Below are 113863 nucleotides of genomic sequence, written 5' to 3'. Positions count from 1 at the left end.
ACGTCTTGCCCTCGCCCGGCAGCGCCGAGCAGACAAGAATGCGCTCGCCATGTGCCGCGCCGCGACCCGCGCGCGATTCCGCTGCGGTCAGCAGCAGCTGACGCTTGACGATGCGGAACTCCTCGAGAAGGCCGGTGACCCCGCCTTCCGGCTCGATCAGGCACTGTTCGCGCAAGTGCTTGCGATCGATCGGATGGAATGTGCCGCGAAACGACTGGCGCGCAGGCGTGCCCTCGAACGCGGGCGGGGCGAGCACCGGCCGGCTCGGAGCGGCCACCGGAGCTGCAAGCTGCGGCGCCGCGGGTACGGCGGTTTCGGGCAGCTTCGGAGCGGCGGGAGCCTGGAACCCGCGCAAGTCGAATGTCCCGGCGGCCCGCTCGATCAGCGAGGGCGCGGCGGGTGTCTTGCCGGGAACGGGGATCTTGGTCTGTTCGGTCATGTCCGTCTCGCGCTCCCTCAGGCGACCATGCCGCGTTTCATGAATTCAACCGCGAGCAACACCACGAGCACCAACACGAGGCTCGCCGTTCCGCCCGCAAACCACTTGAGGTGCCGCCAGTATTCGCCGCGCGCACGCCGGGTCAGCGTCAAGGTGACCGAGCCGATTACCGGCATGCCGGTGGCGCGTTCGAGCTGGCCGGTCGTGGCATAGGCCGAGCGCAGCTGGCCAACCGCGAAGGCGCTGCCGCAGCCTGCGGCGATGCCCACGATCAGCACGAGGAACAGCAGCATCGGCCGGTCGGGAGCCGAGGGACTGCGCGGAGTCGTCGGCGGATCGATCACTTCGAACTTCACCGCATTGCGTTCGGTCTCGACCTGCCCGCGCAACCGCAACTGTTCGCGGTCGCGCAGCAGTTTGTCGTACTGCTCCTTGAGCACGTCATAGTCGCGGTTGATGCGTGCCGCCTCGGCGGCCAGACCGGGCTCGCTGTACTGGCGGCCAGTCAGCTGGGCGAGCTCCTGCTGGAGCGAAGTCTTGCGTGATTGCAGCCCAACAAGGCTCGCCTCGCGGTCGGCCTTGATCGACTGGAGCGAGGACCAGGCCGGGTTTGGCGCGCCGCCGGGACCCGCCTCGCCCGCCGCGCTGCGCGAGAGGCTGACGATCTGCGCCTTGAGCGCGATCACGTCGGGATGGCTGTCGGTCAGGCCGCGCGCCCGCATCGCGCCAAGATCGGCCTGCGCCTGAGCCAGCGAACCGCGCGCGCCGCCTTGCGCGCCGGGCACCATGATTGTCGGTGGGGTACCGGAAAGCTGCCCACGGATCGATGCCAGAGCGCTTTGCGCCGCGAGCAGATCGGATTCGACTCCGCGCAGCTCGGCCCGCGCGCTTTCGATCTTGCTCGAAAGCGAACCGTTGCCGGGCATCATTTCGGCGTTCTTGGCCTCGAAGGCTTGGCGCTTCTGCTCCGCCGCCTCGAGATCCTTCTGCCGGTCGGCCAGCTGCTGGTCCATGAAGGCCAGCGTGTCGCTCATCTCGCCGCGCCCGCCGGCGAGGTTTTCCTCGCGAAAGATGTCAATCATCTTCTGCACGATGTCCTGTGCCAGCTTGGCGTTCTGGACGTCGCTGAAGGCCTTGCTGCCAGAGTAGGCGGTGATCTCGAACAGGTTGTCCTGCTGGCTGACGACCTTGATGTACTTGGCCAGCGAGGCGACCGCCGCCTCCATCTGCTTGTCGGAGGTGACCTTGTCGCCCAAACGCGTTGCGCGCACGACCTTCTCGAGATTGACCGAGCTCGTCAGCGTCTGGCGCACGCGTTCGATGTCGCGCTTGCGGTCACCGCCGATGCCAATCTGGTCGGACAGCACGTCGTCGATCTGAACGAAGATGCGCGCTTTCGATTCGTAGGTATTGGGCACAGTCGCCACGACCAGCCAGCCGAGCAGGCAGACAACCCAGGCCGCGCCCAGCGCCAGCCAGCGGCGGTGCCAGATGCCGTAGAGCGCGATGCGCACTTCTTCATAGATGCTGGTCATGCCGCGCGCCCCGCAGCAGTTTCGTGCGTCGCCCGCGCCATCAGAAGGTGCTTTCCGGAATGATGATGACGTCGCCGGGCATCAGCATGACGTTGGCGCGGGTATCCCCCTTGCGCAGCAGATCGCCGATGCGCACGCCGTATTCCTTCTGCTTGCCGGTCTGCTTGTCGAAGCGCACCAGCCGCGCCTTGTTGCCTGCGGCATATTCCGAGAGCCCGCCCACCGCGATCATCGCGTCGAGCAGGGTCATGTTGGCGCGGTAGGGGATCGAAGCCGGCTTGCCGGTCGCGCCCACGATGCGGACCTGCTGGCTGAAGGTGCCCGAGAACTTGTTGACAATGACCGAGACGATCGGTTCCTGGATATATTGCGAAAGCTGGAGCTTGATGTCTTCGGCAAGCATCGAGGGGGTCTTGCCCACCGCCGGCATGTCGGTGATCAGCGGCGTGGTGATGCGCCCGTCGGGCCGCACCTGCACCGATGCGCCCAGTTCGGGGTTGCGCCACACGAAAATGGTAAGGTCGTCGAGCGGCCCGATCACGTATTCCTCGCCCGGGCCTTCCTGCAGCGCCACGAAGGAAGCCGGCGGCAATTGCGCCGCGCCGCCGCCGCCCGCGCAGCCGCCAAGCAACAGGCTCACCGTGGCCGTGGTGGCCAGCAACCTGGTGAGACGCGAATATCGTGGCATTGACCGTCCTTTTGCGCGTTTCGAATGGGCTGCCCCGGTGTCCCGCACTGGGACCAAAGGGAACTGTCCATGTTTTCCGGGCTATCGCCAAAAAGGGTGAAGATACCGTTAGTCCTGATGCCTCAGGACGAAGCCCGGCAAGCGGGTTTCCGGCCCAGTCCCGAAAGGGGACGGCGCGGCGGCCATAGGTTAATGGCCCAAAATCAGTAGCTTGTATTCACCAGCCGTTCAGCTGCTGGGCCATGCCCCAGGAAGTGTACGGGGCTTGCGCTCGCCCCATAGGCACCGGCGCAGAACACGGCGACAAGGTCGCCCTCAACGGCACGCGGGAAGCCGCCCTTGTCGGCCAGCCGGTCGAGCGGAGTGCACAGGCAACCGACTATGCTGGCCTCTTCCTCCACCGGTGCGCCAAACATCGTGGCGATGGCGCTGGGGTAATTGCGCCGCACCACGGTGCCGAAATTGCCACTGGCGGCAAGCTGGTGATGCAGCCCGCCATCGGTAACCAGGAAGACTTCGCCGTGGCTTTCCTTGCGGTCGACGATCCGCGTCAGATAGACCCCCGCTTCGCCCACCAGATAGCGGCCGAGCTCGACGCAGAATGCGGTTTCGGCAAGTACCGCAGGCAGCGCATTCAACTGCTCGCCCAGCTCCGCGCCCACGGCCGCGAGATCGAGCGGGACGTCGCCGGGAAAATAGGGAATGCCGAAACCACCGCCCAGATTGCAGGCCGGCAGCGCCGCGCCGCTTTCCTGCGCAAGCCGCGCCGCCAAGGCAATGGTCGCCGCCTGCATCTCGGCAATCGCGGCGGCATCCAATGTCTGGCTTCCGGCGTAAATATGAAGGCCCCGCCACTCTGCGCCCGAAGCAATGATCCGCTTCGCCAGCGCCGGCACCGCCGCAGCATCCACGCCAAACGGCTTGGCTCCGCCGCCCATCTTCATCCCCGATCCCTTGAGATCGAAATCGGGATTGACTCGGATCGCGAGGCGCGGCGCGCGTCCCAGCTTTTCGCCGATCGCCAAGGCCCGCTCAGCCTCGCGCGCGGACTCAAGGTTCAGCGTCACCCCGCGTGCGATCGCCGCCTCAAGGTCCGCATCGCGCTTGCCCGGCCCGGCAAAGCTGATCTTCTCCGGCGGCACACCTGCCGCCTCGGCCATGACCAGTTCCCCGCCCGAGGCGATATCGAACCCGTCGACCAGCCCGGCCATATGCCGCAGGACCGGCGCAAACGGATTGGCCTTCATCGCATAGTGCAGCGCCAGCCGATCCGGCAGCGCAGCGCGAAGGGCCGCCACGCGCGCCGTGATCAAGGCCCCGTCATAGACGAACAATGGCGAACCCGCCTCGGCCACCAGGTCGGACGCCTTGCGCCCGCCGATGGCAAGCTCGCCATCGATCGCGGCAAATCCAGAAGGGATGGGGCCAAGCGGCTTCATGGATCAGCCCTGTGGCACGGCGGCCGATAATTCCTGGTAAAGACCGGTCCGGTCGAGCTTGCCGTTGGGGCTCAGCGGCATTTCCGCGCGCCAGTGGATGGCCCGCGGCACCATGAAGCCGGGCAAAGCCTGCGCCAGCGCGCCATGCAATTGCGCCCCTGCCACCGCCGCATCGCCCTTTGCGCGCACCACAAGATGGATCGCCTGCCCCAGCGCCGGATCGGGCAGCCCGAGCGCAACCGCTTCGGCCACCAGCCCCGTCGCGATCGCGGCTTCCTCCACTTCCTGCGGGCTGACCCGGTTGCCGCTCGTCTTGATCATCGCATCGCGCCGCCCGGCAAAGTGCAATAGCCCCAAGGCATCGCGCCGCACCCTGTCGCCGGACCACACCGCCATGCCACCCAGCTTCGAAAACGCCGGCGCGGGCTTGAACCGTTCCGCCGTCCGCACCGCATCCTGCCAATACCCTTGCGCCACCAGCGGCCCGGCATGGACAAGTTCGCCTTCCTCGTCCGGCCCAGCCTCGCGCCCGTCGTCGGTCACGACCATGACCTCGGCAAAAGGAATCGCCGTGCCCATCGACGTCGGGTGCGCATCGACCAGCGCGGGATCGAGATAGGTGGACCGAAACGCCTCGGTCAGCCCATACATCGGAAACAATCGCGCTGCGGGAAACCGCTTCCGCAGTGCCCGAACCAGCGGCTCGGTCAGCGCGCCTCCGCTGTTGGTCAGGCGCCTCAGCTTCGCTGCCACGGCTTCCGGCCAGTCCAGTTCGGCCAGGTGCAACCACAAGGGCGGCACCGCGGCAATGGTGGTGATATCATGCCGCTCCACCGCCTTCAGCACATCGCGCGGCGTCAGGTAATCAAGCGGCACCACGGCACCCCCGGCAAACCAGGTCGAGAGCAGCTGGTTCTGCCCATAGTCAAACGCCAGCGGCAACACCGCCAGCACCCTGTCCACCTCCGTCACGGCAAGATAATGCGCCACGCTCACCGCGCCGAGCCACAAGTTGGCATGGCTCAGCATCACCCCCTTGGGACGCCCGGTGGAACCGCTGGTATAGAGGATCGCTGCCAGATCGTCAGGCGCCGCCGAAGAAGGCCCAAGCGGCGCGCAGGTCTCCGCCTCCGCCCACACCGCGCCTTCCTCGTGTGGCCTCGCCCCGGCCAGATCCTCCGTCTCCAGCGTTTGCAAGCGCGCCGGATTGGCGATCAGCAGCCGCGCCCCGCTGTCGGACAGGATATGCCCCACTTGGGCGCGCTTGAGCAACGGATTGACCGGCACATGCACCAGTCCCGCGCGCACTGCCGCCAAGGGCATCAGGCATGCAAGCTCGCTCTTGGGCAGCCACGTCGCCACGCGCGACCCGGCTTGCGGCACCATCGCCTTCAGCCACGCCGCCAATTGTCCTAAACGCTGATTTAACGCCTCATAGCTAAGGCTGCGGTCCCGCAAGACCAGCGCCGGCGCATCACGGGCTCCTTTAAGGACCAGATGATCCAGCGGATGGACTGTTGGATCAGGCGCAGCGGTCAAGCGGCTCTCTCGCAGGCAAGGGCAGGAACGAAGACTTGGGTTGCACGGTCTATCACGCTGATTTGCAGGAAGCGCAAGCCGACCCGGCGCTCGCCGTGCTGCTTGGCCGCTCACCCACCAGCGCGCCGTTCGACCGTCTGGACTGGCTCGCGCTTCTTGCCGAGCATTGCCTTCCAGCCGCCGAATGCCGCATCGCCGTCGCGCGCGAGGACGATGCGATCGCGGTCCTCCCCTTCTGCCGTAAGCCTGAAGGCGCCGCCTCCCTCGGCACCTGGTACAGCTTCTTCGTCCGCCCGCTGGTCAGCGATCCGGCCCGCGCCCCGGCACTCCTTGCCGCGATCGCACGCAGCCTCGCCCCCGCAGGCGCTGCCCGCCTGGGCCCCATGCCCGAGGCCGAAGCGCTCGCCCTTGCAGCGGCATTTCGGGCCGCAGGCTGGATCGGCGTGACCGAGCCTTGCGACACCAACCATGTCCTCAAGCTTGCAGGCCGCAACTTCGACCAGTACTGGACTGCCCGCCCCGGCGCGCTGCGCGAAACCGTCCGCCGCAAGACCGCGCGCGGCAAAGTCTCCCTGCGGATCGAAACCGCATTCAGCGCACCCGACTGGGCCGCCTATGAGGCTATCTACGCCAGGAGCTGGAAGCCCGAAGAAGGCAACCCAGAGTTCCTCCGCGCCTTCGCACGGGGTGAAGCCGCAGCCGGTGCGCTGCGCATGGGCCTCGCCGAGATCGACGGCGAGCCGGTCGCCGCGCAGTTCTGGACGGTCGAGGGCGGCACCGCGTGGATCCACAAGCTCGCGCACGATGAAACCCACCGTGCCCATTCGCCCGGTACGCTCCTCACCGCCGCGCTCTTCCGCCACGTGATCGACATCGACCGCGTCCACACCGTCGACTTCGGCACTGGCGACAATCCCTACAAGCGCGACTGGATGGAGAGCCAGCGCCCACGCTATGCGCTCCAGTTCTACCGCCCCGCCGCTGTCGGCCATTGGCCGGCACTCGCCCGCCTCGCCGCCCGCCGCCTCCTCCGCCCGCGCGCGGCCGCTGCGCTTGTTTCGCCGCAGGCCGCTGGCTAAACCGCCCGACCGATCATCCAAAGGCACCCACTGTGACCCAGACCAGCGAAACCGACACCATGCTACGCACGCTCCTTAGCGATGTGCTGGGCCTCGGTTCGGCGCGCGCCACCGCGCTGACGGCAGAAAGCGGCCTGTTCGGCGCGCTGCCCGAACTGGATTCCATGGCCGTCGCCGGGCTCCTCACTGAAATCGAGGATCGTTTCGACATCGTGATCGACGACGACGAAGTCGATGGCGACATGCTCGGCACCTTCGGCGATCTCCTCGCCTTCATCCGCGCCAAGCGCGGCGAGGGCTGAACCTGCAGATGCCGGCAACCTGGCCCTGCCCCGGTCCCGCCGGCATTGGCGACGAACTCGCCGTCGTCTTCGACCGCGCCCGCGCGGTCCGCCTGCTGATCGTTCCGCCGCTGTTCGAGGAAATGAACCGCACGCGGCGCATGCTGATCGAAACCCAGCGCGGGCTTGACGGCCTCGGCGTGGATTCGATCCTCCCCGATCTCCCCGGCTGCAATGAAAGCCCGCAGGCCTTTTCCGCGCAAAGCCTTGGCAGCTGGCGCGATGGCATGGCAGCCGCCGCGCGCCATTTCGCAGCAACGCATGTTCTTGCCGTGCGCGGCGGTGCGCTCGTCTTCCCAACCCGCCTCCCCGGTTGGGTGCTTGAACCCGCAAAAGGCGCGGCGATCCTGCGCCAGCTCCTGCGCGCCCGCACCCTGTCGGCGCGCGAGGCCGGCCTTGAGGAAAACAGCGCCGACCTCCTCGAGGCGGGCCGCAACCACGGCCTTGAACTCGCCGGTTATCGCCTCTCGGCCGCGTTGGTCGCCGGGCTTGATGCCGCTGTGCCGCAGGACGAAGGCCAGCGCGTGATCCGCCAGTCCGAACTTGGCGGCAGCCCCCTCTGGCTGCGCAGCGAACCCGGCGAAGACCCAGCCCAGTCCGCCGCTCTCGCCCGCATAATCGCAGCCGAGGCAAGCGCCTGATGCGCCGCCACCTTGCCTTTCCCTGCGGCGCGGATACGCTCGTCGGCACGCTCGACATGGAAGCCGCCACCGGTCCCGCCGCAATTCTCCTCGTCTCCGGCGGCCGCGAGGTTCGCGCGGGAAGCTGGGGCGGACAAGCGCAGATCGCCGCCCGCCTCGCCGCCGCCGGTATCCCCGTCCTGCGCTACGACCGGCGCGGTATCGGCGAGAGCGAAGGCACCGATCCCAGCTTCCTGAACACACGCGATGATCTTGCTGCCGCGCTCTCCGCTTTGCGAACCACCGTGCCCACGCTGCGCCGCGTGATCGCTTTCGGCAATTGCGACGCCGCCGCTGCGCTGATGCTCCATGGCGCCGAACTGGCCCTCGACGGCCTCGTTCTCGCCAACCCATGGACGCTGGAAACGGATGAAGCGCAAGCCGCCCCGCCCGAGGCGCTCCGCCGCCGCTACCTCGCCAAACTTGCCAATCCGCGCGAGGTGCTGCGCCTCCTCACCGGCGGCGTAAACCTCGCCAAGCTGGCGCGCGGCCTCAAACAGGCCGCATCCAACGCACCCAAATCCTCGCTGGTCGAGGCGATGGCTGCCAATCTCGCCCGCTTCCCCGGCCCGGTCACGATCCTGCTAGCAAGCGGCGACCGCACCGCGCAGATGTTCGAAGCCGTCTGGCCCGCCGCCGATCCGCGCATCCAGCGCCACGCCAGTTCAGGGCACAGCTTTGCGGGAGAGGATGCCCAGGACTGGCTGTTCGAGCGTCTGCTGGAAGCTGTGCGCTGAAGGCGTGCCCGCCCCATCGGTTCACCCCCGCTAACCTCGTCATTGCTTCGCAGCACTCACAATGACGAGGCGCTTGCTTGTCGTTGACTTGGGGTGCCTACTCCGCCGCCACCTTCTGCGCCGCCGCGAAGGCATGCTCCGCCAGAAACCGCTCGGCATCCAGCGCCGCCATGCACCCGGTGCCCGCCGCCGTCACCGCCTGGCGATACGTGTGGTCCATCACGTCGCCGCAAGCGAACACGCCCGGGATCGCCGTCTTGGGTGTGCCCGGCTGCACGACGATGTAACCGCTCTCATCCAGTTCCAGCTTGCCTTTGAACAGTTCGGTCGCGGGCGCATGGCCGATTGCGACGAAGGCGCCGTCGGTCGCCAGCGAAGAGGCCTCGCCCGTCACCGTATCGACCAGTTCTACCGCCTGCAGCACCCCGCCCGGCGCACCGGTAAAGCGGGTGACCGCCTTGTTCCACAGCACGGAAATACGCGGATTGCTCATCAGCCGATCTTGCAGGATCTTCTCGGCGCGCAAGCTGTCGCGCCGGTGGATCAAGGTCACGTCGGGCGAATGGTTGGTGAGGTAGAGCGCTTCTTCTACCGCGGTGTTACCGCCGCCGATCACGACCACCTTCTTGCCGCGATAGAAAAACCCGTCGCAGGTTGCGCAGGCCGAAACGCCCTTGCCGCCAAACTCCTGCTCACCCGAAACGCCCAGCCAGCGCGCCTGCGCGCCGGTGGCGATCACCAGCACATCGCCCTCATAGACATCGCCGCTGTCACCCACCGCGCGGAACGGCGGACCTTCGACGCTCACCTCGGTGATCGTGTCCCACAGCATCCGCGTGCCGACATGCTCGGCCTGCGCCTGCATTTCCTGCATCAGCCAAGGCCCCTGGATCACATCGCGAAAGCCGGGATAGTTTTCGACGTCCGTGGTGATCGTCAGCTGCCCGCCGGGCTGCAAGCCCTGAACCACGATCGGCTCCATCCCCGCGCGCGCGCCATAGATGGCGGCGGACAGCCCGGCCGGGCCGGAACCGATGATCAGCATGCGGGTCTTGTGGGTCGTTGCCATGAAATCCTCCAATGGGGGCGGGAAATAGGGCGCACCCATGCGGAATACGAGTCCCGCATGGGGGCTATTCCCCGATTTAGCGCTCTCCGGCCGCGAACCCCGGCCCGCAGATGCCCCGCCAGCCCCTACTTCAGGTAGCGCTTGTACCAATCCACGATGCGCTCCAGCCGGTCGCGCTGGAAGCTGGGCCGCGCGATGCCGTGGTTCTCGTCGGGATAGCCCACCAGCCGTGTCGGCACGCCGGTGAGCTTGAGCGCCTGATAGAGCTGCTGTCCTCCGATCAGCGGTACGTTGTCATCCGCGATCCCGCCCATGAACAGCGTCGGCGTCTTGATCCGGTCGGCATGGAGCAGCGGCTCGGAAAGCCGCAACCAAAGCGCGGTGTCCTGCCATGGCCCACCCAGCTCCTGCGAATACTGCTGGACATACTGGTCCACGCCGAACAGCGCGAAGATATTCCCCTCACCCGCCCCGCTGAAACCGGCCTTGAAGCGGTTGTCGCGCACGATCAGGAAATCGGTAAGGATGCCGCCATAGCTCCAGCCGCCCACGGCAAGCCGGGCCGGATCGGCAATGCCCTGCGCCACCGCCCAGTCCGTCGCGGCATGCAGGTCGATCACTTCCTTGTTGCCCCAGTCGGCCGCAATCGAGGTGCCATAGGCATCGCCGCGCCCCGAACTGCCGCGATAGTTGACCGCAAGCACGGCATAGCCTTGCGCCGCGATCCACTGGCGGATCGTATCAATTTCATGCGAATCCTGCGCAGTCGGCCCGCCATGGATCCACAGCACCGTGGGATAGCGCTGGCCCTGCACATAGCCCGCAGGAAGCGTGAGCAGCCCGTGAACCTCGCTGCCGTCGCTTGTCTTTGCAGCAAAATCGCGCACCGGCGACCAGGCAATGCCTGCATTAAGCGTCCGGTTGTGCGAGGTCAAAGCGCGCATCGCGCCGCCTTCCAGCGCATAGACTTCGGGCATCACATCATCGCCGCTGGCGATCACCGCCCGCGGCGCCTTGGGGTCCTTGGCGCCGCACTGATCGGCAACGGCCAACTTGCCATCGCCCAGCCGCTGGATCGCACCCGAAGCCGGATCGATCACCGCCGCGATCTCGTGCCGGTCCTCGGCGAGTACCGCCCCGATGCGCCCGCCGCCCAGATCAACCAGCCGCTGCACATAAGTGTCCGCCGTCGAGGTCACCGTCCTCGTTTGCCCGCTCGCCACCACGGTCTCGGCCAGATGCGGCTGGTTGTACTGGTTGAGCTTGGGCTCATTGCCCACCAGATGCGTGATCTTCGTGCCATCGGCTGACCAGATCAGCGCCTGCCCCGAGGCACTTGGCAGCTTGGCCACTACGCGCGGTGCCGAGCCCGCTTTCGCTTCCACTACGGTCAGCCACTGGGTCGCGGGTGCCACCGGATCAAGCGCGTGATTGGCCAGATAGGCGATGGTCTTGCCATCAGGTGACCATTCTGCAGCGCCCGCATCAAACGAATCCGAAGCCGTCAGCCGCGCCTCGGTCTTCGTCGCCACGTCAAACTGCGCGAGATGCGCATGGTCCGTGGCCGTGAGGAATCCCGTCCCGTCCTCCTTGAACTTCATATCATCGACCACCACCGGCAGCGGCCGCTCCGGGTCATCCTTGGGCGGCTCGATCGCGGGATCGGTAATCGTCAGCAACAACGTTTTCGAATCGGGCGACCAGCGGAAATCCGCAATCGAGCCCTTCACGTCGGTAAGCTTCTGCGCCTCGCCCCCGCGCCGGTCGAGCAGCCAGATCTGCGCCTGCTTGTCCTTGCCCCGCTTGGACAGGAACGCGATCGTTCGGCCATCGGGGCTGAAAGCGGGCGCGCTCGCACTATCCTCGCTACTTGTAAGCTGCAGCGGCGCGGCGCCGCCCTTGGCCACCGCCAGATCAACCAGCCACAGCGCCTTGCGCCGCTTGTCGGCCTTGGTATCGGCCTCGTTCAACACATAGACCGCCTGCCGGCCGTCCGGCGCGCAAGTCAGGCCAGAAAGCGATCGCATGGCCTGGATGTCGTCGATGGTGATCGGATGCCGCGCCGGCGCCGCTGCGCCTTCGGCCGCCGCCAGCGGCAATCCGGTCAGCAGCGCGCCTGCAGCCACCCCGAACCCCAGACCCTTGCGCCAAGTCCTCGTCGCCATCGCTCGCTCCCCCTTTGAATCCCGGACAATTAGGGAGCCTAACCGGCCTGCCCGGCCACGGCAATCAGCACCTAAAGCCATGACAACCGCGCACGGTGGGTTAGGATGCCGGCATGGCAGGCCATCTCGAATTCAACACCACGATGAGCGACGCGCTGGTGGTCCTGGGCGCGGCGGGCGTGATCATCCCCGCCTTCGCCCGCGCCCGGATCACGCCGGTCATAGGCTTTATCCTCGTCGGCGTCCTCGTCGGCCCCTTCGGCCTCGGCCGCCTCGTCAGCCAGGTCCCCGCGCTCTACTACGTCACGATAACCCGCCCCGAAGCGATCGGCCCTTTTGCCGAACTCGGCGTGATCCTGCTGCTCTTCGAAATCGGCCTGGAACTCTCGTTCGCCCGCCTTTGGGAGATGCGCACGCAGGTCTTCGGCCTCGGCGCCGCCAAACTGGCACTCTCCGCCGCGCTTCTTGTCCTCGTGCTTCTGGCGATGGGGCAAGAAACCCCCGCCGCCGCCGGTCTCGGCATCGCGCTCGCGCTCTCCTCCACCGCGCTTGTCCTGCCCATTGCGGGCACGCGGAGCCCCGTCGGGCGCAAGGCGCTCGCCATGCTCCTGCTCGAGGATATCGCGCTCGTCCCCATCATCTTCGTGCTCGGCGCCTTCGGCCCAGGCGGGACCAGCAGCGCGCGCCTGATCGAGACGCTGTGGAGCGGCGGGCTGGTCGTGCTTGTCATGCTCACGCTTGGCCGCTTTCTCCTGCCGCGCCTTTTCGCCAGCGCCGCGCGCACCAAGAGCCCGGAGCTGTTCCTCGCTTTCAGCCTCCTTGTCGTCATCGCCGCCGCCCTCGCGACCGCAGGCGTCGGCCTGTCCCCGATCATGGGCGCGCTGCTCGCCGGCCTGCTCATCGCCGAAACCGACTACTCGCGCGAAGTCGAGGCGCTCACCGCCCCGTTCAAGGGCCTTGCGCTCGGTGTGTTCCTCATCACCGTCGGCATGGGTATCGATGTCACCGAAATCTGGCGCCAGCTTGGCGCCATCGCGCTGGGTGTAGCCGCGGTTCTCGCCGCGAAAGCCGTGGTCACCGCGCTGCTGCTTCGCCTTGGCGGCGCGAGCCGGGGCATGGCGGCAGAGGCTGGCCTGCTTCTCGCCTCACCGTCCGAGACCACGCTGATCGTCCTCGCCGCCGCGGCTGCTGCCGGGCTCGTCGGGCATGAAACCGCGCAGTTCTGGCAAATCGTCACCGCGCTTGGCCTCACGCTCACACCGCTGCTCGCCATGGCCGGTCGCCGCCTCGCCCGCCGCATCGACCGCCCGCAGGATAGCCCCGTGCAGGAGCTTCCCGCCGATGCCGAAGGCCAGGCGCTCGTCTTCGGTTATGGACGCGTCGGCCGCCTCGTCGGCGCCATGCTGGCCCGCCACGATGTGCCCTGGCTCGCGCTTGATGCCGATCCTGCGCTTGTCGCCGAGGCGCGCGCCGCCGGGCAGCCGGTGCTTTACGGCAATGTCGCCAACGCCGCGCTGCTCGAGAAGATCCACCTCGCCCGCGCCCGCGCCGTCATCGTCACGATGGACGAGCCAGTCCTCGTCAGCCGCACCGTGCGCCGCATCCGCGCCGCGCACCCCGACCTTCCCATCATCGTGCGCGCGCGCGACACCGCCCACGCCGCCGAACTCTACCGCGCCGGCGCCAGCGACGCGGTGCCCGAAACGCTCGAAAGCTCGCTCCAGCTCTCCGAAGCCGTGCTTGTCGACATGGGGGTTGCCATGGGCCCCGTCATCGCCTCGATCCACGAAATGCGCGACGAACTGCGCGAGACAATCATGCGAGAAGGGGGGCTTGAGGAGAAGCCGCGCCTGAAGGCAGCGGGACTGCGCGATCGCTAACCCGCGAGAACCGCCTTCGCCGCCGCAATCGCCTCCGCCGCCTTGGCGCCGTCCGGACCGCCGCCCTGCGCCATGTCTGGCCGGCCGCCGCCGCCCTTGCCGCCCAGCGCCTCGACGCCTGCCCGCACCAGATCGACCGCGCTGACCTTTCCGGCAAGATCCTCGGTCACCGCCGCAGCAATGCTCGCCTTGCCTTCGTTGACCGCAACGATGACCGCCACGCCCGAACCCATCCGCGCCTTCGCCTGATCCAGAAGCCCGCGCAGCTCCTTGGGGTCGAGCCCTTCGAGCACCTGGCCGGAGAAAGTCACATCGCCGACCTTCTCGTCCGCGCCTTCGGCCTTGGCCCCGCCGCCGCCAAGCGCCAGCGCCTTCTTCGCCTCGGCCAGTTCACGCTCAAGCTTGCGCCGCTCGTCGAGCAGCGCGCCGACCCGCGCTTCCACATCATCCGGCGTCGTGCGCAAGAGGCCCGCCGCGCGCTTCAGCGCTTCCTCGCGGCCGACGAGCCACGCACGCGCGCCCTCGCCCGTCAGCGCCTCAATGCGCCGCACGCCCGAGGAAACCGCGCCTTCGCCCACGATCCGCAGCACGCCGATATCACCCAGGGCGCGCACATGGGTGCCTCCGCACAGCTCGACCGAATAAGGCGCGTCTTTCCCGGTACCCATGCTCAGCACACGTACTTCATCGCCGTACTTCTCGCCGAACAGCGCCATCGCACCCGCCGCAATCGCGTCCTCGGGTGTCATCAGCCGTGTCGTTACCGGCGCATTGGCGCGGATTTCGGCGTTCACTTCGGCCTCGATCGCCGCGATGTCCTCAGGCGAGAGCGCGGTCGGCTGCGAAAAATCGAAGCGCAGCCGGTCAGCCGAAACCATCGAGCCCTTCTGCGTCACATGCGCGCCCAGCCGGTTGCGCAACGCCTGGTGCAGCAAGTGTGTCGCCGAATGGTTCGCGCGCGTGGCATCGCGCCGCGCAACGTCGATCGCCAGCACCACGGCATCGCCGACCTTGACCGACCCGGCCTCGACCGTGCCCACATGCGCATGCAGCCGCCCCAAGGGCTTGGCCGTATCGCTCACCGCAATGCGGAGGCCCTCGATGGTCGTTATCGTCCCGGCATCGCCCATCTGGCCGCCGCTTTCGCCGTAGAACGGCGTCTGGTTGGTCAGCACGGTGACTGCCTCGCCCGCACGGGCCTCGGCCAATTCCTTGCCGTCCTTTACCAGCGCGACAACCACGCCCTCGCCCACATTGGCGGTATAGCCGGTGAACTCGGTCGCGCCTTCGCGCTCGGCAATGTCGAACCACACTTCGCTGTCGGCAGTCTGGCCAGAGCCCTTCCACGCCGCGCGCGCCGCTGCCTTCTGCTGCGCCATCGCCGCCTCGAACCCGGCGCGGTCCACCGAAATACCGCGCGCCCTGAGCGCGTCCTCGGTCAAATCATAGGGGAAACCGAAGGTGTCATAGAGCTTGAACGCGGTCTCACCAGGCAGGCTGTCGCCCTCGCCCAGATCGCCGGCTTCTTCGTCAAGCAGGCGTAGGCCGTTGGCGAGTGTGCGGCGGAACTGCACTTCCTCGCGCAGCAGGGTTTCTTCGACCAGCGGCTGCGCCCGGCCAAGCTCCGGGAACGCCTGCCCCATTTCGGTGACGAGCGAGCCCACCAGCCGGTGCATCAGGGGCTCCTTCGCGCCCAGCAGATGCGCATGGCGCATCGCACGGCGCATGATCCGCCGCAGCACATAGCCGCGCCCTTCGTTGCTCGGCAGCACACCGTCCGCCAGCAGGAAGCTCGACGAGCGCAAATGGTCCGCAATCACGCGGTGGCTCGCGCGGCTCTCGCCCTCGGCCTTGGTGCCGGTCAGGCTCTCCGACGCCGCGATCAGCGCGCGGAAGGTATCGGTGTCATAGTTGTCGTGCTCGCCCTGCAGCACGGCGGCGATGCGCTCCAGCCCCATGCCGGTGTCGATGCTCGGGCTCGGCAGGTTCGTGCGGCTGCCGTCGGCGGCCTGCTCGAACTGCATGAACACCAGGTTCCAGATTTCGATGAAGCGGTCGCCGTCCTCGTCCGGCGATCCCGGCGGGCCGCCGAAGATATGCGCGCCGTGATCGTAGAAGATTTCCGAGCACGGCCCGCACGGGCCGGTATCGCCCATCGACCAGAAGTTGTCGGAAGTCGGAATGCGGATGATCCGGTCATCGCTCAGGCCGGCGATCTTCTGCCAAAGGCCGAACGCCTCGTCGTCGGTGTGATAGACCGTGACCAGCAGCTTGTCCTTGGGCAGCCCCCACTCGCGCGTCAGCAGGGTCCAGGCATGGGTGATCGCCTGTTCCTTGAAGTAATCGCCGAACGAGAAATTGCCGAGCATCTCGAAGAACGTGTGGTGGCGCGCGGTGTAGCCCACGTTGTCGAGATCGTTGTGCTTGCCGCCCGCCCGCACGCACTTCTGCGAAGATGTCGCGCGCTTGGTGGCCCGCGTTTCGAGCCCTGTGAACACGTTCTTGAACGGGACCATGCCCGCATTGGTGAACATGAGCGTCGGGTCGTTATACGGCACCAGCGGCGCGGAAGGCACGATCTCGTGCCCGGCGGCGCCGAAGTAGTCGAGAAAGGACCGGCGGATTTCGTTCGTCGAGGTCATGAAAAGCCGATTAGGCGAGGCCTCGGCCCGGAACAAGCACGTTTCGGCCCTTGCCGCCCGCTTGTCCCCATGAAGCCGCCAGTCAGGTGTTGTCTGCGGTCGCGCTTACCAGCCAGGCCGCCGCCGGAAAGCAGACCCGCCCGCCGACGTGGCGCGACTGGACGAGTTCGAGCAGCCCCCGCTCGAAAGCGGCACGTGCCTTGTCGGGCAAGGTACGGACAGCCGCTGCCGCCGGGCCGATCCGGCTGAAGAACGACAGCGCATCGGCCACCGGATTGACTCCGGATCCCGCGACATAGGCAAAGTCGAGCGGCTGGAAGGTGACATCGCGCCAGCCCCTCAGGCAGCCGCGCACGTGGTCAGGATCGGCAAAAGCGAAGGGTCCGGGAGGAAAATCAACCGGAGGCGCAGGCTGGCTCGGCGGCAGGAGCCGGGCAATCTCCGCCGCCCAGAGATTTTCGGACGGCGCACGGAAACACGAGAACACCATACGCGCGCTCGGCGCCGCTACGGCGGAAAGATGCGCGAAGGCCGCAGGCGGATTGCTGAAGAACATCACGCCATGGCGTGAGACATAGAGGTCGGGCGCCGCGCCATCTGCCTGCCAGCTGGAGGCATCGGCGACGGAAAACGCCAAGTTGGCCAGCCCATCGGTGCGGCTGCGTGCGGCCTCGACGAGCTCCGCGGAGATATCGACGCCGGTCACTTGCGCATCGGGCCGCGCGGTGGCCAGCGCAATGGAAAGCTCGCCCGCGCCGCAGCCGATGTCCAGCAGACGTTCGCCCGATTCCGCTGCGATGGCAGTGAGGAGGTGGGGAGTAAGCGCCGCAAAGCTGCGGTCGGTCCGCTCCCATTCGGTCGCCCAGTTCTGGCCGACCCTGCCCTGCCATTCTTGTGCGCTTGTCATGCGTCGCAGGCTATGCCCCGCAGCCTTACCCGGCAAGCGCTAATGCGCCCTCAGTTGCCGAAGTAAGGTCCGCCCTTGGCCAGCGCCGTCTGCCACGCCGGCCGCGCATGGATCGCCGCGACGAAGGCGGCGAGCTTCGGGTAGGCCGCACCCATGCCCTGCATCACCACCACTTCGGCGGGGAAGCTGAGCATGACGTCTGAACCGGTCCAATCATCGCCGATGAAGTGCCCCGATGGGCGCATAATCTGCTCGAGGTAGCCGAAATGCGCGGCAAGCTGCTCGTTGATCCGATCGTGCAGCGGCGCGCCCGCCTCGCCGAGGCGCGAGACGTAGAGGTTGAGCAGGATCGGCGTCATCGCCGAGCCTTCTGCGAAATGCATCAGTTCGTTGTGGCGCAGCGCGTCGTCGGAGCCGGCCTCGGGGAGCCATTTGCCGCCACCATGCACCTCGCACAGATACTGCACGATCGCGCCGGATTCCTCGATCACCCGGCCATCGACCTCGAGCAGCGGCGATTTGCCCAGCGGGTGGATCGCCTTCAATTCAGGCGGCGCGAGGTTGGTGACCGCATCGCGCTGGTGGAGCCGCAGTTCGTAGGGGACGCCAAGTTCCTCGAGCAGCCAGAGAATGCGCTGCGAGCGGCTGTTGTTGAGGTGGTGCAGAACGATCGACATGTGGCTTCCTTCCCGCTGGTCTTGTTTGAGGCCAAGCTAGGGCCTTTCGCGCAAGCAGGAAAGCGTCTGCGAAGCCAAATCGGGATGGTTCCGGTCAGAGCACCTTTGCCTCCCGGAGCATCGGCCAGACCCTGGCACGCGGATAGGCTCAAAGCTGGTGCTGAACATCCGGCGTGGGTTCGGAGTACTCCGCCCGCCCCGGCAAACCAAAACCGGCGCGCTCCGTCCGGGGAGCGCGCCGGTCTTTGGACTGACGACGAGGTGGGGGTTACCGCGCCGCCTGAAGGATCAGATGTCGTCGTCCGCGTCCGGACCCACCATCAGCCCTTCGGCGACCTTGTCGGTCTGGCCGCGGATCGCGGCTTCCAACTTGTCGCAGAGTTCACGATTTTCGCGCAGGTAGTTCTTGGCGTTCTCGCGGCCCTGGCCGATCCGGATCGAATCGTAGCTGAACCACGCGCCCGACTTTTCGACCACGCCTGCCTTGACGCCGAGATCGAGGATCTCGCCGATCTTCGAAATGCCCTCGCCGTACATGATGTCGAATTCGACCTGCTTGAACGGCGGCGCCACCTTGTTCTTCACGACCTTGACGCGGGTGGTGTTGCCCACGATCTCGTCGCGGTCCTTGATCTGGCCGGTGCGGCGGATGTCGAGGCGGACCGAGGCGTAGAACTTGAGCGCGTTGCCGCCCGTCGTCGTCTCCGGGTTGCCGTACATCACACCGATCTTCATGCGCAGCTGGTTGATGAAGATCACCATGCAGCGCGAGCGGCTGATCGAACCGGTCAGCTTGCGCAAGCTCTGCGACATGAGGCGTGCCTGGAGGCCAACGTGGCTGTCACCCATCTCGCCCTCGATCTCGGCGCGGGGGACCAGCGCGGCGACCGAATCGACCACCAGCACGTCGATCGCGTTCGAACGCACCAGGGTATCGACAATCTCCAGCGCCTGCTCACCCGTATCGGGCTGCGAGACGATCAACTCGTCGATGTTGACGCCCAGCTTCTTGGCATAGACCGGATCGAGCGCGTGCTCTGCGTCCACAAAGGCCGCGGTGCCGCCGCCCTTCTGCGCCTCGGCGATCACGTGGAGCGCAAGCGTGGTCTTGCCCGAGCTTTCAGGCCCATAGACCTCGATCACCCGGCCGCGCGGCAGTCCGCCGACACCAAGCGCGATATCGAGCCCGAGCGAGCCGGTGGAAATTGCCTCGACCTGCATCGTCTCCTTCGAGCCCAGCCGCATTGCCGAGCCCTTGCCGAACGCCTTGTCGATCTGCGCGAGCGCTGCATCGAGCGCTTTCTGACGGTCCATGTCCTTGTCTTTGCCTTCCTGGATAAGCTTCAACTGCGCCGCCATGGCTTGTTTCCCCTTGCTAGTAATGGCTGACCCGAACCGTCAACACCAGCCTTGTACCCAGTTTGTTCTTATGGAACAAGGGGGGAACAATATTTCCGGCCAAATTGGTGAGAAGTTGCATCAAACATCAGAAATAAAGGGCTTTTTTCCAGCCTCACACCGCCCCGGTACGCCGCTTGCCTGAAAATGCCACCAGTCCCGAACCATTTTTCCGGGGACGAACGTATCTCGCCTGCCATCGCACCCGCCCCGTCCGGCACGATTGACAGCCCCGCAGCCGCTTCGTAGCCCTGCTGCACCGCACAAAAGGCGCCCCGCGCCAAGGAGTCCGTGATGAAGCCCCAGCTGCCCCCGGCGCTTGCCGCACTGGCTCTCCTCCTCGCTCCGGGCGCCGCTTACGCGCAAGACCGCACCGTGCGCGCGTTGCCGATCAACGACCACCTCACCGCATTCTATCAGGGCCGGCCCGACGAGGCTTCGGTCAAGCCCGGCCCCAAGCAGTGGCCCGACCTCGGCGCGATCTTCGTCGGTGTCGCGACTTACGCGATCCGCGACGGCGACACCGCGCTTGTCTATGACAGCTTCACCGATACGGCCTCCGCACAGTGGGTGCGCGATTGGCTCGCCAAGGCGGGCGTGCGCCGGTTTGTCCTCGTCACCAGCCACTGGCATCTCGATCACATCGGGGGGAACGCGGTCTATGCGGACAGCCTGCGCATCGCGACCGAGGCGACGCGCGCCAAGCTTTCCGCCAAGCGCGAGGCAATCGAGGCCGGGACCGAAGAAGGCCCGCCGGTGATCAAGCCGCTTGCCCTGCCCGATCTCGGCATCACCGCGGATACCGTGATGATGATCGGCAAGGTGCGCGTCGTGCTGCATCCCGTCGCGATCCATTCGGCCGATGGCCTCGTCATCGAACTGCCGGACGACAAGATCCTGCTGGCCGGAGACACGCTGGAAGACACCGCGACCTTCGTGGCCGAGCCGCAATCGATCCCGCAGCAATACGCGGCGCTGGGCGCGATGCGGCAGTGGGGCTTCACCAGGATCCTGCCCAACCACGGCAATCCCGCTGTCATCGCCAAGGGCGGCTACAGCCTTGGCCTGATCGATACGACGCGCGCCTATATCCGCCGCCTTGTCGAGCATGCCAAGGATGCCGATTTCCAGAAGCAGCCGCTTGAAAACTTCGTGGGCGATGCGATCGCGCGCGGCGATGTCAGCCTGTGGTGGGCCTACCGCGAGGCCCATGCCAACAATCTCGCAGTGGTCGCCAAGGCGTGGAAGGACCAGCCGGCGCCTGCCTTCGATACCGCCCCCTGATCCGGCTTACCGCGCCTTCAGCACATCCTCGACCGCAGTGCAGATCTGCGCGACGCTGAAGGGCTTGGCGAGGAAATACATGCCCGGAATATCGATCTCGCGCCGCAGCTGCTCCTCGGCATAGCCCGACATGAACAGCACCGGGAGTTCGGGCCGGATCCCCCGGATCTCGCGCACCATGGCGGGGCCATCCATGCTTGGCATGACAACGTCCGAGACGACGAGATCGAATTCGCCGCCCGCCCCGATCGCGCGGCCCAGCGCCTCGAGCCCTTCCTCGCCGTCAGCCGCGGTGGTCACTTCATAGCCCTGACGCACCAGCGCCCGCTCGGCCACCGCGCGCACGGTGTCCTCGTCCTCCACCAGCAGCACGCGCCCGCCGCCGGACCACTGCTTGCGCCGCGCGGGCACGCGGGCCGCCGCGATGGCCGCCGCCGCCTCTGCCGCTTCGGCCGGATCAGGCACATGCACCGGAAAATAGATCGAAAAGCGCGTGCCCTTGCCCACTTCGCTCTCGGCAAAGATGAACCCGCCCGATTGCTTGACGATGCCGTAGACCGTCGAAAGCCCGAGGCCGGTGCCCTTGCCCTTCTCCTTGGTGGTGAAGAACGGTTCGAAAATCTTGCCGATCTGCGAAGGACTGATGCCGTGGCCCGAGTCCTCGACAATCAGCGCGGTATAATCGCCGATCGGCAGAATCTCGCTCTTCATCGCGCGCACGTCGGCCGCGGTCACGCGTTTGGTCTTGAGCCGCAGCACCCCGCCCGACTTGCTCGGCGGAATGCCGCCCGGCGCACCGTTGCCGGTCATCGCATCGCGCGCGTTGACGGCAAGGTTGAGCAAGACCTGCTCCAGCTGCACCGGGTCGGCGCGGACAAGCCCGAGGCCCCGGTCATGCGTCACCTCGAGCTGGATCTTCTCGCCCAGGAGGCGCTTGAGCAAGGTCGAGACCTCGGCCACGACATCGGGCAGTTGCAGCACTTCGGGGCGCAGGGTTTGCTGGCGCGAGAAGGCCAGAAGCTGGCGCGTCAGGCTCGCGGCGCGGTTCGAATTGGCGCGAATCTGCTGGATATCGTCGTAGTCGCTGTCGCCCGGTGTGTGGCGCATCAGCATGAGATCGCAGTAGCCGATGATGGCGGTCAGCACGTTGTTGAAATCGTGCGCCACCCCGCCCGCCAGCTGGCCCACCGCCTGCATCTTGGTCGCCTGCGCGATTTCGCGTTTCAAGCGGGTTTCCTCGGACGAATCCTTGAGGCTCAGGATCACCGCGCCCTCGCCCAGCCCGCGCACACCCGCAAGGCTGAGCGAAACCGGATCCTCGGGCGCAGTGCGCAGCCGCACCGCGACATCGCCCGCCCCGCTGGCGCCTTGCGCAAAGCGGCGCACCGCATCGGCAAGCGCGCCCTTGTCCTCGCGGATCACGAGATCAGAGGGGTAGGGCGGCGGCCCGGTCTCGTCGTGCCCGGCGGCGCGAAGGAAGGCCTTGTTGGCAAACAGGAAACGCCCGTCGCGGTCAGTCATGGCAAGACCAAGCGGCAGGCGCGCGAGCAGCGCCTCGATCTGCGGCAGGCCGGTGCGCGAATCGCCCACGCCGCCCTGATTGTCGATCAGGAAAAACAGCGAGGCGGTCTGCGCCGGATCGGCCGCAGCCGAACTTGTCGCGACTTCCTCGGGATCGGCGACCGGCACATGCAGCATGCGCACCGAAGGCCCCCGCGTGCCCTCGCGCCCATAGAAGATGCGCTCTTGCTCGTCGGCGCTGAAATAGCCGACAAAGTCGCTGCCGTCGACATCAGCCTCGGCATCGCCCGTGGCGCGGGCGGCAAACAGTGCGTTGGCGGCGTGGATGCGCCCATCAGGGGCGACCGCTACCGCCTGGATGCCCTCGCGCGCCAAAGCCTTGCCCACTTTGCCACGGATGTGGTCGACGACATCGGTCAGCGGATCGCGGCGCACCACCGGGGCAAAACGCCAGATCAGGAAATCCTGGCCGCGCCCGGCGCGGTCGATCTCGAGCCGCCATTCACGCCCCCCGGCCATGACCGGCTCGAGCGCCGCATGCCCGTCGCGCCATGCAGCGCGGGCAGCGCCCTCCACCGCCTCGTTCGCAGCGCCATCAAGCCCCAGCCGGGGCGGCGCCGCGGCGGTGCCGAAGCATTCGACGAAACGAGCATTGGCGCAGGCAAGCCGTCCAGCGCGGTCGATGATCGCAGTCGCCTCCTCGCCCCGATCGATCGCGGCATGAGTTACCGACCAGTCGGGCGCGGCAAACTCGGCGGGCTCGCTCGTCCCCTGGCGGCGCAGTGCGAAGGTCAGTGCGGCGGCAAGGCAGGCCACGCCGAAAGCATAGGCCGCCGCCGCGACGGGCTGGCCCAGCGCAAGCCACAGCACCATCGCGCTCGCCGCAACACCCCCCGCCACCAGCAGCCATTCGCGCCAGCGTGTTCCGGGGTCGGTCTCGGCCTGGGTTGAGGCGGCGAAATCGCTCATGCCAGGCGCTGCGCCTCAGCCGCCCGGGAAAGGCGTGTGCGGCGCCGACGCGCCGTCCACCAGCGCCACAGCACCACCGCAGCGACATAGCCGACCACCGCCGACACCACCGAAATTGCCAGCAGCCCCAGCACCATCGCGGGCGCCGCAGACGACAGGAGCCATGTGGCCCACTCGCCAAGGCCCGCCCCCCGGTCGATCAGCGACTGAAAGGTTGCAAGGTCGGCATCGAGGCCAAGGAAGCTGCCCAGCCACAGTGCGGCGAGCAGGATAAACGGTGTCGTCGCCGGATTGGACAGCAAGGTCGCGCCCGCCGCCAGCGGCACATTGCCGCGAAAGGGCACGCATAGCAGCGCCGCGCCAACGATCTGGACGCCCGGGATCATCGCGAAGATGCCCACGAAGAGGCCTACAGCAATCCCGCGCGGCACCGAGCGGCGGTTGTATCGCCACAGTTCGGGGCGGGCGGCCAACGGGCGGACGAAGCGGCTCTTGAGCAGCGCCTCGCGCGTTGGCACCATGCGCTGTAGCAGCCCTGAAATTCGCGCCATCATGCCGCTGCCATGTCCTCCGGCTCGAAGGCTCCCACCTGCTCCATCAGCCATGTTCGCGCATGATGCGCGCCTTGTCACGCTGCCAGTCGCGGTCCTTGATTGTCGCGCGCTTGTCGGCGTTGTTCTTGCCCTTGGCGAGCGCGAGTTCGACCTTGGCGCGGCCGCGGCCGTTGAAATAGACCGAAAGTGGCACGAGCGTCATGCCCTTGCGCTCCACCGCGCCGTGGAAGCGGGCGATCTCGCGCTCTTTCAGCAGCAGCTTGCGCGGGCGCTTGGGCTCGTGGTTGTAGCGGTTGCCGTGGCTGAATTCGGGCACGTTGGAATTGACCAGCCAGACCTCGCCGTCCTTCACTTCGGCATAGCTCTCCGCGATCGAGCCTTCGCCGAAGCGCAGCGATTTCACCTCGGTGCCCGTCAGCGCGATGCCTGCCTCGTAGACGTCCTCGATGAAATACTCGAAGCGCGCGCGGCGGTTTTCGGCGACGATCTTCTTCTTGTCGAATGCGGGCGGGGTGGGACGGGCCATGGTCTTGGCCATGTAGGCCCCTCATGGCTGAAAGAAAAGGGAGGCCCCGCGAATGAAAGGGGCCCCTGCGCCGATCCGCCCTTGCCAAGCGCTCGCTGCGGTGCACAAAGAGGCGCGGGGGGACACCGCGCCGAGGGCGCAATCAGGGCGTCATCTTGGCGCCGCAAAGGATCGAGCGGCATGGCCGGCAAGCAGACCCCTCCCACCCCAGCAGCCACAGGCGAGGCCAATGTGCTTGTGCTCCAGGGCGGGGGAGCGCTCGGTGCCTATCAGGCCGGTGTGTTCGAAGCGCTGGCGGCTGCAAACCATGAGCCCGCATGGGTGGCCGGCATTTCGATTGGCGCCGTCAACGCCGCACTGATCGCCGGCAATCCGCCCGAACAGCGCCTCATGGCCCTGCGCACCTTCTGGGACCGCGCTTCCTCGCGCGTGCCCTTCCCCGCGCCGTTTGCTGATGGCTGGGGCCGCCGGATCTTCAACGAAACTGCTGCGGGGATTGTCGCACTCACCGGCATTCCCGGCTTCTTCACGCCGCGAGTCACCCCGCCGTGGCTCGCCCTGCCCGGCACGCCCGAAGCTACCAGCCTTTATGACACCGCACCCTTGCGTGAGACCCTGCTGGAGCTTGTCGACTTCGACTTGCTCAACTCCGGCCCCATGCGCTTCAGTGTTGGTGCGGTGAACGTGCTCTCGGGCAACTTCACTTATTTCGACAATCGCGAACGCCTGATCGGGCCGGAACACATCATGGCAAGCGGCGCGCTCCCGCCGGGCTTTCCGGCGGTGATGATCGATGGCGAGCCCTATTGGGACGGCGGCATCGTCTCCAACACCCCGCTGCAATATGTGCTGGATGAACGCGTGGGCGATACGCCGCTGCTGGTGTTTCAGGTCGATCTGTTCAGCGCGCGCGGGATGATGCCGCGTTCTGTGGCCGAAGCGGTCCAGCGCGAGAAGGACATCCGCTTTTCCAGCCGCACCCGGCTCGGCACCGATATGCAGAAGCGGCTCGAGGCTATGGCGAGCGCCGCGACGCGCCTTGCCGAACGGCTGCCCGATAGCCTGAAGGACGATCCCGATCTCGTCGCCCTGCTCGGCGAGGCCAGCGATTCGCCCGTGACCATCCTCCACCTCATCAACCGGGGTGAGGACTACGAATCGCAGGGCAAGGACTACGAATTTTCGCGTGCGACCATCAATGACCACTGGGCCAGCGGCCGCCGCGATGTTGAACGCTCTTTCGCCAGCCCGCGCTGGAAGCAGCGGAACCTACCCGATTGCGGGATCGTTACCCTCGATCTCGCCTGAGCTACAAACAAGGAGCCTCCCCCCCATGGACCTCGCCAACAAGATCGCCATCGTCACCGGCGCCGCCAGCGGCATCGGCCTTGCCATTGCCCACCGCTATGCCGCCACCGGCGCCAAAGTCGCCATCGCCGACCTGAAGTTCGAAGCTGCGCAGGCTGCTGCCGACGCGATCAATGCCGAACACGCGGGCGCAGCGATGGCCGTCGCGATGGACGTGACCAGCGAGGATCAGGTGAACGCGGGCGTTGCCGCCGTTGTCGCGGCGTGGGGCACGGTCGATGTGCTGGTTTCCAACGCGGGCATCCAGATCGTAAACCCCATCAAAGCTTTCGCCTTTGCCGACTGGAAGAAGATGCTCGCGATCCACCTCGACGGCGCGTTCCTCACCAGCAAGGCGGTGATCCCGCATATGTACAAGCAGGGCTCGGGCGCGATCCTGTTCATGGGCTCGGTCCATTCGAAGGAAGCGAGCCCCCTGAAAAGCGCCTACGTCACCGCCAAGCACGGCCTCCTTGGCCTGTGCCGCACGATCGCCAAGGAAGGCGGCCCCAAGGGCGTGCGCACCAACGTGATCTGCCCCGGCTTCGTGCGTACGCCGCTGGTGGACAAGCAGATCCCCGAACAGGCCAAGGAATTGGGCATCAGCGAGGACGAGGTCGTGAAAAAGGTCATGCTCGGTCAGACGGTCGATGGCGAGTTCACCACCGTGGAGGATATCGCTGAGCTGGCGCTGTTCTTTGCGGCGTTCCCGAGCAACGCGCTGACGGGGCAGTCGCTGGTGGCGAGCCATGGGTGGTCGATGAGCTAACGGGATGCGCTCAATGATTGACCGCCATTGAGGAACTTTGAGATGATAGCGGTTCGCGGAAACTTTGCCGACTGCCGCAGGACGCGAACGTCGGACCCTTAGACAAGGCGGTCAATCCATCCGGGAAACTCGAAGGTCCTTCATTTCCAGAGCCCGACTGTCGAGGCTGATGCCGGCAGGACACATGGACGTCGCAGGCGGCTGGCGGCCTCGCGTTTAATCGCTCGCCGATGCCAAGCATGCGTTTGATCGAGCTTCGGCAGCCGCTATACCACGGCACATCCACTGCCGCGCGGAGTGTGCTCTGCGTTCGACTTTTCGGAAGGACAGGCCATGCTCAGACCGCATTTCGCCCTAGCGATCGCCTTGCTCATCGGCACTTGCGCAGTTGCACTGGCCGCCGCAGAACCCGCGGGTACCGGCAACCCGGGCCTGGATCTGGCCAAGATGGACTCGTCGGTCATTCCAGGCGATGCGTTCTACGACTATGCCAATGGAGCTTGGCAAAAGAGCGCCGAAATCCCCGCCGACCGGACCAGCATTGGCGCCAGCTATGATGCCTCGCTTGAAACCGAGCGCCGGCAACAAGCGCTGATCGCCGATCTGATGGCCGCACCGCAAACACCGGGCAGCGAGGCGAGCAAGATCCGCGCCTACTATCAGGCCTATCTGGATACGGCCAAGATCGACGCCGCCGGCCTGGCGCCGTTGCAGGGCGATTTCGCACGCTATGCCGCGATCAAGTCGAAGTCGGCGCTGATTGTCGTGCTAGGCGAGCAGACCGAGAGCGACCTCGACCTGTTCAACGACAACAACGACATGGCCACCGAGAACCTGTTCGGGCTGTTCATCACCAAGGCGCTGAAGAGCAACCAGGTTGTGCCATATGTGTTCCAGGGTGGTCTCGGCCTGCCCGATCGCGAGTACTACCTTTCCGACAATGCCAAGCTTGTCGCTCAGCGCGCTGCCTACAAGGTCTACATCGGCCAGTTGCTCGCCGCCGCCGGAATTGACCAGCCCGAGGCGCGGGCCGAGCGGATCTTCGCGCTGGAAACGAAAATCGCCAAGGCGCACCTGCCCAAGGCCGATACCGCTGATTTCACCACTGGTGGCACCCTGTGGACCCGCGCCGATTTCGCGAAGAAGGCGCCCGGGATCGACTGGAACGCCTATTTTGCCGCAGCGCGGATGCCGCGCCAGAAAGTGTTCGATGCCTACAGCCCCGCCGCGATAACCGGACTCGCCGCGCTGGTGGCCTCCGAGCCGTTGCAGGCCTGGAAGGACTGGCTCGTTTTCCACCGCATCAACGCCCAGACGGATGTTCTGCCTGGCAAGTTCGATGCTCTGCACTTCGCTTTTTATGGCACCCAGCTCTCCGGCGTAACCGAGCAGCGCCCCCGCGAGAAGCGTGCGATCGGCGCGATCAACACCGATCTTGGGTTCGCCTTTGGACATATCTACGTGGCGAAGTACTTTCCGGCCTCGTCCAAGGCGCTGATCGAGGACATGGCGGTCCACATCAAGCGCGCGTTTGCCAAGCGGATCGAGGCGCTCGACTGGATGGCGCCGGCCACGAAGAGACAGGCTCTCGCCAAGCTTGAGACGACAACGGTGACAGTGGGATACCCGAACCGCTGGCCGAGCTATGCAATGGTGCGAACGGCGCCTGGCACCGCCTATGCAAACCGAATGGCGGCGGTCCGCGGGCAAACCTTGCGCCAGCTAGCAAAGCTGGGCAAGCCGCAGGATCCGGCCGAGTGGTGGATGGTGCCGCAAGTGTTCAACGCAGTGAATTTGCCTGTGCAGAACGCGATCAACTTGCCCGCCGGCATCCTGCAGCCGCCTTCGTTCGACGCCGCGGCCGATGCAGCCTACAATTACGGCGCGATCGGCGCGATCATCGGCCACGAGGTGAGCCATAGTTTCGACTCAAGCGGCGCCATGGTCGACGCCAAAGGCATCCTTCGCAACTGGTGGACGCCGAGCGATCTTGCCCACTACAACGGCCAGAGCCAAGCGCTCGTCGAGCAGTACAACGCCTATGCGCCCTATCCGGACCTCCACCTCAACGGCAAGCTAGAGCTGGGCGAGAACGGCGCCGATGTGGCCGGGCTGGCAGCCGCCTGGGATGCATATCGCGAGTCGCTGGGCGGCCGAGAGTTGCCGGTTATCGCCGGACTTACCGGCGACCAGCGCTTTTTTCTTGCCTTTGCCCAATCCTGGCGCAGTAAAACCCGCGAGGCGGCCGAGCGGCGCCAGATCATCAGCAATGCCCATGCGCCGAGCCAGTATCGCGCGCTGACCGTTCGCAACCTCGATTCGTGGTATAAAGCGTTTGGAGTGCAACCGGGGCAGATGTTGTTCTTGTCGCCGGAGCAGCGTGTAAAGCTCTGGTAGGAATGGCCGTCGCGCCAGTGCCACCCCGATAGCCCCCACCCGCCCCAAACCCACATCCCGCCACAAAGTTGCACAGAGCGATCCGTTAGGTCACCTTACATTGACCGCACGGCTGGGTTACAGCATCCGGGAATCCAAACCCGGCCGCTCCGGCCACAAGCAAGTGCAGGCAAGCCCAACCATGACCAACCCGACCGCAGCCGACCTCCTCCGCATTTTCGAGCACCAGCAGGCGAACCAGTGGAACGTGAAGGCCTCCAGCGCAGAAGTGCGCAAGGCCAAGCTGGCGGGGCTGAAGGCCGCAGTCGAGGCCCATGCCGATGCCATCGTCGCTGCCGTGCTCGAAGATACGCGCAAGCCCGAGGGTGAGATCCGCGTCACCGAAGTGCTGAACGTCACCGCGAATATCCAGCGCAATATCGACAATCTCGATGCGTGGATGGCGCCCACCGAAGTCACCCCCTCGCTCAACCCCGCCGACCGCGCGCAGATCCGTTATGAAGCGCGCGGGGTCTGCCTGATCCTCGGGCCGTGGAACTTCCCGCTCGGCCTCGCGCTCGGGCCGCTGGCCGCTGCCGTCGCGGCGGGTAACACAGCCATCGTGAAGCTCACCGACCTCTGCCCCGCCACCGCCAAGGTCGCCGCCAAGATCATCGCCGAAGCGTTCGATGAAAGCGAAGTCGCGCTCGTCGAAGGCGATGTCAGCGTCGCCACCGCGCTGCTCGAGCTGCCGTTCAGCCATATCTTCTTCACCGGCAGCACCCGCGTCGGCAAGATCGTCATGGCTGCCGCCGCTAAGCACCTCGCCAGCGTGACGCTCGAACTCGGCGGCAAGTCGCCCGTCATTCTCGATTCGGGCGCGGATATCGACAAGGTCGCGGCGCAGCTTGCCGGGGCCAAGCAGTTCAACGGCGGGCAGGCCTGCATCAGCCCGGACTACGTCTTCGTGCGCGAGGAACAACAAGCCCAGCTGGTCGAAGGCTTCAAGACCAATGTCACGAAGAACCTCTATGACGAGACCGGGGCGATCAAGAAGGAAAGCATCGCCCAGATCGTCAATCAGGCGAACTTCAACCGCGTGAAGGCGTTGTTCGATGATGCCGTGGCCCAGGGCGCGACTGTGGCCGTCGGCGGCACGATGGACGAGAGCGACCTCACCATCCACCCCACCCTGCTGACGGGCGTCACCCCGCAGATGAAGATCCTGCAGGAGGAAATCTTCGCGCCTGTGTTGCCGGTGATGAACTACGAGACGATCGATCAGGCGATCGACTACATCGCCGCGCGCGACAAGCCGCTGGCGCTCTATGTCTACTCGGACGACGAGGCGAATATCGAGAAGGTGATCAGCCGCACCTCATCGGGCGGCATGACGATCAACGGCGTGTTCTCGCACTACCTTGAAAACCACCTGCCCTTCGGCGGCGTGAACGCCAGCGGTTCGGGCAGCTATCACGGCTACTTCGGGTTCAAGGCCTTCAGCCACGAGCGGGCGATCTATCGGCATATGTGAGCGGGGGGTCTATAGACCAAGGGCGGCGAGCGGGCGTCCGACAAGCCCCGAGACCATCGCCGCCTGGAGCTTCGTCAACGCCGGGATCCGCGACAACGGTGCAACCAACCGGTCGCGAAAGAACGGGATGACGCGGCTGTCTGACTGATAAACCGGAGTGAAAAACCACGTAAGCGCCTGATAAACAAGTACGTGATGCCTGCGCAGGCTGACTGCCCTCGCCAGAGCTTCGTCAACTGTATGGGACTGCTCCAGCGCCACCGACAAGGCGAAGGCATCAAGCAAGGCCATGTTGGCGCCCTGCCCAAGCTGGGGGCTGGCACAATGCCAGGCGTCGCCAAGATGGATCATGCGCTTCGCGGCTGGCACCTTGACCGTCCGGTGCGCATAGCGGGCAAAGGTCAGCTGCGCGGGGTCGGAAATCTGTGCGAGCAGCACAGCCGTCTCCGGCCAGAGCCGCTCGACCTCCAGCTTCCAGGGACCGAGCCCCCCGCGCTGCCAAGCATCAAACCGGTCGCCGCGCAGCGACCAGAAGAATGCGAGCTGGCGGCCGGTGCCCTCCCCGGTGCCGGTCGGCAGAACCCCCACCATCTTGCTGGCGCGCTCATATCGCTGCGCCAGCACAGCGGGCGCAAAGGGCCCATCCTGCGGCCATTCGAGCGTCGCCCAGAGCGCTCCGAAACCGAGGGGCCGGTGCGGCTGGTCCACCAGCGGGGACCAGGTACCCAGCGCATCGACCACCAGATCGAAACCGTCGCTGCGCGTGCCGTTACCAAACAGGAGATGGCGCTGCTCCCCCGCAAGCGAACTGCCGGTGACCGCCTTGCCGGTGTGGAGCGCGATCGGCCGCGCCTGCACTTGCTTGTAAAGCAGGGAAAACAGGCTCGAGCGATGAATGCCAATACCGAACCGTTCGGGGCGACCAAGCGCCGCATAGGGCACATCCAGAACGGTGCGTCCGCCCGCAGTACCATGCAGCCGGTCAACCCGCGCGCCCAGCGCCAGTACCGCATCGGCAAGGCCCAGCTTGCGCAGAACTGCAAGGCCGGTGGGCTGGATCATCAATCCGGACCCGATCGGCTGGGGTTCGGCGAAACGCTCGAACAGGGTGACGCTGTGGCCCTGTCGTTCCAGCAGCAGCGCCGCCGCCAGCCCGCATGGTCCGCATCCTGCGATGGCGATGGACAGCGGCCGCACGGGTCTGGCCCCGCCTAGGCTAGATCAGCCCCGCGTGCTTGAGCGCCGCGTCCACTTCGGCCCGCGCCTTGTCGCTGCAGGGCACCAGCGGGAGGCGCAATTCTTCGGTCAGCCAGTCGTGCACGCGGCTCAGCGCATACTTGACCGGGCCCGGGGAGGCGTCCTCGAACATCGCGTAGTGCAGCGGGTAGAGCTTGTCGTTGAGCTCGCGCGCCTTTTCGAAATCGTTCGCGGCGCAAGCGGCCTGGAAATCGGCGCACAGGCGCGGGGCGACGTTGGCGGTGACGGAAATGCACCCCACTGCGCCCGCTGCATTGGCCGGCAGCGCCAGTTCGTCGTCGCCTGAAAGCTGGCAGAACGACTTGCCGATGCCCATGCGGTGGTCGGTCACACGGCTGAGATCGCCGCTCGCGTCCTTGATCCCGACGATCCTGTCCGGATAGCGGCGCGCCAGTTCGCACACCGTTTCGGGCAGAATATCGGTCACAGTGCGGCCGGGCACGTTGTAGAGGATGATCGGCAGCTCGTTATGTTCGGCGAGATAGCCGAAATGCGCGAGCAGCCCCGCCTGGCTCGGACGGTTGTAATAAGGCGCGACGCAGAGCGCGGCCTTGGCGCCGCTCTTGCGCGAGAAGGTCATGTGAAGGTGCGCGTTCATCGTGTCGTTGCTGCCGCAACCCGCAATCACCGGCACGCGCCCTGCCGCCTGCTCGACGCAGACTTCGATCACGCGGTGGTGCTCGGCGTTCGAGAGCGTCGAGGCCTCACCCGTCGTGCCGCAGGGCACCAGCGCCGAGGACCCGTTCTCGATCTGCCAGTCTACCAGCCGGCGAAACGCCTTCTCATCGAACACGCCGCCGCGAAAAGGTGTCACCAGAGCCGGAATGGAGCCGGAAAACATGGACTTTGCCCTTCGATTTGCGCCACATGGCAACCACGCGGCGCGCCGATCCCTGCCGGAACGCTGCGGTAACACGCGCCTGATAGGAAGACGAAACCCGGAATGTCCAGCATGGAGATGAGCATGGGCGCCAGAAAGCTATGTCGAAAGCTGCTGCTGAGCGCTGCCTTGCTGCCTTTGCTCGCGGCGCCGGCGGCTTGCCACGCCAACGATACCGAAGCGGGCGCCAACGCCTGGGATGCCGCGCGCGCGCGCCTTATCGCGCAAAGCCAGGGCCCGATGGCACAGGCGATCAGCCGCTGGCAGATGCTCAACAGTTCGGATCGTTACGCGTTTGGTGACTATGCCAGCTTCATCCTGAGCTATCGCGGTTTCCCCGAAGAGGAGAAGCTGCGCCGCTCCGCCGAAACCGCGCTCGATCGCGAATCGGCGGAGGCAAGCAGCGTCGCCGCTTATTTCGACCGCGTCCCCCCGCTAACCAACCCGGCGCGCGCGCAGTATGCCCTCGCGCTCAAAGCCATCGGCCGGCCGGACGCCGATGCGCAGGCCCGCGTTGCCTGGCGCGGCGGCCCCATGAGCGAGGCGGCCGAAGCAGCCATACTCGCCGCTTGGGGCAGCACGTTCACGCCAGACGACGAGGACGCGCGGATGGACGCGCTGCTCTGGGCGGGCAATCCTTCCCCCGCCGCGCGCCAGACCGCCCGCGTCAGCCCCGCGCGCCGGGGCCTGTTCGCCGCGCGCCTCTCCGCGCTCCTCGGCCTCGATCCCTATGCCGCTGCGGATGGCACCAGCGGCGAAGTGCTCAATACCGATCCCGGCTTTGTCTACGTCCGTGCGCGCCAGCTGCGCCGGCAAGGCAATGGCGCGGCGGCGCAGGCACTGATCGCCAACCGCCCGCTGCTCGCCCGCGCGCCGCTGCTGCGCGACAGGTGGGTAGATGAACTCCTTGCCAATGCACGTGCCGCCGCTGCTGCGGGCGACGCGCGGACCGCCTATCGCATAGCCGCCGGGATCGACGATGCTTTCGCAGCGGGCGAAGACGTCAGCCAGATGGCCTACGGCCTGCGCGACGATTACACTTCGCTGATGTGGCTCGGCGGCAACCAGTCGCTGCGCCAGCTGGGCAACGGCGCCGATGCCGCGCCGCTGTTCTGGCGCTATGGCTCGGCCGCGCGCACGCCCGGCACGCGTTCAAAAGGCTTCTACTGGGCCGGCCTTGCCGCCGCGCAGGGCGGACAGGCGAAAGAGGCGCAGCGCTATTTCGAAATGGCCGCCGCCTATGGCGACCAGTTCTATGGCCTCCTTGCATTGGAGCGGCTCGGCCGCCCGGTCCCGCGATTCGCCGCCGAGGCCGATGTCCAGCCAACGGCGGAAGAGCGCGCCCGGTTCAACGCCTCCCTCCTCACCCAGGCGGTGCGCGAGGCGGCGCGCGATGCCGACTGGCGCACTACCGTGCGCTTCTTCCGCGAAATCAGCGACCAGCAGCAAAGCAAGAGCCAGCACGTGCTCGTCGCCGATCTCGCGCGCGATCTCGGTCGCCGCGATCTTGGCGTCATTGTCGGGCAGGCGGCAGCGGCACGCGGCTATCTCGATTTCCAGCACATCGCCTTCCCGCTGATTTCGGTACCGCAGGGTTACGAGCACGCCTGGACCATGATCCACGCCATCGCCCGCCAGGAAAGCCAGTTCGCGCAGAATGCCGTAAGCCATGCCGGAGCGCGCGGCCTGATGCAGCTGATGCCGGCGACGGCGGGCGAACAGGCGGGCAAGCTAGGCCTTGCCTATTCCTCCAGCGCGCTGATCGAGGATGCCGGTTTCAATCTCCAGGTCGGCGGCGCCTATTTCCAGCGGCTGCTCGGTTACTATGGCGGCAGCTACCCGCTCGCCGTCGCCGCCTACAATGCGGGTGCCGGAAATGTGAACAAGTGGCTGCGCGCCAACGGCGATCCGCGCAGCGGGGCGGTCGACTGGATCGACTGGATCGAGCGCATCCCGCTCTCCGAAACGCGCAACTACGTCCAGCGCGTGCTCGAAAACGCAGTGGTTTATGAGGCGATGTATCCGGACAAGGCCAGCTACAACGGCGCCAATCCGCTCAGCCACTTCCTGGGCAAGCAAACGCCGGGCTGATTTGCCTGGCTGCGCCGGGCCCGCCCCTAACCCCTCCCGCAAGCGGGAGGGGGGCGCCTCAGGCGTCCGGCAGCATCGCCTGCAAACGGGTCATCAGCTTCTGGATGTTGACCGCAGCTTCCTTGAACGTCTCGACATCCTCACGCGCATTGTTGCCGCGTGCTTCCTTGGCCGCCTCGATATAGCCCTCAAGGTCGGCCTCAAGCGCATCCACGAGGATTTCGAGTTCTTCTTCGGTCAGCGTCAGCGCAATGGTCTTGGACATGATATCCTCGTCGGAGCAGGGTTGGCCGCAGCCCTAGGCGGTGCAGACCAGCGGAGCAACCTTCCCCGCGGGCCCATCCCCGGCTAGACCGCAAACAATGCAACCCGATGGCAATCCGATCACTCCCGCCGGCATGACCGCATTGCGCGCACGCTACGACCACCTGCTCGGCACCGAGCGCCCGGCGATCGTCGAGATTGTGAGCTGGGCCGCGGGTAACGGCGACCGTTCGGAAAACGGCGACTACCTCTACGGCCGCAAGCGCATGCGCGAGATCGACCGCGAGCTCAATTTCCTCGCAAAGCGCATGAAGGCCGCGCGCGTGATCGACCCGGCAGGCCAGCCGGACCAGACCCGCGTGCTGTTCGGCGCGACGGTCGAGATCGCCGACGAGGACGACAACCGCATGTCCCTCACGCTCGTCGGCGATGACGAGCAGGACGCCACCGCTCGCCGCATCGGCTGGAGCGCTCCCATCGCCCGCGCCCTGCGCGGCGCGCGGGTGGGAGACTTGCGCAAGGTCACGCTCCCCGGCGGCGAAAAGGAATGGGAAGTGATCGCGATCACCTACCCGGCGCGCTGATCCTCACGAACCCTCGGTGAACACATAGACGTGCTGTCCGTCGCGCACGGTCAGCGTGCGCTTGCCGTCCGCCACGCCGAGAACCATATCGCCGCCATCGCCAATCCAGCCCGGATCGATCGAAACGAGCGAAACCGTGCCGTCCTGGTTGCGCCGCGTCGTCATCAACGAATTCCACGCCTGGGTGAAGCCGCGCACCTGGCCCTTTTCCGGCACCAGCCGCAAGGTGCCCAGATCCGGCGAGACATACTTCGCGGCCAAGGCGCCGATCACCTTGGCATCGGCGGGCAGCTGAATCTTCGAACGGTACTCGGCCAGTTCCGCCGCGATGCGCTTCACAATCGCATCGGCATCGCCCTGCGCCTCGGGCTGGCCATCGTAGAGCACTTCGAGCAGCCGCCGCTGGAACACCCGGCGCAAATAGGGCCCGTTCTCCCCATTGGTCAGGATCACTGCCGCCACGCCCGCTGAAGGAATGGCAAACATCTCGCTGTGATAGCCCATGAGATCGCCGCCGTGGTGAATCACCGAAACGCCCGCGCTCGCGTCCTCCATCAGCCCCATGCCATACCAGTGGTCTTCGGCCACCGGCACGCCCCGCGCCCGCCGCGCCAGCAGCGCCTCTGCGGAAAGCAGCCGCCCACCCTTCGGTAGAGCGCCCTCGTCCAGCTCGTTTTTCATGTAGAGGATCATGTCGTGCGGCGATGACCACGCCCCGCCCGCGGGCCGGAACGGCGCAATCGTGCGGTTGAGGTCCTGCGGCTCTATCGCAGTTTTGCCGGACAGGTCGTCCCCGTGCGGCGATGCGTGATCCGCCGCCAGTGCTTCATCCATCGTCATGGTTGAATCAGCCATGCCCAGCGGCTGCCAGACATGCTCCTTCACAGCCCAGTCAAACGCCGCGCCGAGTTCCATGTCCGGATAGTAGATGTGACCGGCAATATACCCGGCCGCCGATGCCATCAGGTTGTTGTACTGAAATGCCTCGCCGAACTTGCTGGTCGGCTCGGTCAGCGCAAGCTGCCGGAAGGTGTCCGAAGCGGGTGTCTGCGCGGTGGTGGTGAAGATCCATTCCAGATCCTTGCGCGGCAAGCCGGTGCACGCGCAGACGAGGTGCCGGATCTGCACCGATTTCGTCGTCGCATCGCTGCCCAGCCGGAACGCCGGATAGACCTCGGTCACCGGCTGGTCCCAGCGCAGGCGCCCCTCGCTCACCAGTTCGGCCAGCAACAGCGTGGCCATGCTCTTGGTGTTGGAGGCGATCATGAAGCGGGTATGCGGCCCCACCGGATCGGGCTTCCCTATTTCCTTCACGCCCACGCCGCCTTCGTAGACGATCTTGCCACCCGCATAGAACGCCAGCCCCACGCCGGGGATATGCATGGCATCGGCATTGCGCTTCACGAAATCGAGCAGCCCCTGCACCCGCGCCGCATCGAGCGGGTTCGCGGTCTTGCCGGCAAAGCTCTCCCGCGCGTAGCCCGCCGGTCGCAGGCTTGGCACGATCTGGCCGACCGCACCGGCGCGCTTCTCGAACGTCGCCTCGCTGCCGTCGATGATCAGCACAGTCCACGCAGTCCCCCGCCGGCGTGCGATCGCGGTTTGTGCCAGATGCTCGCCGGGGGAGGTTTCGTAATCGATCACCCCCGTCTCGTCCCAGCCGTTGCGCGGGGGACGCGTGGTCAGCAGCTTGAAGGAATGCACGCGCGCGGGCGCATAGGCCGCCCAGGCCGCCGCAGCCGCCGCCTTGGCATCGGCCGCCGCGCCGACATCGACGATCACGAGGCGGAAATCGGGCTCGGGCGGGCTCAGCGTGAGCACCTTACCCGCCGTATCCGCGCGCCATCCCGCCGGCAGGATGAACGTGCTGCCGCCCGGACCGGTCGCGGCCATGTCGGTGGAAGCCGCCACGGCAGGCGCGGCCGGTGCGGCCTGTGCCATGGCCACCGGCGAAATCCCCGCCAGTGCCGCGATCAGAATCCATTTGCGCATAAGCTCTCCCTCGCCCGCCCAGGTCTCATGGACCAAGTCTGAAGGGTATGCCGCTCACCGCACGGCTTGAAAAGAGCCGGAAGCAACCGATCCGGCGTCCAGCCCGGCCTTAGCCAAACGGCCGGTTAAGCCTCACGATTGCCCAGTTGAGCCAGGCAGCAAAGCTAACCCACAGCAGATAGGGCACGATCAGCTTCGCGGCGAAGGGCGAGATCGGCCAGAGGCCAACGACCAGCGCCACCAGCGAGGCCCAGAGGAACGGGACCTCGATCAAGGCCCAGTCCGGCCGCCGAAGCTTGAAGAACAGCGGGCTCCACAGGAGATGAAACAGCGCATTGGTGGCGAACAGGATCACGACACTCATGCGCGCCGCATCATCAACCGCCGCGTCCCACGCCGTCGCCGCAGACCACGCCGCCAGCCCCAGGATCACCGTCCATGCCGGCCCGAACAGCCAGTTCGGCGGCTGGAGCCCCGGCTTGCGCAAATTCGCATACCAGGGCCCGATCGGCGTCATCAGCCCGCCCACCACGGCGAGCGTTATCGCGCCGCCGGCTGCGACAAGGACAGGGATTGATAGCATGGGGAGGGGCCGATCGTGCGGGAGGGGCAATTTCCGGCACCGTGCCAGATTAGCGGTCGACGGGACAGGGGTATTCGGTTTCGCCGGGAATTCGACCTCAGGGCGTCTTCAAAACCACCCACGAAGGCTTGGAAGGATCGACATCGGCGCTCGTCAGCGGGCCTTCGCCGATGATCTGCACGATTACTGTCTCGTCGCTGTTTGAACCGTCCCAGTGCACGCCGCCGGCCGGGTGATACATGAAGCTGCCCGGCCCCAGCCGCAGGGCCTTTGCCGGATCGAAATCGGGTCCGGTTCCCGCGTACCAGTGGCCTTGCAGTACGGTCACATAGCGGTCGCGGCTGTGGCTGTGCGGGCGGTCCATCACGTGCGGCGGGAACTTGACCCGGATCACATAGGTCCCCGGCTGCGAGGGATTGCCCGCAATCAGCGCGCTTTCCACCCCGGGGGTGTCCGGCAAGGCCACCCAATGCACCTCTTCGGCCGGTACGATCCGGAAATCCGGCGGTGCGGCGCCGATCAGGAGGCCTGCAAGCGCGGTAAGGGCAAAAACACGCATCATGTCTGGTTCCTCGCTGGCCTGCGGCGATGGACGATCGCGGCAATGCCTCTCTGATGACACCGAACCGCCCCGCGACAAACCCTGTTTCGCCCTCGGCGTGCTGCCATTCTACCGGGGGGTTGGAAGCGCCAGGCGATACCCCACCGCCGGTTCGTTGACGATCAGGCCCTGCACCAAGGCTTCATGGATGACGTCGCCATTCCGCGCGATCTCGCCGCGGTGCCGCGCAGGCCGACATGATGTTCGAACCGCACCCAGCGCCATGAATACGCGCCCTCACCCCTCGCCTTTGGCGCCCGGTCAGGCTATCACGCGCACCATGGCCAGCCCTCGTTTCTTCATCATGCGCCACGGCGAGACGGTCTACAACGCCGCCCGCCGTCTCCAGGCGAACCACATCCACACGCCCCTTACCGCATTGGGGGTCGAGCAGGCGCTGGCGATGGGCCGGGCGCTGCGCGCGGAGCTTGGCCCCTCGCCTGCTGTCAGCTTGCACGTTTCGGAAACGGGCCGCGCGCTGCAGACCGCGGCGATGATCGCGCATGAGCTGGAGATCGACTGGTTCTCCGCCAAGCGCACCCATGATCTCAAGGAGATCGACATGGGTTCGTGGTGCGGCCGGCTTTACGATGATGTCGAGGCCGAAGTCGGCCCCATCGTCATCGCCGATCATCTCCTGCGCCCCGCGCCCGACGGTGAAGACTACCCGATGATCGCCGCGCGACTTGCGAACTGGCTTGCCGAAGTGGGCGATGCAGGCGGCGATCACGTCGTCGTCATGCACGGCATTTCCAGCCGTGTGCTGCGCGGGATAATGGCGGGCCACCCGATGCATCCCGAACTCGGCGCGCCCATTGCCCCCTCGCTGGTGCAGGGCTCGATCACGCTGGTCGAAGATGGCCGCGAAACGGTGCTGTTTGGCGCCGAGCGGGGCAGCGAGCACGCCTGATGGGCGAAGTCGTCAACCTGCGCCTCGCCCGCAAGGCCGCCGCGCGAAAGGCCAGGGAGGCAGAGGCCGCGACCAACCGCGCCGCGCATGGCCGCACGAGGGCCGAGCGGGAGGCAACCGGTGCGGAGGCCGCCCGCGCCGCTCGCCTGCTCGACGGCGCCCGGCGGGAACGGGAAGACTGATGCGCACGGTCAGCGAAAGCGTCAGCGTTCGGCTCTATCACCTCAGCGACGGCCCCGAAGGCGGCGCGGCTGAAACGCTGCTCTACGGCACTCTCGCCGACGCGCTCCACCTCGCCGCGCAGCAGGACGAGGATATCCAGGCCGGCCTGTTCATTGCGACCGACAACGACGTGGTCGCTTATCTCGATCTGGTCGATCCATGAAGCGGACCCTGATGGCAGCCGCGCTGCTTTGCGCCGCCCCCGCCGCCATGGCGCGCGACAGCCTCGGCATCTGGAACTCCTGGGGCGCCTTCGCCGATGCCGGGGTGCCGCGCTGCTACGCCATCGCCATGGCCGACAAGGTCGAGGGGCGCGAGAACGAGTTCCAGCCCTACTTCACTGTCGGCAACTGGCCACGGCGCGGCATGCGCGGCGAAGTCCACGTGCGCCTCTCGCGCCGCCTTGGCCCGGGCAGTGCGGTCACGCTATCGGTCGGAGGGCAACGCTTCGCGCTCGTCGCCGGTGCGGCCGATGCCTGGGCGGCGGACCGGCGGATGGATGCCGCCATCGTCGCCGCGATGCGCTCGGCCAGCACCATGACCGTCACCGCCCGCAGCGCCGCCGGCCGCGTGTTCAGCGATACCTACGTTCTCGCCGGAGCCGCCTCGGCCATGGACGCTGCACTCCTTGGCTGCGCCCAGAACTAGAAGAACCTAGAACCGCAGGCCGACTCCGCCGAGGAATTGCTGTCCGCGTACCGTCCGACCGTAGTCGGAATAGCGGTATTCAACGCGCACGAAAACGCGCTGCGTCACATCAAGCTCGCCGCCTCCACCCAACGTCCAGCCGCTGCCGTGGAAGGCGCGGCCTGTGTCATAAGTCACCTCGTGATAGGCATATCCGCCGCGCACGAAGCCGCGCAGACTGCTGGTCACCGGCACCGCAATTCGCACGGCGGCCGAGGCGAACACGCCCTGGTCGGCCTGGCGCGAACCGACAAGCTGCGAGGCGCTCGAGCCGCCAAGGTCACCCTCGACGCCCACGATCACCGGACCGAGCCGCCAGTCGTAGCCGAGCTGCCCGCCAAGGTAGAGCCCATCGCTCGCCCCGCTGCCTGGTGCGGCATCGGTGCGCTCGACACCGGCAAGCGCAGTGGTGCGCAGTCCTGTGGGATCGGCAAGCGCGGGCGACGCACCGGCGAGAAAGAGGACGGCAGCGGCAAGGGCGGTGCGGAACATGAAACAGGAACCTTGGCAAAATGGAACTGCTGCCTTGTTCGCCCCGACCACGCCGCGCGTTACACCGCCACAGTTTCGCCCCTGTTTGCGCAGGCGCCCGCTTGGCCCTATATGCGCGCGATGCAGATAGTGCCGATGCCGATCCCGGGACACATCGATCCCGTGCCCGTCCCTCGTGACGTGACCCCGCGTGCCGACGGGCGGGTGGACCTCATCGGGCTCGGTCGCGCACAGATTGGCGCGCTGCTGGGCGAAGCGGGACTCGATGCCAAGGCTGCCAAGCTGCGCGCCAAGCAGGTGTTCCACTGGCTGTATCATCGCGGCGTGACCGAATTCGAAGCGATGACCGATATCGCCAAGACCATGCGCCCCTGGCTGGCGGAGCGCTTCGTGATTGGCCGGCCCGATGTGGTCGAGGCGCAGGTTTCGAATGACGGCACGCGCAAATGGCTGCTGCGAACCGCCGATGGCCACGATTTCGAGATGGTGTTCATCCCTGATGCCACGCGCGGCACGCTCTGCGTCTCGAGCCAGGTTGGCTGCACTCTGAACTGCCGTTTCTGCCACACCGGCACGATGCGCCTCGTGCGCAATCTGACGCCGGGCGAGATCGTCGGCCAGGTCATGCTCGCCCGCGACGTGCTGGGCGAATGGCCGCGCGGCTCGATGGCCGGGCTAGATTTCGATGACGGGGATGACGAGGAAGCGACCGATTACACCCCCGACGGGCGCCTCCTCACCAACATCGTCATGATGGGCATGGGTGAGCCGCTCTACAATTTCGACCACGTCCGCGATGCACTCAAGGTGGTGATGGACGGCGACGGGCTCGCGCTCTCGAAGCGCCGCATCACGCTTTCGACCAGCGGCGTGGTGCCGATGATGGCCCGCGCGGGCGAGGAGATCGGCGTCAATCTTGCCGTGTCGCTCCATGCCGTGACCAAGGACGTGCGCGACGAGATCGTGCCGATCAATCGCAAGTACGGGATCGAGGAACTGCTGCAGGCCTGCGCGGACTATCCCGGCGCTTCGAACGCAAGGCGCATCACATTCGAGTACGTGATGCTGAAGGACAAGAACGACCGGGACAGCGACGCGCACGAGCTTGTCCGCTTGCTGCGCCAGTTTGATCTGCCCGCCAAGGTGAACCTCATCCCGTTCAATCCCTGGCCCGGTGCGCCCTATGAATGCTCCACGCCGGAGCGGATCAAGCGATTTGCCAAGATCGTGTTCGATGCGGGGATTTCCGCGCCCGTCCGCACCCCGCGCGGCCGGGATATCGATGCCGCCTGCGGACAGCTCAAGACCGCGGCCGAACGCAAGAGCCGCGCCGAACTCGACCGGCTTGCCGAGGAAAAGCAGGCTGCTCTCGGCTAGAGACCTCAGGGTTTCCGCCGGAACGCCGCGTTTCATCGCACCCTCACGACGTCCTGTCGCCTTTGCGGCCGCGTTCATGCTGGGTTGGGCCTGCACCTTGCAGCGTTGTCCGGCACATGCAGCCGACCCGGCTGCAAACCCGAAAGGATCCCCGCCCATGAACAAGTTCATCATGGCAGCCGCCCTCTCCGCAGCCGCGCTTGGCGCAGCGCCTGCCCTCGCCGATCCGCCCTCATGGGCGCCCGCCCATGGCCGCCGTGCCCACAACGCACAGTACGACCAGCAAGGCCGCTATGTGCAGCCCCGCCCGATCTCACAGAACGACCGGGTCTGGCGTGGCCGCGACGGGCGCTACTACTGCAAGCGCAGCAACGGTACGACCGGCCTCGTCATCGGCGCGGTCGGCGGGGCGCTGGTCGGCCGAACGATCGACACGCGCGGCGACCGCACAGCCGGGACGCTCCTTGGCGCCGTCGGCGGCGCGCTGCTCGGCCGCGAAATCGACCGCAGCAGCTCGCGTTGCCGCTGAAGCATGGGTCTTATGCGGCGCGTGGCTTGCCCGCGCCGCAACAGCGCGCCATAGCCCTGTACAGAGATCAACCGGTCAACGAGGTCCTGTCCATGTCCATGGTTCTGCTCGATGCCGCTCTGCGCCGCCTGGTCAAGCAGGGTACCCTCATTCTCACGGAGGCCTCCGGGCGCCAACGCCGTTATGGCACGGCGACCCCGGGCTGGCCCGATCTGGGCCTGCGCCTCCACGATGCGCGCGTTCCCGGCGCAATCGCCCGCAATCCCAGCCTGGGCATGGCCGAATGCTTCATGGATGGCCGCGTCACGATCGAGAACGGCGACATCATGGATTTCGTCGGCTTCATCCGCCGCAACAATCCGTGGGACAAGGGCGGAGACCTCGACAACCTCAATCTGTTCGACAAGGCGCGAGTGGCGATCACCGGCCGGCTCGACCAGATCAACCAGCGCCGCTCCTCGAAGCGCAATGTAGCGCACCACTACGATCTCGATGACCGGCTCTACGATCTCTTCCTCGATCCCGCGCGCCAGTATTCCTGCGCCTATTGGGACGAAGGCATCACGACGCTGGAAGAGGCGCAGCTCGCCAAGATGGACCACATCGCGGCCAAGCTCGATCTGAAGCCCGGCATGCGTGTGCTTGATATCGGCTGCGGCTGGGGCGGGCTTGCGCTTCATCTCCACAAGATCTCGGGCGCGGCGATCCACGGCATTTCGCTCAGCAAGGAGCAGATCGGCTATGCCAAGGCCTGGGCGGAGCGCGAGGGCGTGGCCGACAAGGTGACCTTCAGCCTGACTGACTACCGCGACGAAGCCGGTCCCTATGACCGCATCGTCTCGGTCGGCATGTTCGAGCATGTCGGTGTGCCCAATTACGAAACCTTCTTCCGCAAGTGCCATGATCTGCTCAGCGAAGACGGGGTCATGCTGCTCCACACCATCGGCCGCGCCGGGCCGCCCAACATCACCGACGACTTCACCCGCAAGTACATTTTCCCCGGCGGCTACATCCCCTCATTGAGCGAGACGATGCGCGGGATCGAGCCGTGCAAGCTCATGCTGACCGACTGCGAGATCCTTCGCCGCCACTATTCGCTCACCCTGCGCGAATGGTACAAGCGCTGCGCCGAGCAGGAAGAGACCATCACCCGCATCTACGACGCGCGCTTCTTCCGCATGTGGCAGTTCTATCTGGCCGGCGCGGCGACGGGCTTCGAGCATGCCGATCTGGTGAACTTCCAGCTGCAGATCGTGCGCAATCGCGATGCTCTGCCGCTGACGCGCAACTACATCAACGCGGCCGAACTCGGCTACCGCTCGGCACGGCAGAGCTAGGTAGGCCTCGCCGGTCAAGCGGTGGTGCGGGTTTCGTCCCCTTGCGGGACCTTTCCCGGAATTGCCGCGCACGGAGATAGCCCGCCTGTCGCAAGGTGAGACATCTCCGCGCGCCGCGCCTCGAACAGATTGTTGCAATCGGCCGCGCTGGCACCAACGATCCCGCGCATTGCTTCGCCATGAAAGATTGACCGATGCCCCGCTCGTCGTCCGTTGCCGTTCCGCATCGTGTTCTTGCCGCCGCAGCCCTGACTGGTCCTGTTCACGTCGCGCCCGGCATCGATTACCGGCTCGGCCGAAACGCCACCGATCTTGTCGTCACCGACGGCGACGCCGCTGGGCGCCGCGCCATGCTCACCGGCAATGCGCTTGGCAACACGATCACCGGCAGCCTCACGGATGAGACGATCCGCGGGCTCGACGGCAACGATACGCTGGTCGGCAATGGAGGCCGTGATATCCTGATTGGCGGCCGAGGCAACGATACTCTGGTCGGCGGCGACGCGGCTGACCGGCTTTCAGGCGGCGACGGCAATGATGTGCTCGTCGGCGGGAATGGCAACGACGTGCTGTCCGGCGGCGATGGCAACGACGTGCTGGCAGGCGGCGCGGGCCGCAACCGTCTGGACGGCGGTGCCGGCAACGATGACTTCTCCTCGGATGGCCCTGCGCGCGTCACCGGCGGCGGCGGGATCGATCATTTCCAGAATGGCACCGCCGGAAGCTGGCGGTTCATCTATACGTCGGCAGCGGATTCGACGCCCGGTGCGCTCGATGTCTACGACAACTTCCGCGCCTATGACCCTGCCCACCCGCGCGGGCACGACCTGATCGATCTGTCCGCCGTCGATGCAGACAGCACGAAGGCCGGTACCCAGCACTTCACGCTCGTCGCGGGTCCCACCGGCGAGGCCGGCGAGCTCTGGCTTCTGCGCGGCTTCATCGGCGCCGGGGAAGACGGCTACGCGTTCAGCTGGATCAGTGGTGATGTGAACGGCGACGGCGTGGCCGATCTGGAGATCCGCGTCCCCACCATCATCGGGCTCGAAAACCTGATCCTCTGAGCTTGGGGCGCTTCAAGGCCAGCCGGGCGGTTGCGCGCGCGCGGCGGCCCTGCTAGCCGCCGCGGCAATCCTTGCACCTGACCACGGGAAGTGCCGCCATGTCCGATATCAAGCGCGTCGTCCTCGCCTACTCGGGCGGTCTCGATACCAGCGTCATCCTCAAGTGGCTGCAGGTGACCTATGGCTGCGAGGTGGTGACCTTCACCGCCGATCTCGGCCAGGGCGAAGAACTCGCCCCTGCCCGCGCCAAGGCCGAGCTGATGGGCGTGAAGCCCGAGCACATATACATCGACGACCTGCGCGAGGAATTCGTGCGCGATTTCGTGTTCCCGATGATGCGCGCCAATGCCCGCTATGAAGGCGATTACCTCCTCGGCACCTCGATCGCCCGCCCACTCATTTCCAAGCGCCTGATCGAGATTGCCCGCGAAACCGGCGCCGACGCCGTCGCGCACGGCGCCACCGGCAAGGGCAACGACCAGGTGCGCTTCGAGCTTTCGGCCTATGCGCTGGAGCCGGGCATCAAGGTGATCGCCCCGTGGCGCGAATGGGACCTCACAAGCCGCACCGCGCTCATCGCCTGGGCGGAAGAGCACCAGATCCCGGTGCCCAAGGACAAGCGCGGCGAAAGCCCGTTCTCGACGGACGCGAACCTCCTCCACACCTCGTCCGAGGGCAAGGTGCTCGAGGATCCGTGGCAGGAGACGCCGGACTACGTTTACAGCCGCACCGTCAATCCCGAGGACGCGCCGGACGAGCCCGAATACATCACCATCGACTTCGAGAAGGGCGACGGCACCGCGCTCAATGGCGAGGCGATGTCGCCCGCCACGCTGCTTGCCGCGCTCAACGAGCTGGGCCGCAAGCATGGTATCGGCCGGCTCGATCTCGTCGAAAACCGCTTCGTCGGCATGAAGAGCAGGGGCATGTACGAAACCCCGGGCGGCGAGATCTATGCCCGCGCGCACCGCGGCATCGAAAGCATCACGCTTGATCGCGGCGCGGCGCACCTCAAGGACGAGCTGATGCCCAAGTACGCCGAGCTCATCTACAACGGCTTCTGGTTCAGCCCGGAGCGCGAGATGCTGCAGGCCGCGATCGACCACAGCCAGGCGCGGGTGAACGGCACCGTGCGCCTCAAGCTCTACAAGGGCCAGGCCTCGGTCGTCGGCCGCAAGTCGGCGGACAGCCTCTATTCCGAGCGCCACGTGACCTTCGAGGACGACGCCGGCGCCTACGATCAGAAGGACGCTGCGGGCTTTATCAAGCTCAACGCGCTCCGGCTGCGGTTGCTGGCGCAGCGGGGGCGGTAAGAGGAAGAGGGTTCTCGCAGAGACGCAGAGGAAGCAGAGACCGCAGAGAGTAGCGCCGCAGGCCCCCACAAGGGCGGCCGCTGTCGGCCATTGAAGCGGAAAATCCGGCACACCCTCTTTGCGCCCTCTGCTTCCTCTGCGCCTCTGCGAGAACCCCTTCCCCCGCTCAAACCGAATCGTCACAAATCTAAAACAAAGCCAATTCCGCAGCTTGCGAAGTTGTCCACCAGCAAGTGTGCTGCCTGTGGATAACTTCGCATTTTACTGCTTGTGCGACTCACCTCCGAAGCGCAGCATCTGTCTTGTCGAGAGGGAAACGAAGCCTGAGAAAAGCGCCGCAAGGCACTGATTTAAGGGCGGAAATTTCTCGATCGGATCGGAACGGAAAGTTTGCGATGAAACCATTTCCAGCGTGCTGAGGCGCGCTCTGGAAGAGGCGAAATGCAAGCCGGAAGGACCGGTTCCGGATGCCGGAACGGCGTCCCGAAGCAAGGCTGATGCGGCAAGGCCGATGGTCGCAAGACCGGGGGCGAAGCCGGCAGAGGCGGACGCGAGGGGCAGCACGCCGAGACGCGCGGAAGGGCCCTTTTTCCCCTTGGGGGATCCGTCCGAAGGCAAGGCGCGAAAGCGAGGAGCCAGAGGGAGCGGTGCCCGAAGGAGCGCAAGAAGGCAACACGCCAGCAGCAGCGGCAAACGCGGCAACGCGGGAGCGGCGGCAACGGCACCAGCGACTGCCAGGCCCATGCGGTCAGGAACTGCGGACGCCGCAGTACCAGGCGCCCGGACAGGAACGGCAAGCCCGCCCAGCGGGACGGCCGGGAATGAAAGGCAGACCGGACGAACCCTTCCCGCAAGGTGGGGGCTCTGAAGGGCAGGGAACGGCGGATGGACGCGGTGAGCTCAGGCGCTGGAAAGCCAGAGTGCCAGCAGCGGCGACAGTGGGGGCCGGCAGCAATGCCGGCCCCCATTTGGTTTTGGGGCCCAGGCTGGCGGCGCGGAGTTGTCGCGGCGGCGGGGGGTTGACACGGTTGACACGGTCCAGAGGACAAAATGTCAGCCCCCGCGTGGCCCCTGCGGCCCTGCCGAGGCGGGGCGCGGAATGGCGGATTTGCGTTGGATTCGCGGGGCATGCGGGCCTCATGCCGCAAGGTGGTGGTTGTAGGACAGCGGTTTATAAATAACAGACGTGTCTGTTATTTATGGGGCGGGGTGTGGCGGTATGGGGGTCGACCAATTTTGGGACTTTGCGGCCGCTTCCAACCGTCATTTCGATCGGCAGATCCTGCCAGATGCCGACATTGAGCAGATGCCAAGCACTTTTGATTGACGGTCGCCTTCAAGGCAATTGCATGATCGTCCCACCGCCCGCGCTGTAATCCCGCACCCAGCCCGGCGTATCGACATCGCCTGCCGGCAAGTGGACGACCGATTGCGCTCCAGCAAAAGTCACCCGCACACGCGCGGCTGTCAACGATCCGGCCACTTTCACGCGGCCGATTCCTGCACCGGACACAATCGAGACGCCCGTACCTGCCACTGTCGGATAGACATGGCCGGTCCCATCAGGCTCGACCGCCAGCGATGCACCTTCGTCAACCCCCACACCGATCAGCGGCGGGGCATCTGCCGGGCGGCTCGCCTGGGCCTTGGCGATGAAGGCAAAGAGGCGGCCGAGCCGGTTACGCTCGGTGAAGTGGCTGTCGGTGATCACGCCTTTGAGCAGATCGAGGTGGAGGAAATCCGTCTCGATCGTGGTGCGCTTGCCATAGGGATCGGCAAGGCCCTCGGGTCCGGTCAGGCTATGTCCGTCCATGCAGCCATAAAGATATTCGCCCAGCATCGCGAGGCCGGCGCTCGTCCCTGCCAGCGGCTTGCCCGCGCGGACATGGGCGTCGAGCGCTTCGGCAATCGGCGTGCCCCGCCAGCGCCGTACATAGCGGGCCTGGTCGCCGCCCGCGATGAACACGCCGTCTGCCTTGCGCAGAGCCTCCAGCAAGCGCTTGTTGTAGGAGGCTGAGCGGCGATGCGTGACGAACGTCTCGGCCGAGAGCACGCCACCGAGTTCGCTGTAGAACTCGGTGCTGGCCTCGCCGTGGAGCGAGGCGCGCAGGATCACGATATGGCCGTGCCCCGCCTTGGCGATAAACCAGCGCATCGCGTCTATATCATGATCGCCGCCGCCCATCAGCAGCAGACCGCCCGAAACCGGCGCGGGGGCGGAGCCGGTTGGATCGCCTTCGAGATAGACCTCGAGCACCTTCGCGCGCGCCGAGTCTGCGGGGGCAAGCACAATGCCCGACAAGGCCATCGCCGCGATCCATAGTCCCTTGTCCACGATATCCCCCCTCAATCCCTCGCGCATCCCCCTCGCGGCATAGAGCGGCATGCCCGCCAAAGCCACCCGTCGGCAAGGCGCTTTTCGGGGTTGAGCCGGGCGTGGAAGACGCTACCAAGGGTTAGGGAGCGTCAAACAGGGGGGATAGCATGACTGGATTTCACGGGCGGAGGCTTGCCCTCGCGCTTTGTTTTGCCACCACGGCCATGGCCCTGCCGGACCTTGCACGGGCGCAGCAGGTCACCCCTGCGCCGGATGCCGCCACAACCGGCAATCTATCCGCCAATCCTGCCAGCGAGATCATCGTCACCGGTTCCCGCATACCGCGCATCGCCAAGGAAGGCCCCGCACCGGTCACCGTGTTCACCGCGCAGTCGATCCGCGACAGCGGCTATGCCACTGTGCCCGATATCCTGCGCGCGCTCACATCGAATGGCGGCGAAACGCAGAGCCAGCAATCCTTCAGCGGCGCCAGCTTCACCCCCGGCGCGCAGCAGGTCGATCTGCGCGGCCTCGGCCCTAATCACACACTGGTGCTCGTCAACGGCCGCCGCATCGCCGATTTCCCGCTGCCCTATCAGGGCCGCAGCAACTTCACCGATATCTCAAACCTCCCGGTCGGCCTGATCGACCAGATCGAGGTCCTCAGCGGCAGCGCCTCGGCGATCTACGGGTCGGACGCGATCGCCGGCGTGATCAACTTCAAACTGGCAAAGTCGGTAGACGGTATCACGCTCGATTACCGCTATGGCAATACCGAGCATGGCGGCGGCGCATCACACCGCTTCACCGCGAGTGGAGGCGTAACCTCGGGCGATTTCCACCTCGTCGGCGGGGTCGAATATCAGAAGCAGCTGCCGCTCTGGGCCTATCAGCGCAGCATTCAGGACAGCACGGCCGACAACCCCACCACCGCCCAGCCGCTCGCCCGGCGCGTGTTCCTGCGCTACAATCCCGATGCCGACGAATACGTCGATCCCGGCAAGGCCACGTGCGACCGGCTCTCCGGTCTGAACGGTGGCTCGACATACTACGCCTCGCGCCCGCGCTACGGCGCCTATGACGATGCACTGGGCGATTATGGCCCCGGCTATTTCTGCGGCAGCAACACCTCGATCGGCTATGGCACGATCATCTCGCGGCGCGAGGGTTTCAACACCTTCCTTTCGGCCGGGCTCGATCTGTCGGAGAAAGCCAACCTCTTCCTCGATGCGCAGTTCGGCGTCAGCCGGGTCGAACTCATGCCCGACGTCCAGAAGTGGTCCTATCAGGACGCTGCCGGCAGCAACGATTCCACGTTCTACAACGCCTTCAGCAGTGGGCTCGATGATTGGTCGCGCCAGTTCACGCCCGAGGAATCGGGCGGCTTTGCCCGCACCATGACGAAGAACCGCCAGCAGACCTTCAGCATCACCCCCGGCATTCGCGGCAAGCTCAAGGGCTGGGACTACGAACTCGCTTTCAACCACAGCGAATACAAATCCGTGGTTGAATTCCCGGAGGTCATCGCCACCAAGGCCAACGCGCTGTTCCTAGGCAAGCAGATCGGCGTGGATGCAGATAGCGGCTATCCGATCTTCAATGCCGATCCGGCCCGGCTCTACCGTCCGCTGACGCGCGCCGAGTATGACAGCATCGCGGTCTACAGCGTCTACAACCCGCGCAGCTACAACGACAATTTCTCGGTTACGCTGACCAACGGGGCGCTGTTCCACCTCCCCGCAGGCCCCGTCGGCGTGGCGCTGATCGGCGAGGCGGGCAAGCAGGGCTACGATCTCAAGCCCGATCCCAAAGCGCTCACCACCTATTACTACGGCCTCAAGGACAGCGACGGCAAGGGCACCCGCACGCACTGGGCGCTGGGGGGCGAGGTGCGCGTTCCGGTGGCGAAGTTCCTCGAGCTTTCGGGCGCCGGACGCTACGACCGGTTCGCCTTTGCCGGCAGCCGCATCGGCAAGTTCACCTGGAACGCGGGCGCAGAGCTCAGACCGATGCAGTCGCTGCTGCTGCGCGCCGCCTATGGCACCGGCTTCCGCGCCCCTGACCTGCACTATGTGTTTACCGGCCCCGGCAACACCCACCCTTCGGCCAACGACTACTACCTCTGCCGCACCGAGGAGCCCGATACCGATATCGGCGATTGCAGCTATGCCGATACCGGCATCGTCGCCAACCGCAATGGCAACCGCGCGCTGCAGCCGGAAACCAGCAAGTCGCTGAACGCCGGTGTGGTCTTCGCGCCGGTGCGCAACATCGACATTTCGGTCGATTACTTCCGCGTGCAGCTCGACAACCAGGTACAGGATCTCAGCATTGATACCCTGCTGCGCACCGAAGCGGATTGCCGCATCGGCACCACGCAATCGGGCAAGCCGGTCGATGCCACATCGCCCACCTGCCTCGATGCCATCGCGCGCATCAAACGCTTTTCGGGCGGCGCGCTCACCGGGCAGATCGATTCCGTCGCGATCAATCCCGTCAACGTCGCGCGCGAGCGCACCAGCGGCATCGATATCGCGCTACACGCCCGCCTGCCCACCGAACGCTTCGGCACTTTCGCGTTGTCAGCCTCGCACACCCACGTGTTCGATCACACTTTCATCCAGTATCCGGGCGATCCCACCATCAACAAGTTCGCCTTCGACAGCGGCTACGACATCCCGCGCGACAAGAGCACCGCGAGCATCGCATGGACCTACGAGAAGGCCAAGTGGACGATCGAGGGCCGCCGCCTCGGCAAGCTGCCCAACTATGACGAGGACGCCTACATCCGCGCGAGCTATCTGTTCAACACCACGTTCCAGTATGATTTCACCGATCACGTGCGCGCCTCGTTCACCATGACCAATCTGTTCGACCAGATGCCGGTGCGCGATCCGACGTATGCCAGCTATCCCTATTACGACATCAGCTGGTTCGACAGCACGGGGCGCAGTTTCTACCTCCAGCTCACATGGAAGCTCGGTGGTAAGGCGCTGTAGGACGATGCCATCAGCCCCCGCGGGCTCAACGCACATGTCTTGCGCCATAGGGCCACGACGCCAGTGATCGCGGTCAGCCGTAAAAGCGGTACAGGACAGTTCAGTTGGCGCCGGTTATGGGCTGCTGATCATTCGGCGGCTTCCGTCAGAAGTGGACATCCAAGGTGGCTAGTCCAAATGGCCGATTGTGGTCGCAAGCCGCCATACCCCTCCGACCCGCTTCGCGGGCCACCTCCCCATTTGTGCTTCGCAAAAATGGAGAGGGATTTTGGGGTGCGAGGGCGGTGGCCCTTGCCCGCCGGAGGCTCTTGTTCTGGTTGGTTTTCTTCCGATGGTTTGGCTTTCGCGGAACGCCACCACCCCCAACCCCCTCCTCTGAAGAGGAGGGGGCTTGAGGCCCCCCCTATTTCGCCGCCGGCTCCTTCAGCATCCCGTGGCGGCGCAGCACATCGCGCAGTTGGTCGTGCGGGAGGGCGGAGACGGTCCAGTAGTCGGCGCCGGTCATCGTCTTGGCGGCGATCATGGCGTTTACGACTGATTCTTCGACGCCCTGGATGGTGGCTTCGAACAGGGGGTTGAGCGCGGCGCTGCGCAGGCGCTCGATGGGTGCGGGTTTTTCGGTGCCTTCGGCCCAGTTGCCGTCGTCGGCGCCGGGGTTGGCGGTGGAGAAGGCGATGAAGATATCGCCCGAGCCGTCGGATTCGATGGCGCCGAGGCGGCCGAGGCCGACCGAGGCGCGGCGGGCGAGGCGTTTGAGTTGTTCGGCGGTGAGCGGGGCGTCGGTGGCGATCACGATGATGATCGAGCCGCGGTGCTCTTCGGTGGGGGCATCGGCGATGGCGACGCGCTTGGGATCGCAGAGTTTGGCGGTCATGCCGAACAGCTGTTGCGGGGGCGAGGTGAGCTTGGTGACGCAGCGCGGCTGCAGCGTCATCTCGCGCGCGACGGGGATGCCGGCGACGCGCAGGCCGTTGGCAGAGCCGTAGTTGCACTGGACGAGGACGCCGACCGTGTAGCCGCCCTCCGCTGCCGCGAGCTTGCGCGAGGCGGTGCCGGTGCCGCCCTTGAAGCCGTTGCAGACCATGCCGGTGCCGCCGCCGACATTGCCTTCGGCGATGGGGCCGGATCTGGCGCTGTCCAGCGCGTCGAGCGTATCCTGCGCGGTGACGTGCTGGCCGGCCATGTCGTTGAGCGGGACATCGGCGGTTTCGGCGGAGACGGGATACCAGAAGAAGCCTTTGCGGTGCTGCGCGAGCCAGGCGAAGGTGGCATCGCGCACCACGCCGACGCTGCCGGTGCCGGTGATCGTGATCGGCGTTTCGAGCACGCCGCTTTCCTCGATCCAGTGCGTGCCGGTCATGTCGCCATTGCCGTTGCCCGCGAAGTAGCCGGCGAAGACGGCGCGGCCATCGGCCTTGCCGCGCGGCAGGATCGCGGTGACGCCGGTGCGGACGGGGCCCTTGCCTTTGACGAGCGGGCCATCACCGGAAATCAGCGTCTTCATGCCGACTTCGACGCCGGCGACATCGGTGATGGCGTTGAGCGGCCCGGGGGTGCCGTCGAAGGGAACGCCCAGATCGCGCGCGCGGGGCGATGGGTCTTCGGCCAAGGCAGGCATGGCGCCGAGCCCGAGTGCGAGTGCGAGAGCCGCGAAACCTGCCTTCATGCTTGTTCCCTTCGAGCGGGTAGCCTCACCCCTTGGTCAACTGTCCGCGCACCGCGCCGCCGGGGAAGTCTGCGGTGTGGATGTTCACGTAGAAGCCCGCAGGGTTGGCAACGATGGGCTTCAGCTTGTCGGGTTCGACCGCGATGCACATGTCGCTGCCCTTGCCGGTGACGTCCATGGTGATGACGGGGCCGCCGTTTGTGCCGGCGGCGCCGGTGTGCACGTGCGCCATGGTGGGGGCGGCAATCTTCTCGCCGTAGAGCGTGTAGCAGAAGTCGCCGGTTTCGGTGTTGATCTCGACGCGGAAGGCACCGTTGCCATCAGGGGCGCCGCCGCCGACTTCGTTGGCGCCGGAGAGGTTGGCGGTGAGCACCACCGTCTCTGCCGCGGCGGCGACGGGGGCGAGCGCGAGGGCGGCGGCGCTTGCGGTGAGGATCAGGGATCTGGTCATGGCATCATCTCCTGTGATGGCGCGCTCTCGGCGGCGTTTGACTCGGCGCCGGGCTTTGCCTGTGGGGCGATCCTACGCCTCGCTGGCGGGGGTGCAAGATAAAGGGGTTTCTCGCAGAGACGCAGAGGAAGCAGAGGGCCCAGAGAGGTTGCTCCTTGCGGCGCAGCCGCGCGTGATTTTCAACCAGCTGGCAAGAAAGCTGGCTGGCGCGGCGCCTTTGCGCTCTCTGCTTCCTTTGCGCCTCTGCGAGAAACCAATTCAGAAGCTCTTGGGCAGGCCGAGCACGTGGGTGGCGACGTGGCTGAGGATCAGGTTCGAGGAGATCGGAGCGACCTGATAGAGGCGGGTTTCGCGGAACTTGCGTTCGATGTCGTATTCCTCGGCAAAGCCGAAGCCGCCGTGGGTCTGGACGCACATGTCTGCCGCGAACCATGAGGCTTCGGAGGCGAGGAGCTTGGCCATGTTGGCCTCGGTGCCGGCGCCCTCGCCCGCATCAAAGCGTGCGGCGGCATCGGCGACCATCTGGGCGGCGGCGGTGGTCTGGATATAGGCGCGGGCGATGGGGAACTGGACGCCCTGGTTCTGGCCGATGGGGCGGCCGAAGACGGAGCGCTCCTTGGCGTAGGCGGTGGCGCGGTCGATGAAGAAGCGGGCGTCGCCGATGCATTCGGAAGCGATGAGGATGCGTTCGGCGTTCATGCCGGAGAGGATGTAGCGGAAGCCCTCGCCTTCCTTGCCGATGAGGTTTTCCGCAGGGACCGAGAGATCATCGAAGAACAGTTCGGTCGTGGCGTGGTTGAGCATGGTGCGGATCGGGCGGATGGTGAGGCCATTGCCCAAGGCCTCGCGCATGTCGACGAGGAGGACGCTCATGCCCTCGGTCGGCCTCGCGCAGTCGTCGCGCGGCGTGGTGCGCACGAGGAGGACCATGAGATCGGAATGTTCGGCGCGGCTGATCCAGATCTTCTGGCCGTTGACGATGTAGCGATCGCCGTCGCGGCGGGCGAAAGTGGTGAGCCGGGTGGTATCGGTGCCGCTGGTGGGTTCGGTGACGCCGAAGGCCTGGAGGCGCAGATCGCCGCGCGCGATGGCGGGGAGGTAGCGGTCCTTCTGGGCCTGCGAGCCGTGGCGCAGGAGGGTGCCCATGGTGTACATCTGCGCGTGGGCGGCGCCGCCGTTGCACCCCGAACGGTGGACTTCCTCGAGCACGGCGGTCGCCGCCGAGAGGCCGAGGCCGGAGCCGCCGTAGCTTTCGGGAATCAGGACGGAGAGCCAGCCTTCCTCGGCCAGCGTGGTCACGAATTCGGTGGGGTACTTGCGGTCCCGGTCGAGCGCTTGCCAGTAGCTGCCGGGAAAGCGCGCGCAAAGCTTGCGCACCGCTTCGCGCAGGTCTGCAAAGGTTTCGTCTTCGGCCATCGCTCAGCTCTCCCGCAAACGCTTGTGGGGCATGGCTATTGCCTGCCTTTCAGGCGCCGTAAAGCGGGTCCTGAGGTGCAAATGTGCTAGTGGCAGGGACTCTCTTCGTCACCCCGGGCTTGACCCGGGGTCCCGCTTTTGGCCCCGCGCCGGCGAAACGAAGCGGCGCCCCGGATCAAGTCCGGGGTGACGAGATGGTGAGGCGTGTCCTTTAGTGCCCGCCGAGGCGGCTGCGTTCGCGGCGGAGATAGACGTAGAGCATGATGAACACGGGCACGATCACCATGGCGGCGAACAGATCGTGCTCCACGTGCACGCCGAAGAGGGACAGGCCGCCGCTGAGATAGGCAAGGAGCGAGACGGCGTAGTAGGTGATGGCGACCGTCGAGAAGCCTTCAACGAGATGCTGGAGGCGAAGCTGCGTGCGCGTGGCGCTTTCCAGGGACTTCAGAAGCTGCGCGTTCTGATCCTCGATCCGCGTCTCGATCCGGGTGCGCAGCAGCGAAGTTAGCTGGGCGGAGCGCTCGGCGAGTTCCTGCTGGCGGCGCACCACCGTCTCGCAGGTGCGGATCGCGGGGTGGAAGCGGCGCTGGGTGAAATCGGCGAGGCTGGCGAAACCGGGGATCGCGACAGGCGCGAGAGTTGCGAGGCGTTCGTCGACCAGCCGGGCATAGGCGGCGGTTGCGCTCAGACGGTAGCGCGAATCGCTGGCGATGGCGCCGAGCTCCAAGGACATCGCGCAGAGCGCATCGAGCAGTTCGTTGTCGGATGTATCCGCCGAATCGAGCCGGCGGCCGAACGCGCGCAGCTCCTCCTCGGCGGCATCGAGCTTGCCCCAGCACTGGCGCGCGACCGGCAGGCCGAGCAGCGCCATGTTGCGATAGTTGCCCAGTTCCTGAAGCGATTGCACAGCGCGGGCAAGATCGACCGGGCCCAATTGGCCCGCCGCGACGACCAGCCGGCCATAGCCTTCGTCCTTGATCCGGAAGTCGGAGCTGAGCCGTGCGCCGCCGCCGAAATCGCAGCAGACGAGTTCCGCCGGATCGACTTCGAATTGGGCCATGCGTGCCGCCGCCGCCGCCGCATCGGCCTCGATATCAATGAGCGTTGCGCGCAGCACTTCGCCCGGCGCGCTTTCCGCCCAAGCGCGGGCTTCGCCGAGCAATGGCGCATCGGGGCGGGCGAAGACCGTCAGCGTGGTCGCTTCGCTGTGCCGCTCCCACGTGAAAAGCAGGCCGTCCGCCAGAATGCCCTGCATATGGCGCTGGCCGGGTTCAGCGGCAAAAGCAGGGCCGTCGCGAAAGGGTGGCAGGCCTTCAGACGCACCGAGCCGCAGGATCTGGACAATCGTCATCGGCGGGGAAATCGGCGGCCAGCGGCGCAAATGCATTTCGCCGACGATCTCGCGCCGGAGTTTGTGCTCGTTCAACATGACTTCAAGCACTCCCTTCCGGCCGCGAGCGGTGTGGGCATAGTCTTTCACAGCACACTTGCTGTTACAAGGCGCATAGTCCAGATTGCTTGACACTATGAACCGCTTCCCCTTCTCCGCCATCGTCGCGCAAGACGAAATGAAGCAGGCCCTGCTGCTGGCCGCTGTCGATCCCGCCATCGGAGGCGTGATGGTCTTCGGCGACCGTGGGACCGGAAAATCGACGGCGGCGCGCGCGCTTGCCGCGATCCTGCCGCCAATCACCGCAGTGGAGGGCTGCCGCTTCGGCTGCGCCCCGCAGGATGCGGGCACTTGTCCAGATCCCTGTACATCGAAGCGCACGGCAAAGCGCGCGGTGCCGTTCGTCGATCTGCCGCTGGGCGCGACGGAGGACCGGGTGATCGGTGCGCTCGATCTCGAGCGCGCGCTGCGTTCGGGCGAAAAGCGCTTCGAGCCGGGGCTGCTCGCGAAGGCGCACCGGGGCTTTCTCTATATCGACGAGATCAATCTGCTCGAGGATCACCTCGTCGATCTGCTGCTCGATGTTGCCGCCTCGGGCGAGAATCTGGTGGAGCGCGAGGGGCTTTCGGTGCGGCACAAGGCGAAGTTCGTGCTGATCGGCAGCGGCAATCCGGAAGAGGGCGAGCTCAGGCCGCAGCTGCTCGACCGGTTCGGCCTTTCGGTCGAGGTGCGCACGCCGCAGACGCTTGATGCCCGCGTCGAGATCATGCGCCGATGCGCTTCGCACGAGCGCGATGCGGCGGCCTTTTGCGAAGAGTGGGCCCCGGCGGATGCCAAGATCGTGCGGCGCATCGCGCGCGGGCGCGCCCGGCTGCCCGAAGTCGAGACGCCGGACGAGGTGCTCTATGATGCCTCGCGCCTGTGCATGGCCTGCCGCGCCGATGGCTTGCGCGGGGAGCTCACGCTGATGCGCGCAGCGCGCGCCCTGGCTGCGCTTGAGGGCGCCAAGACGGTGCAGCGCAAGCACGTGATCGCGGTCGCCCCGATGGCGCTGCGCCACCGCCTGCGCCGCGATGTGCTGGATGAGACCGGATCGACCACCCGGATCGAACGCGCGGTGGTCGAGGTCTTCGGATGACAGCTCCGCCCGCGCCGCCCGCCGCAGAAGATGCGGCGCTGGCGCTGCGCGCCTTTGCACTCTGGCCGGCGGGCTTCGGCGGGCTCTGGCTGCGCGGCCCCGGCCCGGCGCGCGATGCTCTGGTCGAGCGTCTGGGAAGCGCTGTGCGGCTGAGGCGCATGCCCGCACATATCGACAGCGAGCGACTCCATGGCGGGATCGACCTTGCCTCCAGCCTCGCCGCCGGACGCAGCGTGGCGCGCACCGGCTTTCTCGACGAGGCGCGCGGCAGCGTCGTGGTCGCGCCGCTGGCGGAGCGGATCACTCCGGCGCTGGCAGGCAGTGTGGCGCAGGCGCTGGATCAGGCGGAACCTGCTGCACGCTTTGGCCTTGTGCTGCTCGACGATGCGGCGGAGCGCGACGAAGCGCCGCCACCCAGCCTGACGGAACGGCTCGCGTTCGCCTGCGATCTTGGCGAGGCCTCGCCCGCAGGCTTCACCCAGGCGGACCTCCCCGAGCCGATCACGTCGCCCGCCGAGATACCGGCGTGCAGCGCCGAAGGGCTGGAGGCACTTGCCATGGTCTCGCTCGCGCTGGGCGTCGATTCGGGGCGCGCGCTGCGCTTTGCCGCGCTGACGGCGGGTGCCAGCGCGCATCTGGCGGGACGCAAGGTGGTGAACGAGAGCGACCTTGCCGTTGCCGCCCGCCTGGTCCTTGCCCCGCGCGCGACGCGGCTGCCTCCGCCTCCGCCCGACAGTGAGGAAGCGCCGCCTCCTCCCCCTCCCCCGCCGCCGCCTGAGGGCGAGCCCGACAATCCGGGTGACGAGAACCGCGAGGACAGCGGCACGCCCGATCCCGACCAGCTGATCGAAGCCGCCGCCGCCGCGATTCCGCCCGGCCTGCTCGAGGCCATCGCAGCCGGACGCACCCGGCGCGGCTCGGGCAGTGGCGGCGGCGCGCGCCACCTTTCGCCCTTGCGCGGCCGCCCGCTCGCCGCCCGGCAGGGCCTGCCGCGCGGCGGGGCCCGGCTGGCGCTGATTGATACCTTGCGTGCGGCCGTTCCCTGGCAGGCCTTGCGGCGCGAGCCGGGTGTGACGCGCAGCGGCCTAAGGATCATGAAGGACGATGTGCGGGTGCGCCGGTATGAGGCTCGCAGCGCATCGGTCACGATCTTTGCCGTCGATGCCTCGGGCTCGGCGGCGTTCGCGCGGCTGGCGGAAGCGAAGGGCGCGGTCGAACTGCTGCTGGCGCAGGCCTATGTGAAGCGCACCGAAGTCGCTCTGGTTGCGTTCCGGGGCAGTGAAGCGCAACTGCTCCTGCCGCCGACGCGCTCGCTCACCCGCGCACGGCGCGCGCTGACCGAATTGCCCGGCGGAGGCGGAACCCCGCTTGCCTCGGGGCTCTCGCTCGTCTGCACGCTCGGCACCGGGCTGCTGCGCCGGGGGTATACGCCGCTGCTCGTGGTCCTCACCGACGGGCGCGGCAATATCGCGCTGGATGGCAGCACCAACCGCGCCGCCGCCACCGAAGATGCTGCCAAGGCCGCGCGCGCGATCGCTGCGGCCCGGCTTTCCGGCGTGGTGATCGACATTTCACCCCGCCCCCGCCCCGAAGCCGCCGCCATCGCCGCCGCGATGCAGGCACGCTACCTGCCCTTGCCGCAAGCGAGCGCCAAAACGCTCAGCAAGGTGATCGGAGCCCTGACGTGAGCACCCGGCCATGAGCCCGCCGCTCAAATGGGAAACCGACGGGCGCGATTGGCCGCATCGCGCGGCGAGTCGCTTCGTAGAGGCAGGCGGCCTGACCTGGCATGTGCAGGAAATGGGCGAAGGCCCGCCGGTCGTGCTGCTCCATGGCACGGGGGCCGCCACGCACAGCTGGCGGCACCTGATGCCGCTCCTCGCGCGGGATCACCGTGTGATTGCGATGGACCTGCCGGGCCACGGCTTTACTCGTGGGCGCCCGGCCGGCGGCCTGACCCTTCCCGGAATGGCCGCCGCTGTCACTGCACTTCTAGGCGCGCTTGGCATAAATCCCGTTCAGCTGATCGGCCATTCCGCCGGTGCGGCCATTGCGCTCAGAATGGTGCGCGGCGGGCTTGATGTGCCCGAGGTGATCGGCCTCAATCCCGCGCTGATGCCCTTTCCCGGTGTTTTCGCACCCCTGTTTCAGGGTTTGGCGCGCGCGCTCGTGCTCAATCCGCTGGTGCCGCGCCTGTTTGCCGCCAGCACGCGCGGTGCCGGCGATACCGAGCGCTTCCTGATAGGCTCGACCGGCTCGGCCATCGATGCCGAGGGCCTGCGCTTCTATGGCCGCCTGCTGGGCAATTCGCACCACTGCCGGGGCGCGCTCGAAATGATGGCCGGCTGGGACCTCGCCAGCCTTCAGCGTGAACTGCCCAAAGTGGAAGCCCGCGTCCGCCTGATCCACGGCGCCAAGGATGCCGCCGTGCCCACCAGCGCGGCCCAGCAAGCGGCCCGGCTGATACCGAAGGCCGAACTCAACGTGCTTGCGGGTCTTGGCCACCTGGCGCACGAAGAGCGCGCGGATCTTGTCGCCGAGGCCATAGCGGCCCCCGCGCCGGTGCATGCTTGAGAGGGAGGGGCAACGTGGCTCAGAACTTCGGATGGATCGAAATGGTCGTCTTCGGCGGGATCGCGCTGAGTGTCGGCGTGTGGCAGCTCGTCTCGGTCAACCGCGAGATCGCGCGCGACAAGGCCAAGAAGGACGCCGCGCCCAAGGACTGAGCGCTGGCGCCGGACGACGTTGGCGAAACCCTAGCGCGCCCTCGGCATCCGGTGGGGGATCAGCTGCTGGACGACAGGCGAGCAGAACCGGTCGAGCGAGAGGGTCTCCTGCATCGCCACCACGGGTTCGCCGTAAAGCCGGGCATGCACCGTGGAGCGCGTGTAGAAGGGCGAATCCTCCCAGGTCCGCCGCACCCGCGCAATCCCGCGATCGGACCGCGTGCGCCGCTCCATCTGCCACCAAGTGTCCGCCAGCGGTGCGGCGGGGGGCAGCTCGGCCTCCTGCGGAACGCCCGCACGGTCAAACCGCAAGGCACTGGCGAAGTGCGATCCATCGCGCCGGCTGCCCTCGTAGAACACCGCAACATCGCGCCCGAGATGCGCGCGCGACCAGTGCCACACGCGAAAGCCCTCCTCGAGCGACTCGGACCCGCGGTTGGAATCGATGTAGGCGCTGCCCTTCCAGCTGAGCTCGGGCGCCTGCATCTCGACAGAGATCCGTGCGCGCGGGGCGATGCAGTGCCACAGGTGCTTTCCGGCGGGATCAAGCGCGAAGGCCTCGGTGTTGAGCATCTCGGGCCAGACCTTGATCTGGCCCGCCACACGCCGCCTGAACGGGTTCATGATGCGCTTGTCGCGCTCCTCGATATCGATGACCAGGCAATCGCCCGCCCAGCGCACCGAACTTGGCCCGATCGCGAACTGGTCAGCCTCGGGCCGCACCGCGTGCTCGGGGCGCTCGGTCATCGTCCAGCGCGCCTTCGGCCCATAGAGCGCGATATTGAGCGCGCAGTGATCGAGTGGATTGCCCCGGCCCGACCGCTTGAAATACGGGGAAAAAACGCTCCCGATGAAGGCAATGAGCGTTAGGCCGTGGCGCCCGTCGTCGCTCAGCGCATCGACATACCACCAGCTGTAGCCGCCGGGCGGGACCGGCGCGTCGAAGCGGGGATGAGCATCGCTGTCGCGCCCGCCGTGCGCCCGCACGAGGGGTTCGTCGGGGCCCGGATGCAGCAGCGCCCAAGGATCCGGCGCGGCCAGCGCGGGAGGCGGCAGCGCGCCGCTCATCCGGGCAAGGCCGGTCCATAGCGGGCTCCACTCGCTGTCCGGAAAGTCGCTGCCTGGTCCTGTCTGTCCGCCGGACCATACGTCGCCGTCCTGGGCCCGCATCACGCCGTCAGCACGGGTTTGTCCTCGCCACATGCTTCATCTCCCGCACGTCGCCCATCGCGGCGACTGCGGCAATGATTGACGTATTGCCTGCAAATGTCCAATGTAATTGACATATGGATATGTCCACTCAACTGGAACCGCCCCAAAGCGACAGCCTCAGGCTGCGCTGGATCAGCTGGCGCAACCGCATGCTCACCAGCCCGCGCTTCCAGCAGTGGGCTGCTGCCTTCCCCCTCACCCGGCCGATCGTCAGGGCCCGCGCGCGGCGGGCATTCGATCTGGTGGCAGGCTTTGCCTATGCGCAGGTGCTGGCGGCCTGCGTCGAGGCCGGACTGCTCGACCTGCTGGCCGAAGGGGTCTGCGATACGGCGACCGCCGCCAACCGGGCGCGGCTTGGCCTGCCCGCCACCGAACGCCTGCTGCGCGCCGCCGCGTCGCTGGGGATTGCCGAGTCGCTGCCCGGCGGGCGCTGGACGTTGGGGATGGACGGGGCAGCGCTCCAGTGCAATCCGGGCGCCCTCGCGATGATCCGCCACCATGCGCTGCTCTACCGCGACCTTGCGGATCCGCTCGCGCTGCTGCGCGCCGACCGGCAGGAGCCCACCGCGCTTTCGGATTTCTGGACATACGCGCGCGCCAGCGCCACCGGCGCCGTACCGCCCGGGAAGCAGGGCGCTGCAGACAACGAGCCCGCCGCCGCGGCCTATTCCGCGCTTATGGCCGCTTCGCAGGCCATGGTCAGCGAGCAGCTGATCGCCGCCTACCGCTTCGGTCGCCACAAGGCGATGCTCGATGTCGGCGGCGGCACCGGGGCTTTCCTGCGCGCGGTCGGCATGGCTGCACCGCAGGTGCGGCTCGGCCTGTTCGATCTGCCCGATGTGGTGGCGGGGGCCGAAACCACGCTGGCCCGCGACGCGCTGATCGCCCCTCGCCTGACCCTCCACAAGGGCAGCTTCCTGCATGACCCCCTGCCTGAGGGCCACGATCTCATCACGCTCGTGCGCATTCTCCACGATCATGACGACGAGCCGGCGCTGCGCATTCTGCGTGCGGTGCGTGCGGCGCTGCCGCCCGGCGGGACCTTGCTGATCGGCGAGCCGATGGCCGGCGCGCCCGGCGGCGCGGCGATGGGGGATGCCTATTTCGGCCTTTATCTCTGGGCGATGGGATCGGGCCGCCCGCGCCGCCCGGCCGAGCTTGGCGCGATGCTGCGCGGCGCCGGATTTGCCAGCTGGAAAGAACTTCCGACCCACTTGCCACTGGTCTGCGGCGCGATCGTCGCCCGTGTCTGACCTCTCACCCCAAAACGACCCGTCGGCGCTGCCGCACGGCTCATCGCACCACCAACCCTCACAAAGGTGTAGTGTTGAGTTGACACTTTTTAATGACAATGTAAGCTGACACTCGGAAAGGCCCCTAATCCGAACGGCATGCCGTTCGGTTCCGGGCTGAGGGGAAACGTGGTCGTGGAAGCATTAGCGCTCATCATGGAGGCCCCGGAGCAATTGGCTCTCCGCCCCCTCGCGCTTGATGCGCCGACCGGCACCGACGTGGTTGTCGAAGTCCGCTGGAGCGGCATCAGCACCGGCACCGAAAAGCTTCTCTGGACGGGCAAAATGCCCATGTTTCCGGGCATGGGCTATCCGCTCGTGCCGGGTTACGAATCGGTTGGCCGCGTGATCGATGCCGGCCGGGATGCCTGGGCGCGAATCGGTGACTGGGTGTTTGTCCCCGGCGCCAGCTGCTTCCGCGATGCGCGCGGCCTGTTCGGCGGCTCGGCTCGCCGCCTTGTCCTTCCAGCGGCCCGTGCCCTTGAGATCGACGAGTCGCTGCAGGCTGACGGTGTGCTGTTCGCCCTTGCCGCAACCGCGCTGCACGCCCTGGATGGCGGTGCGCTGCCCGACCTGATCGTCGGCCACGGCGTGCTTGGCCGTCTGCTCGCCCGCATCACCATGGCGCTCGGCGCACCGGCGCCAACCGTCTGGGAAACCGATCCGCTCCGCACGGCAGGTGCTGTTGGCTACATGGTGCTTGCGCCCGATGCCGATCCGCGCCGCGACTACCGCTCGATCTGCGATGCCAGCGGCGATTCGAACATTCTCGATGCGCTGCTCTCGCGGCTCGCGCGCGGCGGGGAGATCAATCTGGCCGGCTTCTATGCCGACCGGCTGAACTTCGCCTTCCCGGTCGCCTTCCGTGCCGAGGCGCGGATCCGCGTCGCGGCCGAATGGAGCCCGGGCGACCTGGTCCGGACTCGCGACCTCGTGCGCTCCGGCAAACTCGATCTCAGCGGCCTCGTCACCGACGTGCGGCCTGCGGCGGAAGCCGCCGACGCGTACCCGGCGGCCTTTACCGACCGCAACTGCCTCAAAATGGTTCTCGATTGGAGTGAATGCGCATGACGACGGTTCTATCCGGGCATGAAACCTCCGACCGCGTGGCTGCGCTGCGCGCCGAGGCGGCAATTGAGCCCGATGCAATCGTGCCGACCGAAGTGACCAAGGAAACGCAGATCATCGCGATCTACGGCAAGGGCGGATCGGGCAAGAGCTTTGCGCTTTCCAACCTCAGCTACATGATGGCGCAGCAAGGCAAGCGCGTGCTGCTGATCGGCTGCGATCCCAAGTCCGATACCACCTCGCTGCTGTTTGGCGGCAAGAGCTGCCCGACAATCATCGAGACTTCTGCCGCCAAGAAGCTGGCGGGCGAGGAAGTGAAGATCGAAGACGTGTGCTTCCAGCGCGACGGCGTCTTCGCGATGGAACTCGGCGGCCCCGAGGTCGGCCGCGGCTGCGGCGGGCGCGGCATCATCCACGGTTTCGAACTGCTCGAGAAGCTTGGCTTCCATGAGTGGGGCTTCGACTACGTGCTGCTCGACTTCCTCGGCGACGTGGTCTGCGGCGGCTTCGGCCTGCCGATCGCGCGCGACATGTGCCAGAAGGTCATCGTCGTCGGCTCGAACGACCTCCAGTCGCTCTACGTCGCGAACAATGTCTGCAAGGCGGTCGAGTATTTCCGCTCGATGGGCGGCAACGTCGGCGTCGCGGGCATGATCGTCAACAAGGACGACGGCACCGGCGAGGCCAAGGCCTTTGCGGCGGCGGTCGATATCCCGGTGCTCTGCGCGATCCCGGCGGACGAGGACATCCGCCGCAAGTCCGCCAATTACCAGATCATCGGCCGGCCCGACACGCAGTGGGGTAGCCTGTTCGAGGAACTGGCGGAGAACGTCGCCACCGCCCCGCCGCGCCGGCCCAAGCCGCTCGATCAGGACGGCCTGCTCGGCCTGTTCTCGCCCGAGGACACCGGCGGCAGCGTGACGCTGGTGCCCGCCACTCAGGCCGACATGCGCGGCGGCACGTTCGAAGCCAAGGCTTCGCTGGAGGTCATCTACGATGACATCTGACAGCCGCCCTGCTCCTGACCGCATCGACGCAACACCGGACGCGCTCGTCCCGGCGGGCGAAGGCGGCGGCTGCCACGGCGGCAAGGACCGCATGCGCGAGGCCGCGCGCAGCGCAGGCAAGAGCGAAGTGCTCGACCGTTACGCCGCCGATTATCCGATGGGGCCGCACGACCAGCCGCAATCGATGTGCCCCGCCTTCGGCTCGCTTCGCGTGGGCCTTCGGATGCGGCGCACGGCGAGCGTGCTCTCGGGCTCGGCCTGCTGCGTCTATGGCCTCACCTTCACCTCGCACTTCTATGGCGCGCGGCGCAGTGTCGGCTACGTGCCGTTCAGTTCCGAAACGCTTGTCACCGGCAAGCTGTTCGAGGACATCAAGGAAGCGGTCGAGAACCTCGCCGATCCCGAGCATTACGACGCGATCGTGGTCACCAATCTGTGCGTGCCCACCGCCAGCGGCGTTCCGCTGCGTCTGCTCGGCAAGGAAATCAACGGCGTCCGCATCATCGGCATCGATGTGCCTGGTTTCGGCATTCCGACGCATGCCGAAGCCAAGGACGTGCTCGCCGGCGCCATGCTCGCCTATGCCCGCAGCGAGGCTGAAGCTGGCCCGGTGAGTGCCCCCGCCAACCGGGCCGACCGGCCGACCATCACCCTGCTCGGCGAGATGTTCCCGGTCGATCCCGTCGGCATCGGCCAGATGCTGGAGCCGATGGGCCTTGCCGCAGGGCCGGTCGTGCCGACGCGCGAGTGGCGTGAGCTCTATGCCGCGCTCGATTGCGCCGCCGTTGCCGCGATCCATCCCTTCTATACGGCCAGCGTACGCGAGTTCGAGGCAGCCGGCCGCACGGTCGTCGGCTCGGCTCCGGTCGGACGCGACGGCACCGCCGCCTGGCTTGCCGCAATCGGTCAGGCCTGCGGCATCAGCGCCGACGCGGTCGCCGCCGCACAGAACCGCTTCCTCCCTGCGATCACCGCCGCGCTCGCCGCGCGGCCGATCAAGGGCCGGATCACGGTCTCGGGCTACGAAGGCTCCGAATTGCTCGTGGCCCGCCTGCTCATCGAAAGCGGCGCGGATGTGCGCTATGTCGGCACCGCCTGCCCGCGCACCGTCTGGTCCGATCCCGACCGCGAATGGCTTCAGGCGCGCGGCGTGAAGGTGCAATACCGCGCCAGCCTCGAGCAGGATATCGCCGCAGTCGAGGAATTCCGCCCGGATCTCGCCATCGGCACGACCCCGGTGGTGCAGCATGCCAAGCAGCTCGCGATCCCGGCGCTCTACTTCACCAACCTCATCTCGGCACGGCCGCTGATGGGCCCGGCAGGCGCCGGCAGCCTCGCCATGGTGGTCAACACCGCCATTGCCGGCAAGGACCGGTTCGACCGGATGTCTGCCTTCTTCGAGGGCGTCGGCACCGGCCACGCGACAGGCGTGTGGGAAGATACCCCGCAGGACCGCCCGAACTTCAAGAAGAAGTACGCCGCGCTCAACGAGGCTGCCCGCAAGGCGGCCGAGGCGGTGGGCTCATGATCCTGTTCATTTCCTTTGGCGATAAGCGCCTTGCCATCACGGTCCAGCCGTCGCGCCAACCGTCCGTCCAGCCATCGAGCCCGCCCTCCGACCAGACGTCGGTGCTGCTGTTCGGCCATAGCTTGGGCAAAGCCCTGAGTCAGACCTTCGGAGCGCAAGCATGACGCTCATCATCGATCATGATCGCGCGGGCGGCTATTGGGGCGCGGTCTACGTCTTCACCGCGGTCAAGGGCCTGCAGGTGATCATCGACGGCCCGGTGGGCTGCGAGAACCTGCCGGTCACCTCTGTGCTCCACTACACCGACGGCCTGCCGCCGCACGAGCTGCCCATCGTGGTGACCGGGCTTGGCGAAGAGGAGCTCGGCAAGACAGGCACCGAAGCGGCCATGCGCCGCGCCTGGAAAACGCTCGACCCCGATCTTCCGGCAGTCGTCGTCACCGGCTCGATCGCCGAAATGATCGGCGGCGGCGTCACCCCCGGTGGCACCAACATCAAGCGCTTCCTGCCGCGCACGATCGACGAGGATCAGTGGCAATCGGCCGACCGCGCCCTCAGCTGGCTCTGGACCGAGTTCGGCCCCAAGGCGATGCCCGCACCCAAGGCGCGCAAGGAAGGCGAGAAGCCGCGCGTAAACATCATCGGCCCGGCTTACGGCATGTTCAACATGGCCTCGGACCTCGCCGAGATTCGCCGCCTGATTGAAGGCATCGGCGCCGAGGTCAATGTGGTGTTCCCGCTGGGCTGCCACCTCGCCGACATTCGCCGCCTGGCCGATGCCGACGCGAACGTGTGCCTCTACCGCGAGTTCGGCCGCAACTTGTGCGAGCTGCTCGAGCGGCCCTACTTCCAGGCGCCGGTCGGCCTCACCTCGACCACCCGCTTCCTTGAAGCGCTGGGTGCCTCGCTGGGTCTCGATCCGGAGCCCTTCATCACGCGCGAGAAGCACACCACGATCAAGCCGCTGTGGGATCTGTGGCGCTCGGTTACGCAGGACTTTTTCGGCACAGCCAGCTTCGGCATCGTGGCGAACGAGACCTACACGCGTGGGATCCGACACTTCCTCGAGGAGGACATGGGCCTCCCTTGCGCCTTCGCCTATTCGCGCAGCGCGGGCGTGAAGCCCAAGAACGAGGACGTGCGCGATTCGATCCGGGCCGGCGCGCCCATGGTCGTCTTTGGCAGCTACAACGAGCGGATGTACCTCGCCGAATGCGGCGCGCGCAGCATCTACATCCCGGCAAGCTTCCCGGGCGCGGCGATCCGTCGCCACACCGGTACGCCCTTCATGGGCTATTCGGGCGCGACCTATCTGATCCAGGAAGTGTGCAACGCGCTGTTCGACGCATTGTTCCATATCCTGCCGCTGGCGACACAGCTCGATGCCGTGCCCGCCACTCCGACCCGCCACCACCGCGAGTTGCAGTGGAGCGACGAGGCCAAGGCCCGGCTCGACGAACTGGTCGAGGCGCAGCCCGTCCTCATCCGTATCTCCTTTGCCAAGCGCCTGCGCGACGCTGCGGAAGCAGCCGCACGCCGCGAGGGCGAAAGCACCGTCAGCGCCGACAGGCTTGCCGATGCGCTGCTTGGTTCATCCGCGCCATGACCGGCGCGAACAGAATGCCCCGCACTGCGGGCACCATCATTCCCTCGGTTTCGGCCGGCGGAATATCGCCGGGGGGCGATCGCCGCCTCTCGCCTTGCACGTCAATACTGGAGATGCAGATATGAGCGATGATCGCCTTGGGCTCAGGACCTACCTGACACCCGAAGAAGCCAAGGAATTCCATAAGCTGTTCATGAGCAGCTTCCTCGGCTTCACCACTGTGGCCGTGGTTGCCCACTTCCTGGTGTGGAGCTGGCGTCCCTGGATTTCGTAAGAAATCCACCGACACTTCAATCACGTTTGGCCACAACGGCCACCCGGCCTTCTGGCCGAACTGAACGATCGCGCCCAAGTGGCGCATTCACAAGGACAATGACCATGTGGAGAGTCTGGCTTATTTTCGACCCGCGCAGGGCCCTCGTGGCTATGGCTGCGTTCCTTTTTGTGCTGGCAATTGTGATTCACTTCATTCTGCTCAGCACGCCTCGCTACAACTGGCTCGACGGCCCGCACACAGCGGCTCAGGCAGCCCCGGCTGCAGCCGCAGCAAAGCCCTGACCACCTGCAAGGCAAGAGGCGGCATCCCACCGATCTGAAATGGTGGACCATGCCGCCTCCGGCACTGCCGGGGGGAACCGGTTGTTTTTGACCATGTACTTGTGCCCGCCAGGCTTGGGCGGGGGAGGATAGAGCTATGGCGCTCCTCAGTTTCGAGCGAAAGTATCGCGTGCGCGGAGGCACGTTGATCGGCGGGGACCTTTTCGACTTCTGGGTCGGCCCGTTTTACGTCGGCTTTTTCGGAGTGATCACAGCGATTTTCGCCTCACTCGGAACAGCCTTGATCCTCTACTGTGCCTCGCAAGGGGGCACGTGGAACCCGTGGCTGATCTCGATCGCCCCACCTGATCTCAAATATGGCCTTGGCTTTGCCCCGCTTCGCGAAGGCGGCTTCTGGCAGGTGATCACGGTCTGCGCGATCGTGTCGTTCGTATCCTGGGCTCTGCGCGAGGTCGAGATTTGCCGCAAGCTGGGCATGGGTTACCATGTGCCAATCGCCTTCGGCTTCGCCATCTTCGCCTATGTTTCACTGGTGGTGATCCGTCCGGTGCTGCTCGGTGCCTGGCACTTCGGCTTCCCTTACGGGATTTTCAGCCACCTCGACTGGGTGTCGAACACCGGCTACCAGTACCTGCACTTCCACTACAATCCGGCGCACATGCTGGCGGTGTCGTTCTTCTTCACCACCTGCCTCGCGCTCGCATTGCACGGCGCGCTGGTTCTGTCCGCGGTGAACCCGGCCGAAGGCGAGACCGTCAAGACGCCGGAGTATGAAGACACCTTCTTCCGCGATCTGATCGGTTACTCGATCGGCACCCTGGGCATCCACCGCCTGGGCCTGCTGCTGGCGCTCAATGCCGGCTTCTGGAGCGCGATCTGCATCATCATCAGCGGTCCGCTCTGGACCCGCGGTTGGCCCGAATGGTGGAACTGGTGGCTCAACCTGCCGATCTGGTCGTGAAGGAGGACCAAGCCATGGCTACCTACCAGAATATCTTCACCCAGGTCCAACTCGCGCACGCCCCCGAAATGGGCATAGCGATGAAGCCCGGCAGTGATCCGCGCACCGAAATGACGGGTTTCAACCACCTGTTCGGCCGCTTCGGCCAGGCCCAGCTCGGCCCGATCTACCTTGGCTGGACGGGCATTGCCTCGCTCATGTTCGGGTTCATCGCGTTCGAGATCATCGGGCTCAACATGATGGCCTCGGTGAACTGGAACCCGATCCAGTTCGTCCGCATGCTGCCCTGGCTCAGCCTCGAGCCGCCGGGACCGGAATACGGCTTCTCGCCGATCGTGCCGCTCGCCAAGGGCGGCTGGTGGATCCTCGCCGGCATGTTCCTCACCGCTTCGGTGCTGCTCTGGACCATCCGTACCTACCGGCGGGCGAAGGCCCTCGGCATGGGCACGCATGTCGCCTGGGCCTTCCTTTCGGCGATCTGGCTGTTCCTCGTGCTCGGCTTCATCCGGCCCGCCTTCATGGGCAGCTGGTCCGAAGCGGTGCCCTTCGGCATCTTCCCGCATCTCGATTGGACCGCCGCGTTCTCGATCCGCTATGGCAACCTGTTCTACAACCCGTTCCACGCCCTCTCGATCGCCTTCCTTTATGGCTCGACCCTGCTCTTCGCGATGCACGGTGCGACCATTCTGGCTGTCGGCCGGTACGGCGGCGAGCGCGAGATCGAACAGATCACCGATCGCGGCACCGCATCGGAGCGCGCCGCCCTGTTCTGGCGCTGGACGATGGGTTTCAACGCCACGATGGAATCGATTCACCGCTGGGCCTGGTGGTTCGCCGTGCTGACCACGCTGACCGGGGGCATCGGCATCCTCCTCACCGGCACCGTTGTCGACAACTGGTACCTGTGGGCACAACAGCACCACTACGCGCCGGCTTACCCCTCCACCGGGGTCGTCGATCCGGCATTGGGGAGCACGGGACAATGAAAAGCACCATGCTGCTGCGCCTGGGCGCAGTCCTGGCCGGCGCGGCGCTGCTGGGCGCCTGCCAACTGGAAACCAAGTCGGTCGCGCAGAACGGCTATCGGGGCACGGGCATGGATCAGATCCATCTCGTCTCCGACAAGAAGAAGGTCGGCGAGGTTCCCCCGCCGCCCTACGACCCGCCGAAGCCCGGTGGCCGTCCTGCGAAGGAAGCCTATCAGAACGTGCAGGTTCTGGGTGACATCTCGGAAGACGAGTTCAGCTACACGATGGCCGCGATCACGCAGTGGATCGCACCGGAGCAAGGCTGCAACTATTGCCACAACCCGGCCAACCTGGCGTCCGACGAGCTCTACACCAAAAAGGTCGCGCGGCGGATGCTGCAGATGACCCGGAAGATCAACACGGGCTGGACACAGCACGTCAAGCAAACCGGCGTTACCTGCTACACCTGCCATCGCGGTCAGGCTGTGCCGACCGAGAACTGGGCGCTGCCGGAGAAGGGCAACCCGGATTCGATCCTCGGCAACAAGCACGGCCAGAATGTGCCGTTGGTCACCACGGCCTATTCGTCGCTGCCCAACACGGCCTTTGCCAAGTACCTGCTCGATGCCAATTCGTCGCCGATCCGGGTGCAGTCGACCTACAGCCATCCCTCGAAGTATGCTGCGACGGCCAACAAGACCACGACGATGGAGACCGAGGGCACCTACAGCCTGATGATGCACACCTCGACGGCGCTCGGCGTGAACTGCACGTTCTGCCACAACGCCGGCTCGTTCCAGGCCTGGAACATGAGCACGCCCAAGCGAGTCGGCGCCTGGTATGGCTATCGCATGGTGCGTGACATCAACGGTGAATACATCGGCTCGCTTGCCAGTGTGTTCCCCAAGCACCGCCTCGGGCCCATGGGCGATCCGCTCAAGGTCAACTGTGCGACCTGCCACCGCGGCGTGAACAAGCCCTTGGGCGGCGTCTCGATGGTCAAGGACTACCCGGCCCTGCGGCCGACCGGTCCGATGGTCACCGCAGCTGCCGCCCCGGCTCCGGCTGCGGCACCGACCAAGATGCCCTGACCCCGGTCAGGCCAACGAACACCCCCGCGCACGCAACCGGCGCGGAATACCTGGCCCCTGCGATCCCACACGGATCGCGGGGGTTTTCTTTTGTGCCGCAGGTTTGCCGCACGCCGCGCGCATCGAGGGTTACACCGGGTGACAGGGTGTCACCCTCGATCTGGCGGCATTTGCCATTTTAAAACAAAGACTTGGGCTTCGGCGGACAGGGTGACATCCTCGCCGCCGCGCATGGATCGATCAACAGTGTCAAAGAACGCTGGCGAGGAGCATGGCGGCGATCCGCGATGTAGGAAAATGAAAATGCGCACGGGTTGCATGGGCGGCCAGGATCGGGACGGTCTGTGGCCTGGAGGTGCGGGTGCTTGCGGCGTGCCCACCCCAAACCCCTCCCGCAAGCGGGAGGGGCTTTCTGCTGCTGATGTCAGGAAATGTTGTTGTCTATCGAAGCAGCTTTTCAGGTGCTGCCGTCCTCATTCTCTTCGGGAGCGGTGCTGCCTGCGCGGCTCGATTGGCCAAGTCGCGCTCGGCGTCGTTCGATATGGCGCATCGGCCAATCTAGTGCGTTGTCACGCATGACCCTGAGCAACACCAAAGTGATGACGAGCAGCAGCACGAGCGTGGTTTCGCCTGTGGTCGCCCCGGCGGACCAACCGCCGGCATAGAACAGGGGGATTGCCCAGACGGCAAGGCTCACCAGCGCGACCGACCGCCGAGGCTCGCGTGTGGCAAACCAGACAAACCAAGCGAGGGACAAAACAACAGCGGCCACGAGAATGCCCGCAAGCAGAGGGCGGTTCATAGACGGCAATCCCATTTATGAAATCAACATTTCCAATCCGCGATCACTGACTTCCCACCGGGTGTTCCCTCAGGTCTCACCTCCCCCGCCGCAGCAGATCCGCCAGATGTACCGGAAACGAGGCCGCCAGCGGGAGCGCGATCCATGGCCAGCTGGCACCGACGAGCGCGGCACGCAAGGCGAGCATCATGCAGGCGCCGGGGAGCAGCAGGAGGGCGACATCGATGGCGGGGCGGCCTCCCCTGAGCAGGATCAGCGCCTCGATTGCCAGCACCGCAAGCACGAGATCGGCGGCGTGGCCGCTGGCGAACAAGGTGGCGAGATCTGGCACTCAGCCTTCGGTTCCGGCTCGGCCCTGTGGCACCGCGGTGCCAGCACCCTTCGACAAGCTCCGGGTGAGCGGGCGTAGTGCGAGGTCCATAGTGGTTGTCAGAACGGCCCGTTGAGCTGGATCACCTGCCAGTTGAGCGCACCGGCGACCGAGACCCATGCCAGATAGGGCAGAAGCAGCAGCGCCGCGCCGCGCGAATGGCGGGCACAGGCTACGATCAGGACCGCGATCGACAGCCACAGCACCGCAAGCTCGACGATCGCCCAATCGGGGCGGCGCAACTGGAAGAACAGCACAGTCCAGCTCACGTTGAGCGCACCATTGATCGCGAAAAGGCCGATCAGCGTATCGGAGGTGCGGCTGTCCGGCGCGGCACGCCAGGCAGTCACGCCCGAGGCGGCGATCAGGGTGAACACCACCGTCCAGATCAGCCCGAAGGCCTGGGGTGGCGGGTTCCAGCTCGGCAGGCGAAGGCTCTCGTACCAGCCGGTCGTATCGGTCATCGTGCCGCCGACCCCGGCAACCACGACCGCCGCGATGGCGGCTATGGCAATCGGCAGTCCCCAGGGCCGGTTACCCAACGGGCTGTTCAAGGGTGCGCCGCCCGGAGACCAAGGAGATGCGCGGTATCCTTGAGGAAGATGCGCAAGTGCGCCATCGGATCGGCGCGGACCAGCTTCTTGTTCATGTAGGCCTGCCAGGTGAGCTTCTGCACATCGGGATCCGCGCACATCGCCACGAACCGCTCGCGGCGCTTGTCGCTCGAATACCAGAAATACTGCATGATACCCAGAATCCAGAACACGCGCCCATGCTCGCGAAGGAACGTGCGCCGGGCGGCTTTGAGCGCGCTGGGCTTGCCGGTCATGAGGAACTGGTGCGCTGCATTGGCAGCGTGGCGCCCGCAGGTCATCGCGTAGTAGATGCCCTCGCCCGAGGCCGGTGCGACCACGCCGGCCGCGTCGCCCGAGACAAGGACATCGCGCCCGTTGTCCCAACGCTTCAGGGGCTTCAGGGGAATGGGCGCGCCTTCGCTGCGCACGGTTTCGCAATCGGCAAGGCCCATTTCCTGGCGCATCGTGGCGACCGAGCCGCGCAGCGAGAAGCCCTTGTTGGCGCTGCCGACGCCGATGCTGGAGGTTTCGCCGTGCGGGAAGACCCAGCCGTAGAAATCCGGCGAGACGCGGCCCTGGTAGATCACGTCGCAGCGAGCGGGATCGAACCCGTGTTCGTTCGCGGGCGGTGACTTGATGATCTCGTGATAGGCGAAGACGCACTTGACGTTCTCGCTGCCGGGCAGGCTGTCGCGCGCGACGCCCGACCGCGCGCCGTCGGCGCCGATGATCAGGCGCGCACGAACGCGGTGCTCTGGCCCGCCGCGCGTTTCGCGGTAGACGACCACGGCGCCTTCAGCGCCGTCGCGCTCGATCCGCTCGAACGTGCCGGTGCGGCGCTCGGCCCCGACTTGCGCCGCGCGATTGCGCAGCCATTCGTCGAACACATCGCGGTCAACCATGCCGACATAGCCGATCTCGCCCACCGGCATATCGACCGCACGGTCGGACGGGGCGACCATGCGAGCCGACCGGGCGCGCGCCACAAGCAGGCTTTCGGGAATGGCGAACTCTTCCATCAGGCGCGGCGGGACCGCGCCGCCGCAGGGCTTGATCCGCCCGGCCCGGTCGAGCAGCATCACGGTATGGCCGATGCGCGCCAGATCAGCCGCAGCTGTGGCTCCGGATGGGCCGCCGCCCACGACGATGACATCGAATTCAGGTCCGCTCATGCTTCTGCCTCCCGCAAATTGATCGTCGCGCCGCCACCGGCCATGCGCGCCGCCATCACTGCCGCAGCCATGAACAGCATGGCTTCGATCGCAAAGATTGTCTGAAATGCGCGCCCGTCGCTCTCCGCATGGCGGGCCAGATCGACACCGACCGCGCCGGCTAGGCCGCCAAGGCCGAAGGCGACGCCCTGCGCCGCGCCCCATACGCCCATGCGCACACCGGTATCGGGCCGGCCGCCGGCTGCGCTGGCCGCGCCGGCAAGGCTCATCATCGCGCCGATGGCCGAGACCGCAAAGACGCCGTTGGCAAAGCCAAGCGCAGCGATATTGCCCGCCAGCGGCCAGCCGGGGCCGACCCCGGCGCCCACGGCAAGGCCCGCGAGCGCGAGCGCGGAGCCGACACAGCCTGCCGCGATCCAGCCCCGCAGCTCTCCCGCCATGCGGCCGCCAAACGCGCTGCCGCCGACACCCGCAACGATCATGCCCACAAGCACACCGCTGTGCTGGACCGCCGAGAGCGAAGTGGACTGCGCCGGGCTCATGCCGAAGACAAGGCCGGCGAACGGTTCGAGGATGAGATCCTGCATCGAATACGCAAGCATCGAGAGAAACACGAAGACCGTGAAGCGCCGTGCAGCCGGTTCGGCAAAGACGGCGCGCAGCGCGTCACCGAGGCTAAGCGCGGTTTCGGTTTCAAGCGCGGGCGCCAGCGGCGCGGCGCGATCGAGGCGGAAGGTGGCGGCGATGGTAAGCACGAGCGCGGCAAGGGCAATTCCGCCCGAAACCGTTACCAGGCGTCCCCAGGTGAAGGGTTCGAGCAGTGCCCCCGCCACGCCTGCCGACAGCACGATGCCCATCACCATCATGATCCAGGTGACAGCGGCTGCGGCTGCGCGGCGCTGCGGCGCGACACCGGCAGCGAGAAGCGCGAGGAGCGAGGTACCTGCTGCGCCCACGCCGCCGCCGATGAGCACGAACCCGGCGAGCGCCATGGCATTGGCAAGGAGCGGCTGCCCCGCGCCCAGCGGAAGGCTCAGGACCGCGAGCATCGCCCCGCCGCCCAGCACCGCGACGCCGCCGATGATCCACGGGGTGCGGGCATGGCCCCGATCCGAACCGTGGCCCCAGACGGGGCGCGCCAGCTGCACCGCATAGTGGACCGCCACGAGCCCGGCGGGGACGGCAGCGGCCATGCCGTATTCGACCACCATGACCCGGTTGAGCAGCGAGGTGGCGAGCATGACAATCGCGCCGATCGAAGCCTGCACCAGTCCGAGCCGGACGATCGCAAGCCAGCCGAAACCGGAAGGGCTGACCGGGCGCGCCATCACCAATGGCCGCCGAGGCCGCCGGCCGCAGCCAGCATCCCCAGAACATAGAGACTGACGCCCGTTGCCCCGTACCAGGGTGCGCGGGCGGCGGGATCAGCCAGCAAGCGCGGCATAAGCGCGAATTGCGCCGCAAGCACCAGCGCGACAATCACGGCAGAGAGCATCAGGCCGAGCTGCACGAGATAGATCGCGACGATCACTTGTGCCAGCGCCATGACCCCGCAGGCGAGGAGCGCCGCATTTCGCACGCCGAGCGTTACAGGGAGCGAGCGCACGCCGGTCTGCCGGTCGCCTTCCACCGCCTTGAAATCATTGAGCGTCATGATGCCGTGCGCGCCGATGCTGTAGAGCACGAGGACCACGAGCACCGGCGTGGGCGGCAGGGCATTGGCCATGACTGCGGCGCCGGTGAACCAGCTGAGGCCCTCATAGGTCAGGCCGACCAGCGCGGGGCCCCACCAGCCGCTCGCCTTGAGGCGGAAGGGCGGCGCGCTGTAGGCCCAGGCGGCGGCGAGCCCGACCACGGTTGCGACCACGACCCAAATGCCCAGCGCCGCCCCGACCGCCAGCGAGACGAGCGATCCGACGCATGCGATATAGAGACCCCAGCGGCCCGGGATGCGGCCCGAGGGAATCGGGCGGTTCGGTTCGTTGATCGCATCGACGTGGCGGTCGAACCAGTCGTTGATCGCCTGGCTGTTGCCGCAGACCAGTGGCCCTGCCAGCATGCCGCCCAGCACAATCGCGAACCAGTGCCCCGCAGCGGGTTGGCCCGACGAGACCACGCCGCACATGAAGGCCCAGATCGGCGGAAACCAAGTGATCGGCTTGAGCAGCTCCAGCACGTCGCGCAGGGCGGGACGGCGGATGGTCGAGACCATTGGCGGGGCCGAAGTGGCGGGCTGCGTCATGCCCGAAACGTATGGTTGACACTAGCAAGTGTCAATGGATTCTTACACTTGGTGCGGGAAGCTAGTCGCCCTCGCCAACCAGGTTGCCAAGGCCGTAGCGGTGGAGCTTCGAATAGAGGCTCTGGCGGCTGAGGCCGAGGATTTCGGCCGCAGAAGCGCGGTTGTCCGAGGTGTAGGCAAGGGCCGCCTCGATGCAGAGGCGCTCGATCAGGTCGGTGCTTTCGCGCACGATTTCCTTGAGCGAGGCGCGGCCGACGAGTTCGGTCAGCTGCTCGACCGAACGTGGCAGATCGAGCGGCGTGGGCGGCAGATCGCGCAGGCGGCGCCCGATCTCGCGGATGGCAAAGCCATAGCAGGGCGAGTCGCCCGAAGTGCGCACAGCCGAAAGCTCGACCGGCTCTTCCAGTTCGGACCCTTGCGCGCGCACCACGGTGCTGACGTTGCGGGCAAGGCCGTATTTGGTGAGCTGGCCCTCGATCAGATCGAGGTCGATGCCCGGGCGGCCGACGAACTCACCAAGCGGACGGCCGCGGATCTGATCGAGCGAGGCGGCGCGGGCGAGTTCGAGGAAAGCGATGTTGGCCGCGATGATGCGCATGCGCGCATCGGCGACGACGAAGGCATCGGGCATGCGCTCGACAATATCGAGCAGCGTGGCGGCGCCTTCGGGCGTGCGCGCGGTCGCGGTGCCGAGGCGGACGAGCAGGTAACGTCCACCGAGCTGGCGGAAGCCCGTCGCCGTGATCGTGAGCTGCTGGCGCGCCCGCTCGAGCTCGACCGCGAGCGGCGAGACTTCGGACGTGGTGAGCACCGCGCCGAGATAGGCGATCAGCGCATCGCGCGAGCTGCGGGCGACGAGCCCGGTGAGCTTGGCGCCAACCAGGCTGCCGGGGCGCGCTTCCAGCAGGGCATGCGCGGCGGGATTGGCTTCCTGGATGCGGTGGCTGTCCGCCTCGACAAGCAGCACCGGCTCGGTCGAAAGATCGAACAGCAGGCGGTAGCGTGTCTCGATCTGGCGCAGGCGCATGTAGTCGCGTTCGAGCGACTGCTGGGCCTGGAGCAGGCGCTGCTGCAGCACCACGGCATGGCGCATGTCGCGCCCGACCGCGATGAGGCGCTGGCCTCCGTCGAGGCTGATCACGAGATAGCGCACCGGAATGTCGCCGGCCGGGCTGGTGTGATTGATCTGGCGCCAGCGGCTACTTGCCCCGCCCACCTCGACCAGCAGCATGTCCCTGACCTTGCTGCGGCTTTCGACGGTTACCGCGGCTTCGAACGGGTGGCCGATCCAGCTGTCACAGCCGGGAAAATCCTGCCGGTTGGCCGCCACATCGAGAATACGGCCATCAGGATCGAGGGAAAGGGTGACATCGCCGGCGGCCAGCACAAGACGCAAGGCGTCTGCCGGCCCAAGCGACTCGAACGCGGCTTCTCGTCGGGTAAAAAGCGTCTTGTCCGCAAGGGCGCGTTCGGGCTCTACCACCGTGGAACCGGCCCTAGCCGGCGTTCACGATCTGGCGCCCGACCGCGCCGACCAACCGGTTGGCGAGAGCAAGCGCTCCGGGGGCATCCATTGCGGACCCATCGGCTCCGGCTTCGATCGCAAGTGCCGGATTGGCATTAACTGCTTGTCCACCGACCAGAATACTAACATCTTGGCACATGGACACGCTTCGGATCGCCTTGATGGTTCTTGCGAGGGATTCGGTAGTCACATCGCAAGATACGGTCAAGCCGACGAGATCATAAGCCTTGTTGGCAACTTTAGCGATCAGCTGCCGCATTTCCGGGGCAACCAGAACCTCGCTGTCCCAAGCGGCGCGAACGAACACTTCGTGTACCATTGTGGCACCAAAGCTGTGCTGTTCTCCGGGCATCGGGGCGAACAGGGCGCGGCGCGGTGCGCTGAGCGGGCCGGTGATGATCGGGCTGCCCCAGGCGATTTCGCGCATCACTTCCTGCAACCGCCAGAGACCGATCGTGACGTCGAGGAAGTCGCACGCGTCCTCTTCCCACAGTTCACCCAGACGGCGCGCTGCGGGCGCGAGAAGATCTACAAAGACGGCATCGATGCCGATCCCACGGTCGAGATACTGCTCGACATGGACGAGCAGTTCATCAGCTTGAAGCACAAGCGGCAGCGCCGCGAATGTGGCGAGGTCGTCCGGGGTAATCACCCCGCCGCCCGCGACAGGCAGGCGGCCCGGGCGCAAACGGTGCGCAACAAGCAACTGCGGAATGATCTCACCCTCGATCAGGGTGCTGAGCGCCGCGATGGACCTGCCGCGCTGGCGCCTTGGGGCGTTGGACCGACCACCGCCGGAACCGTCACCCTTGCGGCGATCGCTCACCTGCTTGGCGCCGACCTGTTTGGCATTGGCATGCTTGATTGCGTGTTCATCATGCGAGGCGGGCTGCTCCGCAGTTCGGGGCCCTGGCCCACTCTTACCTACCGCCAAGTCCATGTCAGACTCTCCCGCCTGCCGCGGCACAAACGACCGCTCGGGGATAGGGGTAAACGACACTCCGACTCTGTCCCGTCCCCAAGACGTAACTCCAATCGGGGGCCTTGGCAAACCCTATGATGTCAATTTTTCTTGTCGTCCAAATTTATTGACAGTCCGTTGGAACGAGTCGTAAGCTGCTGGTTGCGAAGAGGATGGGGCACACCAGAATGTCGGAAGGTCGTATGCAGGCGCTGCGCGGAACTGGGTCCGGATCGGACCACCGGCAGAATGCTCGCGAACCGCTCCAGACGGGGCCTTCCCTCTATACGCCCGAAGAGCAGCGGCGCCGCGACGAAACCGTCTGGACGCTGGTGCAAGGCCTGCTGGCACCCTTCCAGTTCGTGGTGTTTCTGGTCAGCCTGGTGCTGGTGCTGCGCTGCCTCTTTACCGGTGAAGGCGCCTTTGCCGCCGATCTCTCGGTCATCGCCAAGACGCTCACCCTCTACACGATCATGGTCACCGGCTCGATCTGGGAGAAGGTGGTCTTCGGCAAATGGCTCTTTGCCCCCGCGTTCTTCTGGGAGGACGTGGTCTCGATGCTCGTGATTGCGCTGCACACGGTCTATCTCGTGATGCTGCTGGGCAAGATCGGCACGGTCGAGGCCCGCCTTACCGTCGCGCTCGCGGCCTACCTCACCTACGTCGTCAACGCCGTGCAGTTCGTGCTGAAGCTGCGGGCCGCGCGGCTGCAGGCGAGGGCCACGGCGCTGCCCGGCCAGATCGCGGGGATCGCCGCATGAGCCCCGCCCAGGCCCTGGCCGCAGCCGAGAACCCGCGCGATGGCGGCCTTTCCGTACTGCGCGAGCGCGGCCAGCGCGAAGTGTTCTGCGGGCTGACCGGGATCGTCTGGCTGCATCGCAAGATGCAGGACGCCTTCTTCCTTGTCGTCGGCTCACGCACTTGCGCCCACCTGCTGCAATCGGCGGCGGGCGTGATGATCTTTGCAGAGCCGCGCTTTGCGACAGCAATCATCGAAGAGCGCGATCTCGCGGGCCTTGCCGATTGCCACGCCGAGCTCGACCGCGTGGTCGACCGGCTGCTGGCCCGCCGGCCTGAAATCCGCACGCTGTTCCTCGTCGGCTCGTGCCCCAGCGAAGTGATCAAGCTCGATCTGGGCAATGCCGCGCAGCGCCTCGGCGGCAAGCACATGCGCAGCGAGACCAGCGAGGGCGTGCGCATCCTCGCTTATTCCGGCAGCGGGATCGAGACGACCTTCACCGAGGGCGAGGACGCCTGCCTGACTGCGCTTGTGCCGGAAATGCCCGAAGCGGCCCCGGATGCGGCGCCCGCGCTGGTGCTCGTCGGCGCGCTGCCCGATATCGTCGAGGACCAGTTCCTGCGCCTCTTCGCCGAGCTGGGCATTGCCCGCGTCGGCGTGCTGCCCGCGCGCCGCGCCGGGCAGCTTCCGGCAGTCGGACCGAACACCCGCTACCTCCTCGCGCAGCCCTTCCTTGGTGAAACCGCCCGTGCGCTGGAAGACCGGGGCGCGGTGCGGATCGATGCGCCCTTCCCCTTCGGCGCCGACGGCACTGCAGCGTGGCTTTCAGCCGCCGCCGCCGCCTTCGGCATAGACGAGATGCACGTCAACCGCGTGATCGCTCCGGGCCGTGAACGCGCCAAGCGTTCGCTGGAGCGCTATCGCCCCCTGCTTGAGGGCAAGCGCATCACCTTTCTGCCGGATTCGCAGCTGGAAATCCCGCTTGCCCGGTTCCTCGCCACCGAACTGGGCATGATCCCGGTTGAAGTCGGCACGCCCTACCTGCACCGCGCGCACCTTGCCGCAGACCTTGCCGGCCTGCCCGAGGGGACGCGGATCAGCGAGGGCCAGGACGTCGAGCGCCAGCTCGACCGCGTCCGCGCCGACCGGCCCGACCTCACCGTCTGCGGGCTGGGCCTTGCCAATCCGCTCGAGGCCGAGGGCCTTGCCACCAAGTGGTCGATCGAACTGGTGTTCTCACCGGTTCACGGCTTCGATCAGGCGGGTGACCTCGCCGAACTGTTCGCCCGGCCGCTGCGCCGCCGCGACGTGCTGAGGATCTAGGCCCATGCAACTCGCCGTCTGGACCTATGAAGGACCGCCGCATGTCGGCGCCATGCGGGTCGCAACGGCGATGCGCGGCGTGCACTATCTGCTCCATGCGCCGCAGGGCGATACTTACGCGGACCTTCTTTTCACGATGATCGAGCGGCGCAGTGCCCGCCCGCCCGTGACCTACACCACGTTCCAGGCCCGAGATTTGGGCAAGGATACCGCAAGCCTGTTCCAGGACGCGGCGCGCGATGCGGTCGAGCGGTTCAAGCCCGAAGCACTGCTGGTCGGCGCCTCGTGCACGGCCGAACTGATCCAGGACGATCCGGCCGGCCTTGCCTTCAACATGGGCCTGTCCTGCCCGGTGATCCCGCTCGAACTGCCCAGCTACCAGCGCAAGGAAAACTGGGGCGCTGCTGAAACGTTCTACCAGATCGTGCGCAGCCTTGCCGATACCTCGGTGCGCCCCGCCCCGCGCGAAGGCCGCCGCCCGCGCGTCAATCTGCTTGGCCCCGCCGCTCTGGGCTTCCGCCACCGCGACGATGTGCGCGAAATCCGGCGCATTCTCGACCTTCTCGGCATCGACGTACACCTGGTCGCTCCGCTTGGCGCCTCACCGAGCGATATCAAGACCATCGGCGCGGCCGATTTCAACATCGTGCTCTATCCCGAGATCGGGGACGAGGCGGCGCGCTGGCTCGACAAGACCTTCGCCCAGCCGGCGATCCGCACCGTGCCGATCGGTGTCGGCGCAACGCGCGCCTTCATCGCCGAGGTCGCCGCGCTCGCCGGGGTCGATCCGGCGCCCGCACTCGATGACCCCTCCTCGCGCATGCCGTGGTGGAGCCGCTCGGTCGATTCGACCTACCTGACGGCCAAGCGCGTCTTCATCTTCGGCGATGCCACTCATGCCGTCGCCGCCGCGCGCATCGCGCATGAAGAGCTTGGTTTCACGGTCTGCGGCCTCGGTTGCTACAACCGCGAATTCGCCCGCGACATTCGCAATGCTGCCAAGGAATACGGGGTCGAACCGCTGATCACCGACGATCACCTCGTCGTCGAGGAAGCGATTGCCGCCGCCGCGCCCGAGCTCGTGCTCGGCACGCAGATGGAACGGCATATCGCAAAGCGTCTCGGCGTGCCCTGCGCGGTGATTTCCGCGCCGGTCCACGTGCAGGATTTCCCCGCGCGCTTCAGCCCGCAGATGGGTTTCGAAGGCGCCAACGTGATCTTCGACACCTGGGTGCATCCGTTGGTCATGGGGCTGGAGGAGCACCTCCTCACCATGTTCCGCGACGACTTCGAGTTCAGCGACAGTGCCGGGCCCTCGCACCTGCACGGCTCGGCTCCGGCGACCCGCGAGACCGCGGCGGCTGCGGCACCGGCGGGCGATATCCTTCTGGCAGAGCCGGTCGCAGCGGCTCAGGCCGAAGACGGCGAGCCGGGCTGGACCGACGAGGCGACGCGCGAACTGCGCAAGATTCCGTTCTTCGTGCGCGGCAAGGCCAAGCGCAACACCGAGAAGTACGCGAACGATATGGGCCTGGCGGCTATCACGCTCGACACGCTCTACGAGGCAAAAGCCCACTATGCGCGGTAAGGCTCCCCTCACCACCCCGGATACACCGGTCCGTGTGGTCGTCATCACGCTCGACAACCACCTCTCGGGCGCGTTCCAGCGCGCGCAGGGGCAGTTCGCGCGGGCCGGGACGGGCGTCTCGATCGGCTTCCACGCCGCAGCCGACTGGGAAGAGAAGCCCGGCACGCTCGATGCCGCGCGCGAGGACATTGCCCAGGCCGACATCATCCTGTGCACGATGCTCTTCCTCGAGGACCATATCCGCGCGGTGATGCCTGCGCTCGAGGCCCGGCGCGAGCATTGCGACGCCATCGTCGGCCTCATGTCTGCGGGCGAAGTGGTCAAGCTCACCCGCATGGGCGACTACCGCATGGACAAGCCCGCCACGGGCATGATGGCGCTGCTCAAGAAGCTGCGCGGCTCGGGCAAGCCGGGTGCAAGCTCGGGCAAGGGCCAGATGGCCATGCTGCGCCGCCTGCCCAAGCTCTTGAAATACGTGCCCGGCACCGCGCAGGACGTGCGCGCCTACTTCCTGACGCTGCAATACTGGCTGGCGGGCAGCGACGACAACGTGGTGGACATGATCCGCGCGCTGATCGACCGCTATGCTTGCGGCGAGCGCGCTGCCCTGCGCGGCGCGATGAAGGCCGAAGCGCCGCGCGAATATCCCGAAGTCGGGGTCTATCACCCGGCGATGACCCCGCGCATGTCGGCGACGGCGGCGGCGCTGCCCAAGGCGACTGGCACGCGCGGCACGGTGGGCCTGCTCATGCTGCGCTCCTACGTGCTGGCAAAGGATGCGCGCCATTATGACGGCGTGATCGCGGCGATGGAGGCCAAGGGTCTCAACGTGATCCCGGCCTTTGCGGGCGGGCTCGACGGGCGCCCTGCGATCGAGCAGCTGTTCATGAAGGACGGCAAGGCCACGGTCGATGCGGTGGTCAACCTCACCGGATTCAGCCTCGTCGGCGGCCCGGCCTACAACGACACGGCTGCGGCCGAGGCCATTCTGGCGAAGCTGGACCGCCCCTATATCGCCGCGCATCCGGTCGAGTTCCAGACGCTGCAGGCCTGGGGCGCGAACCCGCAGGGGCTGTTGCCGCTGGAATCGACGATGATGATCGCGATCCCCGAGCTTGACGGCGCGGTGCAGCCGATGGTCTTCGGCGGCCGTTCGGACGGCAGCGGCGAGGCCTGCACCGGCTGCACGCGTGGCTGCACCTTTGCCGGCGCCGAAACAACCGGCGTGCGGCAGATGGAAAGCTGCGCCGAACGCGCCGAGACACTCGCCGCGCGCGTGGTCAAGCAGATCGATCTCGCCCGCGCGGCGGCAGACGAACGGCGCGTGGCCGTGGTCCTGTTCAACTTCCCTCCGGGTGCGGGCGCGGCCGGCACGGCGCAGTTCCTCAGCGTGTTCGAATCGCTCCACGCGACGCTGCAGCGGCTGGCGGCGGAAGGTTACCGCGTCGAAGTGCCGGAGAGCGTCGACGCGTTGCGCGAGGCGATCCTTGGCGGCAATGCCGCGCGCTATGGCACCGAGGCCAATGTCCATGCCCGCGTCACCGCCGACTCGATCGTGTCGCGCGAGACCTGGCTTGCCGAAATCGAGGCTTCGTGGGGCCCCGCCCCGGGCAAGCTGCAATCGGATGGCAGCGCGGTGCAGATCCTTGGCGCGCAGTTCGGCAATGTCTTCGTCGGCATCCAGCCCGCCATCGGCATCGAAGGCGATCCGATGCGCCTGCTGTTCGAGGGCCGGTTCGCCCCGAGCCACGCCTTCGCCGCGTTCTACCGCTGGCTGCGCGAGGATTTCCAGGCCCATGCAGTGCTGCACTTCGGCACGCATGGCAGCCTTGAATTCATGCCCGGCAAGCAGACCGGCCTTACCGCTGAATGCTGGCCGGATCGCATGATCGGCGATCTGCCCAATATCTACCTCTACGCCGCCAACAACCCTTCCGAAGGCGTGCTGGCCAAGCGCCGCTCGGGCGCGACGCTGGTGAGCTATCTCACCCCCGCCCTCACCCGCTCGGGCGTCTACAAGGGCCTCGCCGACCTCAAGGCCTCGGTCGAGCGCTGGCGCTCGCTGCCCCCGGGCGACGAGCAGGCCGGGCTTCTGGCCGAACTGATCGCCGAACAGGCCGGAACGCTCGATCTTGATGGCAGCGACGTGCCCGCCCTTGCCGCCCGGCTCTACGAGATCGAGCGTGAACTGATCCCGCAGGGGCTCCACGTGGCGGGGCTGGCCGCGAGCCGCGAGGAGCGCATCGACATGGTCCGCGCCTCCGCCGAGGCCCGCGGACACCCTCTTTCGCCCGAAACGGCCGAAGCGCTGGTCGACGGCAAGCTGCGGCTCGACAGCCCGCTGCTGAAGGAAATGGCCGCGCTCAACACCGCGCTTTCCTCCAACCACGAACTCGACGGCATTGTCCGCGCCCTCGCCGGCCGGTTCATCCGCCCCGTCTCGGGCGGCGACGTGCTGCGCGCGCCGGAAATTCTGCCCACGGGTCGCAACATCCACGGCTTCGATCCGTTCCGCCTGCCTTCGGCCTTTGCGGTAAAGGACGGCGCGGAGCAGGCGAAGAAGCTGCTCGAGCGCAGCATGGCCGATTCCGGCCACCTGCCCGAAACCGTCGCGATGGTGCTGTGGGGCACCGACAACCTCAAGAGCGAAGGCGCGCAGATCGCGCAGGTCCTCGCGCTGCTCGGTGCGCGGCCCCGTTTTGACAGCTACAGCCGCCTTGCCGGTGCGGAGCTCGTGCCGCTGGAAGAACTCGGCCGCCCGCGGATCGACGTGATCGCGACGCTTTCGGGCGTGTTCCGCGACTTGCTGCCGCTGCAGACGCGCATGCTCGCCGAAGCTGCGCTGCTTGCCGCGAGTGCTGACGAGCCGCTGGAACTCAACTTCGTGCGGGCCCACGCCATCGCCCACCAGAACGAGCATCAGTGCGATTTCGAGACCGCTGCGCTGCGCGTGTTCTCGAATGCGCAGGGGGCCTATGGCGCCAACGTCAACCTGATGATCGACAATGGCGCCTGGACCGATCCGGACGAACTGGCCGACAGCTTCGAACGCCAGAAGGGCTATGCCTACGGGGTCAAGGGCGTGCCCGTGCGGCAGGCCGCAATCCTTGCGTCGGCGCTCAAGACGGTCGATTGCGCTTACCAGAACCTCGAAAGCGTCGAGCTCGGCATCACCTCGATCGACCAGTATGTCGATGCGCTGGGCGGCATCAGCCGCGCCGTGACCCGCGCCAAGGGCGGCGAGACCGCGCCGGTCTATATCGGCGACCAGACCCAGGGCGCGGGCAAGGTGCGCAGCCTGCAGGAACAGGTCGCGCTCGAAACCCGCACCCGCATCCTCAATCCCGTCTGGACCGAAAGCCTGCTGCGCCACGGCTATGAAGGCGTGCGGGCGATCGAGGGTCATGTCACCACCACGATGGGCTGGTCGGCCACCACCGGCGAAGTCGATCCCTGGGTCTACCAGCGTATCAGCGAAACCTATGTCCTCGATCCGGCGATGCGCGAACGCATGGCCGCGCTCAATCCGCGTGCCTCGGCCCGCGTTGCGAACCGCCTGATCGAAGCTGTCGAGCGCCAGTACTGGGCGCCCGACGAAGCCACTCTCGCAGCCCTCCACGCCGCAAGCGACGAACTCGAGGACCGCCTGGAAGGCGTCATCCCCGAGGGTGTCGTGGCCGTCGCGGCATAAAGGAAAACACACATGGCGCTTCTCGATCCCCCCGTCAGAAAGCCCGATGGCGACGGTTCCGTGCAGGTCCGGCTCGATCCTGCAGACCGCATCGGCAATGCCAAGGTCTTTGCCGTCTACGGCAAGGGCGGCATCGGCAAGTCGACCACCTCGTCGAACCTTTCCGCCGCCTTCTCGATGCTCGGACACCGCGTGCTGCAGATCGGCTGCGATCCCAAGCACGATTCGACCTTCACGCTCACCAAGAAGCTGATGCCGACGGTGATCGACGTGCTCGAAACCGTGGAATTCCACGCCGAGGAACTGCGGCCCGAGGACTACATGTTCGAAGGCTTCAACGGGGTGATGTGCGTCGAGGCAGGCGGTCCGCCGGCGGGCACCGGCTGCGGCGGCTATGTCGTGGGACAGACGGTGAAGCTCCTCAAGCAGCATCACCTCCTGGAAGACACTGACGTCGTGATCTTCGACGTGCTGGGCGACGTGGTCTGTGGCGGGTTTGCCGCCCCGCTCCAGCATGCCGAACGCGCGATCATCGTGACGGCGAACGACTTCGACAGCATCTTCGCGATGAACCGCATCGTCGCGGCCATCAACGCCAAGTCCAAGAACTATGACGTGCGGCTTGCCGGCGTCGTAGCCAACCGTTCGGCCAATACCGACGAGATCGACCGCTTCAACACCGCCACCGGACTGAAGCGCCTCGCGCACTTCCAGGATCTCGATGCGATCCGCCGCTCGCGGCTCAAGAAGTGCACGCTGTTCGAAATGCCCGACAGCCCGGACGTTATCGCCGCGCGCGAGGAATACCTCAATCTTGCCCGCGCGCTCTGGGCCGGAGCTCCTGCCCTTGATGCGCAGGCGATGAAGGACCGCGACATCTTCGACTTCCTGGGGTTCGAATAATGGCGACGCGCGCACCTTCCGGCTTCGATCACCACGGCAAGCGCTTCGAGCAGCAGCGCGACAAGCTGACGACGTATTTCGACAGCACTGCGCGCAAGGCGTGGATCGACCTGACGTCGGACGCCAAGGTCAGCGGCATCCGTGCCACAGTGCGCGCGGGCCGCGATTCGATGCGCGATGTGCTGCTGAGCTGGCTGCCGCATGACCTGCGCCGCACCCGCGTGCTCGATGCCGGCTGCGGAACCGGCGCGCTCAGCGTGCTGGCCGCGCGCCGCGGCGCCGAAGTGGTCGGCGTCGATGTGGCAGGCGGCCTCGTCGCCATTGCCAAGGAGCGCCAGCCCTCGTTTCTCGGTCACGGCCGCATCCACTGGCGCGTGGGGGACATGCTTGATCCCGCACACGGCCGCTTCGACCATGTCGTCGCGATGGACTCGCTGATCCACTACCGGCCGGAAGACATTGTCGCGACGCTGGTCTCGCTGGCAGAGCGCTGCGATCACTCGATCGTGTTCACCCATGCGCCGGCCACCCCGATGCTGCGGGCCATGCACACCATGGGCCTGCTCTTCCCGCGCAGCGACCGCGCGCCGGCGATCGTGCCCGTCAGCGAACCGCACCTCGTGCGCCTGATCGGCGCCGCGCTGCCAGGCTGGCGCGTGGCGCGCCGCCAGCGGATCGGCCGCGGCTTCTACATTTCCAACGCTCTTGAACTGGTGCGCGACTGACAATGAGCGGCAGCCCCGCCCTTGTTGAAACGCCCGGACAGGGCCGCATGGCGCGCATTGCGGGCCAGTGGACGCGCGTTGCATTGACCTGGCTGCCCTTCTCCGATGCCGCGACTGCGGAATTGCCGCTCTCGCGTCTGCTGCGGCTTGCGCTGTTTCAGGTGAGCGTGGGCATGGCGACGGTGCTGCTGAACGGCACGCTCAACCGCGTGATGATTGTCGAGCTGCACACCCCGGCCTGGCTCGTTTCAATGCTCATCGCGATGCCGCTTCTCTTCGCGCCGCTGCGCGCGCTGATCGGCCACAAGTCCGACACCCACCGCTCGGTGCTCGGCTGGCGGCGCGTGCCCTATATCTGGTTCGGCACGCTGATGCAGTGGGGCGGTCTGGCGATCATGCCGTTCGCGCTGTTGCTCATGAGCGAAGCGCGCACGTTCTATACCGGCCTCATCGGCGGCGCGCTTGCCTTTGTGTTCACGGGCGCGGGGCTTCACGTCACACAGACTGCGGGCCTTGCCCTCGCCACCGATCTTGCCCGGCCCGACAAGCGCCCTCGTGCGGTCGCCCTCCTCTACGTCATGCTGCTCATCGGCATGATGGTCTCGGCCTTCGTGATCGGCGGCCTGCTCGTTCCGTTCAGCCCCACCCGGCTCGTTCAGGTGATCCAGGGCGCGGCGGTGATCACTCTGGTGCTCAATATCGTCGCGCTGTGGAAGCAGGAGGGCCGCAACCCGGGTGCCACCGCACATGACCGCGAGAAGCCTGCCTTCAGCGATGTGTGGCGCAGCTTCGTGGCCGAGCAATACACCGTGCGTCTGCTCTGTGCGATCGGGCTTGGCGCGGCGGCATTTGCCATGCAGGACGCGCTGCTCGAGCCTTATGGCGCGGAAGTTCTGGGCCTGACCGTAGGCGCGACGACCATGCTCACCGGCTCCTGGGCGATGGGGGCAATCCTCGGCTTCTCGATCTCGACGCGGGTGCTGGAGCGCGGCTTTGATCCGCTGCGCCTCGCCGGTGGCGGGCTTGTGTGCGGCATCTGCGCCTTCATGCTCGTGCTGCTGGCCGCCCCGCTGGTCGCGCCGCAGTTGCTGGCGATCGGGGCCGGCGCGATCGGCTTTGGCATCGGCCTGTTCTCGGTCGGCACGCTGATCGCGGCCATGTCGCTTGCAGAGCGCGGCGATTCCGGTGTGGCGCTTGGCGCTTGGGGCGCGGTGCAGGCCACTGCGGCGGGCACGGCCCTCGCGGTCGGGGGCATCCTGCGCGATACCGTAGCGTTGCTCGGCGGTGGCGCTGGCGGCCGCGCGGCGGGCTATGCCACGGTCTACAGCCTTGAAATTCTGATGCTTATTGCCGCGCTGGTGGTCCTTGGGCCGCTGGCGGGCAAACGCATCGGCATCGGCGGAGAACTGCCCAGCGGGCAGATGGTGCTGCCCGAGTTTCCGACATGATTGAGTTTCGCGTGAAGAGTTTGGTGGCGGTGGGGAATGCGGCCTCCGGGGCCCTGATCCGGGAAAGGAAAGTTCGATGAAAAGCGCATATATTGTTGGCTCGATTGACGTGGCGGAGCTTACGCTCGCAGCGTTTTTCCTTTTCTTCGTGGCCTTGATCTTCTGGCTGCGCCGGGAAGACCGGCGCGAGGGATATCCGCTCGAGCACGAAATCAGCGGCATTATCGAAAGCGTCGGCGGTCCGCTGTCGACCGCGCTGCCAAAGCGCTTCCTGCTGCCCTTTGATCGCGGAACCGTAGTCGCACCCGTCGGCCGCGCCGAAGGCCGCGAGCCGGTGGACATCGCGGCCAAGCGCTTCGAGAACTTCCCCGGGGCGCCCTATGTACCCACCGGCAATCCGCTGGCCGACGGCGTGGGCCCCGCAGCCTACGCCAACCGCGCCAAGTGGCCCGATCAGGACGCACATGGCCGTCCGCGCATCGTGCCGCTTTCGAGTGAGCCCCACATCTCGGTGTGGAGCGGCAGCCACGATCCGCGCGGCATGCAGGTCATTGCGGCTGACGGCAAGGTTGCCGGTACCGTCACCGAACTGTGGGTCGATCGCGCCGAGCACCAGATCCGCTACCTTGCGGTCGAAACACCGGGTGGCAAGACCGTTCTCGCCCCGATGGCCATGGCCAGCGTGAGCGCGCGCGGCGTCAGCATCACGGCGATCAACGCGGCCGACTACGAAGGCGTGCCGCAACTCGAAACCGCAGGCGAGATCACCCGCTACGAGGAAGAGCGCGTGATCGGTTACTTCGGCGGCGGCTATCTCTATGCCAACGCCGGCCGTCAGGAGCCGATCCTGTGAGGGAGCACGAAATCGAGCCAATCCGCGGCCTGCCGGGTGATCTGCCTCCAGGTGAGGCGATCCTCTGGCAGGGCACACCGGATGCCATGGTGTTCGCTCGCAGCGCGCTCAAGACACGCTGGATCGGTGCGTACTTCACCGTGCTCGTGGCCTGGGCGCTGGTCAGCGGTACACCGCTCGGCGCGCTGATTACGGCCGGCTTCGGGCTGCTCACAGTCGGCCTCGCCTATGGCTTCGCCCTGCTCGTGGCGCGCAGCACGGTCTATACGATCACCAATCGCCGGGTTGTGCTGCGTATCGGCGTCGCGCTCAGCAAATGCATCAACCTGCCGCTGACCAAGCTGGCCTCGGCCGACTTGCGTGGGCTCGGCGGCAAGACCGGCGATATCGCGCTGGTTCCGCTGGGGCCGAGCATGCTTGGCTACGCGATGCTCTGGCCGCATGCCCGGCCGCTGCGCTTCGCCGCACCCCAGCCCATGCTGCGTGCGCTCCCCGATGCAGCCGAAGCGGCCGGCATTCTCGCGCGGGCAGCCGCCGCGATCGTGCCGGTGCAGCAGCGCAGCGAAGCGGTCCCTGCCGCAGCAGCGCCGCGGCCCGTACTCGGCGCAAGAGAGGCAGCAGCATGAGCCTGGCTCACGATCACGAACAGACAATCCCCAAGCACGCCGTGGCTTCGGCTGCAATCCTCGTGCTGACCGCGATCGCGCTCACCGCGCTGGTCAAGGTCGGGGTGCTGAACCGCGAGGCAGTACCAGCCGCCGCGAGGACCGAGGCGCATGTCGCCCCGACCGAGGTGCGGATGCTGTCCTTCACCGACCGCGGTGACGGCGCCGTCGTGGTACGCGACACTTCGACCGGCGAGATCGTGCGCGTGCTACTCGACGGCGTTCCCGGCAACGGCTTCGTGCGCGGCGTGATGCGCGGCATGGCGCGCGAGCGGCACATGCGCGGGGTCGGCATGGCCCCGCCCTTCACCCTGACGCTGTGGCGCAACGGCACGCTCAGCCTTGAAGACAAGGCAACCGGCCGCTCGATCGAGCTCGGCTCGTTCGGACCCGATAATCGCGAGGCCTTTTCCGTGATGCTCAAGGGAGCGGCACGCTGATGGGTTCGAGCCGCTTCGATACTCCCTGCCGGATCGAGATCGAGCAGACTGCCGAGCAGTTCCATGCGCATGTGCGCCTGGCCGGCGATATCGAGCTCCAGCCCGGTGACCGCGTGATGGTTCATGGCGCGCCGATCCGCGTTGACTTCGGTCAAAGCCTTGCGATCGACCGGATGGCAACCGTCACGCGGGCAGGTCCGCTTGTCAGGCTCTGGATCAAGCTTGCCGCCTATCTCGACCTTACCGAACTCTATGAAGTCAGCTTCACGCCCGGGAGACTGTCATGAACGCCCCTACCAGGATCGACCCGAACTCGTCCGAGCACGAGGAGTTCAGCCGCGCGGCAGCGGCAGCCGGCCTCGACATCGACAACGGCAGCAGCGCCAAGCTTGACACGATGGCCATGGCGCGCGCCGAAACGGTGCTGAGCCCCCGTTTCTACACCACCGACTTTACCGCGCTCGATGCGATCGACGTTTCACCGGTGCGCGCCGAGTGGGATGACCTGATCGCCGAGATGCAGGCGGACCGCAACAAGCTGCACTTCAAGCGCACGGAGAGCTTCGAGGGGATCATCGAAGGGCTCGAGCCCGCCCTGCGCGAGGAGTTCACCGACTTTCTCGTCAGCTCGATGACCTCTGAGTTTTCCGGCTGCGTGCTCTATTCCGAAATGGCGCGGCGCACGCGCAATCCGGATATGAAGATGCTGTTCAAGCTGCTCGCACGCGATGAAAGCCGCCATGCCGGGTTCATCAACGAGACGCTGAAGGATGCCGGGATCGGCGTCGACCTCGGCTTTCTGACGAAATCGAAGAAGTACACCTACTTCAAGCCGAAGTTCATCTGGTACGCGGTATATCTCTCTGAAAAGATTGGCTATGCCCGGTACATCACGATCTACCGGCACCTTGCGAAGCACCCGGAGTACCGCTTCCACCCGATCTTCTCGTGGTTCGAGGAATGGTGCAACGACGAGTTCCGCCACGGCGAGGCGTTTGCCCTGCTCATGCGCGCAGACCCCAAGCTGCTGACCGGCCTAAACCGGCTGTGGATCCGCTTCTTCCTGCTTTCGGTCTACGCCACGATGTATGTGCGCGATCATGCCCGGCCGGTGTTCCATGCCGCGTTGGGGGTCGATCCGACCGAGTATGACTACAAGGTCTTCTCGGTCTGCACTGCGATCACCCGCCAGGTGTTCCCGATCGAGCTGGAAACCGATGATCCGGCCTTCCGCCGCCGCATGGATGACCTGCTGCAGGCCAGCAATCGCATCGCCGCCGGCAAGGCGCGCGGCGGGGTGGTCGGCGCGTTCCAGCGCTACACCGGCGTCGCCGCTGCCGGGCTCGCGTTTGCACGGATGTACTTCCATCGCACCCGGGAAAACGCGCTGCCTGCTTCGGTGAGGATGCAGCCTTCGTGGTAAGCTTTTCCGGCCACGCCGTGCCCATGGTGGTTACGCTGCTCGTGTGGTTTTTCGCCACCGGGTTGATCGCGTGGCTGGACAACCGCGACCGGGCAACGTTTCCGCGCAGCCTCGCGCTGGCCGGAGCCGGCGGCGTTGCCGGGCTGATCGCGGTCGTGGTGGGCTCGGTCATGCCGACTATGGCCGGGGCCTATATCGGCTTCGTCGGCGCGCTGATGGTGTGGTCTTGGCATGAGGCGAGCTTCCTGATGGGCGCGGTTGCCGGCCCCCGGCGCGAGCCGAGCAACCCTGCCGCGCGCGGCTGGGACCGCTTCATCGATGCAGGGTCCACGCTGATCTACCACGAGATCGCACTTGCGCTCACCGCGCTCATGCTGCTCTCGCTGGGCTGGAATTCGCCCAACCCCACGGGCGCAGAGATCTTCGTGCTGCTTTTCGCGCTGCGCCTCACCAGCAAGCTCACGCTGTTTGCCGGGGTGCCGAACAAGATCGGCGACCTGCTGCCGCCGCACCTCGAATATCTGTGCAGCTATTTCGGCCCGCGCCACTTCTCGGCTGTGCTGGGCTGCGCGCTGGTCGCCACCACCGGGCTTGCCTGGGCGCTGGGCGCATCGGCGCTCGCCGCGCCGGCCGGCAGCCCGGAGGCGGTGCGCGCCAGCCTGCTTTTCGCGTTTGCCGCCCTGGGCGCCATCGAACACGTGTTTCTCGCCTTGCCGTTTCGCGACGGTGCCTTGTGGAAGTGGGCGCTGCCCCGCCGACACGATCATTTGGGTGCCTGAGCGTTCGGGCCGGAATTATAAAGGGAAGGGGTATCTTGGCCATGGATTATGAGGCCTTTTTTGCAGGGGAACTCGAGGGCATCCGGGGCGAGGGGCGCTACCGCGTCTTCGCCGAACTGGAGCGCCATCGCGGCTCCTTCCCCAAGGCGACACGCCATGTGGACGGCGGCACGCAGGAAGTGACCGTCTGGTGTTCGAACGACTACCTCGGCATGGGCCAGCATCCCAAGGTGCTTGAGGCGATGCACACCGTGATCGACGAATGCGGCGCAGGGGCCGGCGGCACGCGCAACATTTCGGGCACAAACCGCCACCACGCGCTGCTCGAAGCCGAACTCGCCGATCTGCACGGCAAGGAAAACGCGCTGCTGTTCACATCGGGCTATGTCTCGAACTGGGCGGCGCTGGGCACGCTCGCCGCGCGTCTGCCGGATTGCGTCGTGTTCTCGGACGCGGGCAACCATGCCTCGATGATCGAGGGCATCCGCCACAGCAAGGCCGAGCGCGTGATCTGGAATCACAACGACTGGCGCGACCTTGACCGCAAGCTGTCGCAGGTCGCCCCCGGCCGCGCCAAGCTGGTCGCGTTCGAGAGCGTCTATTCGATGGACGGCGACATCGCCCCGATCCGCGAGATCGTCGAAGTGTGCGAGGCGCATGGCGCGCTGTCCTACATCGACGAAGTTCACGGCGTCGGCCTCTATGGCCCGCGCGGCGGCGGCGTGGCCGAGCGCGATGGCCTCATGGACCGGATCGACGTGATCGAGGGCACGCTGGGCAAGGCCTTCGGCGTGATGGGCGGCTATATCGCGGCCTCGACGGCGCTGTGCGACTATGTCCGCAGCTTCGCCTCGGGCTTCATCTTCACCACCGCCCTGCCCCCGGCGCTCGCCGCCGGCGCCTGCGCCAGCATCAAGCACCTCAAGGTGAGCGGCTACGAACGCGCCCGCCACCGCGACCGCGTGAGCAACGTGCGCCGCAAGCTGAACGCGCTGGGCATCCCGCACCTCGACAACCCGAGCCACATCATCCCGGTGATGGTAGGCGACGCGCGCAAGTGCAAGATGATCAGCGACTGGCTGCTCGACAACCACGGCATCTACGTCCAGCCGATCAACTATCCCACCGTGCCGCGCGGCACCGAGCGCCTGCGCATCACGCCCTCACCCGTCCACACCGACGGCGATATCGACCGGTTGCTGGAAGCGCTGAGCGACATCTGGTCGCAGTGCGAGCTGGCGCGGCGCAGCCACGCGGCTTGAGGTGAGCTGAAAGAATGAGCCCGGCTCCCCGCAGGCGCGGGGGGCCGGGTTTCTTGTTTGCGGATCGTTTGAGTGTGATCGCAAGGCAGGGTGGCTGGCGTCTGGACTTACCAGTCATTCCCTCGTGGTGCGTTCTACGGCAGCTTCTTTGCCAATCGCCGTCACCCAGCTTTTGCCCGACCAGCTTCGCACCGCGAGTGCAACTCGGCCAGTGGCCGTATCAGTGCCGTGGTAGCTGAGATCAGCCAAAGCCGAGTTTTCGTGGTCAGAGGTTGCGGATCAGAAACGAGCGATTCACAAATTTAATTGACGTAATGCCATTTTTGATATTACGTCAATTTATGACTCTTTCTACCGCACGTTTGCACGGCTCCAAACGAGCCAGAACGCGAGACCAACTGCTCGTGGCGGCGCAGTCGCTCTTGATGACGCAGACGGCGGCGGCGCTCGGCATTCGCCAGATCACCGATCATGCCGGGGTCGTGCATGCGACGTTCTACAATTATTATCAGGATATCACTGCCCTGATTGCCGATCTTGGGGAACTTCTGGGCGCCAGCCATGCGGTGACAATGGCTGGGTTGACCCCGGATCTGGCTGATCCGGCGCTGCGCTTCGCGCGGATCACACGGCAGACGCTGCGGATGGTGGCAACCGAGCCGGGCCTCGGCCGCCTGATTTATGACGTTGGACTTCCTGCTGGCAGTCTCATTACGGAATTGCGGCTGCGACTGGCGCTCGATCTTGCAGAAGGCCAGGAGCTTGGCCGGTTTGCTTTTGCCGACCTCGACCTGACAACGAGCATGGTGTCGGGCGCGATCAGCGGCCTCGCGCTCGATCTGCATCGCGAAACTTTGGCAATCTCCGACATCGAACCGGCAACGACCCGCTTGCTCGAATGGCTCGGGCTTGATCCAGCCGCCGCGGCGGCGCTGGGCCATGAGGCGGTTGCGTTTGGCCCTGCCCCCGCGTTGCCGCTGCGCTGGCTGGCGCTTCCGCCAGCTCGGCTTCCCGAGGGGAAATCACTATGAAGCGAGGCGGGAATACAGGCCGGACCATCGCGAAGGGCGAGGCGGGCTTTGACGCGGCGCTGCTCGGCACCAGCTTCAACGCGCAAGATCCGGGCCGCCGCCCGACGCTCATCGTTCAGGCCAATGACGACGCTGACGTGGTGGACGCAGTGCGGCAAGCCCGGGATCAGGGCCTGACCATCGGCATCTGTTCAGGCGGGCACAGCTGGGCGCAAAACCACATTCGCGACGGCGGCATGCTGATCGATCTCTCGCGCCTCGACAGCATTGTGATCGATCCTGCGCAGCGCACGGCAACGATCGGCCCCGGCTGTCTGGCCGGCAAACTCAATGCAGCGCTGGTGAAGCACAAACTCTTCTTCCCGGTAGCCCATGCCTACACAGTCGGCATGGGCGGGTTCCTGCTGCAGGGCGGCTTTGGCTGGAACAGCCGGGCCTCGGGGCTAGCGTGCCAGAGCGTGATCGGCATCGATGTCGTTCTGGCCGACGGCAACCTGGTCCATGCCAGCGAAACCGAAAACCCCGAGTTGCTCTGGGCAGCACGCGGTTCCGGCCCTGGCTTTTTCGGCGTCGTCGTGCGCTTTTACCTGAGGCTTCAGCCGCGCCCCAAATTTGTAGGGATGAAGATCCAGGTCTTCCGCATCCGCCACCTCGAAGCCGTCATGGCATGGGCGGATCAGGTTGGCCCTTCGGTCGCCCCCTTTGCCGAGTTCCAGCTCGTCTTCGACCGCAAGGCCATGGGGATCTTCGCGCATGGCCTCCAGGTGTTGACACCGGTGCTCGCTGATAGCTGGCGCGAGGCGCGCGCGGCCGTCGCGTTCATCGACGAGAGCCCGATCCGCAAGCTTGCGAGCTTTACCCTTCCGCTGCTGCCGGTCTCGCTGGGCATGATGATGAAAGGCGGTGAACGCACTCTGTTCCTGCCGAACACCCGCTGGACGGCCGACAGCATGTGGATGAACACGCCAATCGAGCCGCTGCTTCCGGCCCTGCGGCGTATCGCCGACACCCAGCCAGCCGCTCCCAGCCATGCGCTGTGGCTCAACTGGAACGGCCCGGCAGACCGCCCCGACATGGCCTTTTCGCTCGAGGCAAGAACCTATCTTGCGCTTTATGGCGGGCTGCGCGGCAGCACAGTGGCCAATCCCGCTGATGAAAGCTGGGCGACCGACCACATGCGCGCGTTGCAGGAACACAGCATCGGCATCCAGTTGGCCGATGAAAACCTTGGGCGCCGACCGGCACCGTTCATGGCGCCCGCCAATCTCGCCCGGCTCGACGCACTGCGCTTGCGATACGACCCGGACGGCCTGTTCAATCCTTACATGGGGCGCGTGGCATGAAGAGCAGCAAACCCATTGCCGGGCGCTATCTGGGATATCACGCCGCCGATGCGACCCAGCCGTTCGCGCGCTTCTTCAATCCCCTGATGGCTCCGGTGGCACCTCATGTCAGTGCGGCGCTGGATCGGGGCGGCGTGCCGGCACCACTCCTGCCGGGGTTTGAGGACGCATCGGAAAATCTGTTTGGCGGTGCAGCAGTGCTGGAGGATGGCTTTGTCCTCACGCCGGATGGCGGAATGCGCGTCAGCGTCCGCACCGAAATGCCCGGCGTGACCCCCGCCATGGTCGACTGGTGGTTCGGGTGGCACGGCGATACCCCGGCCAAATACAAGCTCTGGCATCCGCAGGCGCACGTCCATGTCGGGTGGCGCGAAACGCCGCCGGCAGGCACCAGCGGCCGCGCGCTCTACATCGGCCAGACCTCGATCGTTGACGAATACATCGGCAGCACCCTGATCCGCGGCGCGATCCACTTTGTGCCGCCCGCGTCGCTTGGTTTTACCGACCGCAGTCTGGATGACGATTCCCGGGCTACCATCGTCTGCGCCCGCATCGGGCTGGGCGATGCGCCGATCGATATCGGCTATCTGGCCCATCATGTCCGCGCAGTAGCCGGGGGGAGCGAGATGCGCTCTCGCTTCTGGATGGGCGGTCGGCACGTCGGCGGGCGCAATCTGATTGGCAGCCTGGCGGCACCGATTGCGAAGTTGGTGCAGCGCCTCGGCGAGGGTGACGCAAGAGCGTTGCTGGTCCACTGTGCCGAAGAAATGCCGCACCTGGCTAGGCTTCTGCCCGCGCTACATGCCGAGTTTTCTGGCAGCAGCAACGCCTCTGCGACCCGATAGGCCCAGACATGCGCATACTTTCCATGGCAACCATCGCGTTGATTACGGTCGGCGCTGCAGCGGGTTTCGTCGGGTCTAGACCGCAACCAGTGCGCGTTCCGCCGCGACCCGCCCCGACAACGCCCTTGCGCGCAACAATTGCTATCGCGCCGCCTGACCGAGCGCTCACGTTCGCCCGATCGGGTGCAGGTGCCGACGCACAGACCATAGCCGTCACCCGCTACCGTGATGGCGTGGTGACCGGTATCGATCTGACACCGCTGCTTCGTCCCGGCGAAGATGCCATCGCGGCGTACAAACGCCTCGGTTATGAGGCGATCGCCGGATTTATCGCAGCAGCCAGAAGAAGCGTCAGCCACGATGCCGCAACCCTCGCCGTGCCAGTCGATCTACGCGCCGTTCACGCGGCCGTCGCCACCAACTATCCCGAGCATGCCGATGAAGCCAAAGTCAAAAGCGGCCCCTTCATGTTCGCCAAGGTCGCCCAGCCGACAGCATCACGCGCCGCGATCCCGGCCAGCAAAGGCCTGCTCGATTATGAAGTCGAGCTGTGCTTCGTTACGCTGGGGCCGTTGCAGGCCAATGCAGGTGCAAAGGGCGGGCTGATCCTGTGCAACGATGTTACCGATCGGGCCGCCTTGCTGCGCGGGGTGGATACAAGCGACACCTCATCGGGCAAGGGCTTTACCGATGGCAAGAGCGGCGCCGGTTTCCTGCCCGTTGGCGACCTGTTCGTGGTGCCGCGAGATATGAAGGCCTTTGTCGAACCGCTGGAGCTTCACCTTGCCGTGAATGGCGAGGAACGGCAGCACACCCGTGTAACCAAGTGGATATGGGACCTTGACCGCTTGCTGGTCGAAACGGCCAAACGGGCTGGTGTCGTCTGGAAATGGCGCGATGGCAGCGCAAGTCTGCCGGTCAGCCGCGCAGGTATCCTGCCCGATCGTACGCTGGTTCTGGCAGGGACGCCTGCCGGGACAATCTTCCAGGGTCCGGGGCCTGCGACGTTTGTGCGCGGCACCTTTGACTGGGTGGCAAAATTCGGCCGTAGCGGCCCGATCAAGGCGATCATCGAGCGGACTATCGCTGATGACCGCGCCTCTGGCGGCTATTTGCAGCCGGGCGATGTCGTTACCATCCGGGCCGAGCAACTGGGCACGCTCGAGAATCGCATCCAGTGACGAACCGATCACTTCCATGACCGGAGTGAGCATGCTTCAATTCAGGGGAAATACGGCGGCTTATCTAAGTGGTGCGTCCTCAATTTGACTTTCAGCAGAGTCCCCAATTCCCGCCGATAAAGCGCCAACAACCGAACGTCGGCATGCGTGTGATTTGCGGTTGCACCCCAATGTCCGAAAGGTGGCGCATTGCCGAACGACCGCTTCTAAGTGCCTTATCGGCATCTTCTGTCTGGACCGGCTGTTTGCAGTAGGAGACAGAAACGACCGGGTCTGGTCGCAAGCCGAAGCAACGCATCGGCTGTCCGATATTCCACTGCGACCGCTGTCCATCTGCCCAACCGTAATGTCTGCAAAAGCTGCCCAAAAAAATCAGCCCGCCCCCACGCAAGGCGGGGACGGGCCAAAGTGGCGTTCCGGTGGTTGAGAACGCTAGGGGTAACCGTAAAATCGCATCAGCCGATCGCGCAGGCCTTCAGCACCGCCGCGCCCAGATCGCCCAGGCCCACTTCGCGCGCTGCCGCGTCCAGTTCGATGGCGGCGGTGGGGGCTTCGGGGACCATCGCGGTCGCGCGGTCCTGCACCAGGGTGTCGAGCCCGGCGTCGCGCATCAGCCTGAGGCCGCGGGCGCCGTCGTTGCCCATGCCGGTCAGTACCGTGCCCACCGCCGGCACCGCGCCACGCGCGATCGAGCCGAACAGGAGGTTGGCGGACGGCCGCGCGCCATCGACGGGATCGCGCTGCATCAGGCGGATTTTCGCGGGCTGGCCGGGCTCGACCACCACATGCCGCTCCGGGTCCGCCGCGATGTGGATCGTGCCCGGCGACAGGCTCGCGCCGTCCTTCGCGGCGCGCACGTTGCATTTGAGGTCGGTGTCGAGCCGCTTGATGAAGGTTTCCACCACCATCGGCTCGGCTTGCAGGCACACCACAGTTGGCGGGCAATTGGAGGGAAAGCTGCCGAGGATCGTCGTCAGTGCGTCAATCCCGCCCATCGAGGCGCTGAACGCCGCGATGCGCCCGTTCCATTCGAAGGCGACGTCCGCCGCGCCCTTGGCCTCGCTGCGCGCCTTGCGGTCGTGCACATTGCTGTTGGCGGCGGCGAGCACGATCTTGCCGAGCTTGCCCACCGTCTTGCTGAACTGCTCGGGCGTCGCCTTGAGCGGCTTGGGGAAGCACTCCACCGCGCCCAGTTCGTAGGCCTTGAGCGAGGTTTCCGTCCCCGCCTGGGTGAGGCTCGAAAGCATCACCACCGGCAGCGGATTGGTCTCCATGATCTCGGCGAGGAACTCGATCCCGCTCATCCCAGGCATCTCCACGTCGAGCGTGATGACGTTGGGCTTCAATTCGGCGATCTGTTCGCGCGCGACGCCTGCATTGGCGGCAACACCCACGACGCGGACATTCTTCGCCTCGTCGAGAATGTCGGAAAAGAGCGCGCGCATCGCGGCGGAATCGTCGACCACGAGAACCCGGGCTTCGTGCATGAGGAGGCTGACCTTCCTGTTAAGGGCCTGTTGAGCGCGCCCGCTTGCCGGCGCCGTTGCAGGCACAGCTAGCCCCAGCAGCACCAGCAAATCCTCCTCACGGACCTACGTATCTCACCATAAGTCCGGGGCAAGCCGCCCTTTGCTGCTCCCGGTCTAAGCCATCGGGGAGAATGAGCCCCTTTGGCGGGGCCAGCGAGGGAACCTGCCTCTATGCCGACGATCACCCTGCCCGCCCGGTGCGACCGAGCCGCCACCGAGGCACTGCTGCCCGAGATGGTCGCGGGCCTCGGTTCGGGCGTGCTGCATATCAATGCGCGCGATTGCACCCAGATCGGGCAGGCCATGCTCCAGCTTCTCATCAGCGCGCGCCGCACCGGCGATGGCGCGGTGATCGATCCGTCCGACGCCTTGCGCGAGACGGCACGCCAGCTTGGGCTCGAAGCCGAACTCTTTGATGGCACGGCCCGGATTGGAGTTGGCGCATGAACGCCGAGGAAATCCAGGCCATCTTCTTCGCCGAATGCGAGGAATCGCTGGGCGCGGCTGAAAGCGGGCTCGCCGCGTGCAAGGCCGGCACGCAGGATACCGATACCGTCAACGCAGTGTTCCGCGCGGTCCATTCGATCAAAGGCGGTGCGGGCGCGTTCGGCTACGTCGCGCTTCAGGCCTTCACCCACACCTTTGAAACGCTGCTCTCCGATGTACGCGAAGGCACCGTGCTGCTGAGCGAGCCGCTGGTGGACCTGCTCCTGCGCGCGCTCGATACACTCAGCGACCACGTCTCCGCCGCGCGCGGGCAAGGCGATGTGCCCGATGACGCAGGCCTGCTGGCCGAGCTGACGGCTGCGCAGGCCGCCAATGCCGGAGCGCCGGTACCTCCTCCTGCCCCCGAACCTGCGCCCGCCGCCAGCGCGTCCGATCCGGACGAGAGCGGCGATCCCTTCGATCTCGACGCCATGCTCGACGATATCGCCGGCGCGATGGACGCGCCCGATCCGTCGCCAGCATGGCTCCTCAAGGTCCGCCCGCACGCAGGCGCCATGCGCAACGGCGGCGAACCACTGCTCCTGCTGCGCAAGCTTGCCGCGCTTGGCGCGCGCTGCATCGAATGCGATTGCGGCGCGGTCCCCCCACTCGATACGCTTGATCCCGGGACCGGCTATCTTGGCTGGACATTCGCGCTCGATGCCGATGTCAGCGAGGCTGCGGCCCGCGATATCTTCGAATTCGTTGGCGACGATTGCGGACTTGCCACGGGCAGCGATGCGCCGATGCCGCCCGTGCGCCACGCCCCGCCGTCTGCACCGGCTGCCGCGCCTGCAACCCCTGCCACGGCGGCGCCGACAACGCCTGTCAGCGGCGCCGCGCCAGTGCCCGCTGCAGCCCCGCCCGCGCCGCCTGCGCTCGGCCAGTCGATCCGCATCGAGTTGGGCAAGCTCGACAAGCTGATCGACGCTGTCGGCGAACTCGTCATCGCACAGGCGATGATGGCGCAGCGCCTCGCGGGCGATGGTCTCGCGGTGAAGGAAGAGCTGACGATCCTTGAAGGGCTCACCCGCGATATCCAGGAATCGGCGATGTCGATCCGGGCCCAGCCGATCGGCTCGGTGTTCAGCCGCGTGCCGCGCATCCTGCGCGAACTAACCACCTCGACCGGCAAGCACGTCCGCCTCGAAGTTTCGGGCGAAAGCACCGAGCTCGACAAAACCGTCATCGAACGCCTCGGCGAGCCGCTCACGCACCTCATCCGCAACGCAGTCGATCACGGCATCGAAAGCGCGGAAGTTCGCATCGCCGCCGGCAAGCCCGCCGAAGGCACGCTCACCCTCTCTGCCGAGCACCGCTCGGGCCGCATCCTCATCCGCATTGCCGATGATGGCGCGGGCATCAACCGCGAGCGCGTGTTTGCCAAGGCAGTCGAAAAGGGCCTCATCGCCCCCGATGCCCAGCTCTCGAAGGAAGAGATCGACCACCTGATCTTCGCCCCGGGCTTCTCCACCGCGGCCACGATCACCAATGTCTCGGGCCGCGGCGTGGGCATGGACGTGGTCCGCCAGAACGTGAAGGAACTCGGCGGGCGCATCACCATCGACAGCGAGCCCGGCAGCGGCACCACTTTCACGCTCACATTGCCGCTCACACTTGCGATTTCGGACGGCATGGTCGTCAATGTCGGCGACCAGACGCTTGTCGTGCCGCTTGCCAACGTGGTCGAGAGCCTGCGACCGACCCAAACCGAAGTGCAAGGCCTTGGCGCCCACCGCGCGATGATCAACGTGCGCGGCAAGTTCATCCCGGTGCTGCCGCTCCACGCTGCGGTCGGCGCTTAGGGCGCGATCGAGCAGGCGCATGAAGGCGTGCTGATCGTCGTCGAAACCGAGGGCGCAGGCCGCGCCGCGCTCCTCGTCGATGCGATCTGCGATCAGCGCCAGGTCGTGATCAAGAGCCTCGACACGCACTACCGCTCGGTCGAGGGCGTCTCGGGCGCCACCATCCTCGGCGATGGCATGGTTGCTCTCATCGTCGATGTCGACAGCCTGGTTGCACGCAGCCTTTCGGGCGCCGGCATGGCGGAGGCGGCATGAGCACCGCAGTCGCCGCCCCCGAAACGCTGCCCGGCATCAGCCCCGGCGTCTACAGCGCGGAAGACTTCGCCGCAGTGAGCGAGATCGCACACCGCGAGGCGGGGATCGTGCTGGCCGAGGGCAAGGCCATGCTGGTCTATTCGCGCCTCGCGCCGCTGGTGCGCGATTCAGGCTGCGCCACGTTCGGCTCCTACATCCTGCGCCTGCGCGAGGATGCAGCCGAGCGGGGCCGCGCGATCATGGCGCTCACCACGAACCACACCTTCTTCTACCGCGAGGCGCACCACTTCGCGCATTTCGCCGATCACGTGCGCCCCGGCATGATCGCCCGGCTGGGGCGCGGCGAGAAGGCGCGGCTGTGGTCCGCCGGTTGTTCGAGCGGAGAGGAAACCTGGTCGCTGCTGATGACCCTGCTCGGTCCCGACCGCATCGCCGGGGAGCGCATCTCGCGCGGCGACCTGCGGCTGCTCGCCAGCGATCTGGCCGAGCATGCGCTGCACAAGGCGGAAGCCGCACGCTACCGCGCCGAGGAACTCAAGGCCGTGCCCGAGCCGCTCACGCGCGCCTGGACCGTGCCGTCCGGCAATGACCTGGAAATCGCGCCTCCCGTGCGCGCGCTCGCAAGGTTCCGCACGCTGAACCTGCTTGGCCGCTGGCCGATGCAGGGCAAGTTCGACGTGATCTTCTGCCGCAACGTCATGATCTATTTTGACAATCCCACCAAGGAGCGCCTCGTCGCCCGCTTTGCCGAGGCGTTGGTGCCAGGCGGCTGGCTCTATGTCGGCCACAGCGAGCGCGTGACCGGCCCGGCGCTCGACCTGCTCGCCTCGGCGGGCCCCACCATCTATCGTCGGAGCGAGGCATGAGCCGTCCGTCAAAGCCCATCCGCGTCGTTATCGTCGAGGATTCGCCGACGATGCGCGCCATTCTTCTGGCACGTTTCGAGCGCGAGGCGGACATCGTCGTCGTTGGTGCCGCCGCCAATGCGCAGGAAGGCCGCCAGATGATCCGCGAACTCGATCCCGACGTCGTCACGCTCGATGTCGAGATGCCGGGCATGAACGGGCTCGACTTCCTCGAGAAGATCATGGCGCTGCGCCCCACGCCCGTGATCGTGGTCTCAGGCTCGACCAGCGAAGGTACCGAGACCACCGCCCGCGCGCTCGCGCTCGGCGCGGTCGGCTGCTACGCCAAGGGCGAAGGTGCGAACGGCTATTCGTTCGATGACGATGGCAAGCTGGCCGATCTCATCCGCGATGCCGCAAAGGTGCGCTTCGTCACGCGCGCCGCGCCGCCGCCGGTACCGCCGCGTCCCACCGCCGCCGCACTGCGGACCCCGGCGCCGACCGAACGGCCGCGTCTCATCGCCATCGGCTCATCCACCGGCGGGGTCGAGGCGCTGCAGGTTCTGCTCGGCGGCTTCCCCGCCGATTGCCCGCCGACCCTCGTTGTCCAGCACATCTCCTCGCGCTTTGCCCCCGCGGTCGCGCGTACGCTCGACCAGTCGTGCCCGCCGCGCATCGTCGTCGCCGAGCCCGACATGCCGCTGCGCGATGGTCACGTCTATATCGCGCCGGGCGATGAGCGGCACCTGACCGTGGCCGGCCGCAGCGGCGCGCTCCACCAGCGCCTGCGCCGGGGCGAACCGGTATCCGGCCACCTGCCGAGCGTCGACGTGCTGTTCCACTCGGTTGCGGAAGTCGTCGGGTCGGGCGCCGTGGGCATCCTTCTCACCGGCATGGGCAGCGACGGCGCCGAAGGTCTTCTCGCGCTCGCCCGGGCCGGCGCGCGCACCATCGCACAGGACGAGGCGACCTGCACCGTGTTCGGCATGCCCCGTGCGGCCATCGCGCTCGGCGCGGCAAGCGTTGTCGCCCCGATCGGCACCATCGCCCGCCACGCTTTCAGCAAGGCGGCCTGAGCCATGTTCGATCGCCGCATCCCCGGCGCCACGGAACGCCCGATCGAGCGCGTCACCGTGATGCAGGGCCAGGCCCTCGTCAGCAAGGAGTCGCACCTCGAATTCTCGACCGTGCTCGGCAGCTGCGTTGCCTCATGCCTCTATGATCCCGAGGCGCGGGTCGGCGGCATGAACCACTTTCTGCTGGCCGAGCCGCCCCCCGGTCTTGCCGCGACCACCGCGATCGACGAGCATTACGGCGTCTATCTCATGGAGCTGCTGGTCAACCAGATGCTCGGGATGGGCGCGCGCAAGGCCCGCCTGCGCGCCCATCTCTATGGCGGGGCCAACGTCAACCGCAACATGATGCGCATCGGCACTGCCAACGCCGAATTTGCGCAAGACTTCCTGCAGCGCGAAGGCATTGCCGTGATGCGCGAGGATCTGGGCGGCGTAAATGCCCGGCGGGTCGATTTCCGCCCGGCGTCGGGCCAGATCCGCTGCCGCACCGTCGAGGACCGCCTCGCACCGCCCGTCACCCCCACCGCCCGGCCGGAACGCGCGTCCGGCGATGTCGAACTCTTCTGATTGCAACAAGCGAGCCCGAGCATGACCCAAACCACCCGAATCCTGACTGTAGATGACAGCCCCAGCATGCGGGCGCTGCTCAACCACGCCCTCTCGACGCAAGGCTTCGAAGTGGCACAGGCCGAAGACGGCCTCGCCGCGCTCGACTGGCTTGCGCTCAACGAGGTCGATGTCGTGATCACCGATATCAACATGCCCCGGCTCGACGGCTTCGGCCTTATCGAGCGCCTTCGCGAAGGCAGCCGTCACCGCGACCGGCCGATCCTGGTGCTCACCACCGAAAGTTCGGACGAGAAGAAGGCCCGCGCGCGGGAGGCCGGGGCGACCGGCTGGATCGTCAAGCCCTTCGATGCCGCCAAGCTCGTCGCCGCGGTCCGCCGCGTCGCGCACTGACCCGACCCATCCGCCAGCCCAAGGAAACCCCGCGATGATCCGCGAACTTATCACTTTCGAGGTCGAGGGCCAGGTCTTCGGGCTCGACATCATGTCGATCCGCGAAATCCGCGCCTGGACACCCACCACCCGCCTGCCGCGCGTGCCGCACTATGTCGCGGGCGTAGTCAACCTGCGCGGCACGGTGCTGCCGGTGGTCGATCTTGCCGCCCGCCTCGGGTGGCGCGCCACAGAACCGACCCCGCGCCACGCGATCATCGTCACCCAGCTGGGCGCACAAGTGGGCGGCTGGATCGTCGATTCGGTAAGCGACATCGTCACGGTTCCCGACCAGACGCTGCAACCCCCGCCGCCGGGCGTGGGCAACGACAGCGTGGTCCCGTTCCTCGAAGGCCTTGCCGCGATCGAGGACAAGATGGTCATGGTGCTGAACCTCTTCGCGCTGAGCGACGGGGCCCAGCTTGCCACAGCCGCCTGAAGCCGGGAGCACGCCGATGGCCCAGACGGCCCCACCCAAACATGACACGCCCGATCTCGCCACGCCCAATCTCGCCACACACCGCCAGATCGCGCTCGTGCTCGAGGAGCTGTCGCAGGAAGTCGAAGCGCTCGGCGCCTCGCTTTGCGGCGATATGGATGTGGCGATGCGGCATATGGACAGCCTGCAGGCAATCGACCTGATCGCACAGAAGCAGCGCAGCCTCGCCAGGCTGCTCCACGCCGATTGCCTCGAAACCGAAGTCGAGCGCATCGGGCTCGACATCCTGCGTGAACGCATGCGCATGTTGCGCTGAAGAAAGCAGGGACAAAAACAGGGACAGTCCGCATTCTCCGATAGTTATCATAGTCCCTCATCGGGACTCGCCTTTAGCCCCGCGCGGTTGCACTTTGCGCAAGCTTGTCCGAAATGGAGCGAATTCGGGAGTTTCACGCGCGGAGCAGGGCTGCGGTTTGCATGGCGGTCATTGGGGTCTACAGCGTCAAGGGCGGAGTGGGGAAGACAACCCTCGCGGTCGACATGGCCTGGCGGTCGGCTGTGCTCTCGCGCCACCCGACGTTGCTGTGGGACCTTGATCCGCAAGGAGGCGCCGGATGGCTGCTCGGCCTGCCCGATCGGGCCGGCAACCGTGCCTCCTCGGTGTTCCACCGCGAAGGCCGACCCACCGACCTTATCAGCACCAGCCGCTATCCCAACCTTGCAGTGCTCCAGGCCGATGAGTCGATGCGCGCGCTGCCTGTAACGCTCGCCCGCATCGGCAAGAGCAAGCGCCTTGCCCGCACCGCCGCGTTTCTCACCGCCGATTATCCGCGCATCATCATCGATTGCCCGCCGGTGATCAACGAGATCAGCGACCAGGTCTTTGCCGCAGCCGATCTGCTGATCGTGCCGCTGCCACCCTCGCCGCTGTCTGCCCGCGCGCTGCCGATGATCCGCGAGGAGATTCTCGCGCGCCACCCGCGCCACCCGCCGATTCTGCCGGTTCTCTCGATGTACGACGTGCGCCGCAAACTGCACCGCGAAGTCCACACCGGTTTCGCCGCCGGCTGGCCGGTGATCCCGATGGCGAGCGCGATGGAGCAAGTTGCGGCGCGCCGCGCGCCCATCGGCACCTTCGCAGCCTGGACCGAGGTCAACGCCCGCCTTCAGCGTCTGTGGGACGGGATCGAGGCCAAGCTCGCGATGCGCGCGGCGCTTGGCCAGGCCGCAGAGTGAACCTCAGGCGGTAAAGGCCTCAAGCGCCTCGCCCGCCGCGATCCATTTCGCTTCGGCTGCAGCCAGCTCGTCCGCCACCGCTCGCCGCCGCTTGCCCAGTTCGGCCATGGTCAGCCCGGCAAGCTCCGCTGCCGGCTTGTTCGTGCCCCCCAAAGCGGCATCGATCGCCGCAAGCCGGGCCTCGGCCTTGCCGACCGCTGCCTCCGCCTCGCTCACCGCCTTCTGCAGTGTTTTCATCTCCTCGCGGCTTTTCGCTCCGCCCTTGGGCTTTCCACCCGCCGCGCCTTTGCCGCCATCGCCCTTCGGCTGGTTCCGGCCGAGCACAAAGTCGATGTAGTCCTCGATGCTGCCCGGATAATCCTTCGCCGTCCCGCCATCGACCAGCACGAGCCGGTCTGCGGTCAGCTCGACCATGTGCCGATCGTGGCTGATCAGGATAACCGCACCGGAAAAATCGTTGAGCGCCTGCACCAGAGCCTCGCGCGCATCGACATCGAGGTGGTTGGTCGGCTCGTCGAGGATCAGCAGATGCGGCGCCTCGCGCGTCACCAGCGCCAGCGCGAGCCGCGCCCGCTCTCCGCCCGAAAGCGTCGCGGTGCGCGCCTCGGCGCGCGGCCCTGAAAAGCCGAAGCGCCCCAGCTGCGCGCGCACTGCCGCCGGAGTCTTGCCGGCCATGGTCCGCGTCATCAGCTCGAGCGGAGTCGAATCCGCGGGTAGTTCCTCCACCTGATACTGGGTAAAGTAGCCGATCTTCAGCTTGCCCGAAGCGGTCATCCCGCCCTCGCTCGTTGCCAGCTGCCCCGCGAGCAGCCGCGCCAACGTGGTCTTGCCGTTGCCGTTGCGCCCCAGCATCGCAATCCGATCGTCGGGATCGATGCGCAGGTTGAGCCGCCGCAGGATCGGCTTCTCCGCGACATAGCCCGTCGCCGCCAGATCAAGCGTGATCAGCGGCGGACGCAGTTCGTCGGGATCGGGAAAGTCGAAGCTGAGCGAAGGGTCTTCCAGCATCGCCGTCACCGGCTGCATCTTCGCCAGCATCTTGGCGCGCGACTGCGCCTGCTTCGCTGTCGAAGCCCGCGCCGAATTGCGCGCGACATAGTCCGCCAGCTTCTTGCGCTGCGCATCCTGCGCGGCCCTCGCGGCGGCAATCTGCGCTGCCCGCTCCGCCCGCTGCCGCTCGAACGCATCATAGCCGCCGGCATAGAGTGCAATCTTGCCGCCCTGGAGATGCAGGATCGTATCGACCACATTGTTGAGCAGATCGCGCTCGTGGCTGATCACCACCATGGTGCCGGGATAGCTCTGGAGGAAACTCTCGAGCCACAGTGTCGCTTCGAGATCGAGGTGGTTCGAAGGCTCGTCGAGCAGCAACAGATCGGGCGCGGAAAAAAGCAGCGCCGCCAGCGCCACGCGCATCTTCCAGCCGCCCGAAAAGCTGTCGAGCGGCATGGCCTGCATCGCCTCGTCGAAGCCGAGCCCGATGAGAATGCGCGCCGCCCGCGCGTCGGCGGTATAGGCATCGATCGCAATCAGCCGGTCGTAAAGCGTCGCCAGCCGGTCCGGGTCCTCGCAGGTCTCCGCCTCGGCCATCAGCGCCGCGCGCTCGGTATCGGCGGCGAGCACCGTCTCGAACGGCGTCGCAGAACCCGCCGGCGCGGACTGCGCGATATAGCCCAGCCGCATGCGCTTGGGCATTTCGATCCCGCCATCGTCGGGTTCCAGCTCGCCGATGATCGCCTTCATCAGGGTCGATTTGCCCGCGCCGTTCCGACCGATCAGCCCCACCTTGGCCCCCGGCTGGATCGTCGCGCTGGCGCGGTCAAGAATGGTGCGCCCGCCCAGTCGCACGGTGAGGCCCTGAATTGTCAGCATGGACGCGCCCCTAGCAGGCACCGACGCTGTGCGAAACCCGGCGAAAGAGAAGATGAAGGTGTTTCGCGCAAAGGCGCAGAGGCCCGGAGACGTTGTGATCGCGGCGAAGCCGTTTTTCCTTCCGCCTTTTGGTCTTGCGGCGCCGGGCGGTTCGAGAGCGACTTCGCCGCAGCCACGACACCTCTGCGTCTCTTCGCGAAACACCCTCTGCTTCCAGCACCCTCAACAATCCGCCGAGAAATCCACCCCATAGCACCCGCCCGCACTGGACTTCGCGCCGCCCCCTCGTCCATGGGAGGGGATCATGTGGCAGATTTATCAATTCCCGCTGTGCCCGTTCAGCCGCAAGGTGCGTCTGCTCCTCGCTGAAAAGGGCGTGGCCTACGATCTCATCCGGGAAAACCCTTGGGAGCAGCGCGAGGCGTTCCAGAACCTCAATCCCGCCGGCCGCACGCCGGTGCTGCACAACCCCGAAAAGCAGATCACGCTCGTCGATAGCCGCGCGATCTGCGAATATTTCGAGGAAACGGTCGACAAGGCTCCGATGATCAACGGCACCGCCACCGGCCGTGCCGAGATCCGCCGCCTCGTCGCAATGTTCGATGAAAACTTCTACGCCGCCGTCACCCAGCCCCTGCTGGAGGAGCGGATGAAGAAACGCCTTGTCTACCGCCAATCCCCGGATTCGCGCGTGCTGCGAGAAGCGATGCGCCTCGCCAACGATCACCTCTACTATATCGACTACCTGATCGATAACCGCCCCTGGCTGGCCGGCTCGACCATGAGCCTCGCCGACCTTGCCGCCGCCGCGCAGATTTCGGTCGCGGATTATCTCGGCGGTATCGACTGGTCGCTCCACGAGCAGGCTGCCAGCTGGTACTCGGTGTTCAAGAGCCGCCCCAGCTTCCGCCCACTGCTGACCGAACGCATGGATGTGATCCAGCCGCCGTCACACTATGCGGATGTTAACGCGTAACGGGCGCATCCCGGTTCCGAGCCTCCCCATTGCAAAAGGAGAGGTTGCCCGGTGCGGCGCGCCCCTCAGGCTGACTTTACCCGAACCCCGAATCGGCCATGCTTGCGGAACCGCACCATCCACCGATCGAGAAACAGGCCAAGCGGCCGCGCCTGGACGCCAAGCTCGGCAAGGCCGGGAAGCGTGGCGCTCGCGACATTGCCCTGACGCAGCAGCACCCACTGGTCGCGGCTCATCGGGGCGCCGGGCAGCCAGCCGGTGAGCGAGGCGAAGGCGGCGGAAATGCCGTCCGGCAGCTCGAGAAACACCGGGCTGCGCCCAGCCGCCTGTGCGATGCGGCGATTGAGATCCCCGATGGTGATCACCTCAGGCCCGCCCAGTTCAAACGTTTTGCCAGCAAAGCCCGCAGGCGCGGCGATCGCATTGGCAATCGCGTCGGCTACATCGTCCACGAACACCGGCTGGAACCGCGAATCCGCTGCGAACACCGGCATGACCGGCGCGCTGGCAATGAGCCCCGCAAAGAGATTGATGAAGGCGTCGTCCTCGCCAAATACGACCGAAGGGCGCAGCACCACCGCATCGGGAAATGCGGCCAGCACAGCGGCCTCGCCAGCCGCCTTGGTGCTCGCATAGGCTACGGACGAGCCCGCATCCGCCCCGATCGCCGAGACATGGACGAAGGCCTTCACCTCCTTGGCCCGCGCAATTGCGGCAAGCTGCCCCGCGCCCGAGCCCTGCACCGCATCGAGCTTGCCCTTGAAGGCGCCGACGAGGTTCACCACCGCGTCGCAACCCGTGAGCGCGACCTCGAGTGTATGCGGCTTGGTCACGTCGACCGCGACGAGTTGCACTTTGCCCAGCCCGCCCAGCGTCTTGACCTGGAACGCACGTTCAGGATGGCGGCTGCACACCCGCAGCCGCGCGCCGCGTGCCAGCAGTGCCTGCGCCACATGGGTGCCGATGAAGCCGCTGCCGCCTACCAGCGCAACCACCTGTCCCTCGAGATCGCGCGCCATGTCCTTGCTCATGCGTCAAAATCCATTTCCAGTGTCCGCGCGCCCTTGCCACATCCGCGCCCCTCGGTTCAATGGCTTACGACGTCGCAGCGGTGCAAATGCAAACCCGCAGTTGACTCGCGCAAGACCGTGCCTTATCGGCCCCCTCCTACCCGGCGGCAGGCCCACAGCCTATCGCTCCCGTGCCCAGATGGCGGAATTGGTAGACGCACCAGCTTCAGGTGCTGGCGCTCGCAAGGGCGTGGAGGTTCGAGTCCTCTTCTGGGCACCATTTTTCCGTGTCAGGGCATCCCGCACGGGTCGACAAACCGGCGGAAAACTGCCATTTTCAAGCCTCACCAATCCCGGATTGTTCCAAGCGATATCAGGCAATCCGGGGCCATGAGGTGCCACGGTTGGGTCGATATGGCCCCAGTCAAAAATCGATGGCCCCATGCCCCTGGAACTGCCCTCGCTGGTCCTCTCCCGGACCCGTTGAGGAGATTCGACCGTGGCGCTGAAAGAGCTGCAAATCCGGAACATCCGTCCGACTGATAAAGTGAGCCAATGCACCGATGAGCGGGGCCTCTATCTGGAGGTTCATCCGAACGGGTCCAAGCTGTGGCGATACAAGTACCGCTACATGGGCAAGCAGAAGCGGCTGGCCCTTGGCCGCTATCCCGATGTCGGCCTTGCTGAGGCGCGGAAACGTCGCGATGATGCTCGCAGGCAGCTGGAAACCGGAGCCGACCCGCTGGCCGAACGCAAGCACGAGAAACTCGTCGCTGTGTTCAAGGCCGCCAACACCTTCGGCGAGATCGCCAAGGAGTATATCGACAAGCAGGTGGCGCAGGGTCAGGCCGATGCCACCACGCAGAAGGCCAACTGGCTGCTGGAGCAACTGGAGCCCATCGCCGCCCGCCCAGTGGCCGACCTCAAGCCGATCGACGTTCTGGCCGCGCTCAAGCGTATCGAGGCCAAGGGGAAGTATGAAACGGCGCGGCGGTGCCGATCCTTTGCCAGTCGCGTGTTCCGCTATGCCGTCGCCACTGGGCGCGGCGAGAGCGATCCCAGTTCGATCCTGCGTGGCGCGCTGGTCGTTCCAAAGGTGAAGCATCACGCGGCGATCCTTGATCCCAAGCAGATGGGCGAACTGCTGCGCGCGATTGACGTCTACACCGGCCATGCAATCACCCGCCTCGCTATGCAGGTGTCGCCGCACGTGATGGCGCGCCCCGGCGAACTGCGCATGGCGGAATGGTCCGAGTTCGACCTCCAAAACGCCGTTTGGAAAATCCCCGCTGAGCGCATGAAAATGCGCCGCCCCCACGAAGTTCCCCTTTCCCGGCAGGTGCTGGCCTACTTGGACGAATTGTTCACGCTGACCGGGCCGGATGGCTACGTCTTCCCCGCGTTCCATACGTCGCGGCGACCGCTCAGCGAGAACACCGTCAATCAGTGCTTCCGGCGCATGGGCTATGCCGTTGGAGAAGTGACCGCACACGGATTGCGGACCACCGCCTCGACCTTGCTAAACGAGAGCGGGAAATGGTCTCCGGATGCCATCGAGCGGTCGCTCGCCCATGCCGATGCCAACAGCATTCGCGGTGTTTACAACCGGGGCCGTTACTGGGCGGAGCGCGTTGCGATGCACCAGTGGTGGAGCGATTACCTGGACGAGATGCGCGCCGCCGCGCCGATCAGCCAACCAGAACAGATCAGGGCGCGCGCACTGTAAGGTTGACGATCTAGCGGGACATCTGGTGCGTGAGATTATAGGCGTTCG

At 66.4% G+C, this 113863-nt stretch carries 104 protein-coding genes, 1 tRNA gene and 1 pseudogene (1 of these 106 cut by a window edge); 67 read left to right on the top strand and 39 right to left on the bottom strand.

Annotated elements, in window-relative coordinates; all coding sequences use genetic code 11:
• From WCL10_RS09245 to WCL10_RS09225, 5 genes are all read right to left on the bottom strand, one after another.
• Window positions 1-439, bottom strand: partial view of a capsular biosynthesis protein gene (locus WCL10_RS09245; protein ID WP_336895341.1) — the start only. Its footprint begins 530 nt before the window's first position; 439 of the gene's 969 nt are visible here — the first part of the coding sequence; its start codon is at window positions 437-439; its stop codon lies beyond the left edge, outside the window.
• 17 nt (window positions 440-456) lie between these two features.
• Window positions 457-1974, bottom strand: a complete 1518-nt coding sequence (locus tag WCL10_RS09240) for an XrtA system polysaccharide chain length determinant (RefSeq protein WP_336895340.1) — start codon at window positions 1972-1974, stop codon at window positions 457-459.
• Between the two features lie 40 nt (window positions 1975-2014).
• Entirely contained in the window at window positions 2015-2662 is a 648-nt protein-coding gene (locus WCL10_RS09235) for an XrtA/PEP-CTERM system exopolysaccharide export protein (RefSeq protein WP_336895339.1), read from the bottom strand.
• Between the two features lie 203 nt (window positions 2663-2865).
• Window positions 2866-4101, bottom strand: a complete 1236-nt coding sequence (locus WCL10_RS09230) for a pyridoxal-dependent decarboxylase, exosortase A system-associated (RefSeq protein ID WP_336895338.1) — start codon at window positions 4099-4101, stop codon at window positions 2866-2868.
• Window positions 4102-4104: 3 nt separating this feature from the next.
• Window positions 4105-5640: an acyl-CoA ligase (AMP-forming), exosortase A system-associated gene (locus WCL10_RS09225; RefSeq protein ID WP_336895337.1), complete on the bottom strand. Its 1536-nt coding sequence runs from the start codon at window positions 5638-5640 to the stop codon at window positions 4105-4107.
• Between the two features lie 35 nt (window positions 5641-5675).
• Between WCL10_RS09225 and WCL10_RS09220 the strand changes: the two genes are divergently transcribed.
• From WCL10_RS09220 to WCL10_RS09205, 4 genes are read left to right on the top strand one after another with little or no spacing between them, the layout of a single operon-like run.
• The gene (locus WCL10_RS09220; protein ID WP_336895336.1) at window positions 5676-6719 is read left to right on the top strand and encodes a GNAT family N-acetyltransferase; all 1044 of its coding nucleotides are present in this window, start codon (window positions 5676-5678) and stop codon (window positions 6717-6719) included.
• Between the two features lie 59 nt (window positions 6720-6778).
• Entirely contained in the window at window positions 6779-7021 is a 243-nt protein-coding gene (locus WCL10_RS09215) for a phosphopantetheine-binding protein (protein WP_336895411.1), read from the top strand.
• Between the two features lie 8 nt (window positions 7022-7029).
• Window positions 7030-7701: a hypothetical protein gene (locus WCL10_RS09210; RefSeq protein ID WP_336895335.1), complete on the top strand. Its 672-nt coding sequence runs from the start codon at window positions 7030-7032 to the stop codon at window positions 7699-7701.
• Window positions 7701-8477 (top strand): hydrolase 1, exosortase A system-associated, encoded by a 777-nt coding sequence (locus WCL10_RS09205; RefSeq protein ID WP_336895334.1) that lies wholly within the window; start codon window positions 7701-7703, stop codon window positions 8475-8477. Before WCL10_RS09210 ends, WCL10_RS09205 begins: the two co-directional genes overlap by 1 nt.
• Window positions 8478-8574: 97 nt before the next feature.
• Here the strand turns inward: WCL10_RS09205 and trxB are convergent, their stop codons facing one another.
• Complete coding sequence (trxB, locus tag WCL10_RS09200) at window positions 8575-9546, bottom strand: thioredoxin-disulfide reductase (protein WP_336895333.1); 972 nt, start codon at window positions 9544-9546, stop codon at window positions 8575-8577.
• Window positions 9547-9671: 125 nt separating this feature from the next.
• On the bottom strand, window positions 9672-11711 hold the full coding sequence (locus WCL10_RS09195; protein WP_336895332.1) for a S9 family peptidase: 2040 nt from the start codon (window positions 11709-11711) through the stop codon (window positions 9672-9674).
• 113 nt (window positions 11712-11824) lie between these two features.
• Here WCL10_RS09195 and WCL10_RS09190 point away from each other — a divergent pair, with 113 nt between their 5' ends.
• Entirely contained in the window at window positions 11825-13591 is a 1767-nt protein-coding gene (locus WCL10_RS09190; RefSeq protein ID WP_336895331.1) for a cation:proton antiporter, read from the top strand.
• Here WCL10_RS09190 and alaS read toward each other — a convergent pair.
• From alaS to recA, 4 genes are all read right to left on the bottom strand, one after another.
• Window positions 13588-16233: an alanine--tRNA ligase gene (alaS, locus tag WCL10_RS09185; RefSeq protein WP_336895330.1), complete on the bottom strand. Its 2646-nt coding sequence runs from the start codon at window positions 16231-16233 to the stop codon at window positions 13588-13590. The two genes, WCL10_RS09190 and alaS, sit on opposite strands and share 4 nt — an antisense overlap.
• A gap of 82 nt (window positions 16234-16315) precedes the next feature.
• Window positions 16316-17140 (bottom strand): methyltransferase domain-containing protein, encoded by an 825-nt coding sequence (locus tag WCL10_RS09180; protein ID WP_336895329.1) that lies wholly within the window; start codon window positions 17138-17140, stop codon window positions 16316-16318.
• Between the two features lie 50 nt (window positions 17141-17190).
• Complete coding sequence (locus WCL10_RS09175) at window positions 17191-17817, bottom strand: glutathione S-transferase (RefSeq protein ID WP_336895328.1); 627 nt, start codon at window positions 17815-17817, stop codon at window positions 17191-17193.
• Between the two features lie 288 nt (window positions 17818-18105).
• Window positions 18106-19176: a recombinase RecA gene (recA, locus tag WCL10_RS09170; RefSeq protein WP_336895327.1), complete on the bottom strand. Its 1071-nt coding sequence runs from the start codon at window positions 19174-19176 to the stop codon at window positions 18106-18108.
• A gap of 333 nt (window positions 19177-19509) precedes the next feature.
• Here recA and WCL10_RS09165 point away from each other — a divergent pair, with 333 nt between their 5' ends.
• Window positions 19510-20499 (top strand): MBL fold metallo-hydrolase, encoded by a 990-nt coding sequence (locus tag WCL10_RS09165; protein ID WP_336895326.1) that lies wholly within the window; start codon window positions 19510-19512, stop codon window positions 20497-20499.
• A gap of 6 nt (window positions 20500-20505) precedes the next feature.
• Here the strand turns inward: WCL10_RS09165 and WCL10_RS09160 are convergent, their stop codons facing one another.
• Genes WCL10_RS09160 through smpB form a run of 3 tightly spaced genes read right to left on the bottom strand, consistent with a single transcriptional unit; the run spans window position 20506 to window position 24069 of the window.
• Window positions 20506-22989: a response regulator gene (locus WCL10_RS09160; protein ID WP_336895325.1), complete on the bottom strand. Its 2484-nt coding sequence runs from the start codon at window positions 22987-22989 to the stop codon at window positions 20506-20508.
• Window positions 22986-23540: a DUF2062 domain-containing protein gene (locus WCL10_RS09155; RefSeq protein ID WP_336895324.1), complete on the bottom strand. Its 555-nt coding sequence runs from the start codon at window positions 23538-23540 to the stop codon at window positions 22986-22988. Before WCL10_RS09155 ends, WCL10_RS09160 begins: the two co-directional genes overlap by 4 nt.
• A gap of 46 nt (window positions 23541-23586) precedes the next feature.
• Window positions 23587-24069, bottom strand: a complete 483-nt coding sequence (gene smpB, locus WCL10_RS09150; RefSeq protein ID WP_147158277.1) for an SsrA-binding protein SmpB — start codon at window positions 24067-24069, stop codon at window positions 23587-23589.
• A 180-nt stretch (window positions 24070-24249) separates the two neighbouring features.
• On the opposite strand from smpB, the gene WCL10_RS09145 reads away from it, so the two are divergent.
• From WCL10_RS09145 to WCL10_RS09130, 4 genes are all read left to right on the top strand, one after another.
• Complete coding sequence (locus WCL10_RS09145) at window positions 24250-25377, top strand: patatin-like phospholipase family protein (RefSeq protein WP_336895323.1); 1128 nt, start codon at window positions 24250-24252, stop codon at window positions 25375-25377.
• Window positions 25378-25402: 25 nt separating this feature from the next.
• Entirely contained in the window at window positions 25403-26185 is a 783-nt protein-coding gene (locus WCL10_RS09140; RefSeq protein ID WP_336895322.1) for a 3-hydroxybutyrate dehydrogenase, read from the top strand.
• 333 nt (window positions 26186-26518) lie between these two features.
• Window positions 26519-28582 carry a M13 family metallopeptidase gene (locus WCL10_RS09135; protein ID WP_336895321.1) on the top strand — a complete coding sequence of 688 codons (2064 nt, stop codon included), beginning with the start codon at window positions 26519-26521 and terminating at the stop codon, window positions 28580-28582.
• 181 nt (window positions 28583-28763) lie between these two features.
• On the top strand, window positions 28764-30095 hold the full coding sequence (locus WCL10_RS09130; protein ID WP_336895320.1) for an aldehyde dehydrogenase family protein: 1332 nt from the start codon (window positions 28764-28766) through the stop codon (window positions 30093-30095).
• 9 nt (window positions 30096-30104) lie between these two features.
• On the opposite strand, the gene WCL10_RS09125 is transcribed toward WCL10_RS09130, so the two are convergent.
• A complete protein-coding gene (locus WCL10_RS09125) occupies window positions 30105-31292 on the bottom strand; it encodes an NAD(P)/FAD-dependent oxidoreductase (RefSeq protein WP_336895319.1) in 1188 nt (395 codons plus the stop codon).
• 19 nt (window positions 31293-31311) lie between these two features.
• A complete protein-coding gene (gene dapA / locus WCL10_RS09120) occupies window positions 31312-32193 on the bottom strand; it encodes a 4-hydroxy-tetrahydrodipicolinate synthase (protein WP_336895318.1) in 882 nt (293 codons plus the stop codon).
• 123 nt (window positions 32194-32316) lie between these two features.
• On the opposite strand from dapA, the gene WCL10_RS09115 reads away from it, so the two are divergent.
• Window positions 32317-34323, top strand: coding sequence for a lytic transglycosylase domain-containing protein (locus WCL10_RS09115; RefSeq protein ID WP_336895317.1), 2007 nt, complete (start codon window positions 32317-32319; stop codon window positions 34321-34323).
• A 58-nt stretch (window positions 34324-34381) separates the two neighbouring features.
• Here the strand turns inward: WCL10_RS09115 and WCL10_RS09110 are convergent, their stop codons facing one another.
• Window positions 34382-34588, bottom strand: a complete 207-nt coding sequence (locus tag WCL10_RS09110; RefSeq protein ID WP_336895316.1) for a hypothetical protein — start codon at window positions 34586-34588, stop codon at window positions 34382-34384.
• Between the two features lie 97 nt (window positions 34589-34685).
• Here WCL10_RS09110 and WCL10_RS09105 point away from each other — a divergent pair, with 97 nt between their 5' ends.
• A complete protein-coding gene (locus tag WCL10_RS09105) occupies window positions 34686-35171 on the top strand; it encodes a GreA/GreB family elongation factor (protein WP_336895315.1) in 486 nt (161 codons plus the stop codon).
• Window positions 35172-35174: 3 nt separating this feature from the next.
• On the opposite strand, the gene WCL10_RS09100 is transcribed toward WCL10_RS09105, so the two are convergent.
• The 3 genes from WCL10_RS09100 to WCL10_RS09090 all read right to left on the bottom strand — a co-directional run bounded on the left by WCL10_RS09100 (window position 35175) and on the right by WCL10_RS09090 (window position 38308).
• Window positions 35175-37163, bottom strand: a complete 1989-nt coding sequence (locus tag WCL10_RS09100; protein ID WP_336895314.1) for a serine hydrolase domain-containing protein — start codon at window positions 37161-37163, stop codon at window positions 35175-35177.
• Between the two features lie 109 nt (window positions 37164-37272).
• Entirely contained in the window at window positions 37273-37746 is a 474-nt protein-coding gene (locus WCL10_RS09095; RefSeq protein ID WP_336895313.1) for a TspO/MBR family protein, read from the bottom strand.
• A 97-nt stretch (window positions 37747-37843) separates the two neighbouring features.
• Window positions 37844-38308 carry a cupin domain-containing protein gene (locus WCL10_RS09090; protein ID WP_336895312.1) on the bottom strand — a complete coding sequence of 155 codons (465 nt, stop codon included), beginning with the start codon at window positions 38306-38308 and terminating at the stop codon, window positions 37844-37846.
• 319 nt (window positions 38309-38627) lie between these two features.
• On the opposite strand from WCL10_RS09090, the gene WCL10_RS09085 reads away from it, so the two are divergent.
• The 4 genes from WCL10_RS09085 to WCL10_RS09070 are packed head-to-tail and all read left to right on the top strand — an operon-like array spanning window position 38628 to window position 40127.
• Window positions 38628-39257: a histidine phosphatase family protein gene (locus WCL10_RS09085; protein ID WP_336895311.1), complete on the top strand. Its 630-nt coding sequence runs from the start codon at window positions 38628-38630 to the stop codon at window positions 39255-39257.
• Window positions 39257-39439 carry a DUF4169 family protein gene (locus tag WCL10_RS09080; RefSeq protein ID WP_336895310.1) on the top strand — a complete coding sequence of 61 codons (183 nt, stop codon included), beginning with the start codon at window positions 39257-39259 and terminating at the stop codon, window positions 39437-39439. The genes WCL10_RS09085 and WCL10_RS09080 overlap by 1 nt, the downstream gene beginning before the upstream one ends.
• On the top strand, window positions 39439-39642 hold the full coding sequence (locus tag WCL10_RS09075; protein WP_336895309.1) for a hypothetical protein: 204 nt from the start codon (window positions 39439-39441) through the stop codon (window positions 39640-39642). The genes WCL10_RS09080 and WCL10_RS09075 overlap by 1 nt, the downstream gene beginning before the upstream one ends.
• Complete coding sequence (locus WCL10_RS09070; RefSeq protein WP_336895308.1) at window positions 39639-40127, top strand: invasion associated locus B family protein; 489 nt, start codon at window positions 39639-39641, stop codon at window positions 40125-40127. Before WCL10_RS09075 ends, WCL10_RS09070 begins: the two co-directional genes overlap by 4 nt.
• Before the next feature lie 6 nt (window positions 40128-40133).
• Here the strand turns inward: WCL10_RS09070 and WCL10_RS09065 are convergent, their stop codons facing one another.
• Window positions 40134-40658, bottom strand: a complete 525-nt coding sequence (locus tag WCL10_RS09065; protein ID WP_336895307.1) for an outer membrane beta-barrel protein — start codon at window positions 40656-40658, stop codon at window positions 40134-40136.
• Window positions 40659-40769: 111 nt separating this feature from the next.
• Here WCL10_RS09065 and rlmN point away from each other — a divergent pair, with 111 nt between their 5' ends.
• The 5 genes from rlmN (at window position 40770) to WCL10_RS09040 (ending at window position 46278) form a co-directional block, all read left to right on the top strand.
• The gene (gene rlmN, locus WCL10_RS09060) at window positions 40770-42035 is read left to right on the top strand and encodes a 23S rRNA (adenine(2503)-C(2))-methyltransferase RlmN (RefSeq protein ID WP_336895306.1); all 1266 of its coding nucleotides are present in this window, start codon (window positions 40770-40772) and stop codon (window positions 42033-42035) included.
• A gap of 157 nt (window positions 42036-42192) precedes the next feature.
• Window positions 42193-42564 carry a glycine zipper 2TM domain-containing protein gene (locus tag WCL10_RS09055; RefSeq protein ID WP_336895305.1) on the top strand — a complete coding sequence of 124 codons (372 nt, stop codon included), beginning with the start codon at window positions 42193-42195 and terminating at the stop codon, window positions 42562-42564.
• Window positions 42565-42662: 98 nt separating this feature from the next.
• Window positions 42663-43901: a cyclopropane-fatty-acyl-phospholipid synthase family protein gene (locus WCL10_RS09050; RefSeq protein WP_336895410.1), complete on the top strand. Its 1239-nt coding sequence runs from the start codon at window positions 42663-42665 to the stop codon at window positions 43899-43901.
• 194 nt (window positions 43902-44095) lie between these two features.
• Window positions 44096-44965: a calcium-binding protein gene (locus WCL10_RS09045; RefSeq protein WP_336895304.1), complete on the top strand. Its 870-nt coding sequence runs from the start codon at window positions 44096-44098 to the stop codon at window positions 44963-44965.
• A gap of 98 nt (window positions 44966-45063) precedes the next feature.
• Window positions 45064-46278: an argininosuccinate synthase gene (locus WCL10_RS09040; protein WP_336895303.1), complete on the top strand. Its 1215-nt coding sequence runs from the start codon at window positions 45064-45066 to the stop codon at window positions 46276-46278.
• A gap of 261 nt (window positions 46279-46539) precedes the next feature.
• Here WCL10_RS09040 and WCL10_RS09035 read toward each other — a convergent pair whose 3' ends face one another.
• Window positions 46540-47022 carry a hypothetical protein gene (locus WCL10_RS09035; RefSeq protein ID WP_336895302.1) on the bottom strand — a complete coding sequence of 161 codons (483 nt, stop codon included), beginning with the start codon at window positions 47020-47022 and terminating at the stop codon, window positions 46540-46542.
• A 592-nt stretch (window positions 47023-47614) separates the two neighbouring features.
• Window positions 47615-48613 carry a cyanophycinase gene (locus tag WCL10_RS09030; protein WP_336895301.1) on the bottom strand — a complete coding sequence of 333 codons (999 nt, stop codon included), beginning with the start codon at window positions 48611-48613 and terminating at the stop codon, window positions 47615-47617.
• Window positions 48614-48819: 206 nt separating this feature from the next.
• On the opposite strand from WCL10_RS09030, the gene WCL10_RS09025 reads away from it, so the two are divergent.
• Window positions 48820-51594, top strand: coding sequence for a TonB-dependent receptor (locus WCL10_RS09025; protein WP_336895300.1), 2775 nt, complete (start codon window positions 48820-48822; stop codon window positions 51592-51594).
• 403 nt (window positions 51595-51997) lie between these two features.
• Here the strand turns inward: WCL10_RS09025 and WCL10_RS09020 are convergent, their stop codons facing one another.
• From WCL10_RS09020 to WCL10_RS09005, 4 genes are all read right to left on the bottom strand, one after another.
• Entirely contained in the window at window positions 51998-53260 is a 1263-nt protein-coding gene (locus tag WCL10_RS09020; RefSeq protein WP_336895299.1) for a P1 family peptidase, read from the bottom strand.
• Window positions 53261-53285: 25 nt separating this feature from the next.
• Entirely contained in the window at window positions 53286-53711 is a 426-nt protein-coding gene (locus WCL10_RS09015) for a CHRD domain-containing protein (protein ID WP_336895298.1), read from the bottom strand.
• 258 nt (window positions 53712-53969) lie between these two features.
• Window positions 53970-55127, bottom strand: a complete 1158-nt coding sequence (locus WCL10_RS09010) for an acyl-CoA dehydrogenase family protein (RefSeq protein ID WP_336895297.1) — start codon at window positions 55125-55127, stop codon at window positions 53970-53972.
• A 211-nt stretch (window positions 55128-55338) separates the two neighbouring features.
• Window positions 55339-56556 (bottom strand): DUF3422 domain-containing protein, encoded by a 1218-nt coding sequence (locus WCL10_RS09005; protein ID WP_336895296.1) that lies wholly within the window; start codon window positions 56554-56556, stop codon window positions 55339-55341.
• A 100-nt stretch (window positions 56557-56656) separates the two neighbouring features.
• On the opposite strand from WCL10_RS09005, the gene bchI reads away from it, so the two are divergent.
• The 4 genes from bchI to WCL10_RS08985 are packed head-to-tail and all read left to right on the top strand — an operon-like array spanning window position 56657 to window position 60384.
• Window positions 56657-57658: a magnesium chelatase ATPase subunit I gene (gene bchI, locus WCL10_RS09000; RefSeq protein ID WP_336895295.1), complete on the top strand. Its 1002-nt coding sequence runs from the start codon at window positions 56657-56659 to the stop codon at window positions 57656-57658.
• Entirely contained in the window at window positions 57655-59346 is a 1692-nt protein-coding gene (locus WCL10_RS08995; protein WP_336895294.1) for a magnesium chelatase subunit D, read from the top strand. The genes bchI and WCL10_RS08995 overlap by 4 nt, the downstream gene beginning before the upstream one ends.
• A 10-nt stretch (window positions 59347-59356) precedes the next feature.
• Window positions 59357-60232, top strand: a complete 876-nt coding sequence (bchO, locus tag WCL10_RS08990) for an alpha/beta fold hydrolase BchO (protein WP_336895293.1) — start codon at window positions 59357-59359, stop codon at window positions 60230-60232.
• A gap of 14 nt (window positions 60233-60246) precedes the next feature.
• A complete protein-coding gene (locus tag WCL10_RS08985; RefSeq protein WP_336895292.1) occupies window positions 60247-60384 on the top strand; it encodes a hypothetical protein in 138 nt (45 codons plus the stop codon).
• A gap of 30 nt (window positions 60385-60414) precedes the next feature.
• Here the strand turns inward: WCL10_RS08985 and WCL10_RS08980 are convergent, their stop codons facing one another.
• Window positions 60415-61587: a hydratase gene (locus WCL10_RS08980; RefSeq protein ID WP_336895291.1), complete on the bottom strand. Its 1173-nt coding sequence runs from the start codon at window positions 61585-61587 to the stop codon at window positions 60415-60417.
• 89 nt (window positions 61588-61676) lie between these two features.
• On the opposite strand from WCL10_RS08980, the gene WCL10_RS08975 reads away from it, so the two are divergent.
• From WCL10_RS08975 to pufC, 11 genes are all read left to right on the top strand, one after another.
• Complete coding sequence (locus tag WCL10_RS08975) at window positions 61677-62849, top strand: methyltransferase (protein ID WP_336895290.1); 1173 nt, start codon at window positions 61677-61679, stop codon at window positions 62847-62849.
• A 174-nt stretch (window positions 62850-63023) separates the two neighbouring features.
• Window positions 63024-63959 (top strand): chlorophyll synthesis pathway protein BchC, encoded by a 936-nt coding sequence (gene bchC / locus WCL10_RS08970; protein ID WP_336895289.1) that lies wholly within the window; start codon window positions 63024-63026, stop codon window positions 63957-63959.
• Window positions 63956-64963 (top strand): chlorophyllide a reductase iron protein subunit X, encoded by a 1008-nt coding sequence (locus tag WCL10_RS08965; RefSeq protein WP_336895288.1) that lies wholly within the window; start codon window positions 63956-63958, stop codon window positions 64961-64963. The genes bchC and WCL10_RS08965 overlap by 4 nt, the downstream gene beginning before the upstream one ends.
• A 91-nt stretch (window positions 64964-65054) precedes the next feature.
• A complete protein-coding gene (bchY, locus tag WCL10_RS08960) occupies window positions 65055-66491 on the top strand; it encodes a chlorophyllide a reductase subunit Y (RefSeq protein WP_336895409.1) in 1437 nt (478 codons plus the stop codon).
• On the top strand, window positions 66488-66655 hold the full coding sequence (locus tag WCL10_RS08955) for a hypothetical protein (protein WP_336895287.1): 168 nt from the start codon (window positions 66488-66490) through the stop codon (window positions 66653-66655). The genes bchY and WCL10_RS08955 overlap by 4 nt, the downstream gene beginning before the upstream one ends.
• Window positions 66652-68097, top strand: a complete 1446-nt coding sequence (bchZ, locus tag WCL10_RS08950) for a chlorophyllide a reductase subunit Z (protein ID WP_336895286.1) — start codon at window positions 66652-66654, stop codon at window positions 68095-68097. Before WCL10_RS08955 ends, bchZ begins: the two co-directional genes overlap by 4 nt.
• A gap of 121 nt (window positions 68098-68218) precedes the next feature.
• On the top strand, window positions 68219-68371 hold the full coding sequence (gene pufB, locus WCL10_RS08945; protein WP_336895285.1) for a light-harvesting antenna LH1, beta subunit: 153 nt from the start codon (window positions 68219-68221) through the stop codon (window positions 68369-68371).
• Window positions 68372-68469: 98 nt separating this feature from the next.
• Window positions 68470-68655 (top strand): light-harvesting antenna LH1, alpha subunit, encoded by a 186-nt coding sequence (gene pufA, locus WCL10_RS08940; protein ID WP_336895284.1) that lies wholly within the window; start codon window positions 68470-68472, stop codon window positions 68653-68655.
• Between the two features lie 136 nt (window positions 68656-68791).
• Complete coding sequence (gene pufL, locus WCL10_RS08935) at window positions 68792-69616, top strand: photosynthetic reaction center subunit L (RefSeq protein WP_336895283.1); 825 nt, start codon at window positions 68792-68794, stop codon at window positions 69614-69616.
• A gap of 14 nt (window positions 69617-69630) precedes the next feature.
• Entirely contained in the window at window positions 69631-70602 is a 972-nt protein-coding gene (pufM, locus tag WCL10_RS08930; protein ID WP_336895282.1) for a photosynthetic reaction center subunit M, read from the top strand.
• Window positions 70599-71675: a photosynthetic reaction center cytochrome PufC gene (pufC, locus tag WCL10_RS08925; protein ID WP_336895281.1), complete on the top strand. Its 1077-nt coding sequence runs from the start codon at window positions 70599-70601 to the stop codon at window positions 71673-71675. Before pufM ends, pufC begins: the two co-directional genes overlap by 4 nt.
• Window positions 71676-72132: 457 nt before the next feature.
• Here the strand turns inward: pufC and WCL10_RS08920 are convergent, their stop codons facing one another.
• The 8 genes from WCL10_RS08920 to WCL10_RS08885 form a co-directional block, all read right to left on the bottom strand.
• On the bottom strand, window positions 72133-72477 hold the full coding sequence (locus WCL10_RS08920) for a hypothetical protein (RefSeq protein WP_336895280.1): 345 nt from the start codon (window positions 72475-72477) through the stop codon (window positions 72133-72135).
• Between the two features lie 76 nt (window positions 72478-72553).
• Window positions 72554-72808, bottom strand: a complete 255-nt coding sequence (locus tag WCL10_RS08915; protein WP_336895279.1) for a hypothetical protein — start codon at window positions 72806-72808, stop codon at window positions 72554-72556.
• A 98-nt stretch (window positions 72809-72906) separates the two neighbouring features.
• A complete protein-coding gene (locus tag WCL10_RS08910; RefSeq protein WP_336895278.1) occupies window positions 72907-73401 on the bottom strand; it encodes a TspO/MBR family protein in 495 nt (164 codons plus the stop codon).
• Window positions 73398-74594, bottom strand: a complete 1197-nt coding sequence (locus WCL10_RS08905) for a geranylgeranyl diphosphate reductase (protein WP_336895277.1) — start codon at window positions 74592-74594, stop codon at window positions 73398-73400. The genes WCL10_RS08910 and WCL10_RS08905 overlap by 4 nt, the downstream gene beginning before the upstream one ends.
• A complete protein-coding gene (locus WCL10_RS08900) occupies window positions 74591-75922 on the bottom strand; it encodes a BCD family MFS transporter (RefSeq protein ID WP_336895276.1) in 1332 nt (443 codons plus the stop codon). The genes WCL10_RS08905 and WCL10_RS08900 overlap by 4 nt, the downstream gene beginning before the upstream one ends.
• Window positions 75922-76836, bottom strand: a complete 915-nt coding sequence (chlG, locus tag WCL10_RS08895) for a chlorophyll synthase ChlG (protein ID WP_336895275.1) — start codon at window positions 76834-76836, stop codon at window positions 75922-75924. The genes WCL10_RS08900 and chlG overlap by 1 nt, the downstream gene beginning before the upstream one ends.
• Window positions 76837-76897: 61 nt before the next feature.
• A complete protein-coding gene (ppsR, locus tag WCL10_RS08890; protein WP_336895274.1) occupies window positions 76898-78319 on the bottom strand; it encodes a transcriptional regulator PpsR in 1422 nt (473 codons plus the stop codon).
• 13 nt (window positions 78320-78332) lie between these two features.
• On the bottom strand, window positions 78333-79361 hold the full coding sequence (locus WCL10_RS08885) for a cobalamin B12-binding domain-containing protein (RefSeq protein WP_336895273.1): 1029 nt from the start codon (window positions 79359-79361) through the stop codon (window positions 78333-78335).
• Between the two features lie 149 nt (window positions 79362-79510).
• Between WCL10_RS08885 and bchF the strand changes: the two genes are divergently transcribed.
• The 18 genes from bchF to WCL10_RS08795 all read left to right on the top strand — a co-directional run bounded on the left by bchF (window position 79511) and on the right by WCL10_RS08795 (window position 99561).
• A complete protein-coding gene (gene bchF / locus WCL10_RS08880; protein ID WP_336895272.1) occupies window positions 79511-80083 on the top strand; it encodes a 2-vinyl bacteriochlorophyllide hydratase in 573 nt (190 codons plus the stop codon).
• Entirely contained in the window at window positions 80080-81384 is a 1305-nt protein-coding gene (locus WCL10_RS08875) for a ferredoxin:protochlorophyllide reductase (ATP-dependent) subunit N (protein ID WP_336895271.1), read from the top strand. Before bchF ends, WCL10_RS08875 begins: the two co-directional genes overlap by 4 nt.
• 4 nt (window positions 81385-81388) lie before the next feature.
• On the top strand, window positions 81389-82972 hold the full coding sequence (gene bchB, locus WCL10_RS08870) for a ferredoxin:protochlorophyllide reductase (ATP-dependent) subunit B (RefSeq protein ID WP_336895270.1): 1584 nt from the start codon (window positions 81389-81391) through the stop codon (window positions 82970-82972).
• Window positions 82962-86663, top strand: coding sequence for a magnesium chelatase subunit H (locus WCL10_RS08865; RefSeq protein ID WP_336895269.1), 3702 nt, complete (start codon window positions 82962-82964; stop codon window positions 86661-86663). The genes bchB and WCL10_RS08865 overlap by 11 nt, the downstream gene beginning before the upstream one ends.
• Before the next feature lie 12 nt (window positions 86664-86675).
• Entirely contained in the window at window positions 86676-87566 is an 891-nt protein-coding gene (gene bchL, locus WCL10_RS08860; RefSeq protein WP_336895268.1) for a ferredoxin:protochlorophyllide reductase (ATP-dependent) iron-sulfur ATP-binding protein, read from the top strand.
• Complete coding sequence (gene bchM, locus WCL10_RS08855; RefSeq protein ID WP_336895267.1) at window positions 87566-88291, top strand: magnesium protoporphyrin IX methyltransferase; 726 nt, start codon at window positions 87566-87568, stop codon at window positions 88289-88291. The genes bchL and bchM overlap by 1 nt, the downstream gene beginning before the upstream one ends.
• Window positions 88292-88338: 47 nt before the next feature.
• On the top strand, window positions 88339-89739 hold the full coding sequence (locus tag WCL10_RS08850; protein ID WP_336895408.1) for a BCD family MFS transporter: 1401 nt from the start codon (window positions 88339-88341) through the stop codon (window positions 89737-89739).
• A gap of 76 nt (window positions 89740-89815) precedes the next feature.
• On the top strand, window positions 89816-90592 hold the full coding sequence (gene puhA / locus WCL10_RS08845) for a photosynthetic reaction center subunit H (protein ID WP_336895266.1): 777 nt from the start codon (window positions 89816-89818) through the stop codon (window positions 90590-90592).
• Window positions 90589-91218, top strand: a complete 630-nt coding sequence (puhB, locus tag WCL10_RS08840) for a photosynthetic complex putative assembly protein PuhB (protein ID WP_336895265.1) — start codon at window positions 90589-90591, stop codon at window positions 91216-91218. Before puhA ends, puhB begins: the two co-directional genes overlap by 4 nt.
• Window positions 91215-91697, top strand: coding sequence for a photosynthetic complex assembly protein PuhC (gene puhC / locus WCL10_RS08835; protein ID WP_336895264.1), 483 nt, complete (start codon window positions 91215-91217; stop codon window positions 91695-91697). Before puhB ends, puhC begins: the two co-directional genes overlap by 4 nt.
• Entirely contained in the window at window positions 91697-91984 is a 288-nt protein-coding gene (locus WCL10_RS08830) for a hypothetical protein (RefSeq protein ID WP_336895263.1), read from the top strand. Before puhC ends, WCL10_RS08830 begins: the two co-directional genes overlap by 1 nt.
• Before the next feature lie 110 nt (window positions 91985-92094).
• Complete coding sequence (gene acsF / locus WCL10_RS08825; RefSeq protein ID WP_336895407.1) at window positions 92095-93120, top strand: magnesium-protoporphyrin IX monomethyl ester (oxidative) cyclase; 1026 nt, start codon at window positions 92095-92097, stop codon at window positions 93118-93120.
• On the top strand, window positions 93114-93899 hold the full coding sequence (gene puhE, locus WCL10_RS08820; protein ID WP_336895262.1) for a putative photosynthetic complex assembly protein PuhE: 786 nt from the start codon (window positions 93114-93116) through the stop codon (window positions 93897-93899). Before acsF ends, puhE begins: the two co-directional genes overlap by 7 nt.
• Window positions 93900-93940: 41 nt before the next feature.
• Complete coding sequence (hemA, locus tag WCL10_RS08815; protein ID WP_336895261.1) at window positions 93941-95161, top strand: 5-aminolevulinate synthase; 1221 nt, start codon at window positions 93941-93943, stop codon at window positions 95159-95161.
• Between the two features lie 314 nt (window positions 95162-95475).
• The gene (locus tag WCL10_RS08810; protein ID WP_336895260.1) at window positions 95476-96192 is read left to right on the top strand and encodes a TetR/AcrR family transcriptional regulator; all 717 of its coding nucleotides are present in this window, start codon (window positions 95476-95478) and stop codon (window positions 96190-96192) included.
• Window positions 96189-97535 carry an FAD-binding oxidoreductase gene (locus WCL10_RS08805; protein ID WP_336895259.1) on the top strand — a complete coding sequence of 449 codons (1347 nt, stop codon included), beginning with the start codon at window positions 96189-96191 and terminating at the stop codon, window positions 97533-97535. The genes WCL10_RS08810 and WCL10_RS08805 overlap by 4 nt, the downstream gene beginning before the upstream one ends.
• Window positions 97532-98380: a hypothetical protein gene (locus tag WCL10_RS08800; protein WP_336895258.1), complete on the top strand. Its 849-nt coding sequence runs from the start codon at window positions 97532-97534 to the stop codon at window positions 98378-98380. Before WCL10_RS08805 ends, WCL10_RS08800 begins: the two co-directional genes overlap by 4 nt.
• 125 nt (window positions 98381-98505) lie before the next feature.
• The gene (locus WCL10_RS08795) at window positions 98506-99561 is read left to right on the top strand and encodes a fumarylacetoacetate hydrolase family protein (RefSeq protein ID WP_336895257.1); all 1056 of its coding nucleotides are present in this window, start codon (window positions 98506-98508) and stop codon (window positions 99559-99561) included.
• Between the two features lie 455 nt (window positions 99562-100016).
• Here the strand turns inward: WCL10_RS08795 and WCL10_RS08790 are convergent, their stop codons facing one another.
• Window positions 100017-101048, bottom strand: coding sequence for a chemotaxis protein CheB (locus tag WCL10_RS08790; protein ID WP_336895256.1), 1032 nt, complete (start codon window positions 101046-101048; stop codon window positions 100017-100019).
• Window positions 101049-101261: 213 nt separating this feature from the next.
• On the opposite strand from WCL10_RS08790, the gene WCL10_RS08785 reads away from it, so the two are divergent.
• The 9 genes and pseudogenes from WCL10_RS08785 (at window position 101262) to WCL10_RS08745 (ending at window position 108231) form a co-directional block, all read left to right on the top strand.
• The gene (locus WCL10_RS08785; protein ID WP_336895255.1) at window positions 101262-101537 is read left to right on the top strand and encodes a chemotaxis protein CheX; all 276 of its coding nucleotides are present in this window, start codon (window positions 101262-101264) and stop codon (window positions 101535-101537) included.
• A pseudogene (locus WCL10_RS08780) lies at window positions 101534-103636 on the top strand (chemotaxis protein CheA). The gene WCL10_RS08785 and the pseudogene WCL10_RS08780 overlap by 4 nt, the downstream one beginning before the upstream one ends.
• Entirely contained in the window at window positions 103633-104502 is an 870-nt protein-coding gene (locus WCL10_RS08775) for a protein-glutamate O-methyltransferase CheR (protein ID WP_336895254.1), read from the top strand. The pseudogene WCL10_RS08780 and the gene WCL10_RS08775 overlap by 4 nt, the downstream one beginning before the upstream one ends.
• On the top strand, window positions 104499-105557 hold the full coding sequence (locus WCL10_RS08770) for a chemotaxis response regulator protein-glutamate methylesterase (RefSeq protein WP_336895253.1): 1059 nt from the start codon (window positions 104499-104501) through the stop codon (window positions 105555-105557). The genes WCL10_RS08775 and WCL10_RS08770 overlap by 4 nt, the downstream gene beginning before the upstream one ends.
• 3 nt (window positions 105558-105560) lie before the next feature.
• The gene (locus WCL10_RS08765; RefSeq protein WP_336895252.1) at window positions 105561-106124 is read left to right on the top strand and encodes a chemotaxis protein CheD; all 564 of its coding nucleotides are present in this window, start codon (window positions 105561-105563) and stop codon (window positions 106122-106124) included.
• Window positions 106125-106145: 21 nt separating this feature from the next.
• Window positions 106146-106517 carry a response regulator gene (locus WCL10_RS08760; protein ID WP_336895251.1) on the top strand — a complete coding sequence of 124 codons (372 nt, stop codon included), beginning with the start codon at window positions 106146-106148 and terminating at the stop codon, window positions 106515-106517.
• A 34-nt stretch (window positions 106518-106551) separates the two neighbouring features.
• On the top strand, window positions 106552-106995 hold the full coding sequence (locus tag WCL10_RS08755; RefSeq protein WP_336895250.1) for a chemotaxis protein CheW: 444 nt from the start codon (window positions 106552-106554) through the stop codon (window positions 106993-106995).
• Between the two features lie 16 nt (window positions 106996-107011).
• Window positions 107012-107311 carry a hypothetical protein gene (locus WCL10_RS08750; protein WP_336895249.1) on the top strand — a complete coding sequence of 100 codons (300 nt, stop codon included), beginning with the start codon at window positions 107012-107014 and terminating at the stop codon, window positions 107309-107311.
• Between the two features lie 161 nt (window positions 107312-107472).
• The gene (locus WCL10_RS08745; RefSeq protein WP_336895248.1) at window positions 107473-108231 is read left to right on the top strand and encodes a ParA family protein; all 759 of its coding nucleotides are present in this window, start codon (window positions 107473-107475) and stop codon (window positions 108229-108231) included.
• Between the two features lie 3 nt (window positions 108232-108234).
• Here WCL10_RS08745 and WCL10_RS08740 read toward each other — a convergent pair whose 3' ends face one another.
• Window positions 108235-110103 carry an ABC-F family ATP-binding cassette domain-containing protein gene (locus WCL10_RS08740; protein WP_336895247.1) on the bottom strand — a complete coding sequence of 623 codons (1869 nt, stop codon included), beginning with the start codon at window positions 110101-110103 and terminating at the stop codon, window positions 108235-108237.
• Between the two features lie 304 nt (window positions 110104-110407).
• On the opposite strand from WCL10_RS08740, the gene WCL10_RS08735 reads away from it, so the two are divergent.
• Complete coding sequence (locus WCL10_RS08735) at window positions 110408-111079, top strand: glutathione S-transferase family protein (RefSeq protein WP_336895246.1); 672 nt, start codon at window positions 110408-110410, stop codon at window positions 111077-111079.
• Between the two features lie 65 nt (window positions 111080-111144).
• Here WCL10_RS08735 and WCL10_RS08730 read toward each other — a convergent pair whose 3' ends face one another.
• Entirely contained in the window at window positions 111145-112110 is a 966-nt protein-coding gene (locus tag WCL10_RS08730) for a complex I NDUFA9 subunit family protein (protein ID WP_336895245.1), read from the bottom strand.
• A gap of 172 nt (window positions 112111-112282) precedes the next feature.
• Here WCL10_RS08730 and WCL10_RS08725 point away from each other — a divergent pair.
• A tRNA-Leu gene (locus WCL10_RS08725) sits at window positions 112283-112369 on the top strand.
• 219 nt (window positions 112370-112588) lie between these two features.
• On the top strand, window positions 112589-113815 hold the full coding sequence (locus tag WCL10_RS08720; protein ID WP_336895244.1) for an integrase arm-type DNA-binding domain-containing protein: 1227 nt from the start codon (window positions 112589-112591) through the stop codon (window positions 113813-113815).
• Window positions 113816-113863: the final 48 nt, after the last annotated feature.

It is taken from the genome of Novosphingobium sp. (assembly GCF_037133355.1).
In the GTDB taxonomy this organism is placed as follows: domain Bacteria; phylum Pseudomonadota; class Alphaproteobacteria; order Sphingomonadales; family Sphingomonadaceae; genus Novosphingobium.
This window is presented reverse-complemented; position numbering and strand designations above follow the sequence as displayed.

Excerpts from the sequence above, each read along its gene's own strand:
- WCL10_RS08920 (WP_336895280.1), bottom strand. The coding sequence starts at position 72,477 with ATGAACCGCCCTCTGCTTGCGGGCATTCTCGTGGCCGCTGTTGTTTTG.
- WCL10_RS09195 (WP_336895332.1), bottom strand. The coding sequence starts at position 11,711 with ATGGCGACGAGGACTTGGCGCAAGGGTCTGGGGTTCGGGGTGGCTGCA.
- WCL10_RS09095 (WP_336895313.1), bottom strand. The coding sequence starts at position 37,746 with ATGCTATCAATCCCTGTCCTTGTCGCAGCCGGCGGCGCGATAACGCTC.
- pufB (WP_336895285.1), top strand. The coding sequence starts at position 68,219 with ATGAGCGATGATCGCCTTGGGCTCAGGACCTACCTGACACCCGAAGAA.
- WCL10_RS08735 (WP_336895246.1), top strand. The coding sequence starts at position 110,408 with ATGTGGCAGATTTATCAATTCCCGCTGTGCCCGTTCAGCCGCAAGGTG.
- WCL10_RS09175 (WP_336895328.1), bottom strand. The coding sequence starts at position 17,817 with ATGTCGATCGTTCTGCACCACCTCAACAACAGCCGCTCGCAGCGCATT.
- WCL10_RS08810 (WP_336895260.1), top strand. The coding sequence starts at position 95,476 with ATGCCATTTTTGATATTACGTCAATTTATGACTCTTTCTACCGCACGT.
- WCL10_RS08740 (WP_336895247.1), bottom strand. The coding sequence starts at position 110,103 with ATGCTGACAATTCAGGGCCTCACCGTGCGACTGGGCGGGCGCACCATT.
- recA (WP_336895327.1), bottom strand. The coding sequence starts at position 19,176 with ATGGCGGCGCAGTTGAAGCTTATCCAGGAAGGCAAAGACAAGGACATG.
- WCL10_RS08755 (WP_336895250.1), top strand. The coding sequence starts at position 106,552 with ATGATCCGCGAACTTATCACTTTCGAGGTCGAGGGCCAGGTCTTCGGG.
- WCL10_RS09040 (WP_336895303.1), top strand. The coding sequence starts at position 45,064 with ATGTCCGATATCAAGCGCGTCGTCCTCGCCTACTCGGGCGGTCTCGAT.
- WCL10_RS09205 (WP_336895334.1), top strand. The coding sequence starts at position 7,701 with ATGCGCCGCCACCTTGCCTTTCCCTGCGGCGCGGATACGCTCGTCGGC.
- WCL10_RS08830 (WP_336895263.1), top strand. The coding sequence starts at position 91,697 with ATGGGTTCGAGCCGCTTCGATACTCCCTGCCGGATCGAGATCGAGCAG.
- pufA (WP_336895284.1), top strand. The coding sequence starts at position 68,470 with ATGACCATGTGGAGAGTCTGGCTTATTTTCGACCCGCGCAGGGCCCTC.
- WCL10_RS09115 (WP_336895317.1), top strand. The coding sequence starts at position 32,317 with ATGGGCGCCAGAAAGCTATGTCGAAAGCTGCTGCTGAGCGCTGCCTTG.
- WCL10_RS09160 (WP_336895325.1), bottom strand. The coding sequence starts at position 22,989 with ATGAGCGATTTCGCCGCCTCAACCCAGGCCGAGACCGACCCCGGAACA.
- WCL10_RS08875 (WP_336895271.1), top strand. The coding sequence starts at position 80,080 with ATGAGCCCCGCCCAGGCCCTGGCCGCAGCCGAGAACCCGCGCGATGGC.
- bchZ (WP_336895286.1), top strand. The coding sequence starts at position 66,652 with ATGACGCTCATCATCGATCATGATCGCGCGGGCGGCTATTGGGGCGCG.
- WCL10_RS08805 (WP_336895259.1), top strand. The coding sequence starts at position 96,189 with ATGAAGCGAGGCGGGAATACAGGCCGGACCATCGCGAAGGGCGAGGCG.
- WCL10_RS08905 (WP_336895277.1), bottom strand. The coding sequence starts at position 74,594 with ATGAGCGGACCTGAATTCGATGTCATCGTCGTGGGCGGCGGCCCATCC.
- WCL10_RS09090 (WP_336895312.1), bottom strand. The coding sequence starts at position 38,308 with ATGATGCGTGTTTTTGCCCTTACCGCGCTTGCAGGCCTCCTGATCGGC.
- WCL10_RS08750 (WP_336895249.1), top strand. The coding sequence starts at position 107,012 with ATGGCCCAGACGGCCCCACCCAAACATGACACGCCCGATCTCGCCACG.
- WCL10_RS08765 (WP_336895252.1), top strand. The coding sequence starts at position 105,561 with ATGTTCGATCGCCGCATCCCCGGCGCCACGGAACGCCCGATCGAGCGC.
- WCL10_RS08975 (WP_336895290.1), top strand. The coding sequence starts at position 61,677 with ATGTCCACTCAACTGGAACCGCCCCAAAGCGACAGCCTCAGGCTGCGC.
- WCL10_RS09100 (WP_336895314.1), bottom strand. The coding sequence starts at position 37,163 with ATGCGCAAATGGATTCTGATCGCGGCACTGGCGGGGATTTCGCCGGTG.
- WCL10_RS09015 (WP_336895298.1), bottom strand. The coding sequence starts at position 53,711 with ATGACCAGATCCCTGATCCTCACCGCAAGCGCCGCCGCCCTCGCGCTC.
- WCL10_RS09240 (WP_336895340.1), bottom strand. The coding sequence starts at position 1,974 with ATGACCAGCATCTATGAAGAAGTGCGCATCGCGCTCTACGGCATCTGG.
- puhC (WP_336895264.1), top strand. The coding sequence starts at position 91,215 with ATGAGCCTGGCTCACGATCACGAACAGACAATCCCCAAGCACGCCGTG.
- WCL10_RS08790 (WP_336895256.1), bottom strand. The coding sequence starts at position 101,048 with ATGCACGAAGCCCGGGTTCTCGTGGTCGACGATTCCGCCGCGATGCGC.
- WCL10_RS08900 (WP_336895276.1), bottom strand. The coding sequence starts at position 75,922 with ATGGCGCGCCCGGTCAGCCCTTCCGGTTTCGGCTGGCTTGCGATCGTC.
- WCL10_RS09080 (WP_336895310.1), top strand. The coding sequence starts at position 39,257 with ATGGGCGAAGTCGTCAACCTGCGCCTCGCCCGCAAGGCCGCCGCGCGA.
- bchO (WP_336895293.1), top strand. The coding sequence starts at position 59,357 with ATGAGCCCGCCGCTCAAATGGGAAACCGACGGGCGCGATTGGCCGCAT.
- acsF (WP_336895407.1), top strand. The coding sequence starts at position 92,095 with ATGGCCATGGCGCGCGCCGAAACGGTGCTGAGCCCCCGTTTCTACACC.
- WCL10_RS08785 (WP_336895255.1), top strand. The coding sequence starts at position 101,262 with ATGCCGACGATCACCCTGCCCGCCCGGTGCGACCGAGCCGCCACCGAG.
- WCL10_RS08770 (WP_336895253.1), top strand. The coding sequence starts at position 104,499 with ATGAGCCGTCCGTCAAAGCCCATCCGCGTCGTTATCGTCGAGGATTCG.
- WCL10_RS08865 (WP_336895269.1), top strand. The coding sequence starts at position 82,962 with ATGCGCGGTAAGGCTCCCCTCACCACCCCGGATACACCGGTCCGTGTG.
- WCL10_RS08980 (WP_336895291.1), bottom strand. The coding sequence starts at position 61,587 with ATGTGGCGAGGACAAACCCGTGCTGACGGCGTGATGCGGGCCCAGGAC.
- bchB (WP_336895270.1), top strand. The coding sequence starts at position 81,389 with ATGCAACTCGCCGTCTGGACCTATGAAGGACCGCCGCATGTCGGCGCC.
- WCL10_RS09085 (WP_336895311.1), top strand. The coding sequence starts at position 38,628 with ATGGCCAGCCCTCGTTTCTTCATCATGCGCCACGGCGAGACGGTCTAC.
- WCL10_RS08775 (WP_336895254.1), top strand. The coding sequence starts at position 103,633 with ATGAGCACCGCAGTCGCCGCCCCCGAAACGCTGCCCGGCATCAGCCCC.
- WCL10_RS09025 (WP_336895300.1), top strand. The coding sequence starts at position 48,820 with ATGGCCCTGCCGGACCTTGCACGGGCGCAGCAGGTCACCCCTGCGCCG.
- WCL10_RS09010 (WP_336895297.1), bottom strand. The coding sequence starts at position 55,127 with ATGGCCGAAGACGAAACCTTTGCAGACCTGCGCGAAGCGGTGCGCAAG.
- WCL10_RS09075 (WP_336895309.1), top strand. The coding sequence starts at position 39,439 with ATGCGCACGGTCAGCGAAAGCGTCAGCGTTCGGCTCTATCACCTCAGC.
- WCL10_RS09140 (WP_336895322.1), top strand. The coding sequence starts at position 25,403 with ATGGACCTCGCCAACAAGATCGCCATCGTCACCGGCGCCGCCAGCGGC.
- WCL10_RS09055 (WP_336895305.1), top strand. The coding sequence starts at position 42,193 with ATGAACAAGTTCATCATGGCAGCCGCCCTCTCCGCAGCCGCGCTTGGC.
- pufL (WP_336895283.1), top strand. The coding sequence starts at position 68,792 with ATGGCGCTCCTCAGTTTCGAGCGAAAGTATCGCGTGCGCGGAGGCACG.
- WCL10_RS08965 (WP_336895288.1), top strand. The coding sequence starts at position 63,956 with ATGACGACGGTTCTATCCGGGCATGAAACCTCCGACCGCGTGGCTGCG.
- WCL10_RS08760 (WP_336895251.1), top strand. The coding sequence starts at position 106,146 with ATGACCCAAACCACCCGAATCCTGACTGTAGATGACAGCCCCAGCATG.
- WCL10_RS09035 (WP_336895302.1), bottom strand. The coding sequence starts at position 47,022 with ATGGGCCTGGCAGTCGCTGGTGCCGTTGCCGCCGCTCCCGCGTTGCCG.
- WCL10_RS09235 (WP_336895339.1), bottom strand. The coding sequence starts at position 2,662 with ATGCCACGATATTCGCGTCTCACCAGGTTGCTGGCCACCACGGCCACG.
- WCL10_RS09165 (WP_336895326.1), top strand. The coding sequence starts at position 19,510 with ATGAAGCCCCAGCTGCCCCCGGCGCTTGCCGCACTGGCTCTCCTCCTC.
- dapA (WP_336895318.1), bottom strand. The coding sequence starts at position 32,193 with ATGTTTTCCGGCTCCATTCCGGCTCTGGTGACACCTTTTCGCGGCGGC.
- WCL10_RS09155 (WP_336895324.1), bottom strand. The coding sequence starts at position 23,540 with ATGGCGCGAATTTCAGGGCTGCTACAGCGCATGGTGCCAACGCGCGAG.
- alaS (WP_336895330.1), bottom strand. The coding sequence starts at position 16,233 with ATGACCTCGACGAACGAAATCCGCCGGTCCTTTCTCGACTACTTCGGC.
- bchI (WP_336895295.1), top strand. The coding sequence starts at position 56,657 with ATGAACCGCTTCCCCTTCTCCGCCATCGTCGCGCAAGACGAAATGAAG.
- WCL10_RS09145 (WP_336895323.1), top strand. The coding sequence starts at position 24,250 with ATGGCCGGCAAGCAGACCCCTCCCACCCCAGCAGCCACAGGCGAGGCC.
- WCL10_RS09210 (WP_336895335.1), top strand. The coding sequence starts at position 7,030 with ATGCCGGCAACCTGGCCCTGCCCCGGTCCCGCCGGCATTGGCGACGAA.
- WCL10_RS08730 (WP_336895245.1), bottom strand. The coding sequence starts at position 112,110 with ATGAGCAAGGACATGGCGCGCGATCTCGAGGGACAGGTGGTTGCGCTG.
- WCL10_RS08800 (WP_336895258.1), top strand. The coding sequence starts at position 97,532 with ATGAAGAGCAGCAAACCCATTGCCGGGCGCTATCTGGGATATCACGCC.
- WCL10_RS09230 (WP_336895338.1), bottom strand. The coding sequence starts at position 4,101 with ATGAAGCCGCTTGGCCCCATCCCTTCTGGATTTGCCGCGATCGATGGC.
- WCL10_RS09045 (WP_336895304.1), top strand. The coding sequence starts at position 44,096 with ATGCCCCGCTCGTCGTCCGTTGCCGTTCCGCATCGTGTTCTTGCCGCC.
- WCL10_RS08995 (WP_336895294.1), top strand. The coding sequence starts at position 57,655 with ATGACAGCTCCGCCCGCGCCGCCCGCCGCAGAAGATGCGGCGCTGGCG.
- WCL10_RS09105 (WP_336895315.1), top strand. The coding sequence starts at position 34,686 with ATGCAACCCGATGGCAATCCGATCACTCCCGCCGGCATGACCGCATTG.
- smpB (WP_147158277.1), bottom strand. The coding sequence starts at position 24,069 with ATGGCCCGTCCCACCCCGCCCGCATTCGACAAGAAGAAGATCGTCGCC.
- chlG (WP_336895275.1), bottom strand. The coding sequence starts at position 76,836 with ATGACGCAGCCCGCCACTTCGGCCCCGCCAATGGTCTCGACCATCCGC.
- WCL10_RS08955 (WP_336895287.1), top strand. The coding sequence starts at position 66,488 with ATGATCCTGTTCATTTCCTTTGGCGATAAGCGCCTTGCCATCACGGTC.
- WCL10_RS09065 (WP_336895307.1), bottom strand. The coding sequence starts at position 40,658 with ATGTTCCGCACCGCCCTTGCCGCTGCCGTCCTCTTTCTCGCCGGTGCG.
- WCL10_RS08850 (WP_336895408.1), top strand. The coding sequence starts at position 88,339 with ATGGCGCGCATTGCGGGCCAGTGGACGCGCGTTGCATTGACCTGGCTG.
- WCL10_RS09130 (WP_336895320.1), top strand. The coding sequence starts at position 28,764 with ATGACCAACCCGACCGCAGCCGACCTCCTCCGCATTTTCGAGCACCAG.
- bchF (WP_336895272.1), top strand. The coding sequence starts at position 79,511 with ATGTCGGAAGGTCGTATGCAGGCGCTGCGCGGAACTGGGTCCGGATCG.
- WCL10_RS09110 (WP_336895316.1), bottom strand. The coding sequence starts at position 34,588 with ATGTCCAAGACCATTGCGCTGACGCTGACCGAAGAAGAACTCGAAATC.
- WCL10_RS09020 (WP_336895299.1), bottom strand. The coding sequence starts at position 53,260 with ATGAAGGCAGGTTTCGCGGCTCTCGCACTCGCACTCGGGCTCGGCGCC.
- WCL10_RS09215 (WP_336895411.1), top strand. The coding sequence starts at position 6,779 with ATGCTACGCACGCTCCTTAGCGATGTGCTGGGCCTCGGTTCGGCGCGC.
- WCL10_RS09190 (WP_336895331.1), top strand. The coding sequence starts at position 11,825 with ATGGCAGGCCATCTCGAATTCAACACCACGATGAGCGACGCGCTGGTG.
- bchY (WP_336895409.1), top strand. The coding sequence starts at position 65,055 with ATGCGCGAGGCCGCGCGCAGCGCAGGCAAGAGCGAAGTGCTCGACCGT.
- WCL10_RS09135 (WP_336895321.1), top strand. The coding sequence starts at position 26,519 with ATGCTCAGACCGCATTTCGCCCTAGCGATCGCCTTGCTCATCGGCACT.
- bchL (WP_336895268.1), top strand. The coding sequence starts at position 86,676 with ATGGCGCTTCTCGATCCCCCCGTCAGAAAGCCCGATGGCGACGGTTCC.
- WCL10_RS08745 (WP_336895248.1), top strand. The coding sequence starts at position 107,473 with ATGGCGGTCATTGGGGTCTACAGCGTCAAGGGCGGAGTGGGGAAGACA.
- puhA (WP_336895266.1), top strand. The coding sequence starts at position 89,816 with ATGAAAAGCGCATATATTGTTGGCTCGATTGACGTGGCGGAGCTTACG.
- hemA (WP_336895261.1), top strand. The coding sequence starts at position 93,941 with ATGGATTATGAGGCCTTTTTTGCAGGGGAACTCGAGGGCATCCGGGGC.
- pufC (WP_336895281.1), top strand. The coding sequence starts at position 70,599 with ATGAAAAGCACCATGCTGCTGCGCCTGGGCGCAGTCCTGGCCGGCGCG.
- WCL10_RS09070 (WP_336895308.1), top strand. The coding sequence starts at position 39,639 with ATGAAGCGGACCCTGATGGCAGCCGCGCTGCTTTGCGCCGCCCCCGCC.
- rlmN (WP_336895306.1), top strand. The coding sequence starts at position 40,770 with ATGCGCGCGATGCAGATAGTGCCGATGCCGATCCCGGGACACATCGAT.
- WCL10_RS09050 (WP_336895410.1), top strand. The coding sequence starts at position 42,663 with ATGGTTCTGCTCGATGCCGCTCTGCGCCGCCTGGTCAAGCAGGGTACC.
- pufM (WP_336895282.1), top strand. The coding sequence starts at position 69,631 with ATGGCTACCTACCAGAATATCTTCACCCAGGTCCAACTCGCGCACGCC.
- trxB (WP_336895333.1), bottom strand. The coding sequence starts at position 9,546 with ATGGCAACGACCCACAAGACCCGCATGCTGATCATCGGTTCCGGCCCG.
- bchM (WP_336895267.1), top strand. The coding sequence starts at position 87,566 with ATGGCGACGCGCGCACCTTCCGGCTTCGATCACCACGGCAAGCGCTTC.
- WCL10_RS09180 (WP_336895329.1), bottom strand. The coding sequence starts at position 17,140 with ATGACAAGCGCACAAGAATGGCAGGGCAGGGTCGGCCAGAACTGGGCG.